General features: G+C 44.8%; 116 protein-coding genes and 1 tRNA gene (1 of these 117 only partly in view). 88 read left to right on the forward strand and 29 right to left on the reverse strand.

Annotated features, from left to right (window positions below; all coding sequences use genetic code 11):
• Both DYU05_RS14725 and DYU05_RS14730 read right to left on the reverse strand, forming a co-directional pair.
• Positions 1-626, reverse strand: partial view of an MBL fold metallo-hydrolase gene (locus tag DYU05_RS14725; RefSeq protein WP_117383861.1) — the 5' portion only. 271 nt of this gene lie to the left of the window's left edge; the window shows 626 of its 897 coding nt (coding positions 1-626); the start codon lies at positions 624-626; the stop codon falls past the left edge of the window.
• Between the two features lie 54 nt (positions 627-680).
• The gene (locus DYU05_RS14730) at positions 681-1538 is read right to left on the reverse strand and encodes an alpha/beta hydrolase (protein WP_117383862.1); all 858 of its coding nucleotides are present in this window, start codon (positions 1536-1538) and stop codon (positions 681-683) included.
• A 183-nt stretch (positions 1539-1721) separates the two neighbouring features.
• Between DYU05_RS14730 and DYU05_RS14735 the strand changes: the two genes are divergently transcribed.
• Entirely contained in the window at positions 1722-2969 is a 1248-nt protein-coding gene (locus tag DYU05_RS14735; RefSeq protein ID WP_117383863.1) for a serpin family protein, read from the forward strand.
• Positions 2970-3018: 49 nt separating this feature from the next.
• Here DYU05_RS14735 and DYU05_RS14740 read toward each other — a convergent pair whose 3' ends face one another.
• On the reverse strand, positions 3019-5577 hold the full coding sequence (locus DYU05_RS14740) for a phosphocholine-specific phospholipase C (protein WP_117383864.1): 2559 nt from the start codon (positions 5575-5577) through the stop codon (positions 3019-3021).
• A 133-nt stretch (positions 5578-5710) separates the two neighbouring features.
• On the opposite strand from DYU05_RS14740, the gene DYU05_RS14745 reads away from it, so the two are divergent.
• Positions 5711-7003 carry an alpha-L-fucosidase gene (locus DYU05_RS14745; protein WP_117383865.1) on the forward strand — a complete coding sequence of 431 codons (1293 nt, stop codon included), beginning with the start codon at positions 5711-5713 and terminating at the stop codon, positions 7001-7003.
• 71 nt (positions 7004-7074) lie between these two features.
• Here DYU05_RS14745 and DYU05_RS14750 read toward each other — a convergent pair whose 3' ends face one another.
• From DYU05_RS14750 to DYU05_RS14760, 3 genes are all read right to left on the reverse strand, one after another.
• Positions 7075-7962 (reverse strand): helix-turn-helix domain-containing protein, encoded by an 888-nt coding sequence (locus DYU05_RS14750; RefSeq protein ID WP_117383866.1) that lies wholly within the window; start codon positions 7960-7962, stop codon positions 7075-7077.
• 8 nt (positions 7963-7970) lie between these two features.
• A complete protein-coding gene (locus DYU05_RS14755; RefSeq protein WP_117384019.1) occupies positions 7971-8975 on the reverse strand; it encodes an aldo/keto reductase in 1005 nt (334 codons plus the stop codon).
• A gap of 169 nt (positions 8976-9144) precedes the next feature.
• Positions 9145-9669, reverse strand: coding sequence for a DinB family protein (locus DYU05_RS14760; RefSeq protein ID WP_117383867.1), 525 nt, complete (start codon positions 9667-9669; stop codon positions 9145-9147).
• A gap of 203 nt (positions 9670-9872) precedes the next feature.
• On the opposite strand from DYU05_RS14760, the gene DYU05_RS14765 reads away from it, so the two are divergent.
• A complete protein-coding gene (locus tag DYU05_RS14765) occupies positions 9873-11045 on the forward strand; it encodes an acyl-CoA dehydrogenase (protein ID WP_117383868.1) in 1173 nt (390 codons plus the stop codon).
• Positions 11046-11292: 247 nt separating this feature from the next.
• On the opposite strand, the gene DYU05_RS14770 is transcribed toward DYU05_RS14765, so the two are convergent.
• Positions 11293-11544: a hypothetical protein gene (locus tag DYU05_RS14770; protein WP_117383869.1), complete on the reverse strand. Its 252-nt coding sequence runs from the start codon at positions 11542-11544 to the stop codon at positions 11293-11295.
• A gap of 238 nt (positions 11545-11782) precedes the next feature.
• On the opposite strand from DYU05_RS14770, the gene rpsL reads away from it, so the two are divergent.
• The 4 genes from rpsL to rpsJ all read left to right on the forward strand — a co-directional run bounded on the left by rpsL (position 11783) and on the right by rpsJ (position 15296).
• Positions 11783-12196, forward strand: a complete 414-nt coding sequence (gene rpsL / locus DYU05_RS14775; protein WP_117383870.1) for a 30S ribosomal protein S12 — start codon at positions 11783-11785, stop codon at positions 12194-12196.
• A 19-nt stretch (positions 12197-12215) separates the two neighbouring features.
• Positions 12216-12683, forward strand: a complete 468-nt coding sequence (gene rpsG / locus DYU05_RS14780) for a 30S ribosomal protein S7 (RefSeq protein WP_117383871.1) — start codon at positions 12216-12218, stop codon at positions 12681-12683.
• A 98-nt stretch (positions 12684-12781) separates the two neighbouring features.
• Complete coding sequence (fusA, locus tag DYU05_RS14785; protein ID WP_117383872.1) at positions 12782-14887, forward strand: elongation factor G; 2106 nt, start codon at positions 12782-12784, stop codon at positions 14885-14887.
• A gap of 103 nt (positions 14888-14990) precedes the next feature.
• A complete protein-coding gene (rpsJ, locus tag DYU05_RS14790; protein WP_022830652.1) occupies positions 14991-15296 on the forward strand; it encodes a 30S ribosomal protein S10 in 306 nt (101 codons plus the stop codon).
• Positions 15297-15354: 58 nt separating this feature from the next.
• On the opposite strand, the gene DYU05_RS14795 is transcribed toward rpsJ, so the two are convergent.
• Together DYU05_RS14795 and DYU05_RS14800 are read right to left on the reverse strand one after the other, a co-directional pair.
• Positions 15355-15798: a hypothetical protein gene (locus tag DYU05_RS14795; RefSeq protein ID WP_117383873.1), complete on the reverse strand. Its 444-nt coding sequence runs from the start codon at positions 15796-15798 to the stop codon at positions 15355-15357.
• A gap of 11 nt (positions 15799-15809) precedes the next feature.
• Positions 15810-16574 carry a hypothetical protein gene (locus DYU05_RS14800; protein WP_117383874.1) on the reverse strand — a complete coding sequence of 255 codons (765 nt, stop codon included), beginning with the start codon at positions 16572-16574 and terminating at the stop codon, positions 15810-15812.
• A 221-nt stretch (positions 16575-16795) separates the two neighbouring features.
• On the opposite strand from DYU05_RS14800, the gene DYU05_RS14805 reads away from it, so the two are divergent.
• The 33 genes from DYU05_RS14805 (at position 16796) to DYU05_RS14965 (ending at position 37374) form a co-directional block, all read left to right on the forward strand.
• Positions 16796-18055: a prephenate dehydrogenase gene (locus DYU05_RS14805; protein WP_117384020.1), complete on the forward strand. Its 1260-nt coding sequence runs from the start codon at positions 16796-16798 to the stop codon at positions 18053-18055.
• A gap of 228 nt (positions 18056-18283) precedes the next feature.
• Positions 18284-18901, forward strand: a complete 618-nt coding sequence (gene rplC, locus DYU05_RS14810) for a 50S ribosomal protein L3 (RefSeq protein ID WP_117383875.1) — start codon at positions 18284-18286, stop codon at positions 18899-18901.
• A 1-nt stretch (position 18902) separates the two neighbouring features.
• Positions 18903-19535: a 50S ribosomal protein L4 gene (gene rplD / locus DYU05_RS14815; RefSeq protein ID WP_117383876.1), complete on the forward strand. Its 633-nt coding sequence runs from the start codon at positions 18903-18905 to the stop codon at positions 19533-19535.
• Positions 19536-19537: 2 nt separating this feature from the next.
• Positions 19538-19828: a 50S ribosomal protein L23 gene (gene rplW, locus DYU05_RS14820; protein ID WP_117383877.1), complete on the forward strand. Its 291-nt coding sequence runs from the start codon at positions 19538-19540 to the stop codon at positions 19826-19828.
• An 8-nt stretch (positions 19829-19836) separates the two neighbouring features.
• Complete coding sequence (rplB, locus tag DYU05_RS14825; RefSeq protein WP_117383878.1) at positions 19837-20664, forward strand: 50S ribosomal protein L2; 828 nt, start codon at positions 19837-19839, stop codon at positions 20662-20664.
• On the forward strand, positions 20664-20930 hold the full coding sequence (gene rpsS, locus DYU05_RS14830; protein ID WP_066006044.1) for a 30S ribosomal protein S19: 267 nt from the start codon (positions 20664-20666) through the stop codon (positions 20928-20930). The genes rplB and rpsS overlap by 1 nt, the downstream gene beginning before the upstream one ends.
• 6 nt (positions 20931-20936) lie before the next feature.
• Positions 20937-21365 carry a 50S ribosomal protein L22 gene (rplV, locus tag DYU05_RS14835; protein WP_117383879.1) on the forward strand — a complete coding sequence of 143 codons (429 nt, stop codon included), beginning with the start codon at positions 20937-20939 and terminating at the stop codon, positions 21363-21365.
• A gap of 6 nt (positions 21366-21371) precedes the next feature.
• Positions 21372-22229: a 30S ribosomal protein S3 gene (rpsC, locus tag DYU05_RS14840; protein WP_117383880.1), complete on the forward strand. Its 858-nt coding sequence runs from the start codon at positions 21372-21374 to the stop codon at positions 22227-22229.
• A 49-nt stretch (positions 22230-22278) separates the two neighbouring features.
• Positions 22279-22701, forward strand: a complete 423-nt coding sequence (rplP, locus tag DYU05_RS14845) for a 50S ribosomal protein L16 (RefSeq protein WP_117383881.1) — start codon at positions 22279-22281, stop codon at positions 22699-22701.
• A gap of 74 nt (positions 22702-22775) precedes the next feature.
• Positions 22776-22979: a 50S ribosomal protein L29 gene (gene rpmC / locus DYU05_RS14850; RefSeq protein WP_117383882.1), complete on the forward strand. Its 204-nt coding sequence runs from the start codon at positions 22776-22778 to the stop codon at positions 22977-22979.
• Positions 22980-23000: 21 nt separating this feature from the next.
• Positions 23001-23255 (forward strand): 30S ribosomal protein S17, encoded by a 255-nt coding sequence (rpsQ, locus tag DYU05_RS14855; RefSeq protein WP_008506277.1) that lies wholly within the window; start codon positions 23001-23003, stop codon positions 23253-23255.
• 1 nt (position 23256) lies between these two features.
• On the forward strand, positions 23257-23625 hold the full coding sequence (gene rplN, locus DYU05_RS14860; RefSeq protein ID WP_073405786.1) for a 50S ribosomal protein L14: 369 nt from the start codon (positions 23257-23259) through the stop codon (positions 23623-23625).
• A gap of 1 nt (position 23626) precedes the next feature.
• On the forward strand, positions 23627-23968 hold the full coding sequence (gene rplX / locus DYU05_RS14865; protein ID WP_117383883.1) for a 50S ribosomal protein L24: 342 nt from the start codon (positions 23627-23629) through the stop codon (positions 23966-23968).
• The gene (gene rplE, locus DYU05_RS14870) at positions 23968-24537 is read left to right on the forward strand and encodes a 50S ribosomal protein L5 (RefSeq protein ID WP_117383884.1); all 570 of its coding nucleotides are present in this window, start codon (positions 23968-23970) and stop codon (positions 24535-24537) included. Before rplX ends, rplE begins: the two co-directional genes overlap by 1 nt.
• Positions 24530-24799, forward strand: a complete 270-nt coding sequence (gene rpsN, locus DYU05_RS14875; RefSeq protein ID WP_078347784.1) for a 30S ribosomal protein S14 — start codon at positions 24530-24532, stop codon at positions 24797-24799. The genes rplE and rpsN overlap by 8 nt, the downstream gene beginning before the upstream one ends.
• A gap of 154 nt (positions 24800-24953) precedes the next feature.
• Positions 24954-25352: a 30S ribosomal protein S8 gene (gene rpsH / locus DYU05_RS14880; protein ID WP_117383885.1), complete on the forward strand. Its 399-nt coding sequence runs from the start codon at positions 24954-24956 to the stop codon at positions 25350-25352.
• A gap of 15 nt (positions 25353-25367) precedes the next feature.
• Positions 25368-25925: a 50S ribosomal protein L6 gene (gene rplF / locus DYU05_RS14885; RefSeq protein ID WP_117383886.1), complete on the forward strand. Its 558-nt coding sequence runs from the start codon at positions 25368-25370 to the stop codon at positions 25923-25925.
• A gap of 5 nt (positions 25926-25930) precedes the next feature.
• The gene (rplR, locus tag DYU05_RS14890; RefSeq protein ID WP_117383887.1) at positions 25931-26275 is read left to right on the forward strand and encodes a 50S ribosomal protein L18; all 345 of its coding nucleotides are present in this window, start codon (positions 25931-25933) and stop codon (positions 26273-26275) included.
• 12 nt (positions 26276-26287) lie between these two features.
• A complete protein-coding gene (rpsE, locus tag DYU05_RS14895; RefSeq protein WP_117383888.1) occupies positions 26288-26806 on the forward strand; it encodes a 30S ribosomal protein S5 in 519 nt (172 codons plus the stop codon).
• 6 nt (positions 26807-26812) lie between these two features.
• On the forward strand, positions 26813-26992 hold the full coding sequence (rpmD, locus tag DYU05_RS14900; protein ID WP_117383889.1) for a 50S ribosomal protein L30: 180 nt from the start codon (positions 26813-26815) through the stop codon (positions 26990-26992).
• Positions 26993-26996: 4 nt separating this feature from the next.
• Complete coding sequence (gene rplO / locus DYU05_RS14905; RefSeq protein ID WP_117383890.1) at positions 26997-27443, forward strand: 50S ribosomal protein L15; 447 nt, start codon at positions 26997-26999, stop codon at positions 27441-27443.
• A 6-nt stretch (positions 27444-27449) separates the two neighbouring features.
• Positions 27450-28793: a preprotein translocase subunit SecY gene (gene secY, locus DYU05_RS14910; protein ID WP_117383891.1), complete on the forward strand. Its 1344-nt coding sequence runs from the start codon at positions 27450-27452 to the stop codon at positions 28791-28793.
• A gap of 8 nt (positions 28794-28801) precedes the next feature.
• Positions 28802-29593 (forward strand): type I methionyl aminopeptidase, encoded by a 792-nt coding sequence (gene map / locus DYU05_RS14915; RefSeq protein ID WP_117383892.1) that lies wholly within the window; start codon positions 28802-28804, stop codon positions 29591-29593.
• A 63-nt stretch (positions 29594-29656) separates the two neighbouring features.
• Complete coding sequence (infA, locus tag DYU05_RS14920; RefSeq protein ID WP_022833270.1) at positions 29657-29875, forward strand: translation initiation factor IF-1; 219 nt, start codon at positions 29657-29659, stop codon at positions 29873-29875.
• Positions 29876-29884: 9 nt separating this feature from the next.
• Complete coding sequence (gene ykgO, locus DYU05_RS14925) at positions 29885-30001, forward strand: type B 50S ribosomal protein L36 (protein WP_022833269.1); 117 nt, start codon at positions 29885-29887, stop codon at positions 29999-30001.
• 70 nt (positions 30002-30071) lie between these two features.
• Positions 30072-30449 (forward strand): 30S ribosomal protein S13, encoded by a 378-nt coding sequence (gene rpsM, locus DYU05_RS14930; RefSeq protein WP_117383893.1) that lies wholly within the window; start codon positions 30072-30074, stop codon positions 30447-30449.
• Between the two features lie 120 nt (positions 30450-30569).
• Positions 30570-30959 carry a 30S ribosomal protein S11 gene (gene rpsK, locus DYU05_RS14935; RefSeq protein ID WP_117383894.1) on the forward strand — a complete coding sequence of 130 codons (390 nt, stop codon included), beginning with the start codon at positions 30570-30572 and terminating at the stop codon, positions 30957-30959.
• A 66-nt stretch (positions 30960-31025) separates the two neighbouring features.
• On the forward strand, positions 31026-31634 hold the full coding sequence (rpsD, locus tag DYU05_RS14940; protein ID WP_117383895.1) for a 30S ribosomal protein S4: 609 nt from the start codon (positions 31026-31028) through the stop codon (positions 31632-31634).
• A 96-nt stretch (positions 31635-31730) separates the two neighbouring features.
• Complete coding sequence (locus DYU05_RS14945) at positions 31731-32723, forward strand: DNA-directed RNA polymerase subunit alpha (protein ID WP_117383896.1); 993 nt, start codon at positions 31731-31733, stop codon at positions 32721-32723.
• A 152-nt stretch (positions 32724-32875) separates the two neighbouring features.
• Entirely contained in the window at positions 32876-33427 is a 552-nt protein-coding gene (gene rplQ, locus DYU05_RS14950; protein ID WP_117383897.1) for a 50S ribosomal protein L17, read from the forward strand.
• Between the two features lie 164 nt (positions 33428-33591).
• Positions 33592-35328 carry a thiamine pyrophosphate-dependent enzyme gene (locus tag DYU05_RS14955; RefSeq protein WP_117383898.1) on the forward strand — a complete coding sequence of 579 codons (1737 nt, stop codon included), beginning with the start codon at positions 33592-33594 and terminating at the stop codon, positions 35326-35328.
• 85 nt (positions 35329-35413) lie between these two features.
• Complete coding sequence (locus tag DYU05_RS14960) at positions 35414-36079, forward strand: phosphatase PAP2 family protein (protein WP_117383899.1); 666 nt, start codon at positions 35414-35416, stop codon at positions 36077-36079.
• Positions 36080-36180: 101 nt separating this feature from the next.
• Positions 36181-37374, forward strand: coding sequence for a DUF1624 domain-containing protein (locus DYU05_RS14965; RefSeq protein WP_117383900.1), 1194 nt, complete (start codon positions 36181-36183; stop codon positions 37372-37374).
• Positions 37375-37418: 44 nt separating this feature from the next.
• On the opposite strand, the gene trxA is transcribed toward DYU05_RS14965, so the two are convergent.
• The 6 genes from trxA to DYU05_RS14995 all read right to left on the reverse strand — a co-directional run bounded on the left by trxA (position 37419) and on the right by DYU05_RS14995 (position 42808).
• A complete protein-coding gene (gene trxA, locus DYU05_RS14970) occupies positions 37419-37715 on the reverse strand; it encodes a thioredoxin (RefSeq protein ID WP_117383901.1) in 297 nt (98 codons plus the stop codon).
• A 235-nt stretch (positions 37716-37950) separates the two neighbouring features.
• Positions 37951-38826, reverse strand: coding sequence for an alpha/beta hydrolase (locus tag DYU05_RS14975; protein ID WP_117383902.1), 876 nt, complete (start codon positions 38824-38826; stop codon positions 37951-37953).
• 100 nt (positions 38827-38926) lie between these two features.
• Positions 38927-39922: an MBL fold metallo-hydrolase gene (locus DYU05_RS14980; protein ID WP_117383903.1), complete on the reverse strand. Its 996-nt coding sequence runs from the start codon at positions 39920-39922 to the stop codon at positions 38927-38929.
• A gap of 52 nt (positions 39923-39974) precedes the next feature.
• On the reverse strand, positions 39975-40805 hold the full coding sequence (locus DYU05_RS14985; RefSeq protein WP_117383904.1) for an alpha/beta hydrolase family protein: 831 nt from the start codon (positions 40803-40805) through the stop codon (positions 39975-39977).
• Positions 40806-40826: 21 nt separating this feature from the next.
• Positions 40827-42353, reverse strand: a complete 1527-nt coding sequence (locus DYU05_RS14990) for a bifunctional GNAT family N-acetyltransferase/carbon-nitrogen hydrolase family protein (RefSeq protein WP_117383905.1) — start codon at positions 42351-42353, stop codon at positions 40827-40829.
• Between the two features lie 47 nt (positions 42354-42400).
• On the reverse strand, positions 42401-42808 hold the full coding sequence (locus tag DYU05_RS14995; protein ID WP_117383906.1) for a DoxX family protein: 408 nt from the start codon (positions 42806-42808) through the stop codon (positions 42401-42403).
• Between the two features lie 165 nt (positions 42809-42973).
• On the opposite strand from DYU05_RS14995, the gene hemA reads away from it, so the two are divergent.
• From hemA to DYU05_RS15050, 10 genes are all read left to right on the forward strand, one after another.
• Positions 42974-44200 (forward strand): glutamyl-tRNA reductase, encoded by a 1227-nt coding sequence (hemA, locus tag DYU05_RS15000; RefSeq protein WP_117383907.1) that lies wholly within the window; start codon positions 42974-42976, stop codon positions 44198-44200.
• 571 nt (positions 44201-44771) lie between these two features.
• Complete coding sequence (locus tag DYU05_RS15010) at positions 44772-45092, forward strand: hypothetical protein (protein ID WP_117383909.1); 321 nt, start codon at positions 44772-44774, stop codon at positions 45090-45092.
• A gap of 129 nt (positions 45093-45221) precedes the next feature.
• On the forward strand, positions 45222-46796 hold the full coding sequence (hemC, locus tag DYU05_RS15015) for a hydroxymethylbilane synthase (RefSeq protein ID WP_117383910.1): 1575 nt from the start codon (positions 45222-45224) through the stop codon (positions 46794-46796).
• 76 nt (positions 46797-46872) lie between these two features.
• A complete protein-coding gene (gene hemB, locus DYU05_RS15020) occupies positions 46873-47844 on the forward strand; it encodes a porphobilinogen synthase (RefSeq protein ID WP_117383911.1) in 972 nt (323 codons plus the stop codon).
• 98 nt (positions 47845-47942) lie between these two features.
• Positions 47943-49253, forward strand: a complete 1311-nt coding sequence (gene hemL / locus DYU05_RS15025; RefSeq protein ID WP_117383912.1) for a glutamate-1-semialdehyde 2,1-aminomutase — start codon at positions 47943-47945, stop codon at positions 49251-49253.
• 67 nt (positions 49254-49320) lie between these two features.
• Positions 49321-50190: a sensor histidine kinase gene (locus tag DYU05_RS15030; protein ID WP_117383913.1), complete on the forward strand. Its 870-nt coding sequence runs from the start codon at positions 49321-49323 to the stop codon at positions 50188-50190.
• A 15-nt stretch (positions 50191-50205) separates the two neighbouring features.
• Entirely contained in the window at positions 50206-50910 is a 705-nt protein-coding gene (locus tag DYU05_RS15035) for a response regulator transcription factor (protein WP_117384021.1), read from the forward strand.
• Between the two features lie 3 nt (positions 50911-50913).
• On the forward strand, positions 50914-51435 hold the full coding sequence (locus DYU05_RS15040) for a tetratricopeptide repeat protein (protein ID WP_117383914.1): 522 nt from the start codon (positions 50914-50916) through the stop codon (positions 51433-51435).
• 91 nt (positions 51436-51526) lie between these two features.
• Positions 51527-52552, forward strand: coding sequence for a uroporphyrinogen decarboxylase (gene hemE / locus DYU05_RS15045; protein ID WP_117383915.1), 1026 nt, complete (start codon positions 51527-51529; stop codon positions 52550-52552).
• Between the two features lie 113 nt (positions 52553-52665).
• Positions 52666-53199 (forward strand): CopD family protein, encoded by a 534-nt coding sequence (locus DYU05_RS15050; protein WP_117383916.1) that lies wholly within the window; start codon positions 52666-52668, stop codon positions 53197-53199.
• Between the two features lie 21 nt (positions 53200-53220).
• Here DYU05_RS15050 and DYU05_RS15055 read toward each other — a convergent pair whose 3' ends face one another.
• Both DYU05_RS15055 and DYU05_RS15060 read right to left on the reverse strand, forming a co-directional pair.
• Positions 53221-53703 carry a hypothetical protein gene (locus DYU05_RS15055; protein WP_117383917.1) on the reverse strand — a complete coding sequence of 161 codons (483 nt, stop codon included), beginning with the start codon at positions 53701-53703 and terminating at the stop codon, positions 53221-53223.
• Between the two features lie 115 nt (positions 53704-53818).
• Positions 53819-55087, reverse strand: a complete 1269-nt coding sequence (locus DYU05_RS15060) for a metal-dependent hydrolase family protein (RefSeq protein ID WP_117383918.1) — start codon at positions 55085-55087, stop codon at positions 53819-53821.
• 106 nt (positions 55088-55193) lie between these two features.
• Between DYU05_RS15060 and DYU05_RS15065 the strand changes: the two genes are divergently transcribed.
• From DYU05_RS15065 to DYU05_RS15080, 4 genes are read left to right on the forward strand one after another with little or no spacing between them, the layout of a single operon-like run.
• Positions 55194-55763: an RNA polymerase sigma factor gene (locus DYU05_RS15065; RefSeq protein WP_117383919.1), complete on the forward strand. Its 570-nt coding sequence runs from the start codon at positions 55194-55196 to the stop codon at positions 55761-55763.
• A complete protein-coding gene (locus DYU05_RS15070; protein WP_133300242.1) occupies positions 55753-56532 on the forward strand; it encodes a hypothetical protein in 780 nt (259 codons plus the stop codon). The genes DYU05_RS15065 and DYU05_RS15070 overlap by 11 nt, the downstream gene beginning before the upstream one ends.
• 2 nt (positions 56533-56534) lie before the next feature.
• Complete coding sequence (locus tag DYU05_RS15075) at positions 56535-57377, forward strand: outer membrane beta-barrel protein (RefSeq protein WP_117383921.1); 843 nt, start codon at positions 56535-56537, stop codon at positions 57375-57377.
• 32 nt (positions 57378-57409) lie between these two features.
• Positions 57410-58408: an ABC transporter ATP-binding protein gene (locus DYU05_RS15080; RefSeq protein WP_117383922.1), complete on the forward strand. Its 999-nt coding sequence runs from the start codon at positions 57410-57412 to the stop codon at positions 58406-58408.
• Between the two features lie 33 nt (positions 58409-58441).
• On the opposite strand, the gene DYU05_RS15085 is transcribed toward DYU05_RS15080, so the two are convergent.
• Positions 58442-59356 carry a PfkB family carbohydrate kinase gene (locus tag DYU05_RS15085; protein WP_117383923.1) on the reverse strand — a complete coding sequence of 305 codons (915 nt, stop codon included), beginning with the start codon at positions 59354-59356 and terminating at the stop codon, positions 58442-58444.
• 86 nt (positions 59357-59442) lie between these two features.
• On the opposite strand from DYU05_RS15085, the gene DYU05_RS15090 reads away from it, so the two are divergent.
• Positions 59443-59516, forward strand: a tRNA-Asn gene (locus DYU05_RS15090).
• 88 nt (positions 59517-59604) lie between these two features.
• On the opposite strand, the gene DYU05_RS15095 is transcribed toward DYU05_RS15090, so the two are convergent.
• Positions 59605-60234 (reverse strand): NAD(P)-dependent oxidoreductase, encoded by a 630-nt coding sequence (locus tag DYU05_RS15095; protein WP_117383924.1) that lies wholly within the window; start codon positions 60232-60234, stop codon positions 59605-59607.
• 248 nt (positions 60235-60482) lie between these two features.
• Here DYU05_RS15095 and DYU05_RS15100 point away from each other — a divergent pair, with 248 nt between their 5' ends.
• The 5 genes from DYU05_RS15100 (at position 60483) to DYU05_RS15120 (ending at position 66020) form a co-directional block, all read left to right on the forward strand.
• Positions 60483-60974, forward strand: a complete 492-nt coding sequence (locus DYU05_RS15100; RefSeq protein ID WP_117383925.1) for a MarR family winged helix-turn-helix transcriptional regulator — start codon at positions 60483-60485, stop codon at positions 60972-60974.
• 266 nt (positions 60975-61240) lie between these two features.
• Positions 61241-62359: a sensor histidine kinase gene (locus DYU05_RS15105; RefSeq protein WP_117383926.1), complete on the forward strand. Its 1119-nt coding sequence runs from the start codon at positions 61241-61243 to the stop codon at positions 62357-62359.
• A 117-nt stretch (positions 62360-62476) separates the two neighbouring features.
• Positions 62477-63031 (forward strand): PAS domain S-box protein, encoded by a 555-nt coding sequence (locus DYU05_RS15110; RefSeq protein WP_117383927.1) that lies wholly within the window; start codon positions 62477-62479, stop codon positions 63029-63031.
• Positions 63032-63284: 253 nt separating this feature from the next.
• Positions 63285-64520, forward strand: a complete 1236-nt coding sequence (locus tag DYU05_RS15115; protein WP_165852085.1) for a transglutaminase domain-containing protein — start codon at positions 63285-63287, stop codon at positions 64518-64520.
• 96 nt (positions 64521-64616) lie between these two features.
• Positions 64617-66020 carry a TlpA family protein disulfide reductase gene (locus DYU05_RS15120; RefSeq protein WP_117383929.1) on the forward strand — a complete coding sequence of 468 codons (1404 nt, stop codon included), beginning with the start codon at positions 64617-64619 and terminating at the stop codon, positions 66018-66020.
• A 4-nt stretch (positions 66021-66024) separates the two neighbouring features.
• On the opposite strand, the gene DYU05_RS15125 is transcribed toward DYU05_RS15120, so the two are convergent.
• A complete protein-coding gene (locus DYU05_RS15125) occupies positions 66025-67152 on the reverse strand; it encodes an acyltransferase family protein (RefSeq protein WP_117383930.1) in 1128 nt (375 codons plus the stop codon).
• A 120-nt stretch (positions 67153-67272) separates the two neighbouring features.
• Positions 67273-67995: a DoxX family protein gene (locus DYU05_RS15130; RefSeq protein WP_117383931.1), complete on the reverse strand. Its 723-nt coding sequence runs from the start codon at positions 67993-67995 to the stop codon at positions 67273-67275.
• Positions 67996-68227: 232 nt separating this feature from the next.
• Between DYU05_RS15130 and DYU05_RS15135 the strand changes: the two genes are divergently transcribed.
• From DYU05_RS15135 to DYU05_RS15150, 4 genes are all read left to right on the forward strand, one after another.
• Positions 68228-68449: a hypothetical protein gene (locus tag DYU05_RS15135; protein ID WP_117383932.1), complete on the forward strand. Its 222-nt coding sequence runs from the start codon at positions 68228-68230 to the stop codon at positions 68447-68449.
• 255 nt (positions 68450-68704) lie between these two features.
• Complete coding sequence (locus DYU05_RS15140) at positions 68705-71800, forward strand: TonB-dependent receptor (RefSeq protein ID WP_205771889.1); 3096 nt, start codon at positions 68705-68707, stop codon at positions 71798-71800.
• A 362-nt stretch (positions 71801-72162) separates the two neighbouring features.
• Positions 72163-74949 carry a TonB-dependent receptor gene (locus DYU05_RS15145; RefSeq protein ID WP_117384022.1) on the forward strand — a complete coding sequence of 929 codons (2787 nt, stop codon included), beginning with the start codon at positions 72163-72165 and terminating at the stop codon, positions 74947-74949.
• A 28-nt stretch (positions 74950-74977) separates the two neighbouring features.
• Positions 74978-76240 carry a right-handed parallel beta-helix repeat-containing protein gene (locus tag DYU05_RS15150; RefSeq protein WP_117383934.1) on the forward strand — a complete coding sequence of 421 codons (1263 nt, stop codon included), beginning with the start codon at positions 74978-74980 and terminating at the stop codon, positions 76238-76240.
• Positions 76241-76298: 58 nt separating this feature from the next.
• Here DYU05_RS15150 and DYU05_RS15155 read toward each other — a convergent pair whose 3' ends face one another.
• The 3 genes from DYU05_RS15155 to DYU05_RS15165 form a co-directional block, all read right to left on the reverse strand.
• Positions 76299-76904 (reverse strand): DUF1684 domain-containing protein, encoded by a 606-nt coding sequence (locus tag DYU05_RS15155; RefSeq protein ID WP_117383935.1) that lies wholly within the window; start codon positions 76902-76904, stop codon positions 76299-76301.
• Between the two features lie 23 nt (positions 76905-76927).
• Positions 76928-78793, reverse strand: coding sequence for an LTA synthase family protein (locus tag DYU05_RS15160; protein ID WP_117383936.1), 1866 nt, complete (start codon positions 78791-78793; stop codon positions 76928-76930).
• A gap of 67 nt (positions 78794-78860) precedes the next feature.
• Positions 78861-80063, reverse strand: a complete 1203-nt coding sequence (locus tag DYU05_RS15165; RefSeq protein WP_117383937.1) for an aminotransferase class V-fold PLP-dependent enzyme — start codon at positions 80061-80063, stop codon at positions 78861-78863.
• Between the two features lie 229 nt (positions 80064-80292).
• Here DYU05_RS15165 and DYU05_RS15170 point away from each other — a divergent pair, with 229 nt between their 5' ends.
• Both DYU05_RS15170 and DYU05_RS15175 read left to right on the forward strand, forming a co-directional pair.
• Positions 80293-80916 carry a hypothetical protein gene (locus DYU05_RS15170; RefSeq protein ID WP_117383938.1) on the forward strand — a complete coding sequence of 208 codons (624 nt, stop codon included), beginning with the start codon at positions 80293-80295 and terminating at the stop codon, positions 80914-80916.
• A 62-nt stretch (positions 80917-80978) separates the two neighbouring features.
• Positions 80979-81431, forward strand: a complete 453-nt coding sequence (locus DYU05_RS15175; RefSeq protein WP_117383939.1) for a hypothetical protein — start codon at positions 80979-80981, stop codon at positions 81429-81431.
• Between the two features lie 467 nt (positions 81432-81898).
• Here the strand turns inward: DYU05_RS15175 and DYU05_RS15180 are convergent, their stop codons facing one another.
• Positions 81899-82882 (reverse strand): hypothetical protein, encoded by a 984-nt coding sequence (locus tag DYU05_RS15180; protein ID WP_117383940.1) that lies wholly within the window; start codon positions 82880-82882, stop codon positions 81899-81901.
• Positions 82883-82941: 59 nt separating this feature from the next.
• Between DYU05_RS15180 and DYU05_RS15185 the strand changes: the two genes are divergently transcribed.
• The 17 genes from DYU05_RS15185 (at position 82942) to DYU05_RS15265 (ending at position 97974) form a co-directional block, all read left to right on the forward strand.
• Positions 82942-83517 (forward strand): TlpA family protein disulfide reductase, encoded by a 576-nt coding sequence (locus DYU05_RS15185; RefSeq protein WP_117383941.1) that lies wholly within the window; start codon positions 82942-82944, stop codon positions 83515-83517.
• A 65-nt stretch (positions 83518-83582) separates the two neighbouring features.
• A complete protein-coding gene (locus DYU05_RS15190) occupies positions 83583-83969 on the forward strand; it encodes a transmembrane 220 family protein (protein WP_117383942.1) in 387 nt (128 codons plus the stop codon).
• An 8-nt stretch (positions 83970-83977) separates the two neighbouring features.
• The gene (locus tag DYU05_RS15195) at positions 83978-84964 is read left to right on the forward strand and encodes an aldo/keto reductase (protein ID WP_117383943.1); all 987 of its coding nucleotides are present in this window, start codon (positions 83978-83980) and stop codon (positions 84962-84964) included.
• A gap of 104 nt (positions 84965-85068) precedes the next feature.
• Positions 85069-85422: a YciI family protein gene (locus DYU05_RS15200; protein WP_117383944.1), complete on the forward strand. Its 354-nt coding sequence runs from the start codon at positions 85069-85071 to the stop codon at positions 85420-85422.
• Between the two features lie 49 nt (positions 85423-85471).
• Complete coding sequence (locus DYU05_RS15205; RefSeq protein ID WP_117383945.1) at positions 85472-86698, forward strand: RNA polymerase sigma factor; 1227 nt, start codon at positions 85472-85474, stop codon at positions 86696-86698.
• Positions 86699-86754: 56 nt separating this feature from the next.
• Positions 86755-87513: a DUF72 domain-containing protein gene (locus DYU05_RS15210; protein ID WP_235854028.1), complete on the forward strand. Its 759-nt coding sequence runs from the start codon at positions 86755-86757 to the stop codon at positions 87511-87513.
• A 38-nt stretch (positions 87514-87551) separates the two neighbouring features.
• Positions 87552-88001 (forward strand): hypothetical protein, encoded by a 450-nt coding sequence (locus tag DYU05_RS15215; protein WP_117383946.1) that lies wholly within the window; start codon positions 87552-87554, stop codon positions 87999-88001.
• A 109-nt stretch (positions 88002-88110) separates the two neighbouring features.
• Entirely contained in the window at positions 88111-88827 is a 717-nt protein-coding gene (locus DYU05_RS15220) for a hypothetical protein (protein ID WP_133300243.1), read from the forward strand.
• 130 nt (positions 88828-88957) lie between these two features.
• Entirely contained in the window at positions 88958-89752 is a 795-nt protein-coding gene (locus DYU05_RS15225) for a HipA family kinase (RefSeq protein WP_117383948.1), read from the forward strand.
• A complete protein-coding gene (locus DYU05_RS15230; protein ID WP_117383949.1) occupies positions 89730-90113 on the forward strand; it encodes a DUF3037 domain-containing protein in 384 nt (127 codons plus the stop codon). Before DYU05_RS15225 ends, DYU05_RS15230 begins: the two co-directional genes overlap by 23 nt.
• Positions 90114-90157: 44 nt before the next feature.
• Positions 90158-90640, forward strand: a complete 483-nt coding sequence (locus tag DYU05_RS15235; RefSeq protein ID WP_117383950.1) for a lipocalin-like domain-containing protein — start codon at positions 90158-90160, stop codon at positions 90638-90640.
• An 8-nt stretch (positions 90641-90648) separates the two neighbouring features.
• The gene (locus DYU05_RS15240; protein WP_117383951.1) at positions 90649-91491 is read left to right on the forward strand and encodes a ThuA domain-containing protein; all 843 of its coding nucleotides are present in this window, start codon (positions 90649-90651) and stop codon (positions 91489-91491) included.
• 231 nt (positions 91492-91722) lie between these two features.
• Positions 91723-93180: a glycoside hydrolase family 30 protein gene (locus DYU05_RS15245; RefSeq protein WP_117383952.1), complete on the forward strand. Its 1458-nt coding sequence runs from the start codon at positions 91723-91725 to the stop codon at positions 93178-93180.
• Between the two features lie 166 nt (positions 93181-93346).
• Positions 93347-94483, forward strand: a complete 1137-nt coding sequence (locus DYU05_RS15250; protein WP_205771890.1) for an alpha/beta hydrolase — start codon at positions 93347-93349, stop codon at positions 94481-94483.
• A 139-nt stretch (positions 94484-94622) separates the two neighbouring features.
• Positions 94623-96374 carry a family 43 glycosylhydrolase gene (locus tag DYU05_RS15255; protein WP_117383953.1) on the forward strand — a complete coding sequence of 584 codons (1752 nt, stop codon included), beginning with the start codon at positions 94623-94625 and terminating at the stop codon, positions 96372-96374.
• 75 nt (positions 96375-96449) lie between these two features.
• Complete coding sequence (locus DYU05_RS15260; protein ID WP_117383954.1) at positions 96450-96950, forward strand: hypothetical protein; 501 nt, start codon at positions 96450-96452, stop codon at positions 96948-96950.
• Positions 96951-96996: 46 nt separating this feature from the next.
• Positions 96997-97974, forward strand: a complete 978-nt coding sequence (locus DYU05_RS15265; protein WP_117383955.1) for an acetyl-CoA carboxylase carboxyltransferase subunit alpha — start codon at positions 96997-96999, stop codon at positions 97972-97974.
• Positions 97975-98094: 120 nt separating this feature from the next.
• Here the strand turns inward: DYU05_RS15265 and DYU05_RS15270 are convergent, their stop codons facing one another.
• On the reverse strand, positions 98095-99894 hold the full coding sequence (locus DYU05_RS15270) for a sensor histidine kinase (protein WP_133300244.1): 1800 nt from the start codon (positions 99892-99894) through the stop codon (positions 98095-98097).
• A 228-nt stretch (positions 99895-100122) separates the two neighbouring features.
• On the opposite strand from DYU05_RS15270, the gene DYU05_RS15275 reads away from it, so the two are divergent.
• Positions 100123-101286: a pepsin/retropepsin-like aspartic protease family protein gene (locus tag DYU05_RS15275; protein ID WP_117383957.1), complete on the forward strand. Its 1164-nt coding sequence runs from the start codon at positions 100123-100125 to the stop codon at positions 101284-101286.
• A gap of 148 nt (positions 101287-101434) precedes the next feature.
• Here the strand turns inward: DYU05_RS15275 and DYU05_RS15280 are convergent, their stop codons facing one another.
• Both DYU05_RS15280 and DYU05_RS15290 read right to left on the reverse strand, forming a co-directional pair.
• The gene (locus DYU05_RS15280) at positions 101435-101740 is read right to left on the reverse strand and encodes a hypothetical protein (RefSeq protein ID WP_117383958.1); all 306 of its coding nucleotides are present in this window, start codon (positions 101738-101740) and stop codon (positions 101435-101437) included.
• Positions 101741-101992: 252 nt separating this feature from the next.
• The gene (locus DYU05_RS15290; protein WP_133300245.1) at positions 101993-102187 is read right to left on the reverse strand and encodes a hypothetical protein; all 195 of its coding nucleotides are present in this window, start codon (positions 102185-102187) and stop codon (positions 101993-101995) included.
• A gap of 161 nt (positions 102188-102348) precedes the next feature.
• Here DYU05_RS15290 and DYU05_RS15295 point away from each other — a divergent pair, with 161 nt between their 5' ends.
• Together DYU05_RS15295 and DYU05_RS15300 are read left to right on the forward strand one after the other, a co-directional pair.
• Positions 102349-103221 (forward strand): helix-turn-helix domain-containing protein, encoded by an 873-nt coding sequence (locus DYU05_RS15295; protein WP_117383961.1) that lies wholly within the window; start codon positions 102349-102351, stop codon positions 103219-103221.
• A gap of 72 nt (positions 103222-103293) precedes the next feature.
• Positions 103294-103710 (forward strand): ester cyclase, encoded by a 417-nt coding sequence (locus DYU05_RS15300; protein WP_117383962.1) that lies wholly within the window; start codon positions 103294-103296, stop codon positions 103708-103710.
• A 120-nt stretch (positions 103711-103830) separates the two neighbouring features.
• Here the strand turns inward: DYU05_RS15300 and DYU05_RS15305 are convergent, their stop codons facing one another.
• Positions 103831-104499: a basic secretory protein-like protein gene (locus DYU05_RS15305; RefSeq protein WP_117383963.1), complete on the reverse strand. Its 669-nt coding sequence runs from the start codon at positions 104497-104499 to the stop codon at positions 103831-103833.
• Positions 104500-104571: 72 nt separating this feature from the next.
• Here DYU05_RS15305 and ftcD point away from each other — a divergent pair, with 72 nt between their 5' ends.
• A complete protein-coding gene (ftcD, locus tag DYU05_RS15310) occupies positions 104572-105585 on the forward strand; it encodes a glutamate formimidoyltransferase (protein ID WP_117383964.1) in 1014 nt (337 codons plus the stop codon).
• A gap of 68 nt (positions 105586-105653) precedes the next feature.
• On the forward strand, positions 105654-106232 hold the full coding sequence (locus DYU05_RS15315; RefSeq protein WP_117383965.1) for a DUF4142 domain-containing protein: 579 nt from the start codon (positions 105654-105656) through the stop codon (positions 106230-106232).
• Positions 106233-106646: the final 414 nt, after the last annotated feature.

The following is a 106646-nucleotide window of genomic DNA, read 5'->3' on the forward strand; positions in this document are numbered from 1 at the left end:
GCCAATGGCCAATGCTTGCACGAAGCGCCTGCGCTACGGTCTATATATGGGTACATACGGTTAAATACAAGATCGCCGGTGTGAACAATATTAGCGTGCTCAAAATGGATCATAGCATCGCCGTTGGTATGGCCGGTGCCAAAGTAATGGGCAGCAATGCTTTCGTCGCCGTGTTTTATCTTCCACTTATCTGTAAAGGTAGTGTCGGGGTAAAGCTGTTTGTCATCATTACCGCCTTTGGCAGCAGCATTCTTCTGATTAGTAAGCGAGTTGGCATGAGCTGCTACCTTCTTCACTAAGCCTTTGAACGCGATGTTGCCGCTGGTATGGTCGCCATGGTGGTGAGTGTTGATAAGCCACTGAAAAGGTTTATCGCTTTTCTTTTGCATTTCAGCAATCAGGTGCGGCGCTGTATCCGGGAACTGCGCATCTACAACCACAATGCCTTCCTTATTTACCAGCCACGCAATGGTGCCACCTTTTTCGGTGAAGATGCCTACGTTGTTGCGGAGCGGAGTTACCTGGTAGCCGGGTTGGGCAAGTAAATTGGCAAAGCCACTTTTGCTTAGAAAAGCCAGTGCACCTGCTGTTAGTGCTGTTTGGGTTATAAATTGTCTGCGTTGCATATGTTTTTCTGATTGATGTTCTACTTATTGGTTCAGCAAGATAGCATTTAGCCGTTAATATTGATGGAATGACTGCGACACAAACTCCAGCACCACAGGTAACGAGGCACGCCAGTAGGTCCAGTTGTGAGCGCCGTCGCGTACGCGGTACTCGTGCGGAATATCTTTTTTACGCATTAAGTTGTGTACAAGGCCATTCCCTTCGTACAAGAAATCGTCGTCGCCTACATCCATAAACCAGCGCACTGCTTTCTTCTGTGCGTCGGGCATGGCCTCCATCAATGGTAATACGCTGTACTTATTGTAATAGTTGCTTATGGTACTATCTGCCAAACCAGGTGTAGCCTTGGTGAGGGCGGCCTTAGCAGCGTCTAAATTCAAATACCCGGTAGCAGCACTTAGCGGGCAAGCCGAAGAAAACATCTCCGGGTGGTGCAGCGCGTAAATAAAGCTACCGCCGCCGCCCATGCTCAGCCCGGCTATGGCACGGAAGCGCTTATCGCTTTTAACCTTGTACTTTTTCTCTACAAAGGGTACAAGTTCAAAAAAAAAGAAATCCTCGTAATTCCAGTCGCCTTTTATATCATTAAAATATCCTCGACGGCCTGTATTGGCGTCGGGCATTACAATTATCATCGGTGTGGCGGTACCTTCGCGTATGGCCTTGTCGGTAATGTTCAGCACTTCGCCAAATTGTACCCATCCGGTTTGATCGTCACCGGCACCATGCAGCAAGTACAGTATTGGGTAAGAGCGGCCGCTGCTTTCATAATCGGGCGGAAGGTATATAGCGTACTTACGTTCGCTCTTTAGTATTTTACTGTTTACGGTTAGGTTGTCGTACACTTTGCCGGTCTGCGCCATTACAGCAAAAGGGCAAAGCATAAGCATGCATGCAATAAGCTTTTTCATTTATAAAGGGTTTTCTAATTGGGAGCGTACAACCGGGGTTTGTTGCTGGCAGATAAATTTAATAATAAAACACCGAAGTGCAAGGCCAGGCTTATCTCTTTTTTGTAGCTGCTGTATCACTGGCGTTTACACCTGCGTAATGTATTTGTAAACTAAACAAAACACTAACTAAAACTTATTACAATGAAGCGCATAAGTAAATCTCTTCTGCCCGGCCTGCTGGCGATAGGGCTGTTTTCCTGCAACAAAAGTGACCTGGAGCCCGGCACCGGTAAAGACCTTGTATTAACTGCCACCGAACAGCAAAAGGTTGCTGCTGACAATAAGTTCACGCTTAAGCTATTCAAAGGAATAGGACTGGCAGACAGTATAGATCATAATGTATTTATGTCGCCGTTAAGCGTAAGCTTTGCTATGGCGATGACGGCAAACGGAGCAAAAGGCGCTACGCTCGACTCCATCAACAAGGTCATGGAGTTTACCGGCTTTACACGGGACGACGTTAATAACTACTACAATAAGCTGGTGACCGATCTGCCGCAACTAGACCCTAACACAAAGCTCAATATAGCTAACTCCATATGGTACCGCCAGGGCTTTAACGTGCTGCCCGATTTTATATCTGTAAACACCACAAAATACCAGGCACAGGTACAAGCGCTTGATTTTGGAAGTGCATCAGCAAAAAACACCATTAACGACTGGGTGAGCGGTAAAACAAATGGTAAAATTCCTACTATAATTAATGCTATACCGACGGAAGTACAAATGTATTTAATAAACGCCATTTACTTTAAAAGTACCTGGAAGGCGAAGTTTGATGCTGCAAATACTGCTAAAAAGCCTTTTTATTTACAAGGCGGTGGTACAGTGCAGGCGGACCTGATGTCCAAAGAAGGGCTCGAATATAAAACAAACTTTATCCCCGCTGACAGTACCCGGATTGCCGAAATCCCTTACGTGCATGATAAGTACAGTATGGTTATTGTGCTTCCGGGGGCAAACAAAACGGTGAAGCAGGTGCTCAGTGGCCTTACTGCCGATAAATGGCAATCCTGGATGAGCGGCTTATACCAACTTAAAGGGCGCGTTATTATGCCTAAATTTAAGTTCAGCTATGGCAAGACACTCAACCAGCCCTTGTCGTCCTTGGGTATGAGTCTGCCTTTCAGCAACTCTGCCGACCTGTCTGGCATTAATGGTAATGGCGGGCTTAAGATAACTGAAGTAATGCACAAAGCATTTGTAGAAGTTAACGAAGAAGGTACTGAAGCGGCTGCTGCAACGTCAGTATCTGTTGGTGTTACTGCTCCGGCACCATCACCAGACCTGGTGCTGGACCGCCCGTTTATGTTTGCGATAAGGGAGATGAAAACCGGGTTGATTATTTTTGCGGGTATTATAAACAACCCCACGTTAGCAGGTCAATAAGTTCATATCTATATAAAACAAAAGCGCTCCAGGTCGGGGCGCTTTTGTTTTATACCATGTCACCCATCAACGGGTCGCTAAAGCCTGGCTTGCCTGTTTCTACCCGTCCTGCGTAGCGTGCTGCGAAATCCGGGTAACCTTTAACTTTAACACTGAAGTCATACCAACCAAAGCTTTTAGCCAGGTCGATCTTCATTATCTGCGGAGCAAAGCTTTCGTAATGAATGGTCATCTGCTTTGCCGTGGTCTTGTAGGCATTGTCAGTAACCTCTACGGTTAGCGGCGCGTGATTGCCGGGTATGCTAAAGGTAAGCGCAACGTTGCCGTTTGCTGCATTACTCACCATTTGATAGGCAAAGTCAACGTTTATCTGTGGGTCTTTTGCATCACCTTTAAACTCCCTGTAAAAGCCATTTGGCCCGTAAACACGCAAATAATATTTGCCGTTCTCAAAATCAGCCAATGGCCATTCATCTGTAATAGTATCTCCCGGAGTTACCGCGTAGCTCCATGTGCGTACAACTTCCATAGTGCCCGGCGTGTGCAGGCTTGCATATTTGCCCGGCGCGTAAACATTAAATGCCCCGCCTGCAGCCTGTTTGCCAAAAAGCTTGTCGCCGGCTTTAAAAGTAAGTTCTACCGCGTTTTTGGCTTTATTAAAGCCGCCGTCGACGTATAGCTCGTACGGCAAAGCGCAGGCGTGCTTGATGCCTTTCTCCTGCTGTGCCATAATGGGCGAAGTACGCGGGTTGTGTTTTATTGTTTTAACATCAGCGTCGGTAAGTTTTTTGAAGGTAGGCAGGCTCTTGAACTTGGCTTTGTGAATACCTTTTACATAAGCATCCATATCTAAGAATACTGGTGTAGGTATTTGCTCGCCATTATACTGCCTGAAGGCCGAGGTTAGGTCACCACAAACCGTCCGGCGCCAGTTGCTGATGTTGCTTTCTTTAACATCCTTACCAGTTTTAAGCTTGATGAACTTCTCCAGAAACTGCAGGCTGGACGTATGGTCGAAAACTTCCGAATTCACCCATCCGCCGCGGCTCCATGGCGATGCGATGATCATCGGTACCCGATAGCCCAGGCCAATAGCATTTTCGCGGTAGTATTTGGCATCCCACTCTTTGCGCTTTTTTTCCTGATCCATAGTAACAAACTCTGCCTGGGTATCTATACCACCTGATACTTTTCCGGTGCCCGGCTTGTGCGAATGTGGCGCCACGAAGGGCGGCACATGGTCAAAGTAGCCGTCGTTCTCGTCATAGGTAAGAATAAAGATGGTCTTCTTCCAAACTTCGGGGTTGTGCGTCAGGATGTCCATTACTTCTGATACATACCATGCGCCATACCATGGTGCGCTGGGGTGGTCAGAGAAATTTTCGGGCGCTGTTATCCATGATACTGTAGGTAGCTTGCCTGTTTTAACATCCTCCCTAAACTGATACAGTACATCGCCTTTGGGTACCTGTACCTCACGCGCAACACCATTGTCGGTATATTTAAGTGTGGTTAGCTTGTGGTAATTGTCGTCTTTACTGTTGGTGTCAAATGCTTTTTTGTGGATGTTCTTTTCGCGGTCTGTCAGCTTATCAAACGTGCCTGCCTCGGTTAGGTGGATGTCTTTTTTTATATTCTCCATATCCTTGCGCATTTGTTTTAGCTGCAGTTGCAGGTGGTCTATGTGTGCATCTCCGGGTGGCAGCGCAGCAAGCTTCTTTTCAGCTTCGGCAATCTGCGCCGGTAACAGCGCGTGTTTCTTTTTAAGGTATTCTAAGTGCTTACTGTGAAGTTTTACATGATACTGCTCAAAATACTCCAGCGGGTTATCCCCAAAATTCGATAACCAGGATTCCTGTTCACCCTCAAAGCCAACGTTAACGTATAATTCGTTCTGGTAACACTTCCAGGATATACCGGCTTCTTCCAGCCGTTCGGGGAAAGTGGTCCAGTTCAGGGTTTCAAAGTCAGCATCCTCGTTCCACACATTTGCCTGAGAGTCTTCATTCTGGTCTTTGCGAATAGTTCCGCTCCACAGGAACAAACGGTTTGGCGTAGTACCGGTGAGCGACGAGCAAAAGTGCTGGTCGCAAACGGTAAACGCATCGGCCAATGCGTAGTTAAAGGGGAGGTCCTGCCGGGTATGGTAGCCAAGGGTAAGCGGCATGTCCTTGTACGCTTTGCTGCCCGATTGTTTTTCTACCAGCCATTTATCAAACTTACCATCGTTACGGGCATCTACCTGGTTTGTCCAGCTATGCGGTAACGAACTCATCCATGTTGCCTTCGTGTTCTTAATATCCAGGTGGAAGGGAGCGTAAGTATCGCCCTTACGGTCGGTTTGCAGCCATACTGGGTTGCCGTTCGGCAGGTCTATTGCTCGTGGGTCATTGTACCCACGTACACCCTTAAGGGTGCCGAAGCAATGGTCGAACGAGCGGTTCTCCTGCATTAATATCACTACATGTTCTGCATCCTGCCAGGTGCTGCCCTTGGCCGGGTTAATGGCCAAAGCCTTTTGTATAGATGGAGGCAAAAGGCTGCTAAGGCCTGCGGCGCCGCTTAGCATTGCCGCTTTTTTTAAGAACTCTCTGCGGGTATCAGACATGGGTATTAGTAGTTGTGTTTACGCCGGCAATTTAGTAATAGGTATATTAACCCAATATAAATTAATTAGCTGTGCATATTACGGTTAATATAAATTAACTAAATTTCCCACTGTAAATCTAACCACCATTTATATGAAAAAACTTGCCTGCATGCTCCTGCTGGTCTGCTCGCTCAGCGCCGTTGCACAGCAATCTACCTACACACCCGCACCCGAGAACCTGGAAGCCAGAAAGAAGTTCCAGGACCTTAAGTTTGGCCTGTTTATTCACTGGGGTATTTACAGCATACTGGGCGATGGCGAGTGGGTAATGAATGAAAAACGCATACCATATGATAGCTACAAGCGCCTGGCCGATTTTTTTAATCCGCAGGACTTTGATGCGAAAGCCTGGGTGGCATTTGCCAAAAATGCAGGCATGAAGTATATCACCATTACTTCGCGCCATCATGACGGGTTCAGTATGTTTGCTACCAAAAAGTCTTCCTACAATATAGTAGATGCGACGCCTTACCACAAAGACCCACTTATGGAGTTGGCGAAGGAATGCCAGAAAGAAGGTATTGAATTGCACTTTTATTACTCGCTTTTAGATTGGGGCCGGGCAGATTATGCTTATGGCAGCCAGATAGTTGACGGTAAACCTGTAAAAGGAGATTGGGACAGCTACATAAAGTTCATGAAAGACCAGCTTACCGAATTGATCACCAAATACCCGGGCGTAAAAGGTATCTGGTTCGATGGTAACTGGGAGCGGCCCAACGCCAACTGGCATTACGACGAGATATATGGGTTAATACACAAGCTAAACCCGGCCATACTGGTGGGTAACAACCATCACCTCGCACCAAAAGAGGGGGAGGACTTCCAGATGTTTGAGAAAGACCTGCCCGGCCAAAACCATACCGGCTTCAGCGGTGAATCAACCATTGGTAAGCTGCCACTGGAAACCTGCGAGACTATTAACAACAGCTGGGGCTTTAAGATAACCGACAGGACATTTAAATCGAGTAAGCAAATCATCCAGTACCTGGTGAATGCAGCCGGGCATAACGCCAATTTTCTGCTGAACATTGGCCCGATGCCAAACGGCAAGATACAGCCTGAATTTACCGATACACTTAACCTGGTTGGTGCATGGGTTAAAAAGAATGGCGAAAGTATTTACAACACGCGTGGCGCTATAGTGCCCGCACAGCCATGGGGAACGTTAACCAGTAATGGTAAAGCTTTATACGCGCACATAACCAATGCGCCGGGTGAGCCATATATTTTTATACCCGAGCTAAAAAGCAAGGTAACCAAAGCCGTATTACTTGGTGGCGCCGCAGTTAAGTTTAAACAGCAGCCGGAGGTTTTATTTATTTACACCAGCGGTGTGGTTATGGATCCGGTAGATACAATTGTTAAGCTTACCACAAATTAACCAGCAGTACTTTCAACCTGAATCAAGAGAGGCCTTATCATTGATGAGATGATAAGGCCTCTTATTGGTAGTCAATTAAAAGCCTGACGAAATTCCAGCGGCGACAGATTCGTCTTCTTTTTAAAGAGCGTGCTAAAGGACTGCGCGTGCTCAAAGCCCAGGGCGTAGGCGATTTCGCTAACCGAAAGACTAGTTGTAGAAAGTTTTTCTTTCGCTTTCGCGATCAGTTTTTCATGAATATGCTGCTGAGTGTTCTGACCGGTATGAATGCGAAGCAGGTCACTCAGGTAGTTCGGTGACAGGTTCATCTGCGCAGCAATATATTGTACCGTAAGCAAACCGGGTACGTCGCCGTCAAAGTAGTCATCTATCAACTGCTCGAACCTGGTCAGCAGTGCCGAATTGTTATTCTTGCGGGTTAAAAACTGCCTTTCGTAAAATCGGTTGGAGTACTTTAGAAGGCTCTCGATCTGTGTAAGAATGATCTCCTGTGTATATTTATCTATATGCCGGCACTCTTTGTCAATTTTATGGAGGATGGCAATCAGGTCATCTTCTTCCTCTGTAGAAAGGTGCAGTGCTTCGTTAACCGCATAATCAAAAAACCCGTAGTGATGGATGTTGTTCGCCAGCGGGTGCTGCAACAGAAAATCGGGGTGGAAGATAAGGAGATAACCAGACCCGCATTCCATATTTTGCAGGTCTAGTTGCTGCACCTGGTTTGGCGCGGTAAAACTCAATACGCCTTTATCGTAATCATAGTGCTGCTGCCCGTACTTTATCTTGCCCTTGGCTTCGCGTTTGAGCGCCACGCAGTAGAAGCGGTTTACGAAACCCTTCCAGATCTCATCTTCCAAGAAAACGCTTTCCGCCAGGTTGATCACACTAACCAGCGGGTGGCGGGGTTCGGGCAACGACAGCAACCGGTGAAATTCTGATAGGGAGTTAATAGCGTTCATAAACAAAACTAATCAATTAAGCCCATACTAAACTCGTCGTAAGGAGCGCCTGTGTCTGTACCTAAAGGCACTATGCTTTCCAGTTGTGGAAGATCTGCCTCCGTTAGCTCAATGGTTGTAGCCGCAAGGTTTTGCTCCAGGTATTTTCTACGCTTTGTTCCGGGTATAGGCACTATCCCCTTGCTCATGATCCAGGCCAAAGCCAGCTGGGAAGATGTGACGTTCTTTGCTTCGGCCATGGCTTCAATTGCCTTAATCAGTTCGATATTCTTATTAAACATTTCGCCTTGGAAACGTGGGATCGCTCTGCGGAAATCATTTTCGGGCAGGTCGTCGATGCTTTTGATCTGTCCGGATAAAAACCCACGGCCCAATGGTGAGTAAGCTACAAACCCGATACCTAATTCTTTTAACGCTGCTAAAACCCCGCGTTCTTCCACAGTTCGTTCAAATAAAGAATACTCGCTTTGTACTGCGGTAATGGGGTGGACTGCATGCGCCCGCCTAACCGTTTCAGACGACACTTCCGACAAGCCGATATAACCCACTTTGCCTTCTTTAACCAGCTCAGCCATTGCCGCAACCGTTTCTTCTATTGGCGTATTTTTATCCAGGCGGTGCAGGTAATACAGATCGATGTGATCCGTATTGAGGTTCTTAAGTGAACGCTCTAACGATTTCTTAACGTAGTCCTTTTTGCCGTTAATGGCCCAGGTCACTTTATTGTTGTCATCTATTTCCCAGCCAAACTTGGTAGCTAAAATATACTGATCGCGTTTACCGCTGATGGCCTTTGCGATGAGTTGCTCGTTCTTAAGCGGTCCGTACAGATCGGCAGTGTCCAAAAAGTTACCGCCCAACTCCAGCGAGCGGTGAATAGTGGCAATGGCTTCCTGCTCATCCGCTGGTCCATACATATGTCCTTCTTCAAAACCTGTCATTCCCATACAGCCCAGGCCTATAACCGGCACAACCAAACCCTGGCTGCCCAATGCAATTTGTTTTATTTCCATAATCCAAAGATCGGTAAGCCAAATTGCGGGCATGTATGCAAACCCCCGAAGCTTGTAGGCAAATCAAGGATGCTTTTTAAAAGGTCTATAACGGTACGGAGCTCTGCTACAAAAAAAAGAGGCTGATCATATTTCATGATACAGCCTCTTTGTGTATTAGCAGTAAGGGTTAAGCAACGGTTTCTTCCACTTCTATCGGGACAAATTGCTCATCGGCACTTGGGCCATAGCTCCCCGGGATAGGTATGTTAAGCAGGCGCAGGTAAACGCCTAATTGTGCGCGGTGGTGTATGATCTGTGACAGCGCCATACGGATAACTTCTGCCTTGGTGTTGCGCACCAGTATGTCTTTTCCGTTACGCAGTGTCCAGGGCTCTTCTAATTTTGCTTCGTTCTCGGCTATAAGCTGCGTACGCCCGTCAACTAATGATCTTTCAAAAAGATCCATCAGTTCGGCAGTATTATTAATAATGGTGGGGTTGTAAGGCGCGGCTGCAAAGTCCAGGCCATCGGTAGTTAGTGCCATTGTTACCCAGGTAGGCAGTTCGGCAATATGAGTAGCCAGGCTGCGTATGTTCATGCTTTTTTCGTGCGGTTGCCAGTCGTACTTGTCGTCCGGAATGCGTTGCAGCATTTTGCGGGTAGTTTCAGATTCTGCGTTTAGTTCCTTCAGGAAGATTTCGATAAGTGCCATAACTTTTTTGTTTTTGAGTTTGTTATACAAAGAAACCGCAGGTTAATGACAGCCCTATGTCAGCAGGAAATACAATTAACTGAATTATTTTGATCATTCACTTTTCTTAAGAAGTTGACAGATGAGCAAAACAAAACCTGCACAAATTTATTATGCATGCATAGTATTTTTATTATCTTTACCGTTACCAATAATAAACACCAATGGACCAGTTACTTACCGACAGCACTACAGGGTACGATTTTTCCATAAGCGATAACCAGGCAATGATAGGCCAAATGGCGCGTGATTTTGCAGAAAGGCACATTAAACCTAATGTTTTGCAGTGGGATGAAGAACAGCATTTTCCACTGGAGTTATTTAGGCAATTGGGTGAACAAGGCATGATGGGCGTGCTTGTACCGGAAGAATATGGTGGTTCCGGCTTCGGCTATGCCGAGTATGTGACTGTCATAAGCGAAATAGCAAAAGTTTGCGGTGGGATAGGGTTATCTCTGGCGGCACACAATTCACTTTGTACCGGCCATATCCTCGCCTTTGGCAGCGAAGAGCAAAAACGGCGCTGGTTACCTAAACTGGCCAGTTGCGAGTGGCTGGGTGCCTGGGGTCTTACCGAGGCAAATACCGGGAGTGATGCCATGCGCATGGCTACCACCGCAGTACTGGACGGAGACTATTATATAGTAAATGGCGCCAAAAACTGGATAACTCATGGTAAAAGCGGCGATATTGCTGTGGTAATGGTACGTACCGGTGAAAAGGGAGACAGTAAAGGTATATCTGCCTTAGTGGTTGAGCGTGGCACACCAGGCTTTAGCGCCGGCAAAAAAGAAAACAAGCTGGGAATGCGGGCATCAGAAACTACCGAGATGATCTTTGACAACTGCAGGGTACCTAAAGAGAACTTATTAGGTGCAGAAGGGGAGGGCTTTAAACAAGCCATGAAGGTGTTGGATGGCGGCCGTATATCCATTGCTGCACTCTCATTGGGTATTGCTAAGGGCGCTTTTGAGGCCGCGGTTGCTTATTCAAAAGAAAGGCAGCAGTTTGGTCAGCCGATAAGTAATTTCCAGGGGATTGCTTTTAAGCTTGCCGACATGGCTACCGAGATAGAAGCAGCCGAGTTGCTGATCATGCAGGCCGCTGATTTGAAGAACCGCCATTTGCCGGTAACCAAGCAATCGGCCATGGCCAAGTACTTTGCATCTGAGGTGGCCGTTCGGGTTGCTAATGATGCAGTGCAGATCTTCGGTGGTTACGGGTACACCAAAGACTTCCCGGTAGAGAAATTTTACCGCGATGCCAAACTTTGCACCATTGGCGAGGGAACATCAGAGATACAAAAGATCGTAATCAGCCGGGAGCTGCTCAAATAACGGTCCGTTTTTAAATGGGCAGTTTAAATTAAAGACGTTTAGCTCCTGTATTTTGAACAAGATGTTCTGCGTTTAAAAAAAGTGTGGTTTTTGAAGGTTTTGGATCATAAAAAAAGCAGGCGTGGCCTTGCGCTATACCTGCTTTCAGAATTTTAACTAACTATTAACTGATCGATTGATAAATCGATTAATTGTACAGTAAACTTCAAATATTTTGTTTTAGTATAATTATTATACTAAAAAGTAATTATTCTTTTACTTTCACGGCTATCGGTGGGGTGTAGTAAAATGCCCAGTTATCTACTTTCTTTAATTCTACTTCCATCGGGCCATCAGCTTTACTTATACGTACATTAATGCTGCCATCGGCATTTACGGGCACTGTGGCGTACTTTTTGGTTTCGGCCATTGCAGGCGTTATGCTGCTTTTAAACAGGTTAACAGTAAGTGCGATTGCGATAATGGTTAGGATTACTTTGGTGTACAGGTCGGTTTTCATTGTGTTTTTGTTTTGATTGAAGATAAGCTATATTGTACTTCTGATCAAGTTTTTAGTGGCTATTCTGCTCCTTTTACAACATAAATTGTTGTCCGCAGTAAACCTTGCTAATTACCAGCCGTTTAACTGAAGAGCTTTATTGCAAAAACTTTTCTCAACAGCTTGAATATCAAAAATAATGTTTGTACTTTTGCAGTCCCGAAAACCGGGATAAAAAAAGTAAACATAAAAGGAAAGAATGCCTACTATTCAGCAATTAGTTAGAAAAGGTAGAGTAGCTATGGTTGACAAGAGTAAGTCACCAGCGTTGGACAGCTGTCCACAGCGAAGAGGCGTGTGCACCCGTGTGTACACCACTACCCCTAAAAAGCCAAACTCAGCAATGCGTAAAGTTGCACGTGTGCGCCTTACAAATGGTAAAGAAGTTAACGCCTACATCCCTGGTGAAGGCCACAACTTACAGGAACACTCAATTGTACTTATCCGTGGCGGTCGTGTTAAAGACTTACCGGGTGTACGTTACCACATCATCCGTGGTGCATTAGATACATCAGGTGTTGCAGGCCGTAACCAGCGCCGTTCTAAATACGGTACCAAACGCCCTAAACCAGGACAAGTGGCTGCTGCTCCAACAAAAGGTAAAAAGAAATAATTAAGGAGGATAGAAAGCAATGAGAAAGTCAAAACCAAAAAAGAGAATTATCCTTCCTGACCCAAGGTTTAACGATACCATGGTTACAAGGTTTGTTAATAACATGATGTATGATGGTAAGAAATCTACCGCATACTCTATATTTTACAACGCAGTTGATATTGTTGAGAAAAAAACCAGCGAAAGCGGTTTAGATACCTGGAAAAAGGCTCTTAACAATGTAATGCCATCTGTAGAAGTAAAGAGCCGCCGTGTAGGTGGTGCTAACTTCCAGGTACCTACCGAGGTTCGCGCCGAGCGCAAGATCGCTTTAGGTATGAAATGGTTAATCAGCTATGCACGCCGTCGTGGTGAAAAAACCATGATGGAGAAACTTGCAGGCGAGATCATCTCTGCTGCTAAAGGCGAAGGTGCTGCTGTTAAGAAGAAAGAAGATACGCACAAAATGGCTGAAGCCAACAAAGCGTTCTCACACTTCCGTTTCTAATAAAAGGATTACACCGATTTAATATAGGATCACATTTGTCATGTTATTATTGCATGCCAGGTGTGGTCCTTTAAATCAAGAAATCAAATCAAACAAAAATGTCAAGAGATCTAAGATATACAAGAAACATAGGTATTGCTGCTCACATTGATGCCGGTAAAACCACTACAACAGAGCGTATATTGTACTATGCGGGTGTTAGCCACAAAATTGGCGAGGTACACGAAGGTGCAGCTACGATGGACTGGATGGCTCAGGAGCAGGAGCGTGGTATTACAATTACCTCAGCTGCTACTACTGTAAACTGGAAATACCGTGGCCAGAACTACCACATGAACATTATTGATACTCCGGGACACGTGGACTTTACCGTAGAGGTAAACCGCTCTTTACGTGTATTGGACGGCCTGGTGTTCCTGTTTAGCGCTGTTGATGGTGTTGAGCCACAATCAGAAACCAACTGGAGGCTTGCAAATAACTATAACGTTGCCCGTATCGGTTTCGTTAATAAAATGGACCGTAGCGGTGCCGACTTTTTAAATGTTGTAAAACAGGTAAAAAGCATGTTAGGCAGTAACGCTGTTCCGCTTCAGTTGCCAATTGGCGCCGAAGAACACTTCAAAGGTGTTGTTGACCTGATCAACTGGAGAGGTATCGTTTGGAATGAGCACGATAAAGGTATGACCTTTACTGAAGTGCCTATCCCTGAGGACATGATCGAGGAAGCAACCGAGTGGAGAGAAAAACTTCTTGAATCAGTAGCTGAGTACGACGAAAGCCTGATGGAAAAGTTCTTTGACGCACCTGATACTATTACTGAGCGCGAAGTACTTGATGCTTTGCGTAAAGCGGTATTAGATGCTAAGATAGTTCCTATGGTTTGCGGTTCATCTTTCAAAAACAAAGGTGTACAAACCATGCTGGACTATGTGATGGAGTTACTTCCTTCACCTATGGATGTTGAAGGTATCATTGGTACAAACCCGGAAACCGGCGAAGAGATATTGCGTAAACCAGATGTTAAAGAGCCATTTGCTGCTTTGGCATTTAAAATTGCAACAGACCCTTTTGTGGGCCGCTTGTGCTTTATCCGCGTTTACTCTGGTAACCTTGAAGCTGGTTCGTATGTACACAACATGCGTTCAGACAACAAAGAGCGTATCAGCCGTATATTCCAGATGCACGCTAACAAGCAAAACCCTATACCTAACGTAGGTGCAGGTGATATTGCTGCGGTAGTGGGCTTTAAAGATATCAAAACTGGTGATACCCTTTGCGACGAGAAACACCCGATCATCCTTGAGTCGATGAACTTCCCAGAGCCGGTTATCGGTTTAGCAATTGAGCCTAAAACTCAGGCTGACGTTGATAAATTAGGTATGGCGTTAGGTAAATTAGCCGAAGAGGATCCAACTTTCCGTGTAAACTCTGATGAAGAGACCGGCCAAACCGTAATTAGCGGGATGGGCGAGCTTCACTTAGATATCATCATGGATCGTCTTAAACGTGAGTTTAAAGTTGAGGTTAACCAGGGTGCGCCACAGGTTGCTTACAAAGAGTCTATCACAGGCACTGTACAGCACCGCGAAACATACAAGAAACAAACCGGTGGTCGTGGTAAATTTGCCGATATACAGGTTATATTGTCACCAAATGACGAAGGTAAAGAAGGCTTACAGTTTGTGAACGAAATTAGCGGTGGTGCTATCCCTCGCGAGTTTATCCCATCTGTTGAAAAAGGCTTCCAGGCTTCAATGGTGAATGGTGTATTGGCCGGTTTCCCGTTAACCAGCTTAAAAGTTCGTTTGATTGATGGTTCATTCCACGCGGTCGATTCGGATGCACTTTCTTTCGAGTTAGCTGCTAAGATGGCTTACCGTGAAGCATTGCCAAAATGTAAACCGGTATTGCTTGAGCCGATCATGAAGATCGAAATATTAACCCCTGAAGAAAACATGGGTGATGTTATCGGTGACATGAACCGTCGTCGTGGCCAGTTACTAGGTATGGACAGCCGTGCAGGTGCGCAGGTAATTAAAGCTACCGTGCCACTTTCAGAAATGTTTGGTTATGTAACTCAGTTACGTACCATTACTTCTGGCCGTGCAACATCTACCATGGAGTTTGACCACTATGCTGAAGCACCACGTAACGTACAGGACGAGGTTATTGCTAAAGTAAGAGGTAAAAAAGCTAACGCTTAATAATAAAATGAGTTGATTGGCAACTAGTTGCCAATCAACTCTACAATAAACACACCGGTTGCCCTAATAAATAGCTCTTAGGAACAGCCACAAAACAAACAAAATGAGCCAAAGAATCAGGATCAAATTAAAGTCTTACGACTACAACTTGGTTGACAAGTCAGCCGAGAAGATCGTAAAAACAGTAAAGCCGACAGGCGCTGTAGTTAGCGGACCACTGCCGCTACCAACCGAAAAGAAAATCTTCACCGTTTTGCGTTCACCACACGTGAACAAGAAAGCTCGTGAGCAATTCCAGCTATGCTCTTACAAAAGGCTTCTGGATATCTACAGCTCAAACTCAAAAACTGTAGACGCGCTGATGAAGCTTGAATTGCCTAGCGGCGTTGAAGTTGAGATCAAAGTGTGATAGTACCGGAAGAACCGAGAAATATAAAAGCCATCCTGCAAAGGGTGGCTTTTTTGGTTTATTGCCTAGAGTGCCTTTCACCTAAAAAGTCCTGCCATACACCTTCTAACTCCTCTACAAGTTCTGACCTGATTGAAATTCCGGATGCTTGTGGTGTCCAGGTTTGCGCGGCCAGATTGCCCGTCTTAAGAATATCTAAAGTAAGGATGCGTTCCTTATCAGGATTAAGCAGGGTATCAAACGAGACGTTTATGCGGTGATATATCCTCCCTTTGCGCGATGCAAGAAAGGGTTCTGAACTGACGATTCCGGATGCAAATATGCCTTTTGGTTCCACGCCTACTCTTACCACATAGGCCCGGTCGCCCGGCTTTATTGTTTTATGGCTTACAACGCTCCAGTTGTCGGTTAGTTCACCTGTGTTTTGCAGCTTCTCAATATCTTTATCCAGGTCAGCCCAGGCAAACTTTATCGGGTTCCAACCAAAAAGGTATGATCTCACAGCGATTTAATTTATTCTCTTCCCGTGAGTTCGTCCAGCCTGTTACGTTCGGTTTGTAGTTCCCGTGCTAGCTTCTTTTCCTTTTCGTTGGCTTTTACTTTAAAGTTTTTGTACTCTTCTTCAAGCTCGTTATAGAGTTTTGTGCGGTATTTTGCTTCGCGGCTATGACTACCGGCCCTGGCTATTACTATAGCGGCGATTGCGCCAAAACCAATTACCAATCCCCACATTATCCAGTTATAAGTAGCTTTTGTAAGCGGTATACCTAAAAGCTTAACCTCGTCTACTTTGGCGTTTGATTGTGATAGGGTTTGCTCGTTGCTATTTAATTGAGTTTGTAGCGTATCGGCTCTCTTGGTTTGTTCTGCCAGCTTGGTGTTAACTTCCTTAAGCTTACGTTTTGTCACGTTAAGGGTATCCGAAAAGTTCTTCCAGAGTGCCGATATAAGTGGTTGCTGATAGTGGTAAACCCGGGTAAGCAAGTATTGGTACTGGCCGTTAAGGCTTTTGTCATTTAACAAGGCGGGGTCTGTAGCCTGGTATTGTTGTGTCGACTTGGCTGCCGGCTGTGCAGCGCCATTAACCGCCGGTACCTGCGTTGCAGCCTTTGCAGCTAACGGCTTAGCAGTATAGGTATTTACTTTGACAGGGGGCCTTATACCAACCTTTACCGGAGCAGGTCTAGCTTTTCTGCTGGTGTCCTGAGCTTGGGTGTTATATGTGCCTGCAGTTACAAACAGTAGAGCAATTAGCAAGGGGGGGAAAAACTTAGTCATAAAGCGTCGCATGTCAAAACGTGTATCAATTATTTATATGGCTGGTTTTGGTTAAACGTCATTACACAAGCTAAAGTTTGATAAATTAAATATCAGTATCGCTACGTAAGGATTAAGTATTTAATCATTAATAGGCTTTAACTCTGGCTAAATGTATAAAAAAGATGTGTACCGCCGATAAGTGTATTGCTCCAAAACATATATTAGCCATTATTTTAAGCATGCAGATAGGTTTTATAGGGTTAGGAGACATGGGGCGTTTATACGCCAAAGCTTTTGCTACGGTAGGTTACCAGGTTTGTGGTTGCGACCTGCCCGTTAACCGTGCCAAGCTGGAGGAAGAATTACAGCCTTTTGGTATTACTGTAATGGATGAGGGGAAAGATGTTGCCCGTATAAGTGATCTTGTTATCTACTCTGTAGAGGCAGAAAAGCTGGAGCAAGTGGTGGCCGAGTGCGGGCCCTCAACCAAGTATGGCGCTATAGTTGCCGGACAGACTTCAGTTAAACATCCGGAAATTGCTGTTTTTGAGAAATACTTGCCGGCAGACGCACAGATTATCACTTTTCATGCCATGCATGGGCCGGGCTTTCAACCGAAGGGGCAAAAACTTATTTTGATACCTCATCGGCATGCTGGAGATGCTTACCTTCAAATGAAGCAGCTGTTTACAGTTGTAGAGACCGACATTGTTGAAGTACCCGATTATCATGAACACGACCGCATTGTTGCGGATACTCAGGCAGTAACACATGTCGGATTTGAAAGTATGGGCACGGCGTGGAAGGCTGCTGGTTTTTTTCCATGGGAAAATGCCTCCTACGTCGGTGGTATAGACAATGTTAAGATATTAACTACACTGAGAATATTCAGCTATAAAGCGCACGTATATGCAGGCCTTGCTATTTTAAACCCATACGCCCGGCAGCAGGTCAGGCAATACGCCACATCCGAGTCGGAACTGTTCAAATTGATGATTAAAGAGGAAGAGCAGGAGTTTAGGGCCAGGCTATACCGCGCACGCGATTTTGTATTCCACGAAAGCCGTAAGCTGATCATGTTTAATGACAATGTAATGCGGGAGTTCTCTTTGTCTTCTGAAGCCGGCCATCAAAAACCCAACTCGCATTTAAGTATATTAAGTATGGTTGATGCCTGGTACCACCTTGGCGTAAACCCTTATGATAACTTAATTGCTCAAACCCCACCTTTTCGTTTGCGCCTGGGGATAGCGGAATACTTGTTTAAAAATGACGAGTTGCTGGAAGAATCTATCAAAACGGCTTTATATGACAAAACCATAAGGGGAGACGATCTGGAGTTTCACTCTGCCGTACGCGAATGGGCTGCTATCATAGGCTACGGTGATATGGAAGGTTATAAGAAGCATTTTACCGATGTGCAGGAGTTTTTTAAAGACAGGCTGCAGGAAGGAAATAAACAAAGTGCCGAATTGATTAAAAGATTAATGGAATCTTAGTCTTTGTTATGACTACAAGTTACTGATTGCTTGCAATTCCAACAGCTATCTAGCAATCGTTTTCTTCATCAAAAATAACTTTATTATTTTCTGAATATATTTTGAAAAATAACTTGTTAACTATTTGACAATTAATACAAAATTTCTATCTTTGCCGTCCCTTAACGGGGGATAATATGCCTTGAACGAAGCCCTACTGCTTCGATGGGCACTAATAAAATATAGAAAATGTCAGGAATAATTGGAAAAAAAGTAGGAATGACCAGCATTTTCGATGAATCAGGCAAGAATATTCCTTGTACTGTAATCGAAGCTGGCCCTTGCGTAGTAACTCAGGTCAGGTCTGTAGACACTGACGGTTATGCAGCTGTACAGCTTGCATACGGTGAGAAGAAAGAAAAGAACACCTCTGCTCCCTTAAAAGGCCATTTCCAGAAAGCCGGCACTACTCCAAAACGTAAATTAGTTGAATTCAAAACCTTCGAGGATGAAAAAGCCCTTGGTGACACTGTTACCGTGGAAATTTTCTCTGCCGGAGATTTTGTGGATGTAGTTGGCACGTCTAAAGGTAAAGGTTTTCAGGGTGTAGTTAAGCGTCATGGTTTCGGCGGTGTGGGTATGCAAACTCACGGTCAGCACAACCGTTTACGCGCTCCGGGTTCATTGGGTGCTTCTTCATGGCCTTCACGTGTATTTAAAGGTATGCGCATGGCGGGTCAAACTGGTAATGTTCGTGTTAAAGTACAAAACCTTGAAGTGGTTAAGGTATTTGCAGAGCAGAACCTGTTGGTAGTTAAAGGTTCCATCCCGGGAGCTAAGGGTTCATTCGTAATAGTGGATAAATAAGATGGAAGTTAACGTATTAAACGTATCAGGTAAAGAAACAGGTGCCAAGGTGCAACTTCCTGAGTCCGTATTCGGTGTTGAGCCAAATGATCATGCTATTTACTTAGATGTAAAGCAGTTCTTAGCTAACCAGCGCCAGGGTACGCACAAAGCAAAACAACGTAATGAAATTGCAGGTTCAACCCGCAAATTACATAAACAAAAAGGTACTGGCGGCGCCCGTGCAGGTAGCATCAAATCACCATTGTTCAATGGTGGTGGCCGTGTTTTCGGTCCGCAACCGCGCGACTATAGCTTTAAGCTGAACAAAAAGCTTAAATCATTAGCTCGTAAATCAGCCTTGTCATACAAAGCGCAGGACAACAACATTCTGGTGTTAGAGGATTTCAACTTTGATTCTATCAAAACAAAATCTTACATCAAGATGGAAGCTGACCTGAACGTTACTAATGATAAAACATTATTGGTATTGGCAGGTGTTGAAAACAACAACGTGTATTTATCAAGCAGGAACCTGAAGAAAACCAAGGTGATCTCTGTTGAGCAGCTTAACACTTACGATGTGTTAAACGCCGGCAAGCTTATCTTAACTACAGGCGCTGTTAAAACTTTGGAGGAAGCATTAGCTAAGTAATTATGGAAATTTTAAAACAACCCCTACTTACTGAGAAAGTAACTCAATTAACCGAGAAGCTTAACCGTTATGCTTTCAAAGTTGATCACAGGGCTAACAAAATTCAGATAAAAGGCGCCATTGAGGCTATGTACGGCGTTACCATTACAGCGGTAAACACCATGAAGTATGTAGGTAAGCTCAAAACCCGCAACACAAAAGCAGGTGCTGTACAAGGCCGCTCTGCTACTTATAAGAAAGCCATCATCACTTTGAAAGATGGCGAAACAATTGATTTTTACAGCAATATATAAATACAGAGATGGCAGTAAAAAGATTTAGACCGGTAACCCCGGGCACCCGTTTCAGGATTGATGTATCTAACTCAGATATCACAACTAACGTTCCTGAAAAGTCGTTGGTGGTATCAGTTAACACAAGATCAGGCGGACGTAACCACAGCGGTAAAATGACTATGCGCTACTTAGGTGGTGGTCACAAACAAGCATACAGGTTAATTGACTTCAAACGCGATAAATTTGATATCCCGGCAAAAGTTGCAACTATCGAGTACGATCCTAACCGTTCGGCACGTATAGCACTGCTGCACTTTGTTGACGGTGAAAAACGATACATGATAGCGCCGGAAGGCTTAACAGTTGGCCAGGTTGTAGTGTCTGGTGCAAATGTAGCTCCGGAGGTTGGTAATACACTTCCTTTGAAGAGCATTCCACTGGGTTCTATCATTCACAACATTGAGCTTAATCCTGGCCAGGGTGGTACCATCGCTCGCAGCGCGGGTACTTATGCACAACTATCTGCACGTGATGGTAAATATGCCATCATCAAATTGCCTTCTGGCGAAACCCGTATGATATTGTCAACTTGCTTGGCAACTATTGGTACCGTTTCAAACGGCGAGAAAGCAAACGCAGTGTTAGGTAAGGCTGGCCGTAAACGTTGGTTAGGTCGTCGCCCTCGCGTTCGTGGTGTAGCCATGAACCCGGTAGATCACCCTATGGGTGGTGGTGAAGGCCGTGCATCTGGTGGTCACCCACGCTCACGTAAAGGTTTGTTAGCTAAAGGCTACAAAACCCGTGATAAGAAAAAAGGATCTGATCGTTATATCATTGAAAGAAGGAAAAAATAATGGCACGTTCAATTAAAAAAGGACCATACATTGATCATAACCTGGAAAGAAAAGTTCTGACCCTGAATGATTCAAATAAAAAATCGGTTGTAAAAACATGGTCACGTCGTTCCATGATCTCTCCTGATTTCGTCGGTCATACATTCGCAGTACACAACGGTAACAAGTTTATCCCTGTGTATGTAACAGAAAACATGGTTGGTCATAAGCTGGGAGAGTTTGCGCCAACCCGTACATTCCGCGGTCACGCAGAAAAGAAAAAATAACAGGCAATGGAAGCAACAACAAAAATTAAAAAGTCTGTACTAATCAGGCAACAAAAAGAAGCTGCAAAAGCTCAAACAGGTGGCGCTTCTGTTGCTAAGCTACAGGACTGCCCAACCTCTCCGCGCAAAATGCGCCTTGTGGTTGACCTGATCCGTGGTGTTGAGGTTAATAAAGCTTTAGGCATCCTAAAATTTACTAATAAAGAAGCCGCTATCCGCGTAGAAAAGCTTTTGTTATCAGCTATCAAAAACTGGGAAGCTAAAAACGAAGGTGCACGTCTAGAAGACAGCGCTCTTTATGTAAAAGAAGTATCTGTAGGTGGCGGTCGTCAGCTGAAAAGGTTACGTCCTGCTCCGCAAGGAAGGGGTTACCGCATACGCAAGCGCTCTAACCACGTAACACTTATAGTGGATAGTTTAAACGTAAACAACTAATTTGAAATGGGACAAAAAGCACATCCAATAGGCAACAGGTTAGGGATAATCCGCGGTTGGGATTCTAATTGGTTCGGTGGAAATAACTACTCCGACAAATTAGTTGAAGACGAAAAGATCCGCAAATACTTATCAGCCCGTATTAACAAAGGCGGGGTATCTAAAGTAGTTATCGAACGTACTTTAAAACGCATCACTGTAACCATTCACACTGCCCGTCCGGGTATTGTTATCGGTAAAGGTGGCCAGGAGGTTGATAAGATCAAAGAAGAGTTAAAGAAATTGACTAAGAAAGATGTTCAGATCAACATCTTCGAGATAAAACGCCCTGAGCTTGATGCTCAGTTAGTTGCCGAAGGTATTGCAAAACAGCTTGAAGCACGTATATCATTCCGCCGTGCCATGAAAACCACAATTGCTTCTACCATGAGAATGGGTGCTGAAGGAATTAAGGTGATGACCAGCGGTAGGTTAGGTGGTGCCGAAATGGCACGTACCGAGCAATATAAAGAGGGAAGGATTCCGTTACATACCTTCCGCGCTGATATTGATTACGCTTTAGGCGAAGCCCTTACTACTTATGGTAAAATAGGTGTAAAGGTGTGGATTTGCAAAGGCGAAGTTTACGGCAAACGCGATTTGTCACCAAACATTGGTGGTACAAGCAGCGCAAGCGGTAAAGGCGGACGCCCAGAAGGTTCACCATCATTTGGTGGCCGTGATAATGCCAGGGGTGGCGAGCGTGGCGGTGAACGCCGCGGCGACCGTAAACCAGGCGCAGGCGGCGACCGCAGAGGCGGTAGCCAGGGTAACAACCGTGGCGGTGGCCAGGGCGGTAACCGTGGTGGTGCGCCAAGGAGATAATAAATTAAAGAATTAAGAAATATCTGTGAAGATATAAAAGCTTAAAAAAATGCTACAGCCAAAAAGAACTAAGTTCAGAAAGATGCAAAAGGGCAGGATGAAGGGGTTAGCCACTCGTGGCGCCGAGCTTTCATTCGGATCTTTTGGTATAAAATCACTCGAAGCAGCCTGGATAACCAGCCGCCAGATCGAGGCTGCACGTATTGCTGTAACACGTTTCATGAAACGTGAAGGACAGGTTTGGATCAGGATTTTCCCTGACAAGCCGGTTACCAAAAAACCAGCAGAGGTACGTATGGGTAAAGGTAAAGGTGCTCCCGAGTATTGGGTTGCAGTTGTACGCCCGGGCCGTATGATATTCGAGGCAGAAGGTGTACCACTAGAGGTTGCCAAAGAGGCTTTGCGCCTTGCTGCACAAAAGTTACCTGTGCAAACCAGGTTTGTAACGCGTAGGGATTACGCAGAGGCATAAATAAGTTTGAGGTTTTGAGTAGTGAGTTATGAGAACTCAGCACTCAGAACTCAGAACTCAAAACTATTAAAGAAATGAAGAACTCAGAAATTATAGGGCTTACGACTGAAGAATTAACAGCAAAGCTCAGCGAGGAGAAAACAACGCTCACTAAACTGAAATTTGCTCATGCAGTTTCGGCTATTGAAAATCCGAGCCGTATTACAAAAGTGCGCAAGGAGATTGCTCGTTTAAATACTGAAATAACAAAGCGCAAAGCGGCGTCAGCTTCTAATTAATTTTAAGCGTCGGAGGAAACAATGGAAAGAAATTTAAGAAAAACGCGTACCGGCCTGGTAGTAAGCAATAAGATGGAGAAATCTATTGTGGTTGCCGTTGAGCGTAAGGTGAAACACCCTATTTACGGTAAGTTCGTAAAGAAAACTACCAAATTTATGGCTCATGACGAAACCAATACCTGTGGCATTGGCGATACCGTATTGATTATGGAAACCCGCCCGCTGAGCAAGAGCAAAAACTGGAGATTAGTTCAAATTTTAGAAAGGGCTAAATAACATGGTACAGCAAGAGTCAAGATTAAATGTAGCCGATAACAGCGGAGCTAAAGAAGTTTTAGTTATTCGTGTATTAGGCGGTACCGGTAAGCGTTACGCTTCTATCGGTGATAAAATAGTTGTTACCGTAAAAAGCGCCTTACCATCAGGTAACGTTAAAAAGGGTACTGTATCAAAAGCAGTAGTAGTACGCACCAAGAAAGAGATTCGCAGGAAAGATGGTTCGTATATCCGTTTTGACGATAATGCAGCCGTGTTGTTAAACAACCAGGATGAGCCAAGGGGCACACGTATTTTCGGCCCAGTTGCAAGGGAATTACGTGAAAAGCAATTTATGAAAATTGTATCATTAGCACCGGAGGTATTATAATATGGAAAAGAAAGTAACAAAACCAGCCAAATTAAAGCTTCGCAAAGGCGATTTGGTACAGGTGATAGCCGGTGACGCCAAAGGCTCACAAGGCAAGATCGCTGAGGTGATCATTGATAAAAACCGCGCTATTGTAGAAGGCGTTAACATGGTATCTAAACACACCAAACCTAACGCTGCTAATCCTAACGGTGGTATTGTAAAGCAGGAAGCTGCCATACACATTTCTAACCTTGCGCTGGTTGAACCTAAAACAGGCAAAACTACCCGTGTTGGCCGTAAATTAAACGACGCCGGCAAACTAGTAAGGGTATCTAAAAAATCAGGGGAGGAAATTAAGTAATGGCCTACGTACCACGTTTAAAATCAAAATACAAAGAGGAGATCCGCACCGCTTTAAAGGACAAGTTCCAATACAAAAGCGTAATGCAGGTTCCTAAATTAGAGAAGATCGCTATCAACCAGGGTGTTGGCGGTGCTACTACCGATAAAAAACTTATCGAGAACACCATCACTGAGCTAACTACCATTACCGGTCAGCAAGCGGTTGCTTCAAAATCTAAAAAGGATATTTCTAACTTCAAATTACGTAAGAACATGCCAATCGGCGTTCGTGTAACCTTACGTGATAACACTATGTATGAATTCCTTGACCGTTTAATTGCTGTTGCCCTTCCACGTATCCGTGACTTCAAAGGTATCAACGATAAAGGTTTCGATGGCCGCGGTAATTATACTTTAGGTATATCTGAGCAGATCATCTTCCCTGAGATCAACATCGATAAGATCAACAAGATCCAGGGTATGGATATCACCTTTGTAACCTCTGCTACCAACGATGTTGAAGCATTAGAGTTACTTAAGCAATTTGGTTTACCATTTAAAAATCAAACTCCAACTAACAATGGCTAAAGAAGGCGTAAAGGCTCGTGAAGTAAAACGTGCCAAATTAGTAGCAAAATATGCTGAAAAAAGGGCAGCCCTTAAAGCCGCCGGCGATTACGTAGCGTTAGACGCATTACCAAAAGCATCATCACCGGTAAAATTGCACAACCGTTGCAAGCTAACCGGCCGCCCACGTGGTTACATGCGCCAGTTTGGTATCTCTCGTGTTACTTTCCGTGAGATGGCACTTGCCGGTAAGATCCCGGGAGTGAAAAAAGCAAGCTGGTAAGCAGTAAATAAAGATCTGAGTTTAAATTCAAAACATACTTCGGTAAGTTTTGAATTTTTTCGTAATTTCGCGGCTCGATTTTTACACAACGAATTAACAGATGGAAGGTCGCCCGGAGGTCCGGGAAGGAAACCACCGTCACTAACAACAAATAATGAATACAGATCCAATCGCAGATTATCTTACTCGAGTAAGGAATGCTATTAAAGCCAACCATAGGGTTGTTGAAATTCCTGCATCAAATCTGAAAAAGGAAATCACTAAAGTGCTTTTCGAAAAAGGTTACATTGCTAATTACAAGTTTGAGGACAACGGCCCTCAAGGCATCATTAAAGTTGCTTTGAAGTACCACCCAATCACTAAAGTTCCTGCTATCCGCAGCGTATCACGTATTAGTAAACCAGGTTTGAGGAAATACGCTGGCATGGATACCCTGCCGCGTGTATTAAATGGTTTAGGTATCGCTATCCTGTCCACTTCTAAAGGTGTTATGACCGATAAAGAGGCCCGCGCACAGAATGTAGGTGGCGAAGTTTTATGCTACGTTTATTAATAGGAGGAAAAAGCAATGTCAAGAATAGGAAAAGCACCTATAGCACTAACCGGCGGAGCCACCGTTACCGTGTCTGCAGATAATGTAGTTACTGTAAAAGGCCCAAAAGGCGAGTTGCACCAGGCTGTTGATAAAGATATCACCATAGAACAGGCTGATGGCCAGTTACTGGTTAAACGCCCAACCGATCAGAAACGCCACAAAGCGCTTCACGGTTTGTACCGCGCATTACTAAACAACATGGTAATTGGCGTAACCGAAGGCTACAAAGTTCAGCAAGAACTTGTAGGTGTGGGTTACCGCGCAACTAACAACGGTAATACATTAGACCTGGTGTTGGGTTATTCTCACCACTATGTGTTTGAATTACCACAGGAAATTAAAGTTACAACTACTGCTGATAAGGGTAAGAACCCAACCATCATCCTGGAGTCTAACGATAAACAATTGATTGGCCAGGTAGCGGCAAAGATCCGTTCACTGCGTACACCAGAGCCTTACAAAGGTAAAGGTATCAAGTTTGTTGGCGAAGTATTGAGAAGAAAAGCAGGTAAATCAGCATCTAAAAAGTAATCGTCATGAAATTATCAAGAAGAGACAGGATTAAAAAAGGCATTCGTAAACGCCTTTCAGGATCAGCAGCCCGCCCACGCTTATCTGTTTACAGGAGCAATAAAGGCATCTACGCGCAAATTATTGACGATGTATCAGGTAAAACTTTAGTATCAGCTTCATCTCTGTCAAAAGAGTTTACCGCTGATGGTAACAAAAGCGATCAATCTACAGCAGTAGGCAAGCTGGTAGCCGAAAAAGCTATCGCAGCAGGCATTAAAGATGTAGTGTTCGACAGGAATGGTTACCTGTACCACGGCCGTGTTAAATCATTGGCAGAAGGTGCACGTGAGGCTGGTTTAAACTTTTAATCGAAAACAGAAATGTCAACAATCAACATAAAGAGAGTAAAATCCAGCGAGATCGAATTAAAAGATCGCCTGGTAAGCATACAGCGTGTAGCCAAAGTAACCAAAGGTGGCCGTACATTCAGCTTTTCTGCTATTGTAGTAGTAGGTGATGAGAACGGTGTTGTAGGTTACGGTTTGGGTAAAGCGAAAGAGGTAACCGAAGCAATTGCTAAAGGTATTGATGATGCTAAAAAGAACCTTGTTAAGGTTCCAATCATTAACAGCACTATCCCTCACGATCAGATTGGTAAGTTCAGCGGTGGTTTTGTCTATATTAAACCAGCAGCTAACGGTACCGGTGTAATTGCAGGTGGTGCGATGCGTGCCGTATTAGAGAGTGCCGGCGTACATAACGTATTGGCAAAATCAAAAGGCTCATCAAACCCGCACAACGTGGTTAAGGCAACCGTATCTGCATTATCGCAGCTGCGCGATGCTCATACAGTTGCTCAACAGCGCGGTATCAGTTTAGGTAAAGTATTTAACGGATAATCAGTCATGTCGAAAATTAAAATAACACAAATAAAAAGCGTTATCGACAGAAGCGAGCGCCAAAAGAAAACTGTTGAGGCATTAGGCCTTAAAAAAATTAACCACAGTGTGGAAGTTGAAGCCACTGCAGCTATTATAGGTATGGTGAAGAAAGTGAACCACCTGGTAGCAGTAGAAAATATCTAATATCATGAACTTAAGTAATCTTAAACCTGCAGAAGGTTCTACCAAGAATAAAAAACGTATTGGCCGTGGTACAGGTAGCGGCCGTGGCGGTACATCAACACGTGGCCACAAAGGTGCGGGTTCACGCTCTGGTACCAGCTCTAAAGTTGGTTTCGAAGGTGGCCAGATGCCATTGCAGCGCCGTGTACCTAAGGTGGGCTTTAAAAACCCTAACCGTGTAGAGTATGTTGGTGTTAACCTTGATGTATTGCAGGCATTAACCGAAAAGTACTCTTTAGAGGCGGTTGATTTTGCAACATTGAAAGAGCACGGCTTAGCATCTCGTAATGACCTGATCAAAATCTTGGGTCGTGGCGAACTGAAAGCTAAATTAAATGTAACTGCACACGCGTTTACTGCTACTGCACAAAAAGCTATTGAAGCAGCCGGCGGCACTATCGTTAAGCTATAATTTCCGATGAAGAAATTTTTCACCACATTATCCAATATCTGGAAAATTGAGGATCTAAGAGTGCGTATTACAAACACACTCTTATTTCTTTTGATATACCGTGTTGGTTCGTTTATCATTTTGCCGGGTGTAAATGCGGCCTCTGTTCAAAACGGCAAAGCTAAAGAAGGCATTGTAGGTTTATTGAACATGTTTGCTGGCGGTTCGTTTTCACGTTCGTCTATTTTTGCGTTGGGTGTAATGCCTTACATTTCTGCATCCATTGTGGTGCAGTTGTTGGGTATAGCAGTGCCTTATTTCACCAAAATGCAAAAAGAGGGTGAAAGCGGCCGTAACAAGTTAAACCAGTGGACACGCTACCTAACAATAGGTATCACTGCTTTACAGGCTATAGGTTACCTTAAATCTCAGGTTAGTCCTGATGCTATGCTTATTGGCAACCCATGGTTCCTGGTACTAAACACGTTTGTGTTAACAGCAGGTACATTGTTTGTAATGTGGCTTGGCGAGAAGATCACCGACAAAGGCATTGGTAACGGTATATCACTCATTATTATGGTGGGTATCATAGCACAGCTTCCAGCTGCGTTCGCTACTGAGTTTCAGTCGCGCACAGGCGGTCCCGGTGGTTTGATCACCTTCATTGTGGAAATTGTGGCCTTATTAGGTGTAGTAATGTTTACCATACTTATTGTACAGGGTACCCGCAAAATTGCGGTACAATATGCAAAACGTATAGTTGGCAATAAGCAATACGGTGGCGTACGCCAGTATATTCCTCTAAAGGTGAATGCTGCGGGTGTAATGCCTATCATCTTCGCCCAGGCGCTGATGTTTATACCTACTACTGTTGCTCAGTTCTTCCCAAATGCGGCTTCAAACGGTATTTTAATATCATTATCAAATTACAATTCATGGCAGCATAACCTGGTATTCGCTATTTTGATCATATTGTTCACTTACTTCTATACAGCTATTACTGTAAACCCGAAGCAAATGAGCGATGATATGAAAAAGAATGGGGGCTTTATACCAGGTGTTGCACCAGGCATCGCAACTACCAACTTTATTGACGAGGTTATCTCTAAGATCACCTTGCCAGGCTCTATCTTCCTAGCTATTGTAGCTATCATACCGGCAATTGCCAGCATGGTAGGTGTTAGCAGCCTGTTTGCAAGGTTCTTTGGTGGTACGTCCCTCATCATCCTTGTAGGTGTTGTGTTAGATACTTTACAGCAGATAGAAAGCCACTTGTTAATGCGCCATTATGACGGATTAATGAAGACCGGTCGTATCAAAGGCCGTTCAAGCGTGCCTACTGCTGCAGGTGCTACGCCGCCAGCCATCTAAAATAAAACATGTCAAAGATCATTTATAAGTCTGTCGAAGAGATAGAACTAATAAGAGAAAGTTCTTTACTTGTTTCCAAGACACACGGGGAAATAGCTAAGGTTATAGGCCCCGGTGTTACTACCCTTGAGCTTAATAAACTTGCCGAAACCTTTATCCGCGACAACGGCGGGGTGCCGGCATTTTTAAATTACAACGGCTTCCCTTATTCTCTTTGCATATCGCTTAACGATCAGGTAGTACATGGTTTTCCTAGTAAACACGAGTTGCGCGAGGGGGACTTGGTATCCGTTGATTGCGGCGTTATCCTTCACAAGTACTATGGCGATTCAGCTTTTACCTTTGCTATTGGTGAGGTAGACGAGCTAACCCAGAAACTTATGCGCGTAACCCGGGAATGTTTAGACCTGGGTGTGGAGAAAGCAGTAGTTGGTATGCGCATCGGCGACATCGGTCATGCCGTACAACAGCATGCCGAAAAGAACGGCTTTGGCGTAGTTAAAGAGCTTGTCGGCCATGGTGTAGGTACACGCCTTCACGAAAAGCCGGAAGTGCCAAACTATGGCAAGCGCGGTAGCGGTACTAAACTGGAAGAAGGTATGGTAATAGCTATTGAGCCTATGATAAACGCCGGCAGGGCAGGTGTTAAGTTTTGGGATGATGGCTGGACAGTATCTACTGTCGACAAAAAGCCATCGGCACATTACGAGCATACGGTGGCTGTAAAGAGGGGCAAGGCCGATGTTTTATCAACGTTTTCTTACATTGATAAAGTTTTAGAAGAAAAAAATAAAAATTAAAATTTTTTTGTTAATTTTGCATCCCGGTTTTGGGGCGGATAATTAAGTAATAATCAATAAAATATGGCTAAACAATCATCGATCGAGCAAGACGGCACAATTCGGGAAGCGTTATCTAACGCAATGTTCAGGGTTGAGTTGGAGAACGGTCATGAGATAATTGCACATATATCCGGTAAAATGCGGATGCACTACATCAAAATTCTTCCTGGTGACAGGGTGAAACTGGAGATGAGCCCGTATGACCTTACAAAAGGAAGAATAACCTACAGATATAAATAACAACGAGAGATGAAAGTTAGAGCATCCATTAAGAAACGCAGCGCTGATTGCAAGATCATTCGCCGTAACGGGAAACTTTACGTGATCAACAAAAAGAATCCTAAGTTCAAACAGCGTCAGGGATAATTACAAAGCACTTGTAACGATTCGTACAACGGTAGCCGCCGTTCGGTCGTTTACTTAAAAACAAACAAATATGGCAAGGATCTCCGGTATTGATTTACCAAAGAACAAAAGAGGTGTAATTGGTTTAACTTACATCTACGGCATTGGCCGCTCTACTGCAGAAGAAATTTTGAAACAAGCTGGCATTGATGAGAGTGTTAAGGTACAGGAATGGTCTGATGACCAGTTAACTGCTATCCGTACCATCATCAACGATCAGATAAAAGTTGAAGGTGCTTTACGTTCAGAAGTTCAGCTGAACATCAAACGTTTAATGGACATAGGTTGCTATCGTGGTACCCGTCACCGTAAAGGTTTACCTCTGCGTGGTCAGCGTACTAAGAACAACTCACGTACCCGTAAAGGTAAACGTAAGACAGTTGCTAACAAGAAAAAAGCTACTAAATAGTAATTGATTAATGGCAATGGGCAGCAATGCTCATTTGCTGTTAGGACTATATTAACATTAACAATTATGGGTCTTGGTTATGCAGTAACCTAATAATCCGTAAGCAACATTAAAAACAAAATGGCTAAAGCTAAAAAAGTTACCAAAAAGCGTATTGTTGTTGTAGAGTCAGTAGGCGAAGCACACATCAACGCTACCTTTAACAACATCATCATCACCCTTACCAACAAAAGCGGCCAAGCTATTTCATGGTCTTCAGCTGGTAAAATGGGTTTCAAAGGTTCTAAAAAGAACACTCCTTACGCTGCCGGTCAGGCTGCTGCCGATTGCGGTAAAGCTGCTTATGACCTAGGCTTACGTAAAGTTGAGGTATTTGTTAAAGGCCCGGGTTCAGGCCGCGAGTCTGCTATCCGCACCCTGCAAACAACAGGTATCGAGGTAACTACTATAAAGGACATCACCCCGCTTCCGCACAACGGTTGCCGTCCATCAAAACGCAGAAGAGTTTAATTCACACTATTTTTAAAGCTAAGATTCGGCAGCTGCGGGCTGCTTGATACTTTAAAACACACTACAATGGCAAGATATACAGGCCCAAAATCAAGAATTGCGCGCAGGTTCCGCGAACCAATCTTCGGTCCGGACAAAGCGCTGGAAAGAAAAAACTATGGCCCTGGTATGCATGGCGCTTCTAAAAGAAGAGGAAAGCAATCAGAGTACGCTGTACAGTTAATGGAAAAACAAAAGGTAAAATACACTTACGGTGTATTAGAACGTCAGTTCGAGAACCTTTTCCACACTGCATCAGCTAAAGAAGGTATCACAGGTGAAAACCTGCTTAAATTTTTGGAAGCACGTTTAGATAACGCTGTTTACCGTTTAGGCATCGCTCCAACACGTTCAGGCGCACGCCAGTTGGTTGGTCACAAACACATCACCGTTAACGGCGAAGTGGTAAACATTGCATCATACCAGCTTAGGGCAGGTGATGTAATAGCCGTACGCGAAAAATCAAAATCTCTTGAAGCTATTACCAATTCGGTAGCTGGCCGCAAGATTAATAAATACAGCTGGTTAGAATGGGATGCTGCTAACTTAACAGGCAAATTCCTTAACTACCCTAATCGCGATGAAATCCCTGAGAATATCAAGGAAAACCTTATCGTCGAGTTGTACTCAAAATAATAACGATATTTTTCTGCGGAATGATCGGCATTGTATGTCGATCATTTTCGCGGTTAAAGTCAATCCAATTAAGTAAACAATAAACAAAAGATATAAATGGCAATTTTAGCATTTCAAAAACCAGACAAGGTTATCATGCAGAAATCAAATGATTTTGATGGCACGTTTGAATTTCGTCCGTTAGAACCAGGATTCGGTATAACCATTGGTAATGCTCTGCGTCGTATCTTACTTTCTTCATTAGAAGGTTACGCCATCACATCTGTACGTATTTCAGGTGTGTTGCATGAGTTTTCTACCATCAAAGGTGTGGTTGAAGACATGACCGAGATCATCCTAAACTTAAAGCAGGTTCGCTTTAAAAGATCAGGTGAAACCAGCGATAATGAGAAGGTATTTGTAATCATTAGCGGTCAGGATGCTTTCAAAGCCGGTGATATCACCAAGTTTTCAAACAACTTTGACGTACTGAATCCTGAGCTGGTTATCTGCAATATGGATCCTTCAGTTACGCTTGAAGTTGAGCTTACTGTTGCTAAAGGCCGTGGCTATATTGCAAGCGAAGAGAACAAAAATCCTGATGCTAACGTAGGTGTAATAGCTATCGACTCTATCTTCACCCCGATAAAGAACGTTAAGTATACATTGGAAAACTACCGTGTAGAACAGAAAACGGATTATGAGAAACTGATCCTTGATATTTCTACAGATGGTTCTATCCACCCTGAAGACGCACTTAAGCAAGCTGCTAAGATCCTTATCCAGCACTTCATGCTGTTCTCTGATGAGAATATGATGCTTGAAGCACAGGCTAAGGAAGAAACTAAAGAGGTTGACGAAGAGATCCTGCACATGCGTAAGATCCTTAAAACCGAATTGGTTGATCTTGACTTGAGCGTACGTGCTCTTAACTGCTTAAAAGCTGCTGACATCCGCAGCCTGGCTGACTTAGTATCTTACGACGTTGCCGACATGCTTAAGTTCAGGAACTTCGGTAAAAAATCATTAACTGAGATCCAGGACCTGGTTAAATCAAAAGGCTTATCTTTTGGTATGAACCTGGCCAAGTTTAAACTGGACGAAGAATAAACAACAGAATTAAGAGATAAGAATCAAGAGTCAGGACTATCTTGGTTCTTGATTCTTATCTCTTTAATCCCTTTAACAACCGCGTAATTCCGAGGGCTTGACGATAAAACGCCGCCCAACGGTATGCACGTGCCACTAACAACAAAAAAACAATGAGACACGGTAAAAAAGTAAACCACTTAGGCCGCACTGACAGCCACCGCAAAGCGATGCTGGCTAACATGGCCTCTTCACTTATCCTGCACAAACGCATTACGACTACGCTTGCAAAAGCTAAAGCACTGCGTGTGTATGTTGAGCCACTTGTAACAAAATCAAAAAACGATACTACGCACTCTCGCCGTACCGTATTCAGCTACCTGCAGGATAAGGACACCGTGAACATCTTGTTCCGCGAAGTTGCTGAGAAAGTTGCTAACCGTCCGGGTGGTTACACGCGTATTGTTAAGTTAGAAAACCGTTTAGGTGACAACGCTGAAATGGCGATCATTGAGTTGGTTGACTACAACACCGTATACGGTAAAGATACTGCTGCTGCCACTGCTAAGAAATCACGTCGTCGTGGTGCTGGTAAAGCTAAAGCTGCTGCTACTGCTGAAGTTGAAACTGCACCTGTTGCTGAAGCAGCTCCTGCTGTTGAAGAAGCACCTGCTACTCCGGAAGCACCAGCTGCTAACGAAGAAAATGCAGAAAAAGGAGAGTAATTCCTCTTTCGATATGATTATTAAGGACGGCTTCCAATTTGGAGGCTGTTCTTGTTTTAACACCTTTTACTGCCGCTATAAAGCTAACCTACGCAAGCTAATTACTAATATTTAAAACCCCTGCCGCGCTGTGAGGTTTAGTAGTAAACCAAACAGAAAACAAAATGGCGAACGTAGCAGATCAACTGGTAGAAATGCTGGTAAAGGCGGGAGTGAAGAGGATATACGCGGTTACAGGTGACAGTTTAAACCAAGTTAATGATGCTGTACGTCGCGAAGGCAGCATACAATGGGTGCATGTTAGGCATGAGGAAGCTGGCGCTTATGCAGCCGGTGCCGAGGCGCAGCTTACGGGTAACATAGCATGTTGTGCCGGCAGCAGTGGGCCAGGGCACGTGCACCTGATAAATGGCTTGTACGATGCGCACCGGTCCGGCGCGCCGGTTATAGCAATAGCTTCCACCGTTTCCAGCTATGAATTTGGTACCGAATACTTCCAGGAAACCAATACAATAAAGCTATTTGACGATTGCAGCTTTTTTAACCACATAGCTACCACAGCTAAACAGATGCCACGCATGCTGCAAACCGCTATACAAACGGCTATACACCGTAAAGGTGTTGCGGTGCTGGGCTTGCCTGGCGATGTAACTGAGTTAGATGCAGAAGAATCGTTAACATCCGACGAAAACTACTACCCTGTGCCTGTAATAAGGCCATCTGATGCTGACCTGCAATCACTTGCAGCTATGCTGGAAGGACACAAGCGAATAACCATTTTTTGCGGGATAGGTGCAGCTGACGCGCATGACGAAGTGGTGCAGCTCTCACAATTGCTAAATGCGCCTGTAGCATACTCTTTCCGAGCAAAAATGGATATCCAGTATGATAATCCTAATGAAGTAGGCATGACCGGACTATTGGGTTTACCATCCGGTTATCATAGCATGCATGAGTCGGACTTGCTGCTTCTGCTGGGTACAGATTTTCCGTACACCCAGTTTATGCCTACCGATTGCAAGATTGTACAGGTGGATACCAAGCCCGAACGTATTGGCCGCCGCGCCAAGGTAGATGTAGGTTTATGCGGGTCTATAAAAGATACTTTGCAGGCATTGCTGCCTATTGTGAAGCAAAACGCTGATGATAGCTTCTTAAAGGCTCAGCTGGATTTTTATGCTGAGGTAAAGAAGAATATGCGGATCTACGTAGATGACGCAGGGAAGAAGGAAAATATGCACCCTGAGTTTATATCTACCCTGATAGACGAGCTGGCTGCCGAAGACGCCATTTTTACGGTTGATACCGGTATGTCGTGCGTGTGGGGAGCCAGGTACATTAATGCGACAGGTAAACGCAAGATGATAGGCTCTTTTAATCATGGCTCTATGGCCAATGCAATGCCGCAGGCTATCGGTGCAGCTTTGGCCTTTCCAGGAAGGCAGGTTATTGCGCTTTGCGGCGATGGGGGCCTTAGCATGCTGCTGGGCGATTTGGCCACCATTACGCAGTATAATTTACCTGTAAAGATTATCGTGTTTAATAATCGTTCGCTCGGGATGGTAAAACTGGAAATGGAAGTGGCCGGCTTACCAGACTGGCAGACCGATATGCATAATCCGGACTTTGCCATGGTTGCGAAGGCGATGGGGATAAAAGGGATTACAGTGAAGGACCCCGAAGAGGCTAAGCAGGCACTGCGCGAAGCATTAATGTATAACGGGCCGGCACTGGTAAATATCTTTACCGACCCTAACGCTCTTGCCATGCCGCCTAAAGTAGAACTGGGGCAGGTAAAAGGTATGGCACTATCGATGTCAAAATTAATACTTAGCGGTAAGATGGATGAAGTGCTGGATACAGTTAAGTCCAACTACAAACATCTTAAAGATTTAATATAACAAATTGAAATGCCGGATGAGGGACGCAGCACCTGCTGCGTCCCTCATCCGTTTAAATTGAGTTTACAAAAGATTAACTTAGCTAATGAACACGCGCAGACAGCAAATACTGACCTACGTTCTCATCCTTATCAGCATCGGCTTTATTGCACTTACAGTATTAGTAAAGCTGTTCCCTATGTCTGTGCTGGATGTCGACTTTTCCAAAGCTGTTCAGCGCCACCAGAACGCGTTCCTGGACGAAGCCATGTACATGGTAAGCTATCCCGGGTATATGCCGCAGTCGCCAATCCTTATTGCAGTCACCAGCATTATTTTACTAATATTAAAGTATAAGAAAGCCGCTTTGTATGTTGCGTTAACTGCTCTTGCCGGGTTGATCAGTACCATTATAAAAGCGCTGGTAAACCGCGAGCGCCCAACCGGTGATGTGGTGCGGGTGGTACTTAAAACAACACAGCAAAGTTTTCCCAGCGGGCATGTGCTGTTCTACGTTATCTTCTTTGGTTTCCTGGTTGTGCTTATGAATCAATTGGAGGGTGTCCCAAAGGTAGTGCGCGCTATAGTGACTATCACAAGCCTGCTCATGATCTTTCTTATACCGCTATCCCGCATATACATGGGTGCACATTGGTTTACAGACGTTACAGGCGGTTTCTTGCTTGGCCTGTTATGCTTGTACCTGTTATCGTGGCTGTACTTGCGAAAGCCTGCAAAAAGAGACGAAGCCCCGGTGGCGGAGACAAAATAGATGGTCTTGTTTTTACGAGTCAGAATTTTTGGTGCATCATGCTCCCTCTTGATAATGCCAACATATTTTCCGTATCTTCATCTGCATAAACCTTCATTACGATGAAACCCGCAACAGATGCAGTAAAGCAACGGATACAATCAATCGATATCCTGCGTGGTGCTATCATGCTAATTATGGCTATTGACCATACCCGCGATTTTCTTCATAAAGGCGGGCAGTTGTATGATGCTACCAATATGGGCACAACTTATCCGGCATTGTTCTTTACACGTTGGATAACCCATTTCTGCGCTCCTACCTTTGTGTTTTTAAGCGGTGTGTCGGTTTATCTTGCAGGTACACGGCGTACTAAATCAGAGTTGAGCAGCTTTCTTTTAAAGCGCGGGTTATGGCTGATTGTTGTCGAGGTGTTACTGATTACTTTTGCTTTCTCCCTAAATCCGCTGTACAACGCTTTTGCTTTACAGGTGATATGGGCTATAGGGGTAAGCATGATCATATTAGGGCTCCTCATTTGGTTGCCGGTGCGGGTGATTGGCCTTATTGGATTGATCATAATTGTTGGGCACGATTATATAACCACACTAAAACTTACACCTAATACCACAGAAGACACTCTAGTAAAGATCCTTTTTACAGCCAGGGGCTTTTTGATACCGCTGAATGCTAATCATTTCATATTCGATCTTTACGCTATAATTCCCTGGACGGGCGTGATGCTGTTGGGATATACGTTTGGTACACTGTACAAAAGGGAGTATAACCCCGCCAGCCGAAAGCGGTTCCTGATATATTGTGGCCTGGCGGTATTTGCGTTGTTTTTAGTATTACGCTTTATGAACGGTTACGGAGATCCCGCACCATGGGCGGTACAGAAGAACGGGATATTTACCTTTATGTCTTTCCTGAACGTAAGCAAGTATCCGCCATCATTAATGTACTGCTGTTTAACATTGTCTGTAGGGATGATCGTGTTGGCACTTACCGAAAACGCCACCGGTAAGCTGGCTGCCTTTTTTAAAGTTTACGGCAGTGTGCCGTTCTTTTACTATGTATTACATTTCTACCTCATAAGGACGATTACGATAGCCGTGTTCTTTGCTCAGGGTTTCAAAACTTCGCAGATCATAACGCCTAACATGCCATTTCTTTTTGACCCGCCGGGGATGGGCTTTAGTCTTGGAGTAACCTACTTGTGGTGGCTAGGTATCATACTAACCCTTTACTTCCCATGCAGGTGGTTCAGCAACTATAAGAAGACCCATAAGCAATGGTGGTTAAGCTACTTGTAACAGCAGCAACTTTACTGAATACTCTTCTGTAGCTGGCTTTCAGCTTAGATGTATTGGTTTAGCACTTGCTGCAATTGACTGGCTTGCATAACGCCGCTTTGGCGCCATTTACTTTGCCCGTTTTGAAACACCATTAAAGTGGGTACGCTTTGCACGTTATAAGCGCTTGCTGCCGAAGGATTCTTGTCGATGTCTATCTTGATAATGGTGACCTTATCGCCCAGTGCGTCTTTCACCTGTTTTAATATAGGTGGCATCATTTTACACGGGCCGCACCACTCTGCAGAAAAGTCTACCAACACCGGTTTTTCCGACGCGATTATATCTTTAAAGTTTGCCATGACGTTCTCCCTGGTTAATGTTGTGTATTACTGGCTATTCTAATAGTATAACAAGTGTATCATAATAAGGTGTTACACCTGATACACCTTTTTTCTGCTCTTTTTTGCTAAGTATTTGTTTTATAATAAGATGCATAAATTACATGTTTAAACATGTTACACTTTTGCGATTCATGTTACAGTTTTTTGGCAATTTCAAGCTCATGATACAGTGCTGCCCGCCTGATCAAACTGCTTAGTGCAATACCTTTTTACGCTCGGGTTTCAGGATGTGCGTGTCTTCAAGCCAGTCGGCAAGTCGTTCGGGCCAGTGGTTTATAGATACCAGCTTTCTGTTGGTACCCATATTAAAAGCGTGATCGCCCTGGGCATACATATGCAGTTCTACAGGCACTTTAGCTTCGCGGTACCGCTGCAGCAATTGTATCAACGGAAGCGAGCAGCAGGCATCATCATTAGCAGCTACCAGGAAAGCTGGTGGCGCATCAGCACCGATGTGCTCAGGTACAAAGGAAGGGCCCGGGTACACCTGTACAATAAAATTTGGTTTGGCGTCCAGGCGGTCAATCGGGTCGGTGGCTTTGGGGTCACCTTTACCATTCTCAAAAGCGATCATGTCCACCACCTCTCCACCCGCCGAAAAGCCCATCAGGCCAATCCTGTTCGTATCTATAGCATACTTATCTGCCATGCTTCGTACCAGGCGCATAGCCCTGAAAACGTCCTGCTTGGGGTGTACATCCACTTTATAAGGTGAAAGGGTGTCTCGTCCTAAACGGTATTTCAACACAAAAACGGTTATACCAAGGTTAGTGTAAAACTTCGCTGGGGCAACACCTTCGGAATTATACACCAGCAAACGGTGCCCGCCACCGGGACAAACCACCACCGCGGCACCGTTAGCCTTATCGGCAGGTGGTGCAAACACGGTAATAGATGGATTGTGTATGTTGCGCACGTAGCAGTCTTTTGCAACCTCGGGCTCGTTGCGGCGGTTCTCGAAACCGGGCGCTCCTTTGGGCCAGAGAGGTATTACGGTTTGTGCATTCACAAATTCAACGCATAAAGTAAGCAAAGCCAATATTGGCAGATGACGTAAATTCTTCTTCATTCAGCGGCAGGTTATACAAATTGTATGATTTCTCTTATAGTTTAAGACCACACAATTCAGTTATAAATATAGTGAATGAAGTTGTTTTATCGTTGCTATTTTACTGCATAAAATGCTTCCACCAGCCTGTATTTACCGGCCGACCGGCCTCTGTAGGCTGCCCTGGCTGAGGTAAGAAAAGGTTTATGTTTTTCTCAACGGCGTATTTTTCTATCCGCTCGGCGGGCTCATACCATGCATGCGGAGCAAGGTTAAATGTACCCCAGTGAATGGGCATCATTATTTTGCCCTTAAGATCAATATGCGCGTTTGAGGCGTTATCCGGACCCATATGTATGTCTGGCCAGTATTTGCCATAAGCGCCTATCTCCAGCATGGTAAGGTCAAACGGGCCATAAGTGTCACCTATTTCTTTAAATTGCGGTGAATAACCAGAATCTGCACCGAAGTAGATGTTGTGTTCAGGTCCCTTAATTACAAACGACGACCACAAAGTTTCATCCCGGTTAAAAGCTCCCCGACCGGAAAAATGCCTGGCAGGTGCTGCTGTAATACGGCAATCGCCAATTGTTACACTATCACCCCAGTCCACTTCATGGATGTAGTTTTTTGGCGTGCCCCAGCTCTCCAGGTACTTGCCCACACCTAAAGAACAGATGAAAGGGATTTGCTTATCCGCAAGAAACTTGATGGTGTCTTTATCAAGGTGATCATAATGATCATGGGAGGATATAATAACGTCGATTTTCGGGAGCTCTGTTAATGCAAGTGGGGGTTGGAAAAAACGTTTTGGGCCGAAATATTGTGTGAACGATACCCTGTTGCTCCAGACAGGGTCGGTAAGTATACGTATGCCGTCTATCTCTATGATCAGGCTGGAATGGCCTATCCACGTTACCCGCAGGCCACTGGCGGGTGCTGTTTCATAAACAGCAGGGTTGGTGCGAAAAGGCCCGAGTGTTTTCTTAGGTGTGTTCTCCGCCGAGTTATTAATGTATTCCTTTAAAATAGGAACCATTTTACCCAGTCCTGCTGCATCCGTAGGGATGGTATTAACAAACTTATTTCCTTCTTTACGTGATCCGGGTATGCTCATGGTTGATGTTTCGCTTGTAAGGTGTAGACGAGCAAGTCGTAATATAATTTTATCAAATAGCGAAAAACTCGATAGCTACGTCACAAAACTTTAATAATGGTGGCGGCAAGGTTTTTTCCAGCCATGGATGTTTGGCATTAAACACATGGTCTGCGCCTTCAATTACAACGTATCCGGCTGCGGGCTGTGCGTTACTCAGTTCATCTGCCTGGGTTAGCGGCACACTGGCATCCTGGTCGCCATGTACAATTAGCCAGGGCTGAATAATTTGCGAAGCTTTGCGCTGCACATCAAGGCGTTCCATGTTCTTTTCTACATCTTCAAGCAAAGTGACGCGATAAGGCATGTCTTGCCCGGTACGTGCGTTGCGCATGTACATAACGCCCTGTAGCTTCCATTGCTCTTCGGCCTGTTTAGGCCAAAGGTTATAAAAGCTGGATATGGCAGCCTCGGTCACCAATTTTATTACACGGTCGTCTTCCGCTGTTTTAATGATGCTTATGGCGCCACCCATGCTATGGCCGATAAGGTAAACGCCATTTGCGCGGGGAATAGCCGCGCCGCTGCAGGCAAAATCTATTACGTTCTTCAGGTCCTCCAGTTCAATCGAAAAAGTGTTGTCGCCAAAAGCTATCAGGTCGGCAAACTCGGTGAGGTTGTCTGCAGTGGTGCCGTTATGTGAAAAGTTAAACTTCAGGAACCTAAAACCATGCTCGGCAAAATAACGGGCCACCAGGTTATGGGCGCCCCAGTCTTTAAAACCGCGTATGCCGTGTGCAAATATCACCAGTGGTGCAGCAGGGTTTATATCGTCATACGTAATGTCGGCAGTGATACCGCGGCCGTTTGCACCGGGGATGGTGTATTGCTCCTGGATGATCATCGTTTTGTTCTGAGTTACTTTTTATATCTTTTTACCGTTGAACATAATGCCATATATATCTGTCCGGCGGTCCTTTAGGTTTTGTACGCTGCCATATTCATGCAAGGCATCCAATACAGAAAGGTCTACGTCGGCTATCACAATCATTTCTGTGTTTGGGGTAGCCTCGGACTGGATACCGTTAGTTGGGAAACCAAAGTCTGACGGTGTAAATACTGCCGACTGCGCATAGCTGATGCCCATATTGTTTACGTTAGGCAAGTTACCAACACATCCTGCAATGGCTACGTAGCACTCGTTCTCTACAGCCCTAGCCTGTGCGCAGAACTTCACGCGGTTAAAGCCATTTTGCGTATCGGTAAGGAAAGGTACAAACAGTATCTGCATATCCTGGCTGGCTAAAATGCGGGAAAGCTCCGGGAACTCCACATCATAACAGATGAGTATGCCGATTTTTCCCGCATCGGTATCAAAGGCTATCACTTCGTCGCCGCCGCGCATACCCCATGAGCTAATCTCCGACGGGGTGGGGTGTATCTTGGTGGTTTTTTCCATGCTGCCGTTGCGGCGGAACAGGTAGCTTACATTGTAAAGTGAGTCTTCTTCTATCTCCGGCATGCTGCCGGCGATGATATTAACATTGTACGACACCGCCAGTTTAGAGAATGCCTCAATAATTGGCTGAGTAAACTGTGCCAGCTCGCGCATGGCCTTTGCCGCGTCAAGGTGGTTATACTCTGCCATCAGCGGGGTATTGAACAACTCGGGGAATAGCAGGAAGTCCGACTGGTAATCGCTCACTGCATCAACAAAGTACTCGGCATGTTTTAGCAGTTCGCTTATGTTATTAAAAGACCGCATTTGCCACTGCACCAACCCAATACGTACAACAGTTTTGTTGTTGATGACAGAACTAACTTCTTCATAATATACGTTGTTCCACTCTATAAGGGTAGCAAAGCCTTTAGAGCGGCTATCCTCCGGCAGGTAGTTACGCAGTATTTTACGTACGTGAAAGTCATTGGCTAACTGGAAGGACAAGGTAGGGTCGTATATCTCTTTATACTTTACCTTGTCTATATACTGCCGTGGGGTAAGGTCATTCTGGAATTTTTGGTAGTTGGGTATACGGCCGCCTGCAATTATACTCTTGAGGTTCAGTTTTTCGCAAAGTGCTTTACGTGCCTCGTACAAGCGCCTTGCCAGGCGCAATCCGCGGTATTTTGGGTGTACAAAAATGTCTATGCCGTATAACACATCGCCTTTATCGGTGTGTGTTTTAAAGGTGCTGTCGCCCGTAATTTGCTTGTAAGTATGGTTGTCGCCAAACTTATGATAGTCGACTATAATGGCCAGCGCGCAGCCAACCACCACATCGTTTACAGTTACGCATATTTGCCCCTCAGGAAAAAGTTTTATCAGCTTTTTAATCGAACCGGCGTCCCAGTAATCCTCATCCATATCGAGGTAAGCCGACTTCATTGACTTTTTGAGCTCCTGGTAATCCTGCACGTCCAGGTTACGCAGTTCTATACTTTGCACGTCCATGAGTGGGTAACGGCATCGGCTTACATTTGTTTGTAATAAGCTTTAAGTTAGCGGCTAGCAGATTGGGTTGCGGGTTTATTCGGCAGGCTGTGCCACCACGCCCACAGTATAAGGAAGGGTTGTAATAACACCAGCCTTATCCAGGCTATTGTTGGGGTTACTGTTAAGCTGCCTAATTGCAGCGGCGCGTCTTTAACCATTTGGATGTGCACGGGCAGAAAGGCCAGCAGCATAAGTATTATACCGTAACAGGCAACCTTACGGCTTTGGGGGCGTATTGCTAATAACGCAAAAACAATTTCGGCAATGCCGGCAGCAATATTAAGAACAGCCGGATATGGTAAGTACCCCGGTATGATGCGAATGTATGATTCCGGGCTGCGAAAGTGGTTAAGTCCGGCGATAAAGTAAAAAATGACCAAAATCACTACACTGATTTTTTTAAATATTTTCATTTTTGCGAACATTTATTGTTAAAAACGGAATAATCTTAGATTAAGATGGATGTTTTTATGAAAACATCTTAATTTATAACCATTCTAAATACCTCTGTTTGACAAAGCCTTGACATTGCATCATTAGAGGTATAGTATTTTTGTTGGGTCGAAATTTATACTGCTTTGAAGTATTTAAAGGTAATAGCTTTTACGCATAAACAAATTGAGCTGAAGGAATTGGGGAAGTTGGTGATGTGCCAGGAAAACCTTACTGATAAGCTGCATGATGTTAAACAACGTTTCGGCATCAACGAGATGTTCTATCTCGCTACGTGTAACCGTGTGGAATTTGTGATGACCACGCCACAAAAGGTTGACAAAGAATTTGCCCATGAATTTCTGGACGCCATGCAAATGGGCTTGTGCCACCACTCTATGGGCAACTTTACCAATGCGGCTTCTATTTATGAAGGGCACGCGGCCATGGAGCACCTTTTACGTACCTCTTGCTCGCTGGAAAGTTTAATTGTAGGCGAAAAAGAAATTTTAGCCCAATTGCGTAAAGCTTATGAAAGCGGCAGGGAAGCTGGCCTTACAGGTGATAAGCTTAGGCTGATAATGGAGTGTGTTGTAAAAACTGCCAAAGAAGTTTATACACATACCAATATCTCTAAAAACCCTATCTCGGTAGTATCATTAGCTTACCGCAAACTTAAGGACCTTAAACTTTGCTCTAACGCCCGTATCCTTATCATCGGCGCAGGCGAAACCAACCGCAATATTTCAAAATATCTTCAAAAACATAAATTCAGCAATTTTTCTGTATTCAACCGTACGCTTAGCAAGGCTCAGCAATTAGCTAACGACCTGGGCGGAGAGGCCTTTGAACTGGAAGAGTTGAAAAACTATAATAAGGGGTTTGATGCCATCATCACCTGTACATCAGCCGTTGAGCCTATTATAACACCGGAGATTTATACATCGTTACTTAACGGCGAAACCGGTAAAAAAACCATTGTAGATCTTGCCATACCTAATGATACTGCACCTGAGGTGTTACAGCAGTTTGATGTAAACTTTATAGAAGTACACTCGCTTAACGAAGTGGCTAAAAAGAACCTGCAGGAACGCTATCATGAGCTATCCAGCGCGGAAGCCATTATCGAGCAGAACATTAACGAGTTTTTGGTGATGCTTAAGCAACGCAAGATAGAGCTTGCTATGCGCCAGGTGCCTGAGAAGATCAAAGAGATCCGCAATAATGCAGTGAATACGGTGTTTGCCGATGAAGTGCAAAGCCTGGATAAAGAATCGCGCGAGATCCTCGAAAAGGTGATCAACTACATGGAAAAAAAATATATCAGCGTGCCTATGATAATGGCAAAGGATATATTGATCAACAACAACTAATTTTCATTTCGTTTTTTGTCTGTTTTGATATCTTTAGGACTGATTTATCCTGAGATGTTTGAAACTGTTACTGTAGATGAAGCCCTTGCGCGTGGTAAAAGAACTATCAATTACCCGGTGCTTGTCATAACGTTTGGCTGTATATTCCTTCCTTTTATCCTGATGCCAATTTTTGATCTGCCTGGCTGGACGGCTGTACCCGGGTTTGCAGCAGGGTTTCTTTTAGCTTGGCTATGGTGGAGTATAACGATAACCCAATGGCGTATTTGGGCATTTGATAATGTACGCAATGTGCATGAATTGAAAAGCGCGCTATCAAACAAAAGTTAATCTGGCCGGATGACAGTTTTTTCAATAAGACAGAAATATGGTCAAAAGAGCAGAAATTAAAGTGGCAGGATCTGCAGCAAAAGTTTAAACAGCAGGATATATTTCATGATGACCTTACTATAAGCGCGGAAACACTGATATATTATTCGAAAATTAAAGCCGGCTTATTATTAGGACTGGGACTTGCCCTCGCGTCGTTTGGATTACTCGGGTTTGAGAACGGGGAATTTATAAATGGGCCGTGGCAGCTTTCGGACTGGTGCTTGCAATTATGGGTTACAGGCAGCTGGCGAACAGGTCTCCGCAATTGATTTTAACAAATGAGGGCGTTACCACGTCAAAAGGCGAGCATTACCGCTGGAGCGAGATTACGGATGAGGATACTAAGGTAGTTCGTCATGGTAAAAGTTCCAGTACCTATCTTACCTTCTATATAGGTGGAGAAAAACGAAGTATTGAAATCAATGAGTATGATGTATCGGCAACCAAGTTAGACCGCCTCTTGAGGGTGTACCGCGGCCGGCACGAAAATAAAATCAGGACAACCGAAAGGATTTTCTAATTGGCAGCCAAGTTATTTTACCCGTACCTGGCGCTGATTACGTATTCAAGTCATTTTCCTGCAATTCATTCAATTCCATTCCCTAAGCTTACTATAAAAATTTAAATTTGCAGGAAAAACAAAACCCCTTTGGACAGAAAGATAATCATCGGAACACGCGGCAGCGAACTTGCTTTATGGCAGGCCAATTTTGTAAAAGACCAACTTGAAGCACTGCACATTGCTGCTGATCTTAAGATCATTAAAACACAGGGCGACCGTATCCTGAACCTGAGCTTTGATAAGCTGGAGGGTAAAGGTTTTTTTACCAAAGAACTTGAAGAAGAATTATTGGCGGGCACTATAGATATTGCCGTGCATTCGCACAAGGACCTGCCAACAGAAAACCCTCCGGGACTCATTATCGCAGCAGTTTCAGAACGGGAAGACCCGGCTGAACTGTTGTTGATCTTGAAAGACTGTGTAGATGTACGCCAGAAGCTATCCGTTAAGTTTGGCGGACTGGTAGGTACATCATCTAACCGCCGCAAGGCACAGCTGTTATCCTTCAGGCCCGACCTGGAAATAGATGAGCTGCGTGGTAACGTACCCACACGCATAGGCAAACTGCGCGACGAGAAATACGATGCCATTATGTTGGCCAAAGCCGGTGTTAGCCGCCTGGGAATTGACCTGAGCGAATTTCATGTGGAAGAACTTGGTGCAACCGAGTTTATACCTGCTCCGGCCCAAGGTGTATTGGCTATCCAGATAAGGGAGAAAGACCATATCCTTTACGAAGCATTGCAGGACCTTAACCACCCCGATGTTGCCGCAGAACTTGCCGTAGAACGCAACGTGCTGAAGTTGTTCGGCGGTGGGTGCCATTTGCCGTTAGGTGTTTACTGCCGTAAAGACGAGGACAACTACCAGGTGTTTGTAAGCAAAGGTGAGGATGGCGAGGACTTCCCGGACAGGCTGTTCCTTGCAGCGAACACGCTAGACGGGTTGCCCGAAAAGATAGTAGCCAAGTTTGCTAAAGACCGCAAGTTTCCTGGTAAAGTATTTATTTCAAGAGACATTTCAGCAGGCAGCTATTTCCGCCGCGCGCTGGAAAAACATAAGATAGAGATAGAAGCACGCTCGCTGATACGTACCGTACCGGTGATTAACCGTTTTGACAGCTATATACTAAAGAACATTGACTGGATCTTCTTTACCAGTAAGAATGCGGTAGAGTATTTTTTTAAGCTGAACCCGGTGTTCCCTAAAAAAATGAAGTTTGGGGTTATGGGTACCGGCTCTGAAGATATGCTGCGCCGCAACGGCCACTTTGCCGACTTTGTTGGCGAAAGCACTGATACCGCTGATGTTGCTGCAGATTTTGCAGCCATTGCCAACGGGTCGGTAGTATTGTTCCCGGGCGCTGACAATCCAATGAGGAGCATACAACAGGGGCTGTCGTCTGAAACGAAAGTTATTGATCTGCCGGTTTACGAAACGATGCTGGAAGAGAATGTAGAGCCAACAGGTGCCGATGTACTGGTATTTACCAGTCCAAGCAATGTGGAGGCCTACTTTGCCGACAACTTACTGGAGCCGGGCCAAAAAGTGATCGTGATAGGGCGATCTACCGGCAGGAAGTTCGACGAAATGGGTGTTAAGTACATACTGCCATTCTCTCCTGATGAAGTTGGGCTTGCAGAAGCAGTGTTTGGAATATAAAGCCGCATAACCTCTTAAAAGGGGAGTAGTGGGGCTTATCAAGAATTAAATTCCCCTTTAGGGGATGGGGGGCTAAATGTTACAACGACCAAGAAGAAATCGTAAGTCAGAGGTTATCCGCCAGATGGTGCAGGAAACGCATGTAAGTGCGGCTAATCTCATCTTTCCGCTTTTTATTATAGACGGCGAGAATCAAAAGACCGAAGTTGCATCTATGCCTGGCATTTATCGCTACTCTATAGATAATCTGCTGCGCGAGGTAGAAAGCTGTATGAATTTGGGGTTGAAATCTTTTGACCTGTTTCCCAACATCAGCGAAGAGTTAAAAGACAGGTACGCAACAGAAAGCCACCGCGATGAAAGCTTGTATTTGCGTGCTATCCGCGCGGTGAAAAAGGAATTCCCGGAAAGCTGCGTGATAACCGACGTAGCTATGGACCCGTACAGCAGCGACGGCCATGACGGTATTGTAGAGAATGGTGAGATACTGAACGATGAAACGCTGGAAGTTTTAGGTAAGATGGCGTTGGCGCATGCGCGCAGCGGTGCTGATATTATAGCACCCAGCGATATGATGGACGGACGGGTGGGCTATATTCGCCAGGTGTTGGATGATAATGGATTTACCGGTGTATCTATAATGTCCTACTCGGCAAAATATGCCAGTGCCTTTTATGGTCCCTTCAGGGATGCGTTAAACTCGGCTCCTAAGTTTGGTGATAAAAAAACTTACCAGATGAACCCTGCCAACCAGCGGGAGGCCTTGATAGAAGCGAGACTTGATGAAGCCGAGGGTGCCGACTTCCTGATGGTTAAGCCGGCCCTACCGTACTTAGACGTAATTAAGTTATTGAAGGACGATACAGAACTGCCTATAGCTGCTTACAATGTTAGCGGTGAGTATGCTATGGTAAAGGCAGCCATACAAAAAGGCTGGCTTAATGACCAGCGTGCCATTACAGAGGTGCTCATGAGCATCCGTAGGGCAGGAGCAACAGCTATACTAACATACCACGCCAAAGAGGTGCTGGAGAATAAGTGGCTGTAAGCCCCACCCAACCCTCCCCTGAAAGGGAGGGCTTTGAAAAGGCATGTTATAATTTTAATTAAAGTCTCCCTCTTCAGGGGAGATTTAGAGGGGTAAAAATGCAAGTAAACGATATAAGCAGGACCAAGTCTGCAGAGTTATACGAAAAAGCAAAGACCTATTTCCCTGGTGGGGTAAACTCACCGGTAAGGGCGTTCAGGTCCGTGTACGGCACGCCGTTGTTCATAGAAAAAGGCGACGGTAGTCACCTTTGGGATGCCGACGGTAACGAGTTTATTGATTTTTGCGGTTCCTGGGGTCCACTCATTCTTGGCCACAATCATGCTGCAGTTCGCGAGAATGTAATGCGGGTGATGCAAAAAGGCATGTCGTTCGGCGCACCTACCGCTTTGGAGAACGAACTTGCAGAGCTGATCTTAAGCAACAACCGCTTTATAGAAAAACTGCGTTTTGTAAGTTCGGGTACAGAGGCGGTGATGTCGGCCATCAGGTTAGCGAGGGGTTACACAAAGCGCGACAAAATATTAAAGTTTGAAGGCTGTTATCACGGGCATACAGACAGCTTGCTGGTAAAGGCAGGCTCGGGCCTGGTTACTTTTGGTGAGACCTCTTCTGCCGGTGTTCCAAAGCCTTTCGCTGATGAGACCGTTGTAATAGCTCTGAACGACGAAGAAGCGCTGCAAAAGGCGTTTGAAGATTTCAGCGGACAGATAGCTGCGGTAATAATTGAGCCGGTACCTGCCAACAACGGGTTGCTGTTGCAAACTAAAGATTACCTTAACTATTTGCGCGAACTCTGTACGCTGAATGGCACGCTGCTGATATTTGACGAAGTAATATCCGGCTTCCGGGTGGGCTTTGAGGGTGCCGCTGGTTATTACGATATTAAGCCGGATATCATCACCTACGGTAAGATCATTGGTGGCGGTTTGCCGGTTGGTGCTTATGGCGCATCGGCAGAAATAATGGATCACATATCACCGGTTGGATCGGTTTACCAGGCTGGTACCTTATCCGGAAATCCGGTGGCTATGGCTGCAGGTATCGCGCAAATAAGTGAGCTGCTTCAGCCTGGATTTTATGATAAATTAAATGCGAAAACTGCAGATTTTGTATCAGACATCAGGTCGCACGTAGCCGAAAAAGGGTACGAATTAGAGGTATTTACCATAGGGTCGATATTCTGGTTTGCTTTCACAAATCAGGTAAGCATCACCCGTGCAGATCAGATAGATCCGGAAAGTATGCTTAAATTTAAGGCAATGCACCGCGAGCTGATTAATAGGGGAATATACTTCGGCCCATCCGGGTACGAGGTAGGGTTTATATCTGCCGCTCACACGCAAGAGGATTTAGAAAGAACAAAAACAGCTATATTTGATAGCTTGGAGATAGTATTTAGCAATTAGTTGGCAGTTACAGTGAGCAGTTTGCAATAACTGCTCACTGCACATTGCCTGCGGCAAACTAAAAGAAATGAGAAAATCGCTGGTAATATTTTATGCTATCATCATTTACGCAGTTGCGGAATTGATGTGGTGGGGTTATATGCTGGTAAGCCTGCAGCCTCGTCGCTTCGCCATGATCATGGGCGAGGGGTCCATGTTTGTTCTGGTGTTCCTATTTGGTGCATTTCACCTGCACCGGTCCATAAGCAAAGAGCAAAAATTACAGGAGCAGAAAAAAAACTTCCTGCTTTCTGTTACGCATGAGCTTAAATCGCCGCTTGCTTCTATCAAGATACTCCTGCAAACAATCCAGAAACGCGAACTTAACCGCGCGCAGATACTCGACTTTATAGATAAGTCCTTACTTGATGTAGAGCGCTTAGATGACATGGTAGAGAACATGCTGCTGGCATCCAAAATAGATAACCAATCGTACACCTTTCCAAAGGCACAGTTCAACCTATCAATGCTAGTAGACAATATTGTTAACCGCTTGCAAATAACCAAGTGCGACTGCAACCAGCAGATCATTCATTCAGAGATAGAACCTAAGATTGAGATTACCGGGGATAAGTTTGCGCTTACATCTGTAGTAACAAACCTGGTAGAGAATGCTATTAAATATTCTAAACCATGCCAGGCGGTGGATGTTAAGCTTTTCAGTAAAGAGGGCCGGGTTTACCTGCAGGTTGCCGATCATGGCATTGGAATAGCCGATAACGAAAAAACACGTATTTTTGATAAATTTTACCGCGTGGGCAGTGAGGATACGCGAAACACTAAAGGCACCGGATTGGGCCTTTATATAGTTAAAGAGGTGCTGGATAAGCACCAGGCCAGCATAAGGGTGAAAGACAACCGCCCCGCCGGTAGCGTTTTTGAAGTTGTTTTTGCATAACTCAGATTAATTATGATGCCTAACAAAAAAAGAATCCTGTTAGCCGAAGACGAAGAACACTTGTTGGAAGCCATTAAACTAAACCTTGAGCTGGAAGGCTACAAGGTATCTACCGCCACTAACGGTAAAAAAGCGCTGCAGATATTTAAAGAAGAACGCTTTAACCTGGTAATACTTGATGTAATGATGCCGGAAATTGACGGCTTTGTAGTTGCCGAAACCATCCGCCTGGAGAACTCAGAAGTACCTATAATGTTCCTTACCGCTAAGAATACTAACGAGGACAAAATTTCCGGACTAAAGAAAGGTGCCGACGATTATCTTACCAAGCCTTTCAACCTGGAAGAGCTGATCCTTCGTGTGAACAACCTGGTTAAGCGCAGCTTAAAAGGCGACGATCTTAAAGAGTTCAACAGCTACAAGATTGGCGATAAAACCATCCACTTTAATTCTTTTGAACTTATAAACGAGGACGGCAGCATCACCCCACTTACCAAAAAGGAAACTATGTTGCTTAAGTTGCTTATAGAGCGCCGTAATGAGGCGGTGTCACGTGAGCAGATCTTGGAGACTGTTTGGAACTACGATGTGTACCCGTCTACCCGTACTATAGATAACTTCATCCTTACTTTCCGTAAGTATTTCGAACCTGATCCTAAAAACCCGGTGTATTTTCATTCTATCCGCGGCGTAGGTTACAAGTTTACAGACCAGCACTAATTAATGTTTACTAAAAGCGCGCGTATTATAGTTATCGGCTTGTTTGTGGTATTAGTTGCCGTTGCCGTGTACATGCGCGTTTATCAGTTGGCCGGCATATCTGTAATGTTTATTGCGTTGCTGGTTTGGGGCTACTTTAAACAAGGGCCTATAGTACTTGCAGCGAAGCATTTTCACAACAAGGATTACCAGGGTGCCGAGAGGCTGTTAAGGGAAGTAAACCGTCCCGAGTGGTTGAGCAAAAGCAGGCGTGGTTTTTACGAGTTTATTTACGGCGGCGTTTGCCTTGCAAAAAAGGATTACGAGGCTGCAGAGAAACATTACGAAATAGCCGCCCAATACCCGTTACGTACCGCTAACGACCACGTGGCAGCGCTGATGCATGTAGCCAACATAAGTATACGTAATGGTAATTACGACAAGGCTAAGGCCTATTTACAACTGGCAGAAAAACATAGAGACAATATAACTGCGAAAATGAAAGATGTAATGTATCGCGTTGAGCAGGAGCTGAAAAAACACTAATAAATAGAATCAGGAATCAAGAAATAAGAATCAAGAAATAATTAAACGGCTATCTTGATTTTTGACTCTTAATTCCTGATTCTCAACAAATATGAGAGATTCATTAATTATAAAAGCCGCATTTTCAGAAGCAACTGAACGACCACCTGTATGGATGATGCGCCAGGCCGGCCGCTTTATGCCTCAGTATTGGGAAATAAAGAACAAGTACTCCTTCCTGGAAATGTGCAAAACCCCGGAGATAGCTGCGGATGTTACAATGCTGCCGGTAGATCTATTGGGTATTGATGCCGCTATTCTTTTTTCGGATATACTCGTTACCGGTGAAGCCATGGGCGGCGACCTAAGCTTTACCCAGGGTATTGGGCCAAAGTTTGCCAACCCGGTACGTACTCAAAAAGATATAGACGCCCTGCAAACAAACGTAGGCGATAAGCTGCAATATGTTGCCGATGCCATAAAGGTTATTCAGCAACGCTTAAATGGCAGTATACCGCTGATAGGTTTCGCAGGAGCACCGTTCACCGTTATGAGCTACCTGGTAGAAGGCGGATCATCAAAAGACTTTAAGCTTACCAAGCTGATGATGCACAACGAGCCGGCTATGGCTCATCAACTGCTGTCGAAGATAGCCGACGTAACAGCCGATTACCTTAACATGCAAATAGCCGCCGGTGTAAATGCAGTGCAGATATTTGACAGCTGGGCTCAGGCTTTATCATGGGATGATTATACAGAGTTCTCTCACAATTACATCGCACAGATCATTAGCAAATTGAACAGGAAAGATATTCCGGTTATATCGTTCTGTAAAGGCAGTTCGGTATTTGCGCCTTTGATGGCGGAAGCAAAGCCGGATGTAATATCTATCGACTGGAACGTGGATTTGTTAGACATGAAGCGTCGTTTACCACAAGGCACCGCTGTTCAGGGTAACCTGGACCCGCATATCTTATATGCTGATAAAAAGGTTATTAAAGAACGCATCTATCGCCTGTTCGACCGTATGAAGGGTGAGAATGGCTTTATATTTAATCTAGGTCACGGCATTATGCCTGATATCCCATTTGATAACGTAAAGTACGCGATTGACGTTATAAAAGAATATACTTTCTAACTGTAACATAAAAGAGCGTCATTGCGAGGAACGAAGCAATCTCCAGTTAGGCAGACTAACATTCATCTGTGAGATTGCTTCGTTCCTCGCAATGACGAGAAGAAGAAGGGTTTATGTACCAATACGTTTTAGCCATACACATCATCTTTGTGGTCTGCTGGATGGCAGGGCTGTTCTACATGGTACGCCTTTTTATTTACCATACTGAAGCGCAAGCCAAGCCGGAGCCCGCAAGAACCATACTCTCAGAGCAATTTGAGGTGATGGAAAAAAAGCTATGGTGGATAATAGCTACCCCATCCATGTATTTGGTGATTGCAGCCGGCGCGACCATGCTATATCTCGTGCCCGCGTGGTTAAAAGCACCCTGGCTACATGTAAAACTGCTTTTTGTATTAGGGCTGGTTGTATATCACTTTATCTGCCAAAGTAAGATGAAGCAGATGGCTAAAGGTGTATTTAAGTGGACGTCAGTTCAGTTGCGTCTGTGGAACGAACTTGCCACAATAATCCTGTTTGCAGTGGTGTTCATCGTGGTCCTGAAAAATGCAGTAAACTGGATATTTGGCGTTATCGGGATAATCCTTTTCAGCCTTATACTAATGTCAGCGGTAAAGATTTACAAGTATTTCAGAGAAAAGAAGTAAATATCAATTATCGGCCCACCTCTATTCGGTACTTACGCCAGCTATTCTTTTTACGTGGCAGTTCATCATTTCGCTGGCAATTGATGCAACAAGTTCGTTGGTCCAACCGTCTTCACCGGGCGTTAAACATGCAAGCGTTTTATCTTCAGAATTAATTATAAGCACATCCTCTTCGCTAATGTGCTGCATACAAATAGCGGTATAATCAGTTACTCTACGGTAAGTAAAATTGAGGCTATCAAAAGGGACAACTTCTACCACTTGTTTACCCAAAGCAGTTTTGTTAATAAAAGTAACCGTTCCGGCATTTTCATCTATCTCAATCCCAACAAAAAAGGCTACGTCCGACGATGAATACAGGTATCCAATTAAAATACAGACCATAACTGCTGCAGGTATGTGAAACTCCATCTGAAGAAATGCTACGGAAATAATTACAAACGCCGAAGATATACCTGCAGCTTTAGCCATATGATTTGATGGCACCGAATACACCCTGCTCATGGTTGTTGAGTTAAAATTAAGAATATGATTATAATTGGTTAGGAGCAAGCTTGTTAGCACCTCCTTTGGTTAACTTATATAACCATATACGTATAAAGGTACCCGGTTGTTTTTACTATTCTTTTTTGTTGTAAATTATTCCGTTCTTCATTACAAAGGTTACCTGTTTTATGGCTTTGATATCTATCGTTGGATCACCGGCAACGGCAACTATGTCAGCTAAATAACCAGCCTTGATAATACCTGACTCTTTTAACCCGAACACCTCTGCATTTACGGAGGTTGCCGAACGAAGCACGTCTATTGGTTTCATGCCATATTCCTGCATAAGTATCATCTCCAAAGCGTTGTTGCCGTGCGTGAAAACGCCAACATCGCCACCCATGCATATGGTTACACCCGCCTTCAGCGCATCAGTGAACATGCGGTGCTTGTTTTTAACCCCGCCTGGCTCAGCATCTATTCCTTTTTTCCAGCCTTTGTACGTTTGTATAGATTCTGTAGCGGCAAGAGTTGGGCAAAGCGCTATACCTTTTTCTTTCATGAGTTTAAATAGCTCAGGTGTGCCGGCATCGCCATGCTCTATGGTGCTTACCCCGGCTGCTATCGCACGTAGCATACCTTCTTCTGTACTTGAATGAACAACAACCTGCCTGCCCGTACTGCGCGCCACCTGTACGGCTGTTTTTAATTCATCTACGGTAAATGTTGGTGCTGCGGTGTTGTTTACTCCCCACCGGTAATCTGCATAAAGCTTTATAACATCAGCGCCGTGTCCTATCTGCGATCGTACAACCCTCGTAAGCCCTTCGCTGCCATCGGCCTCTTCGGCCCCTTTTATCAGATTTAATTCAGCTACGTCACTTTTAGGACCGTAACTGCCCGTGGCAACAATAGCCCGGGTTGCTACTAACATGCGCGGCCCGGGTATAATCCCTTTGTTTATGGCTGTTTTAAGCCCTGCATCGTCATAGCCGGCGCCTTCGGTACCCAAATCACGGACAGTGGTAAACCCTGCTATCAATGTGGCATTGGCGTGTTGTACAGCACGAGCGGTACGCTCTGCCCGGCTTTCTGTTATCACCTGCTCGTCCCAGCTTGTTTCATTATAAGGATGCAGAAAAAGGTGCGAGTGCCCTTCTATCATACCGGGCATCAGGGTGCTGCCTTTTAGCTCTATCATTTTAGCGGTTGGGGGAACTTTAATTGTTGCAGCATCGCCTGTCGCCTCTATCCGGTTGCCTTTTACCAGTACCCACCAGCCTGTGTGAATTTGTTGCCCGTCGAAAACGCGGTCCGGCTTTAATACGGTGAAGTTGTCCTGGGCGATAGCTGCTGTAAATGCACACAGCAGGCAGGCAATTATGTAGTAGGCTTTTTTCATACAACTAAGATGTTACTGAGAGCGAGCAATGACGCAAGGAAAATTAATTAAATTATTTTATGGTGATGCAACCAATTTAGCCATTTGCCCATCTTACCTTTAAACGATGTTTTTGGAACCTAAAATCACGATAGACGAACTGGTAACGCGGTGTAAAGCGGGGCACCGTAAGGCGCATGAAATGCTTTACAAAATGCTTGCATCAAAAATGATGGGTGTTTGCCTGCGTTACGCTACGGACCGTATGGAGGCAGAAGACATGCTGCAGAATGGCTTTATAAGGGTATTCCAAAAAATACAGGACTATCGTGGCGAAGGCTCTTTTGAGGGTTGGGTAAGGCGGATAATGGTGCACACCTCTATAGAGCATTACCGCAAGAACCACCGCATGATACAGGTTGTTGATATTGATGAAGCCGGGAACGAACCATCGGTAAATGCGGCTGCCGTGGCAAACCTGGAAGCAAGGGATTTGTTGTTGCTGATTAAAGGCCTTGCACCGGGTTACAGAATGGTGTTTAACCTTTATGCTATCGACGGTTACTCGCATAAAGAAATTGCGGAAATAATAGGCATTACCGAGGGTGCCTCAAAATCGCAGCTTTCACGGGCGAGGGCCATATTGAAGGAGCAGGTTTTACAGATGGATAAAAAAAGCTATGAAAATGCAGGATAAAGAATTTGACGAACTGTTCCGATCCGGCCTTAAGGACCTGGAGGTGGAGCCCTCCAAGGAGCTTTGGGATAACATAGCTGCTGAGGTTGTTATCGACCGGCCTAATCGTTCTGTATTGCCATACATCAGTATAGCCGCCACAATATTAGTATTGTTAGGTGCCGGATTGCTTTTTATCCCTAAGCAGCACAAGCAAAGCGCTGGTCAGCACACTATAGTCAAAGTAAAAAAGCAAGTTAAACCTTTAGCTCAGCCAAAAGCGATTACGCCGCTTGCTACTGAAAGTTTAGCTGAGGATGTTGCATCAGTCAAAAAGACTGTTAAGCCGGTACACAGCTTAAGGAGTAGAGCAGTTGTAACTGAACAACAAACAGTATCTAGTCAGCCATCAAAAGGAGAGCAAACTGGTGCAGATTTACAGCCGTTAGTGGCGATAAAAGAACCGGCAACTGTGTTAGCCACAGTTACCCCGGAGGCAGATATAAATACTACAACTAAGCAGGTTATTGCAGATCAGGTGATAGTTGCCAAAGAACCTGTTGAACAGATAGCCATTGCTAATGTTAAGCCTGTAAATACCGGTAAACCGCGTAAAAGAGGTATTCGCAGTTTTGGCGACCTGATAAACGTGGTAGTAAACAAAGTAGACAAGCGTAAAGACAAATTGATAGAGTTTGGCGGGAAAGACGAAGATGACTCCATGATTACCGGTGTAAACCTGGGCATCCTTAAAATTAAAAAAGAAGAAACAATAGCTACAAATAAATAACTATGAAACGATTTATACTTATCCTTATAGTATTTTTTACTGCAAACTCGCTATTTGCCCAGACAACTCAGGGCGATACATCCAAAGCTGATACATCCAAAATAAGCAGCGACACCACTAAGAAACCTAAAGGCTTTCGTGTAAAGTTTGGCTTTGGTAATGATGTTGGCGGTGTATCTGTAAACAATAACGACGATACTACCTATACTGCTTCTAAAGCTCCGGGTTTTTCATTTGGCTTAACCTTTACAAGGTTTGACATTGGTCTTACTACGCTGGTAGACAACGGCAGCTTCAAACTATCGCCAACAAACAACTTTTTACGCTACCGTTCCTGGAGAAGCAGCGCCATTGGGTTTGATGTGGTGCAACTGGGGTATAGGTTTAGCAGCGGTTTCAGGATATATACTGCCGCCGGGTTTGACTGGTTTAACCTTCGCCTACGCGAGAGTGTAACCATCTTGCGTGATCAGCCTGTATTAACGTACCAGCAAGATGATGTTGTGTACACCAAGAACAGGCTTTCGGCAACCTATCTCCGTGTGCCAATAGCATTCGATTTCCGCACCCACGATGATGCAGATGGCCGCAGGTTTCACTTTGTTGCAGGTGCCGATCTGGGTGTACTATTAAGCAGCAGTCTTAAGCAGGAAAGTAAAGAAAATGGTAGCCAAAAGCTAAGCGGCAACTATCATTTTGCCAAGTTCCGTGGAGGTCCGTTCCTGCGTGTTGGTTACGGGGCCATAGGCATATTCGGGAAATATTATGTGAATAACATTTTCAGGGATAGCCCGGCGCAGGATGGACTTAGAAACTTCTCATTCGGCATGAGCGTTGGCTGGTAAGCCAAGCAGTCAAAATTGCTATCTTAGCCGCAATGGCAGATGTACATTTTTTGCAGGCAGTAGGTGTAAGTAAAACGTATCCGGGACCAGTATCATCCGGCGTGCGGAACATTAATCTGGATATTGTTCCGGGTAAGATCACCGCCATTATTGGCGAAAGCGGCAGTGGCAAAAGTACTCTTTTGCGATTGCTGTACGGTTTGATGTCGCCGGACGAAGGGCAGGTGCTATTTAAGAGCGAACGCATTTGGGGGCCTGAAGAAAAGCTGATACCCGGCCACGATGAGATGAAGATGGTAACTCAGCATACCGATGATCTGAACCTTTTTGCGCGTGTTTGGGATAACGTAGCAGCAATGCTGCCCAGCACAAACGTTAAGTTCAAAGAGGAACAAACTGCGGCAGTGCTCGGGCAGCTAAATATGATGGAACTGGCCTACAAGCGTGTTGCCGACCTGAGCGGCGGAGAAAAGCAGCGTGTAGCAATAGCACGGGCAATTATTACTAAGCCAAAGGTGCTCTTTATGGATGAACCGTTTAACCAGGTTGATACATCTTTTAGGGAAGGGCTGCAGCATGATATCAGGCAGATAGTTAAGGAAAACGGGATAACGGTAGTAATGGTATCGCATGACCCTGCGGAAGTGCTTTCAATGGCAGATGAGTTGATCGTGATCCGCAACGGAGAAATAGTGGAAGCTGGTGCACCTAAGGAGATGTATCAAAGCCCCAAGTATCTGTATACCGCTGAGCTACTGAGCAACTGCAACGTGTTAAGTGCAGCCGAAGCTGCATTATGCGGCATCAGCACGGACAAAGAAAGTGTTGTAATCTACCCCGAGTGGATAAGGCTGGACAGCTTATTGAAAGCAACTAAGTGGACAGTAGATCAAATACTGTTTAAAGGTTTTTACGAAGACCTTATCCTGGAGAATAGCGGAGTCCTGATCAGGGTGGTAAACGGCGAGCACAACCGTTTTAAACCTGGCGACCAAATAGGTATAAAAGTAAAAAAGTGGCTGGAGTACTAACTCCGGCCACTTTCTTTAAAGCTAATGTTGCGGTTATATCTCGAATGATGAAAGGCTTACAAATTGCTGTACGCGCTGTGCCACTTCTTCATCTGTAAGATTTTTAATTTTCTCGGTACCAAATTTCTCTACGCAAAGGGATGCCAGTGCCGAACCGAAGATGATAGCATTTTTCATGTTGTTGAAGTTGATGGTACCCACTTTGGCCATATAACCGATAAAGCCCCCTGCGAAAGTATCACCCGCGCCTGTTGGATCAAATACCTCAGCTAAAGGCAGTGCAGGTGCCGAAAAGATATGGTCTTCATGAAACAACAAAGCGCCATGCTCACCTTTTTTAATGATCAGGTATTTAGGGCCCATTGCTAAAATAATCTTAGCTGCTTTAACTAAAGAGTACTCGCCGGATAGCTGACGTGCTTCGGCATCATTAATGGTAAGCACATCCACCATTTTAACAGTTTCCAGCAGATCATCAAGTGCTATATCCATCCAGAAGTTCATCGTATCCATTACAATAAGCTTAGGGCGGTTTTTAAGGCGTTTAATCACTGTTTGCTGTACCTGTGGGGTTAGGTTGCCCAACATCAGGTATTCGCAGTCCTGGTAGCTCTCCGGGATGATAGGGTCAAAATCGGCCAGTACATTCAGATCGGTTACCAGTGTATCGCGGGTGTTCATGTCGTTGTGGTACTTACCGCTCCAGAAAAACGACTTTTCGCCCTTTTTTACCTGTAAACCTTCGGTATCTATCTTATGTGCATTAAAATCAGCAATCTCTTCAGCAGGGAAGTCGTCGCCAACTACGGCAACAATTTTCACCTTGTCGTAAAAGTAAGAAGCGGCCAATCCGGCGTAAGTTGCAGCCCCTCCAACAATTTTATCCGTCTTACCAAAGGGTGTCTCAATTGCGTCAAACGCCACAGTACCAATCACTAACAAACTCATGAAAAATATTTTTATTTTTTTTTGCTGCAAATATTGTGAAATAACCTCAATAATCCTACTTTTGCACTCTCCAAACCGGAAAACACTCCTGAGTAGCTCAGCCGGTTAGAGCATCTGACTGTTAATCAGAGGGTCGCTGGTTCGAGCCCAGCCTCAGGAGCAAAAAGCCTCACAGAGATGTGAGGCTTTTTTGTTTGGATTATACTTCTTGAAGTTTGATTTAACAGGTATGTTTTGGTTGTGTGGCGTTAATAAGTAAGCGTGGGTGTTTGATGAACCCACTTATTGTTACCTATATTATCAAGTAAAAAGAATGCTAAATCTGCTCGAGCTATTTTACTTCCTCCCTCGGGCCTGAATCTTTTGGAAACGCGAAATTTCTTAGTGAGCACTCCATCTATTAATCTGGACGGCCGCACAAGTACCCAGTCAAGCGAGGAAGCTTTGATCGTGCTTTCAGCAATAGCCATGTCGTCGTAACTTTTTTTAAGCAGGAAGGGCTTAAGAAAATGTTTATAAAACCATATTTCGGTAGGGTCATTTTCAACTCCGGCAGATGTACAAAAAATAAGCTTTTTAATCTTTTGCCCCTCCATTGCCTTAACAATCACAGATGCACTTTTGGAATAAATATCTGTTGACTTGTCTCCAAAAAACTTAGGTGCAGAACCCAGTACTGAAATTACAGCTTCACAACCCGTTATTGATTGCTCTACATCCGTTAAGTTGTCTATGCTTCCGTAAATAACCTGCACATGCTGATGATTGATAGCAAGTTTGTTTCTAACTAGGCAATAAACCTCATAATGCAATTCAAGTGCCTGCTTAACCAATTCGAAACCTGTAGCACCTGTGGCGCCAAATACTGCTATTTTCATTGTATTATATTTACTTGTTAGTGCTGTTAAATTGCTTAGCTACATCTACTATTTTAAGGATGGTAGCATTAGGCCTGAATAATATTTTGGTCGTTAAATTAAATTAGTAGTCAAGCCTGCAACACTTTACTGTTTTTAAGGATGGCTATTTTGTAGTATTGTCAAAAATTACTAATCGCTTTAAGCGGAAACAATTGTAAATAGTTTTTACCAATTAGTAAATAATTATTACTAATTTAACATTCTTTATGAAAACTGATGACGAGATATTAACTGACCACCAAAATGACGCTGATAAAAATTGGGGCCGGTTGGTTGTATTAACTAAAAAATATTTTGATTACTGGGCATTAAAAACCATCAAGCCGCACTGGAACGAGATGAAGCTATCGTATATGCCTGTTATCTCCAACGTCAGCCTTAAAGGAAGTACAAGTAATGAGATAGCTAAACGGTCGCTAACTGCAAAGCAGGCGTTAAGTGTAACCATCAAAGAACTCGAGCGAAAGAACATGGTTGTTACCACAGCAGCAAAAAGGGACAAAAGAAGCCATAAAATTAATTTAACCGAACAAGGGAAAAAATTAATGCTGGTGGCTAATCAGGAAATAAACAGTTTAACTGACGAGTACATTAAACTAGTTGGTAAGCAGAATTTCGAAACCACATTGAGCGTGCTACAGGCAATTAATCAATACCACGAGACAATGAATTCGTTGTCGGAAGAGGATGATCATTAGCATCTTCAATTAGAAAATAGGTTACGATCATTAAATAGATTTGGTTATTATTATTGCCGGTGAGCTAATTTCCTTAAGGGATACGATCGTTACCTGTTGCATCAGTAATTCCCGTTTATTTATTATCTACATCACTGTATTTTCGACCAGGTTGTCATTCTTTTTTGTCTCCTGTAAACCTTTAACATTCAAGGCACCTCCTTTCGTGATGCTTTTTTTGCCGTATATTTAGGCAATACTTGCTTATTCCCTAATTTGACGATCCGATGAGTAATTCCTTAACTGCTAATTCCCCTCACGATTTAGGAAGTGCTTTTTTGCCGAATGGCGACATTGATCTTAACTTATTTTTTAACTCTGCTAAGGATCTTTTTTGTGTAGCCGGGTTCGACGGCTTCTTTAAAAAAGTGAATCCTGCGGTAACCGAAACCCTTGGCTACACAGAAGCGGAGCTTCTGAGCAGACCGATCAATTCATTTGTATTTCCGGATGATCAACTGGCGACAGAGCATCGCCGTCAGGCGTTGCGGGAAGAGCAGGTGCTGAAAAATTTCGAGAACCGTTACGTTACAAAAAATGGGGAACTGGTTTGGTTATCATGGACGTCGGTACCAAATGCTGAACTGCGGCTGGTATTTGCCGTAGCAAAGAATATTACCCCTCAGAAGATTGAAGAATCAAAACGTGATCAGGCATTTGAAAACTTAAGTGCTTATCAGCAGGAGCTAAAAGATGTAGTGTATACCGCCCTGCATGATCTTCGCGCCCCGGTTGGTAACATGATGTCTATTTTTGATATTTATAATGAGCTTAAAACACCGATTTCCCCTTACGAGGAGTCTCTTAGCTTATTAAAGGCCACTATCAGAGAGTTGAAGGTTAAAATGGATAATTATCTGGATCGGTTGGTAAACAAAGGGAAACAAGAAAGTATCCACGGAGAAGTTAAACTCAGCAGTGTGGTCAACCGGATTAAAACATCGCTGGCTGCCTTAATCAATGAAAGTAAAGCGGTAATTACCACTGATTTCTCGCAAGCTGCAGCCATTTGTTTTGATGAAGACCATTTAGACAGCATTTTTTTAAATCTCATTTCCAATAGTATAAAGTATGCCCGACCCGGTGTGCCACCGGTAATCGAGCTGACCAGCAAACCGGATGGTGCCTGCATACAGGTTAAGGTTAAAGATAACGGGCTGGGTTTTAACACTAAAAAAGTAAAGGGCCGGATATTTGAAGAACAGCAGCGCTTTCATCCTGGCGTAGAGGGTAAGGGGCTGGGCCTTTATCTGGTAAAAATGCACTTGACAAGCGGCGGGGCCGACATCAGCGTACATAGCAAGCCTAATCAAGGCACAACCTTTACAATCTCCTTTAAAAAGTAGTCCGGGCATTAGTATCACCTGCTATATGCGATTTTTAGGCCATGATTTAATTTTCTGTTTCTCAGTTATATAGAAAATTACTACTTTCAACTACCTAATTAATTTAAGAACCTTTTCATGAGAACCGGAGCTTTTAAGATCGCGCTCGTTTATATCGTTATGGGCATCTTATGGATCACGTTGAGTGACCGCCTGCTACTAACTCTGCAGGCCACCCTGGGAGCCGATGAAGTGTTTTTTCTGGGGAGTATTAAAGGCATTGCTTACGTATTGGTAACCGGCATTCTCTTATTTTTCCTTATTGTACGGCATACGCGTAGACTTTCGGAGAGCGAACGCAAGTACCGAACCTACTTTGACCAGAATACCAACCCAATGTGGATTATTAACAGGCGTACCATGCTGATCACTGGCGTAAACGACGCTGCATCTGTGCGGTACGGCTATTCTAAAGATGAGTTCCTGAAAATGAGCGCGCTTGACCTTCGTCCCCCCGAAGAAATCAACACCGCTATTATGATCTTTCATGATCTTAAAAAAGGAATAAATGACATAGGAGTTGTTAAACACCGTAGAAAAGATGGCACCATCATCAAGGTTCACATTACGTGCAATTTGATTGATAGCGCCAGAGAGTCGCTGGTGATGGCTATGGGTGCAATTGTACCCTAATGCAGTTTTACAGCCAGGGCTTTAGTAACACCAACTGCCCACCCGCTGAATGGCTATATCACTCATTCCAAAACCTGCAAAAACCACACTTTTTTAAATAACCCATTCTGGTATTTGCCTCCAATAGAAATTAATTGTCAAATTTTGCAGATATATGCTTCCGTTTGCAAAAAGGCTTCTAAAAAATAGCTTTTAAGAAAAGATGCTTGCAACTTTTATTAAATTGATCTCGTCTTCTACTAAAACCCTGACCATGAAAAAAATACTACTGCTCGCGTTTTCTTGTTTGACTATTAGCACTGCCATTGCCCAAATGCAACCTGCTGCCGATGACTTTGAAAAGTTCACTAAAGACATAGAAGCCCAGCGGTATGCCGCAACCCAGGCTAAGGAGTACGCGAAAGCGGATGAACTGCTGAAATCATGGATAGTAAAGTACGACGAAGCCGACGCCAACCGAAAGGATAAATATAAATCATGGGCAGCAAGCATTTATTACAACCTGGCCTGCTACGAGGCTTTGCTCGGCAGGAAAGAACCCGCGCTAACCGCTTTCGAGAAATGCTACGCACTTGGTTACAATAACTATAAAAGCACCATGGAAGACAGCGACCTTAACACACTGCACCAGGAGAAACGCTTTAAAGCCGTAATGCAAGGCATGCGCGAAAAAAGTGATTACAGTTATGTTATTCAGCATGCGGGCCCGTACAATAAGGTGGTTGACAAAACCTGGCCTGCATTTACCTATCAGCAGGCAGAGGCACCCGAACTGGTGGCTTTGCGCAACAAGTTCAACCTGGATTCGGTAAGCGGAAACGGAGATGAGATAAGTAAATTTAAAAACTTACTTTACTGGGCGCATAACTCAGTACGGCACGATGGTAACTCGAGCAATCCATCGTCCAGGAACGCTATTGACCTGATAGCCGTTTGCCAAAAAGAGAACCGCGGTGTTAACTGCCGCATGATGGCAACCATACTGCGCGATGCTTACCAGGCCGAGGGCTTTAAAACACGCGTGGTTACCTGCATGCCTAAGGATACTGCCGATAACGATTGCCATGTTATCACGGTTGTATGGTCAAAGTCGCTTAATAAATGGGTTTGGATGGATCCTACCTTTAACGCCTATGTAGCCGATGGTAAAGGTAACCTGCTAAGCATTGAAGAAGTACGGGAGCGCCTGGTAAAGGGCATTGATGACCTGGTGCTTAACCCTGATGCCAACTGGAACAATAAGCAAAAGCAAACCAAAGAGCACTACTTGGGCTATTACATGTCAAAAAACCTTTACTGGCTGCAATGTGCCGCAAAAAGCGAATGGGATATAGAGACCAATAAGCCAGGTAAACAGGCAAGCGACTACCTTAACCTTTACCCGGGTGATTACAATACCCTGCACCAGCCTAAAAAGCAGATGGGCAGGAGCGACCAGTATGCGGTAAATAACCCTAAATACTTTTGGCAAAAACCTGCGGACAAATGATTTAAGCATTTTAGGGTAATAACATACAATAAGCATATTTAAAATATTCAACTAATAAATGGGTGCATATGTAGAACTAAATTCTTAGTTTTACATATGCGGTTATTGCTACTTACAACAATTTTGTGCTTACACCTGCCGGTTGCTTGGGCGCAGCAAAATGGTACGGTAACAAATAATAAAGAGCTGGTGAGCCTTAAAGGTACTGATGCTTTCACCACAATAGAAAACCACACGACAGATACGCTCCGGCTTACCGAAGCTATTTACTATTACCTGCCGGTGTCGGAGAAAAGCGTTGAGGCGGTTATTGCGCCGGGTAAGTCCGCAACGTTTCGTACACAAATGAACTACCCGGACTTCATCCAGTTTAGTTCTTTACCGTTCAGGGTGTTTAATGCGCCGGGGAAAACAGTAAAGTGTACCGTCGAAAGTACATCATCATTAAAGCTGTCCTTTACAGGCAACCTTCAGCAGGAGAATGATTATTACCAGGCTTACTTCAATGTAGCAAAAAGCAACCAAACCTACTATGCAGCCGGTGCCCGGCTCAATAATTTCAATCGGTTCCCGGCAATTGCTGATTCTATAAACCAGATCAACCTTAACTTTTTAAACGGCTACGGCTTTCCGCTTTCGCCAGCTTTTAAGAAATATGAGTACTGGCGATTGATGTATAACAATGCCTTTCTTAAGCATCACGTTTTGTTCGACAAAGCGTTTAAAACGGGTCACGAGATAAAGATAGACACCGGTTACTACCACTTTGACCCGGAGATGCCTTTAGTGAATGAAGACATTCCCATCAGTTCTGAATATTTATGGTATGCCGTATTCCGGATGAGGCACCTGGCACTGGCAAAAAGCAAAGCCGATTCGCTGCTTTCTACTAATATGCTTGCTGCTGCGCAGGAAGTTTATGGAACGAGCAAGACGGGCGACGTAGTTAAAATGCGCCTTTTATATGATGCTTATGCCCGATCTAAACACAGTTACGACAAACTGCTTAACCGTGTTACGTTTTCAGATCTTTCAAACAAGCGTATCCTTGATTCCGTTAGCAACGCCAGGTTCTCCCTGCCAATGGTAGGTAGGGTGGCACCGGGTTTTAAGCTTGTGAACATAAATGGAGATACAGTATCGCTGTCGGAATTTAAGGGTCATTTGGTGATGATAAACTTTTGGGCCGGTTGGTGCGCTCCTTGCATAAAAGAATTTCCGGCGGAGAACAAGTTGTCGGCAACTTATAGCGCCAGCAAAAAACTGGTTGTGATAAACGTTTGTATAGAGACATCTGCCGAATTGTGGAAGAGCCTAACGGCAAAGCATCAGCTAGCCATGGTGAATCTTTTTGCTGATGAGAAACAGGTTGCCAGTCTAAAACGCAGGTACAACATTTCTGGCCTTCCGAAAAGTGTGCTGATTGATGCCGATATGAAGATCATCAGCAACAATTTTAAACGGGCCAGCGAGGTGAGGTTAAGCGATCTTGAAAATTAAATGTTTAATGTTGCGTGATCTTAGCGAAGCGCTTCTTTAAGTTGAGGAAGTATTTCTCCAGTGTGTAATAAGAGAGAGCTGCCAACATAATGGCCAGGATGTAGCTGGCCACGTAAATTATTACGTTCTGCAAGTAATAGTTCATGTTCGGCATATAATTTTTAGTGAGCCAAAGCATGAGGTAAACCGGGAATTTATGCAATAGGTATATCCCGTAAGATATTTCGCCTATAAACATCAGCTTCTTGTTGGTAAGATTATAAATGCTGGTCTCCGTTTCGCAAAGGTTTACAATTAACAAAGCAGCAATAGCAGCTATAAAAAGATCGCCCTCTGGCATATTACGCACTATATACAGGTAAATAACTGCCAGCAGTGCGAGCGAAAGCAGCACCTGTACATACTTGTTGAACATAAGGTTGAAGAACCCCTGCAGCTTAAATTTGAAGTGCTGATGCTTGGTGTTAAAGTAAATTACCGCTACAATGGCACCCATCATCATGTTATCAAAACGCATGTAGTAAGTGAGCTGGCTCAGGGCGTGCATCTCGTCGCTCCGGTGCTGAAAGTGCCTTATCACCTGTACCAGTGCCAGGAACGCGATCATGAAAATAATAAGCGCGTGAAAGATCTGGCGGGTAGTTTTAAACTTAAAGAAGTGGGGATGGAAGATGTAAAATTGTTCTTCGGTACCAATTGACCATATTGGGTCAAATAGTGCCGGTATTATCTTTAATGCAAACGCTAGGTTGGGCAAAAAGAAAATAGCCATTACAAATGGTTTTGCATGTGGCCAGTAAACCAGCAAACCAATAAATACCACTACGTAGTAGAGTGGCCATATGCGCAATATACGCCGCATGTAAAATGCGGGCATACTTACCTTTTGGAAGTTTAGCTTTTCTTCCAGCAGGAGGTAAGTTATTAGAAAGCCACTGAGCGAAAAGAATATTGATACACCCACCCGGCCAAGGCTGGTAAGCGGGAAGAAGTCAATTGCAGTAAGATGAAAATCCTGCTTTCCAAGTTCTATATGGGCTATTACCACCAACAACGCTGCTATGGCCCTTACACCATTAAGATTTGGAAAGTAAACTCTTGATTTTTTTTGAGGTTTTACAGCATCGGCCATTGGTGAATCTGATTGCAAAGCGCTTTGTCGCCCGTTCACCGAAAATATGTAAAATTTATCTCACGTCATTAACCTCGGCGCACAAAAATTTCGTTCCTTAATGAACACAAATACTTCTAATTATCGGGCGCTGCCTTTTACAACTTTGTTGTAATTTTCGAGACAATTGTTAAGCGGCTGGCCTTTTTGATGGATACACTCGCAAAATATCTTACATGCACCCGGGTTAGCACTGTCCTTACACTGGAGATTACAATCTGAAAGTGTATTGCGGGGCATAATGCTAAACACATGTGTTAGTGCAAATACCACCATGGCAACGGTTGCAAATACCCCGGCAAAGAAAGCTTTAGGAAAGCTGTTACTATATTCAGATGGACTTGTGGCCCTAGTGGACGGCGGAGTATTAAAAGGCAGTATGTACTTTATCCTGTCGTAATACCAGCATAAAAGAAACAGACAGGATATCACCATTAGGGGAGATGTTAACAGCGAACCTTCAAAACGTACTGATAACGAAAGCACGCATATATTCAGGATGATAGGTAAATATAGCAGTACTCCCAAGACTGCGGTGCGTGGAATAAGAATCAGGATTGCGGCCGTTACCTGTGCAACACCAATAAAGGTGTAGTAAAAACCGGTGTGATAAAGTGCTTCCAGATAAGCACCCATGGGATGATTGTTGGACAATGAGGTAAACCGTTCGCCCATTATTTTTATAAAGCCTGAAAGCAGGAAACCCCACGCCAGCGCCACACGGTTAAAGGTGGCAAAGTAACGCATCCACCTGTTGTGCGTTGCTTGTGCGTGTAACTTGTCCAGAACAGTTGAGATTTGCATAATTATTATTGAAAGAACTTTGTGATTCAAAGTAAATATAAAAATTGTTATCCTGCAACTATCATCAACAACTTTTTTGTTGAAATACCAACTACAACGTTTTCGAAGATTAGTCTATTAATTTTGTAGTTATTAAACTACCTTTAGTTTACCAATTATCTATTAAGAAAATATTCGTGGTTATTCTACAAATGGTTAGTAAACCTTTTGTGAGCCTTGTACCTGCACCCAGATGGAGAATGAAGATCGTATACTAGAGTTATCAGCCAGGAAACTGGCTCAGGAGGCTACGGGTACTGAGTTGGGTGAATTGGCTAATCTGCTTAAAGACAATACTGTTGCTATTGAGCTTTCTCACTTTTTATTTAACAGCAGGGCTATAGAAAAGCAAATTCCGGAGGAGGAGAGCCGCCGGCTTTTTGCCAGGGTGCTGAGCAATATGAATCATCAGTAGAAGTTCCTACTGCAATAAATTACTTAAAATCCTCCAAAAATTATCATTTTGTTAAATAGTAGGCGGCGTAAGTGCTGATTTAACACTTAGTTGATGATTTAACTATCAAAAGGTAATCTTTCAAGAACTTTTGCTTAACACGTTTGCGGCACCTTCGCCCCAAACAAAAACGATCACATGTTAAGCGCAAACAAAGGTTTTCTAAGAAAATTATACCTATCAGGTATTTTCAGCGTGCTATTTGTACTTCAAACAATGGCACAAACAAACTTGGCCGGCATATCCGGTAAAGTAACAGGCCCTGGTGGCGAAGTTTTACCAAACGCCACTATCACCGTTAAAAACGAGTCGACAGGCTTCTCTATCAAATCAACCTCTAACTCTGCCGGCGCGTTCCTGTTAAAGGAACTTCCGCTGGGCTCACCTTACAGTATAACTGTAGAGGCTATGGGTATGACCGCTCAAAAGCAAACAGGATACTCGCTTAACCAGGGCGACCTGCTGCAGGTAACCTTTGCTATGCAGAACAAGGTTAACGAACTAAACGTGGTAGAAATTAAATCGCCTGCGTTACGCAACAAGGTAGAAAATATAGGTTCCTCAACCGCAGTTACCGCAAAGGACATTGCTAAGCTACCCGTAAACGGACGTAACTTTAGCTCGCTGGCAGATCTTTCTCCACTAAGCGCGGGCAGCAGCCTCAACGGCCAGCTGGCATCGGCAACTAACTACACCATCGACGGTATGGCTGCACGCGGTACCATCTCCGGTGGTTTGCCAACCGGTGCTTACTCTATATCGCTGGAAGCGGTGAGGGAGTTCCAGGTGGTAACCAACCAGTATGATGTTACTTACGGTAATGCAGGTGGCGGTACTATCAGTACAGTAACTAAGTCGGGTACCAACGTATTATCCGGTAGCGCGTTCACTTACGGTCGTGCAAACTGGCTTTCCAGCCCGTATGGTCTTAACGGATTGAAACGTAACCAGTCGTTCTCTACTTACCAGTACGGGTTCTCTTTAGGCGGTCCTATCGTGAAAGACAAGGCACAGTTCTTTATAGCATGGGATCACCAGGCCGATTCACGCCCGCTATACATTGCCAACATCCAGTCGGCAGATGATGAGAAACGCTACAATGTTACCCAGGCTACATTGGATAATTACTTGTCAATTGCCCGTTCTAAATATGGCGTGGCCAACACACCGCAGTTTGGCCAGTTTGATAAGTTTAAGAACACACACGCAGGCTTTGCCCGTATAGACTGGCAGATCAACTCCAAAAACTTGTTCACCATTCGTGATAACTTTATTTACGATTTGGATAACCAGTCTGATGGCGACAACACATCCATCAATATTTACGAAGTATACAGCACCCGCAAGAGCATGAACAACAGCATTATGGCATCTTTGCGTAGCATACTGAGCCCGACATTAACCAACGAGTTGAAAATTCAGCACTATTGGGAATACAATAAACTGTTTGCTAATAGTCAGCTACCTGCAGACAATATCCCGCGTGCTATTGTACAGAACATATCTTCTGCAGCGGCGGATGGTTCAACTTATACAACAGCTATACAATTAGGCGGTCAGCGTTATGGCGGCGACTACTTCAACAACAACGTAGTACAGCTTACTAATAACGTTTACTGGACCAAAGGCAAGTACAACTTTACCTTCGGTGGTGGTTTGTCGTTCACTAACCAAAACTCAATCTACGGCAGCGAGATAAATGGTCGATTTTACTTTACCGGCCTTACCAACTTTAATAACCTTACCCCATACCGTTATGCAAGGGACATCTACACATCTGATGACAGGAATATAAAATTCAACATACTTGCCCCTAACCTTTATGCGCAGGTACAAACAACATTGTTCCCGGGTTTCGACCTGACAGCTGGTGTTCGTTTAGACTACACCGACTACCTGGACAGGGCAAACTACAACCCGGTTGTTGACCGTACACTGGGCCTTAACACCTCCAACAAGCTTACCACCCTGCAGGTGCAGCCAAGGGTACAGGCTACCTGGGATGTTGGCCAGAACGGCAGGGACATTATCCGCGTAGGTGGTGGTATTTTAGGTTCAGCCTTGAACCCGTACTCCATGATTAACAATATGTTGTTTGATGGCAGCCACATCCTGAGTGTTGACCTTACCGGTAACCTGGTGCCAACGCCAAACTTTCCGGCATACCGTAAAGACCCAAATTCTGCTCCCGGTGCCGACCTACTGGCAAACGCCAACATACCTAAGCTGGCTACAATTAACATGAATGGTAAAGATGCTAAAGTGCCTACGGTTTATAAAGCTAACGCATCTTACTCGCACTTCTTTGCACAGAACTTCCGCGTAACCTTAAGCGGTTACTTAAGCCTTGGCCGTAACAACTACACCTACCTGGACCAGAACATGGTTGACGCTCCTTACTTCCGCATAGCTGCTGAAGATAACAGGGGCGTGTATGTGCCTGCAAACACCATTGACGTTAAAAATGGCTCGGCCGACTGGACACAAGGCCGTAAGACTACCGAGGTAGGCCGCGTGCTGGAGCTGCAGAGCATAGGCAGGGTGAACCAGATGGCTTTTGTTATGGATGCTTATTACAGGTACTACAAACAGGGCGAGATTTCGGTATCATACACCTGGAACCAAACTAAAGACAATACCTCATACAATGGTAACGTAGCCAACACTGCCACGCTGAACCAGTATGTAAAAGATGATCCGCGTAACCTTGGTCCGCTAAGCTACTCTGATAACCACTTCCGTAGCAAGATAGTTGCTTATGGCAGCTCGCCAACCTTCCATGGCTTTAGCGCAGGTGTAAGGTTCTCTGGCCTTGCCGGTACCCGTTATTCAATGGTGGTGAATGGTAACGTTAACGGCGACTTTGTTGCCAGCAACGACCTTGCTTACATATACGACCCGAATGCTGCGTCTACACCGCAATACCTTAAGGATGGTATCAATGCTATCCTGAACAACCCTAAGGTAGAGGAGAGCATGAAAACGTACATCCGCAACAGCTTTGGCAAAATTGCTGAACGTAACGGAGGTGTGAATCCTTTTTATGGCGTAGTTGATTTACGATTGCTTAAAAAACTAAATATCTACAAGAAACAGTACCTTGAGCTATCTGTCGATTTGTTCAACGTAGCCAACCTGCTTAACAAGGAGTGGGGCGTAAACCACAACGTTGGTACAACATCGGTATACACTATCAAGAACTTTGATGCTGCTGCTAAACAGTACGGGTACTCAGTTAATACTAATGCTGGTGTATCAAACCTGAGCGGTAACCCTTACCAGTTCCAAATTGGTGTGAGATACGGCTTCTAAACAGTAAGCTAATAATACCAGCGGGGCTGCTCATTTAAGAGCAGCCCCGCTTTGTTTGATAGAGACAGCCGCTGTCACATTCCTGTTGCACTAATTTCCTTTTACCTCAATATCTTTCTTGTAAATTAATCTTTAGCATTACCTGCATGGTTAACATATAGTTAACATAAACATAATGAAAGTATAACTACCTTCTTTATAGTATTTAAATTATTGTATATCAAATGTTTATGGCGTAAATTTTACTTCTAAAATCCGCTCTGACCGCCGGTAAGGCGCTCCCTTATTTTCTATCTCTGTTAATGTCCTCACCTTTGCGCCTGATTAAACCCAGGCTTACAATAAGATACTATAACAGCGATATGAATAAACTTCTACAGCTCCTTTTTCCCCTACTATTTTGTGCGATAGCTGCAAACGCAGGCAATATAAAAGGCCACGTATATGATAAAAAAACCGGCGAGCCGCTTGTTGGTGCGACCGTCACTTTAGATAAAGCAAATAAAGCCACAAGCACCGGTCTGGACGGCTCATTCGAATTAAAGAACGTACCCGAAGGCGCTGCTAGCCTGCGCGTTTCGTACATAACATACAAAACAGTTTCGCGCGAGGTAAATGTAACATCGGCCACCACAACAATAAAAATATACCTTGAACCCGGCGGTAAGGACCTGCAGGAGGTGACTGTGCGCGCCAGCAATGTTAACGGAGCCAGCGACAGGGACGCACGCCGGATAGAGCAAAACGCTAATCAGGTGATGAACATTGTTTCGGGCAAAGCCATTGAGGTGTCGCCTGATCTTACTGTAGCCAACGTTATGCAGCGTGTTTCAGGGGTATCCATCGAGCGTAATAGCAACGGCGATGGCCAGTATGCTATACTGCGTGGTATGGACAAACGCTATAACTACACGCTGGTGAACGGCGTAAAAATTCCTAGTCCTGATAACAGGTACCGTTACGTACCGCTGGACCTTTTCCCATCAGACCTGCTGGACCGTTTAGAGGTTTACAAAACCCTTACGCCAAACCTGGAAGGTGATGCGGTTGGCGGCGTGGTTAACATGGTGATGAAGAACGCGCCGGATCACTTCCAGATAAATGCTAATATAGCAGGCGGTTATAATCAATTATTTTTCGACCGTAACTTTACCAGCTACGATGCATCAGGCATTAGCCACAAATCGCCTTATGAAATAAACGGCCGTACTTACAACGCAACTCAAAATGATTTTGCAAAAGGAACGCTCGACTACACCTCCAAAAAGCCGGCACCCAATGTGGTTGGCAGCATGTCTATCGGTCAGCGTTTCTTTGATAGTAAACTGGGCATTATAGTAGCGGGCAGCTACCAGAACACCTACCGTGGCAGCAACAGCACGTTCTACAATTCATCTGTTGATGCAACCGATACTTATGCCAAGATCACGAGCCAAAGCTACCGCGAGTATTCCGAGCAGCAGAAACGTTTAGGCTTGCACGGAAAAGTTGATTATGTTTTTGACAAGAACAACAAGATTAGCCTGTACAATGTGTACGTAAACCTTAAAAATCAGCAGCTGCGCGATCAGGTAAATACCACCTACAACAACATCTACACAGCAAGCGGCGGTGACAATGCCGAGCTGGTTTACAGCACCCGCAGCAGGTTAACAGAGCAACAGATATACAACACCACGCTGCATGGCGATCATAAGTTTTTTGACAGCAAGTTTAAAGTACAATGGTCTGGTGTGTATTCATCAGCTCAAAACGAAGTTCCGGATAATACTACGATAAGCTTGAACGGCTTACGCACCAATGGGGTGGATACTCGTTTGTCGCTGGTGAACACCAACCCGGTTGAGCGCCGCTGGGAACGCAATACAGATGAAGACAAAGCCGGTTACCTGGATTTGACTTACACTGTTAAAAGCGGCGAAAACAAGATAGACTTTATGGCCGGCGGTTTATACCGCGATAAGCAACGCAGCAGCTTCTTTAACAAATACAACCTCTTTACGCCGCTTAAAGCTGATGGTAAAGCACCATTATACGGAGTAGATTTCCAGAACTACACCGATCTTAACCTTACGGTAAGCAACCCTCAAGGTGGTGTGGCCAACTCACTTACCTATGATGCTTCGGAGAAAACCGGCGCAGGTTATGGCATGTTTAAACTTACCTCAACTAAGCTGGAGGTAATTGCAGGTGCAAGGGTAGAGCATACCGATCAGGGTTATAGCCTGTTGTTCCCGCAGGGTGAATCGCGCCCTACTGGTAGCCAGGTGTACACCGATGTTTTGCCAAGTGCAACAGTTAAGTACCACCTTACAGATAAAGCGCAGTTGCATGCATCGTATTACAAGGCACTAAACCGTCCTGGTTTTTATGAGATAGTACCAAGTAAGGTAGTGAACGAAGAATACGAGGAACGTGGTAACCCGGACCTTAAACGTTCCCTTGCAGACAACTACGATCTGCGTTACGAATTATTCCCGGGTGCGTCAGAACAGTTATTGGTAGGCGCGTTCTACAAACGCATAAAAGACCCTATTGAATACACTTTCCAGCCGGATGCAGTTCGCGGTCAGGATATTTATTACACACCGGGCAACTTTGGTACAGCCAACAACTACGGCGCGGAGATAGATTATATTAAGTTCTTCAATAAAATTGGTGTTAAAGCTAACTACACCTACACGCATTCACGTATTACTACCCCAAAAACGTCAAGAAGGATAAACTCTGCAACAGGCGACATCGAACCCTTCCTGGTAAATCAGTCACGCCCGCTTTATGGACAGTCTGAGCACATTGCAAACCTATCTGTGCTGTACAAGGACACGAAACATGGCTGGGATGTGCAGTTGGCAGGCGCTTACACCGGTCCGCGTATCAATACCGTATCGCAGTTCCTCAACAACGATTTATGGCAGAAAGGCTTTATACAGGTAGATGCCTCAGCCGAGAAACGCTTCAGGAACAACGTCAGCGTATTTGTAAAAGCAGGTAACATTGTGAACACACCTGCCAAGCTTTACATAAAAGGTACAAACCCCGCCAATAATGATATTAAAGAAAAGCTGGTATCTAACGGGCAGACTTTGATACGCGCCGATTATTACGGACAAAGCTATTTGCTGGGTGTGAGATATAAGTTCAACTAAGGGTAAGACATCATTTAAGAAGAGAGATATGAAATTGAAACAGATATTAGCAGCGTTAGCAATAAGCGCAGTAGCCTTAAGCGGCTGCGAGAAGGCCAACAAGTATGTAGATACCACACCTGAGAACGGTTCCGCAATTGGAGAGGTATCCGGCGTATGGACAAAGAACAGCGTTCATGAAATTAAAGGTGATATTATTATACCGGAGGGAAAAAGCCTTACAATAGAAGAAGGTGTAACCGTATTAATGGATGTAACTGCCAAGCCGGAGATTGTTGTTAAGGGTAATTTATACTCGTTAGGTACCGTTGATAAACCAATAAAGTTTACGGTAAGTGATGCTTACCGCACTGCTGAAAATAAGTTTGGCAAACTGTGGGGCGGCATACTTGCTGCGCCAACCTGTGCCGAACTGGTGCTGGACCACACTATTATAGAGTACGGCGGAGCAACCACGTCAGATGCATCAACATCTGTAAAGATGGGCTTATACAAAGCAGTTGCCGGTGAGAACCTGCCTGCGCTTTGGTTCTCTAATGTGAACGGAAAGCTTGTGGTTGTGAACAGCACCTTCCGCAATTTACAGGAAGACTGTACTTACATTGAGGGTGGCAAGATCATCTTTTCGAACAATACCTTCTACACTACAGGTGTAAGCGGTGGCGAGGCCATGAACTTTAAATCGGGCTGCTTGGCCGACGTTGCTTACAATGTTGTTTACAGCACCAATACCAACGCGCTAAAGCTATCAAATGCGGGCGACCGTACCCCACAGGCATACATTATTGCCTACAACAACACTATGGTGAACACGGGTTGGAGAAGGCCGACGGCTAAAGGTGGTTCAGTATGGCTCGAAGCTACTGTGCGTGCCGATCTTTACAATAACCTTTTCGCAAACACCCGTTTTGGTGTGAAACGCGATCCGAAGAAACCGGAAGACAACCGCAGTAAATACAGCAACAACTACTACTATGGTTATGATCAGGCTACAGTTGATCAGTTCCAGCCGGGCAAGAACGACGTGATTGCCGGTGTTAATGATGTAAAAGGCACAAAGGCTGGTGAAAACGATCCTAAATTTGTGAACTATCCGTTAACCACTGCGGTAAGTAACGCTGATTACGACACCAATTGGGATTTTCACTTGCAGGGGAGTTCACCGGCGTTGAACAAGGGCACGCTGAACTTTACCCGCCATCACAAAGCAGGTATTACCCTTACCAATGGTATAACCTATACATCGCCAGAACCTGCGCTGTATGTTGGGGCGTTTGGTACCAAATTCTAAAGAACCACAAACAAAACTGAATAACTGGAGGCCGGCAAGTAGTTGCCGGCTTTTCTTTTTAATGCTTCTTTCCGCCTGCGAACTTTTGCTCGCCTGCTTCTATTTTCAGTGGCAGCTTGTTTTCATCCGGCGGTTTTGGGCAGGAGTAACCGCTGCTGAATGCGCAATAGGGATTGTATGCTTTGTTAAAGTCGAGCACCAGCATGTTGTTCTTAATGTCCTGTGTACTCAGGTCAATATACCTGCCGCCGTCGTAGGTTTCGGCGCCGTTTGTGTCATCAGTAAAGGGCAGGAATAGGTAATTGGCGTACTGCGGTATTTTGGCAAGTGCCGTGCTTTTGTACAGGGTAAGTTGCAGGGGCTTTCCTTTAAGTGTAAACTTCAGGGTAGCGTATCGTACATACTCGCTTTGGGTGCCGCTGAATACCGGCATCATAAACAACGCTTCGTTATTTAGTACCTCCACCTGAGCGGTAACCCGGTAAGTGCTGTCGGCGTCGTAAAAACGTAAAAGCGCCAGGTCTTCCTTTTTCAACGGAGAACGTGCATCGCTCAAAAAGTCGGCCTTATACTTGTTCCGGAACTCTTCTATTTGTGTTTTATGGTCCTGTGCAAAGCCGTTGATGCAAAGCATCGCAAAAAAGATAAAAAGGAGATTCTTCATAGTTTTAGCTTGATGATGATCTGTTAATACTTCATGTATTCGGTAAATACCTGCTGCAAAAAGGCTTTACCATACAACAGCGTGCTATCTATTGTGGCCTGGGGTAGTTTACGGTTTTCTACGTAACTTATCCGCTTGCCGGCATTATCATAGGTGACAGCCTGCTGTGGTGTTTTAAAGCCCATTCCGTTGTCCCAATCGAAAAAGGCAAATGGCTTGCTGTACGGGTTCAGCAGGTTTTTAGACCACTTAAATTGTTTATGCGGAATGTTTAACTGTGCCAGCAGGGTGGCTGCCATATCGGTTTGCCCGCCCAGTTTGTTTATGTGTTTGCCGCGGTATGCTGGTTTTATCACATCACCAAAAAACAACATCGGGATGTGGTACTTGCGTGGGTTATACGGTTCCGAATGATCCAGCGGAAGACGGTGACCGTGGTCTGCAATCAACACAAACAAAGTATTTTTGTACCAGGGTTGTTTCTTGGCCAGGTCGAAATACTCCTTCAGGCTCGCATCGGTGTAATAAGCTGTACTGCGGAACTTATTGGGCAGGTCTTCGCCGGGAAAGTGTGGTTTCACCGGGACTTCAAAGGGCTCGTGATTGCTAAGGGTTTGCACATAGCTGAAGAAAGGCTGCTGCTGCCCGGTAAGATATTGCACGTTACGCTTCAGCAGTACATCGTCATGCGCCCCCCACTTGGAGTTCATCTCTTTGGCAGCAAAGTTCTGCTTGTCTACAATCTCTTTAATGTGGTGGCTTAGCAGGTAAGCCCGAAAGTTCATAAATTCGCTTTCACCGCCGTAAAAATAGGAGGTATGGTAATGCTCATCTGCAAATACACTGCTTAGTGCGGGCAAATGTTCCTGCCGTGCATTATCAATCACGATGGTGCGAAGGGCCTGCGACGGAAAGGCGCTCATAATGCCGATCATGCCTTTATCAGTACGGTCGCTGGTGGCGTAAATACTGTCGAACAGCACGCCTTGTTTTATAAACTGCTCAAAGTTTGGCGCGTCCCCCTTTTCACCGCCGAGCGACGCGATCAGGTCTGCAGTAAAACTTTCCAGCTGAAAAATTACCACGTTTGGCCTTGTGGTGGTCAGCAGCATTTCGGTGGTGTCTTTTTTAACCGCGTACATGCTGTCCACCAATGCAGCCGCTTTGTCAGCAGGCATAAAAAGGTAAGGATTCTCCGGGTTCTGCACGCTTTCAGTGGTATTTTGCAGCAGGTTCCATTCGGTGTTTAAGGCACATTGGTTTAGTATAGGCTTATCGCTAAAATAGGCGTTGCTCTGGCTCATGGGGGCCAGCTGCAGCCCACCGCGAATAACTACCAGGTTAAGCCCGAACAGCACCACAAATATTAGCGGCTTGGCTATAAACGGAACAGATGGCTTTCTGAATTTGTAATCTATAATGTATTCTGACAGTAAAGCACCTGTTACCAGCAGGCCTATACCAATACTTAAACTAAGTGCGATAGGAGATGAGCTGCTGGAAGCCAATCCTTCTTTAGGCGCATCAAAAAAGTTAGCAAACACCCGGTACGTAACCTTGGTGCCCCATTCCCGGAAGATATTGAGATTTACGATGGCTATTAAGGCTATCAAAAATAGCACGGTATATACATACACCCTAAGCCATACCGGTTTAATGTGCTTCTTAAAAAACCAGCCAATACCAAACACCAGGAGGGGGATAACAGCGATGTATCCCGCGGCAGATGCATCCATCCGCATGCCATACAAGTAGGCTTGCAGCACTTCGCCGGCGCTTACGCCGCGCAGGTTATCCTTAAAGTAAAGTACAAATGCAGTTCGGGTAAAAACGCCGAACAAAGTCCAGAATAAAAGGAAGCGGCAAAAGCTGATCAGGGTTTTTAACATCGGGGCTCAAAATTAGGCATTTAATGTTGATGTTAAAATGCGGTTAACCTTTGCGCCACAGTAAACGCTAAGCTTTCGTTATCTCTTCCAGCACGCTGCACAACGTCCGGATCTCCTCCTCGGTATTGTAGTAATGCACGGATGCTCTTACTGTTGCTGCAAGGTGGTGCTTGTTCATGTAAATTAGGGTGGAGATTGCTTTGGCAACAGAAACATTAATTTGCTTTGCTGATAGCCTGGTTTTTACTTCTGCTGCATCTATGCCGGCTACAGAAAAGGTTACTATACCACACTGCATACTGCCAATGTCATGTACGGTTATGCCGTCTATATTACGCAGCTCTGTACGCATCAAACTTGCCAGGTGTTGTATACGCATCCATATCTTATCCAGGCCTATAGCAAGCGCGTAATCAATTGCTTTACCCAGCCCAAGTGTAAGTGCACGGCTTTTCTCGTACAATTCAAACCGCCGTGCATCGGGCCTTGCTTTGAAATCGTCTTCGCTTACCCACTCGGCGGCAAGGCTGTCCATCAGTATGAGCTTCAATTTGTCCTGCACGGCTTTGCGCACGTATAAAAACCCGGTGCCCCGCGGCGCGCGCAGGTATTTGCGGCCGGTTACAGATAGCATGTCGCAGCCTATCGACTCAACATTCACCGGGAGCTGGCCCGCGCTTTGGCAGGCATCTACCAGGTAAAGGATGTTGTGCCTGCGTGCTATTTGCCCAATCTCCGCTATGGGCATCATGCCGCCCGATGTAGAAGGTATGTGCGTTACCGCTATCAGTTTTGTTTGCGGATTAATGGCATCCTCCAGCGCCCGGAGGGAGTAATCGCCGTTTTCATCGTTAGGGATAAGTGTTATTTTGATGCCGTGGTTCTTGCGCGCATTTATAAAGCCCATTAAATTGGTAACGTACTCCATCTCGGAGATGATCACTTCATCCCCCGGCTTAAAGTCGATACCATTGAACAGCAATCCCCAGCCCACACTCGCGCTCTCCACTATTGCTACTTCTTCCCGGCCGGCGTTTATCAGTTGTGCAATCAGGTCATAAGTGCGGTCGAGCTGGGCGGTGTACTTAGCTTCCGTTTCGTAACCACCGAAAACTGCTTCTTCGTCCAGGTAAGCCTTAACGGTATCTACAACAACATCCGGCGGTAAGGATGATCCCGCATTGTTAAAATGTATGCGTTGTGCGGTGCCTTTCGTTTCGGCACGTAGCTGTGCTATTTCGGCGTCGGTTAATGGTAAGGGCTGGTTCATACCGCCAAAGTAATGGCTATATAGTTAGCAGGCAACTGTTTCGGCAAAAATGAATTTATGCAGACCCTATGATCAGGTACTTCGCAGTTTAAGATCGTAAGGAACGATACCATCGCAAAACAAATAGGAATACGTTTTAGCATTTGGGGCAGGTAACAATTGCTATCTTGAGGAGTTTATAAAAGAGCCTTACCATAAGGTTGTTTTTCATTTACCTGGCGTTGCGATTATGAACGGTTTTTTGCTGATTTTTGAAGATCGTATAAAAGATTTTTGGGAGAAATATACCGAAGCGGAGATGCAGGAGCTCTTTGCCGATATACTTACCTACGCTAATGCCAACCCGCAGGCCTTTGTAAAGGAACTGGAGCAGGTACAATTTGATCCGGTTTTGCAGCCCCTCCCAATAGTACTTGAAGCGCTTTCGAGAGATTCGGATAAGTGGGGGGAGTTTTTTGTCAACCTGCTGAATACCATCCTGGTTAAAGCAAAATCGTCTGCCAATCCGCAGGAGATGGTAGATAACCTGATAGAGTTTGCGCATATAGAAACCCATCCTAAGCTATTTGTAAAGCACGTGGCAAAACGGCTGCACCAGGAACTGACCGACGATAATCTGTACACCAAGAGCGCGGCTATATCCATGCTGCCCAACTACCTGGATAACCCCGTAGTAGTAGATAAAGAGGATATTATACAGGAGCTGCAAAACAAGCTCAGGAACCCTAAATGGCAGATACGCTATCTTGCCTATATCTCCCTCAAAAAGTTCAACTTACTCCCTCCGGATTACAGCTTGTCGTTTACCGATAAGCTGCTGAGAATGTATAAGGGCAGGCCGCTTACGTATTAAACAATCCTCTTGCTATTTGCATATTTTATTTAACTTAGGGCTACCAACCAAACCTTTAAAAAATGATTGATACAGAAGAGTTGCTGCCCGAAGTAACATCTATAGATGCAAAAGTATTTCTTGCAAAACATGTGCGATTGGCCACTTTTTTAGGCGGCCCCATAGCTGGAGGATACATAATTGCCGAGAATTATAAAGCCTTAAACGATTACCGCATGGCAAAAAATACATGGGCGGTTACCCTATTGGTAACGGTTGCAGTTTTTGGTGCCATCCTATACTTGCCCGGAGTATCGCGCTTGCCATCTGTCTTTTTCCCACTATTATTTAGTTTAGCAGGTTACCAGCTCACAGTTATTTTACAGGACAAGCGGTTATACGCGTATATGAATAATGGCGGTACCGCATACAATTGGGGCAGGCCAGTAGTCGTAAGTTTAATAGCATGTGTGGTGCAACTCTTTTTAATTTTTATCGTAGCTATAGCCAGCGACATGACAGCGCTGCTGCATTAAGATAGGCTCCATCCACCAACGGAATTAATTTAAGGTCACGCTAAGCCAAAAACGCAGCTTCATCCATGCTCGCCAACTTTAGTGTATGTGTTCAACAAACGGTTGAATAGTTCGGCTATAAGCTATACCATGTAGAGGCCTTCCCGATTTTTTACTTTATTGACAAAGCCGGGAAAATTGCGGAAGTAAAACTCGGGTATGACGATAATTTCGAAAAAGAAGCAACGCTGATAATCGATTCCCTGCTAAAGAAATAAACTTGTACGGGTTCTATCATGGCGTGTATACGTGCTGGTCAGTCACGTATACACGCGCAAAAAGTGTAACACCGTCGAAAAAGCTGTATCATGGTTCCAAAAACTGTAACACGGTTTTTTGTTAAAATTTTGTTATAGAGGTCTTTAAGTGTTTTTCGTCCTAAAAAAGTGTAACAGGTGTAACACGCTGCCGTGTTACAGTGCGTGGTGTTACCAGTGCTTGTCGGCCAATTCTCTCCTGTCTACGTTCTCGGTAGTATTAGGCGACTTGTTGTAAGCCAGGTAGTATACGTAACGGTTGTTCTTGTTAAGGCCGGGCATCAGCTTATTAATAGCCTTGCGTACCTGCATGTTCTCGTAGCTGATGCCGGCGGTATCTTTAAACGGTATATGCGAAAGGTAGCTGATAATGGGAAAGCTGCCCTCGCCGGTAGATTTGTTGTAAAACCCAATGATCCTGGGCTTGGTACTCACCTCTTCAACAATCAACGGGAACTTGTATAGCTTGTTGGCGTCATCAGCAACCTGCCGGTAAAACTCCTTTATTTCTGCATCGTTTTTGTATTGCCAGATCTCGCTGGGGCTTAATGCGGTAACCGCCAGGGTAGCCTGGTGTAAAGCATCTACGGTATAGTGATTTTGATAGCTTTTTTTAGCCTGGATATAAAGTTCCTGCGCAGTCTTGCCGTTAAACGTGAACTTACCTATGCTAATAGAAGCCAGCTTCCAGCCGTAATTGTAGTTGGCAAATGTGGCGGTTATCATCTCCTGGTCGGGTTGTTTTTTATTAACGGGCGTAAACATGGCAATGTACATTTCCTCCGCATCGGCCAGGAAGATGAGTTTATGCGGATTAGTTTTGTCGGCAGCGGTTATGGTATCATAGCCAATGTACTTGTTTATGGTGTAGTACTCTTCAAAGCGGGTGAAGCTGTCTACCACCATACGGTGCCCAATATTGCCCGCGAGCGCGTAAAAGTTTCCGTTCTCCAGCAGTTCTTTCGAAATAACGTCTTCCAGGCCCTTGTGGTCCCCTTTTTTCATCATCGCGAAAACCTTGTTGTTAAGCTCCTGAAGGTCCTCGCGCTTGCCTGATTTTATCTGGTCGTTTTTCCATGCGCCAACATCCGGACTACAGCTTTGGAAAAACAAAAGGATTGCGCATAGGAAAAGATAAGGGGAAAAGGTTTTCATGGGTACGAATATAACTGCCCAAGCATTATACAACAACCTTATTTAACTAATTTTGAAAGATGAACAAGCGGTGGTTATCAAAGGGCAATATCTGGAACGCGGTGTTAATAATAGCACTGCTGGTACTGGTATTCGTACCGGCTGCAAAAGCATTACTGATACGCGGCTTAATGGGAGTGGGGCTCTTTAACCCAGATGTCAATACAGCTGAAAATACAAAAGCTCCGGCCGCTCCGGAAATGATCTTCATCGACCGTAACGATAAAGCCATCAGTCTTTCTCAGTTGAGAGGTAAAGTGGTGGTGCTGAACTTCTGGGCAACCTGGTGCCCGCCGTGTCTTGCCGAGATGCCATCATTAAATGGTTTGCAGCAACAGTTCAAGGGAAACAATAACGTGAGCTTTGTAATGGTGGATGCAGATGGTGAACTCCCCAAATCGGCTAAGTTTATGGCTGATAAAGGCTATCAACTATTCGTTTACAGGATGGATGATATGCCAGGTACTGTATTTGCCGGCTCGTTACCGACAACAGTTGTCATCAACAAGCAAGGCAAGATCGTGTTCCGGCATGAAGGTACAGCTAACTACAACAGCGACGACATGGTTGATTTCATTAAGAAATTGTCTCAATAATAATTAATCGATCTACGCTGTTGTCATTTCAATTCCTCAAATTAGTGCTTTAAATCAGCCCCGTAATGAAAATTTTTAACATCGTTTTTTGTGTTCTTTTTATATTGTTTGCTGCACTGCAATACAACGACCCGGACCCGTATGTATGGGTACCCATTTACCTGTATAGCGCGGGATTATGCTACCTCGCATCAAAAAAACAGTTTTATCCTAAAGCTTACCTTTTTGGCATAGTTGTTTATGCTTTATATGCGGCTTACCTGTTTTTTGATAAAACCGGTGTATTGGACTGGATAGACGAGCATCATCACGAAAGCATGGTACAAACCATGAAGGCCGAAAAGCCCTGGATAGAAGAATCGCGGGAGTTTTTTGGATTAGTGATATTGATTGTTGTTATAGCCATAAACTGGGCGTATTCAAAGCGTGTGGCAAAGCCGGCAGATAAATAAAATCAATTATGAAATACAGGACCCTAGGGAATACATCAGAACAACTTTCGGCTGTTGGGCTTGGTTGCATGGGTATGAGCCACGCCTACGGCGAGCCGAACGACGAAGAATCAATAGCGACACTTAACCTGGCGCTGGAACTGGGCGTGAACTTTTGGGATACCGCCGATGTTTACGGCAGCGGTGAGAATGAAAAGCTGATATCGCAGGTATTAACGCCTAATCGCAACAAGATTTTTCTGGCAACAAAATTCGGTTTCAGAGCCGATGTAAGCGGTAAGCTGTCAACTTTTGATGGTTCGCCTGCTTATATAAAAACTGCCGTTGAAGCAAGCCTTAAACGCCTGCAAACAGACGTGATAGACTTGTATTACGCCCATCGTATTGACCCGAACGTACCGGTGGAAGAAATGGTAGGTGCCATGGCCGATCTGGTAAAAGAAGGGAAGGTGCGCTACATAGGCTTGTCGGAAGCATCGGCTAATAGCATCAGGCGGGCGCATGCAGTACATCCCATTGCTGCCCTGCAGAGCGAGTACTCCTTACTAACCCGTGATGTAGAGAGCGAGATACTGCCGCTGTGTAAAGAGTTGAACATATCGTTCGTTCCTTTTAGTCCGCTGGCAAGGGGACTGGTCACCAACAAACTCAACCTTGATGAACTAAAAGAGGGCGACTTCCGCAAGACATTGCCGCGTTATCAGCAGGAGCATGCCGACAATAACACGCGCCTGGCGCAGGGCTTTGCGGAAATAGCGCAAGAAGTAGGATGTACTCCAGCGCAACTGGCTATAGCGTGGGTACTAAGCCATGGCGAAAACATTATCCCGATACCGGGTACCAAGAAGCGTAAGTACCTGGAAGAAAACGCCGGCAGTGCCGATGTACAGCTAACGCCGGAAAACCTGGAGGAAATTGAATCGCTGCTGAAGAAATATCCAAATGTTGGCGACCGGTACAACGAAGGTAACTGGAAGTTTGTCGACAGGAACTAACAATGCAACTTAATGCAAAACTTTAGTCCGGGTGTCCAATCCGCGCAACCTCACTTGTTATTGCAGTATAAATATCAAACAGTAACAATTTAATTTAAAGCAAAATGAACGAGTATGTTTTAATTATGAGGCACGAGGACGGATCAAAGATTGCCTCGCCCGAGCAAATGGAAATTTGGATGAAACAAACTATGGACTGGATTGGCGGTATAGCAGCCCAGAACAAGTTTGTTGGCGGCACCGGTCTGCCTTTTGATGATGCGCGAGTAGTGGGTAGTAATGGTGTAGTAACCAACGGCGCTTTTGGAGACATTAAGGAAACCATTGGTGGCTTTATTACCGTACGAGCCGATTCGGTTGAAGAAGCGGTGGAATTTGCAAAGGGCTGCCCGGTATTACAAGGGCCTGGCAACACCATGGAGGTGCGCCGGATAGCTAAGAATGATGGTGCACACTAACCATCCTTTAGCGGACAATGGAAACATTGGCCGCTAACATTTATACGTCATGGAGCAAACCCAGCTAATACCGCACCTTTTCCGGACCGAGTTCCGTAAAATAACAGCGGTGCTTTGCAAGTCGTTCGGGATAGAGAATATTACCGTCGCAGAGGATATCGCAAGTGACACCTTTCTCTCCGCAATGGAGGTGTGGCCTTACAAAGGAGTGCCTCCTAATCCTGCTGCCTGGCTTTATACAGTTGCCCGTAACAAGGCCAGGAATATGCTTACAAGAAACAAAGTATTTGCTGACAAGATTTCGCAGGAATTAAGCTCAGATGGCGCTTCAAAAACCTTTGAAATAGACCTTAGTCTCCAAAACATTGCGGACAGTCAGCTTCAAATGTTGTTTGCTATCTGCCACCCTACCTTAAGTGTAGAAGCGCAGATTGGCCTCGCGTTGCGTATACTTTGCGGCTTTGGTATTGATGAAATAGCCACCGCATTTATAAGCAACAAAGACACCATCAATAAACGGCTGTATCGCGCAAAGGAGAAACTTAGAGTAAACCAGGTAGCAATAGAATTTCCGCTGCAAGCAGAGATTGCCAAGCGACTTCCTGCGGTACTTACAACCATTTACCTGCTGTTTAATGAGGGTTATTATTCTGAGAGCAATAACCTGGTGTTGCGAAAAGACCTTTGCTATGAAGCCATGCGGCTGGCAGAGATGCTGCTGGCTTACCCACCTGCTGACTTGCCACAGGTACACGCTTTACTCGCATTAATGTACTTTCACGCTTCACGCTTTGAGGCGCGGCTCGGTACAACAGGCGAATTAATTTTGTACGAAGATCAGGATGAAACACTTTGGGACAAGCAACTGATAAGTGAAGGCGCGCGGCATCTGCACATGGCATCAACAGGAGCACAGCTATCCAGGTATCATTTAGAAGCCGGTATAGCTTACTGGCATACCATTAAAGAAGACACGGTTGCTAAATGGGAGAATATCCTGCATCTTTTTAACCAGTTATTGGCTTTACAGTATTCGCCGGTGGCTGCTCTTAACCGCACCTATGCCCTTGCTAAATTGCGCGGCAATGAAGCGGCAATAGCCGCCGCCGAGCAGCTGCAGCTTAATGATAATCCATTTTATTTTGCTTTGCTTGGAGAGTTGTACAGAGATGTAGATAGTGTACTATCGCGCCAAAACTTCACGTTGGCACTGGGCCTGGCTAAAACGGATGCCGACAGGCAACAATTAAACAGGAAGCTCTCCCTGCTGGTTTAATGCTAACAGGCAAGCGAATGATGCAAACAAAACGCTTGTGCAGGCATTTCTTAAACATGGATAATAAAGGCAACTATTTTTCGGGAACCAGCAACCTTGTGTTGCCCGTGCGCAATAAGGAAGCGTATCCGCCGGAGTACCGCGATAAAAGCCGTCTCACATTTTATGGATCGTTGTTTACCAGCCTGGAGGTGAACAGCTGCTTTTATAGGTTACCCATGCATCGTACTGTAATAAAATGGGCAGGCGAAGTACCTGAAGGTTTCCGATTCACCTATAAGCTTTGGAAAGGTATTACCCACAACAAAGGGCTGGAATATAATTCAAACGATGTACACCGCTTTTTGAGTGTTATTGGCGGCGCAAACGAAAAAAAAGGTTCCCTGCTGGTGCAATTCCCGGCAAGTATTACCAGCGCTTGCCGCCTGCAAATGGAGCGTTTGCTGCAGGATGTGCACCACGCAAATACAGAAATTGGCTGGGACGTGGCGGTAGAGTTCCGCAGCAAAACATGGTACACCGAACCTGTGTTCGATCTGCTGCAGCAGCTTGGCATGACCGCGGTATTGCATGACATGCCCGCCTCTGCAACGCCCCTGCGCGAACAGGAAGCTGACTTTGTTTATCTGCGTTTTCATGGTCCTGAAGGTGGTTACCGCGGCAGCTACACCGACCAGTTTTTGTACGAGTACGCGCAGTATATTAACGAGTGGCTGGAGGATGGCAAGCGGGTTTATGCCTACTTCAACAACACCATGGGTGATGCCGTGCAAAACCTGATGACCTTAAATAGCTATGTTAACGGCGAAGAATAGCGCCCGTGTTTGTACCTTAGCAGCTTAAACATACAATAATGAACTTTAGCGTTACTAAATACCTGCTCATTATAATGCTTGCCGGGTCACTAGCCGGCTGCGGCGATAAGAACAAAGGCACAACCGACAATGTTGCGGCTGTAAAAGGCGACAGCACTGTAGCCGTAGGCCACGTAGACCCTAACGCGGGTAAACTGCTGGGCGTGTGGCACGACGCAACTATCCATACCGAAAAAGGCGAACAAATTGCCTATGAGTTGGTGGCTAAGGATGATAAGTACTATATGCAGGTAATTACGTTTACAGCTACAAATCTTACGGTTAACGATGCCCCACCTATATCTCCGTCAGCATCTGAATTAAAAAAAGATGGTGCCAGATACACTGCTATTGACGACCCGAGTCAGGCTTACGAGGTAGACAAAGCGGGCGACCTGTTAATTTACAACGGCGCCGAAATTGTTACCAAATGCAGTAAGCTGCTTTAGCGCGCAGTATCCTCATTCGTAATATCACCGTTACATAGCTTCTTTGCGTTTATCTTGGTTAAACCCAGGCGAGGTAGTATCGTCTATCCTAACAAATAAACAAAAGAAAATGAAAAAGATACTATTGATGATAACCCTTGTGCTTGGCCTGAATGTTTTAGCCCATGCACAAACCAAAGCACACCGCAACCCTGAACAAAGAGCAGAGCGTTTAACCAAAATGCTTTCTGCCAAACTTAACCTGAGTGCTGATCAGTCAACCAAAGTAAAAGCGATTTTTTTGGCACGCGCTACACAGTTGCAAACCATAAAAGCAGACACAGCTGATAGGAAAGCACATCGTGCGCAGGTTAAAAATGTGTTGGCCAATACCGATAAAGAATTATCGGCGGTATTCAATACCAGTCAAAAAGAAGAGTACACCAAACTTAAAGCTGATATCAAAAGCAAGTTTGGGAAACGTGGACGCTTTGGTAAAGGCGATGTAGCACGTAACGGCAAACGTTTCCATAAGAACCCCGAGCAGCGTGCAGAACGTATGACCGGTATGCTGCAAAAGAAGCTGAACCTGAACGCCGATCAGTCTGCCAAAGTAAAGGCTATCTTTTTATCACGTGCAGCTCATGTAGACAGCTTAAGGTCTGCTCAGCCTGCGGATAAGAAATTTGATCGTGGCGCCTTTAAAGAAGTGAAGCAAAAAACTGATAAAGAGATAAGCGCAGTATTAACTGCCGATCAGCAAAAAGCTTACGAGCAGCTTAAAGCACAAAGGAAAGAACATCACAAAAACCGTAAGGATGTGATGGCTCCTGCCGAAGGCAAATAAGATATTTTAGCCGCTACTATAACAATTTAAATCAACGGGCATCCTGTAAAAGGGTGCCCGTTTTTAATTACGTGCCATATAAAAAATATACCGTTACAAAGTATAACATTATATTAGTGCACTCAAACCTATGGGCATTATAGTTCCGCAACTACGTACTGTTAACGTTACCCGTTATGTAACACCGCTACGCGAGGGGGGCTCGCTGCCTGCCATTGCCGAAGCTGACGACGATTTTCTGTACGTTCTTAAATTCAGAGGAGCAGGGCAGGGGCCAAAGGCGCTTATTGCAGAACTTATAGGCGGCGAGATCGCCCGGGTTCTAGGGTTCCGTATTCCTGAACTGGTATTTGTAAACTTAGATGAGGCTTTTGGCCGAACCGAACCCGACGAAGAAATCCAGGATTTGTTAAAATTTAGCGTGGGCTTAAACCTGGCGCTTCATTACCTTTCCGGCGCCATTACTTTTGATCCTACGGTAACTTACGTAGAGACCAAACTGGCATCGCAGATTGTGTGGCTGGATGCATTACTCACCAATGTAGACCGTACTCCGCGCAACACCAATATGCTGATGTGGCACAAGGAACTTTGGCTGATTGACCATGGTGCTGCATTGTATTTTCATCACAGTATGGAGAAGTGGGAAGAGCAGGCGCTTCGCCCGTTTGTTCAGATCAAAGACCATGTGCTTATTCGTCGCGCTGCAGATCTGAAAGAGGTAGATAAAGAATTTAAAGCCATCCTTACGCCGGAACAAATAAACGCTATTGTAGCTATCGTTCCTGATGAATGGCTGAACGACCGGTCGTTCGAAACAGCCGATGAACAACGGCAGGTTTACGCCAAGTTCCTGAACACCCGGATTGCCAACTCTGATATTTTTGTAACCGAAGCACAACATGCAAGATCGCAGCTTATTTGAGTACGCCGTTATACGCGTAGTGCCCAGGGTAGAGCGCGAGGAGTTCATGAACGTGGGGGTGATACTGTATTGCAGCAAGCACAAGTACTTGAAGATGCTGTACAAGCTGGATGCAGATCGTTTGCTGGCCTTTGCTAAAGATGTTGATGTTGAAGTGATCGAACAAAATCTGTCGTCGTTCAAACGCATCTGCGATGGGGATAAAGATGGTGGTCCTATTGCCGAACTGGATGCACCATCGCGCTTTCGTTGGTTAACCGCGACACGCAGCACCGTAGTGCAAACCTCTAAGGTTCACCCCGGCTTCTGTAAAGATGGCGATAATGAATTGCAGAAGCTGTTCGATCAGCTGGTTAACTAAGATCTCACTATATCAAAATAAACTAAATCTCAAATCTCTCAAACATGAAATCCAAATTCCTGCTTATTCCGCTGGTGTTATTAGCCGCCTGTAAAGGACCCGCTAAAGAAACAACCTCAACCAACGCCGGTAACGACTCATCCGCTATTGCGCCAATCCAGGGTACATGGAAACTTATTTCCGCTACAAAGGTGACAAAGGGAGATACCTTGGTAACTTATCCTGAAAAAGGCCACAATGATGAAATGATTAAAGTTGTGAATGGCGATCATTTTGCATTTTTTAAACATGATCTTAAAGACGGCAGCAAGCCTATTTTTGATTCTGGTGCCGGCACCTATAGCTTAAGTGGCGATAATTACACCGAGAACCTGCAGTACTGCAACTACCGCGAATGGGAAGGTCATTCATTTGATTTTAAGGTTACCTTTAAGGGTGATACGCTGGTGCAAAAAGGCATAGAGAAAATAGACAGCCTTAAAATAGACCAGGAAATAGTAGAGACCTACGTCAAGATTAAGAAATAACAGTTGCTATGAAAAATTTCAAATTGAAGCTCTTAACGGTAGCTTTGTTATGCCTGTGCGTTAATATCGCGTTTTCACAAAGCAAAACACGCTTTAACGTCATCGCCTTTTATACAGCTAAAAGCGACCAGGCGCACATCAGTTTTGTGCATGAGGCTAATAAGTGGTTCCCTCAGATGGCTAAAAAGCTGAACTTTGGTTACGACTCTACCAACAACTGGAGCAACCTGAACGAAAAGTTCCTGAAAAAATACCAGGTGATCGTATTCCTGGATACCCGCCCGGAAGACCCGGCGCAAAGGGCCGCCTTTAAAAAGTATATGGATAGTGGCGGCGGCTGGATGGGTTTTCACTTTTCGGCATTCGCCCTTACCCCGTCAGACTTTAACCAGGACTGGGATTGGTACCATAACGAGTTCCTGGGTTCAGGGCAGTACGGCAGCAACACCTGGAGGCCGACATCGGCTTTCCTTAGGGTAGAGGATCGCAAACACCCGGCCACTAAGAACATGCCCAAACTTTTTAAGGCTTCGCCAAACGAGTGGTACCGATGGGAAAAAGACTTGCGCAAAAACCCGAACATCAGGATACTGGCTTCTATAGACTCCAGCAGCTTCCCGCTGGGTACCGGCCCTAAACAGCACGAAATCTGGCACAGCGGTTATTACCCGGTTGTTTGGACCAATGTCAACTATAAGATGATCTATTTTAACATGGGGCATAATGATATTGACTACGAAGGAAAAACCAACAAGGACCTCTCGCACACGCTCAATAATCCTGAAGAGGACAAGCTGATATTGGATGCCCTGCAATGGTTGGGCACTGGTAAGCGTGTCAGCAAAAAATAATTACACGAGGTTAAAGCGCATCGTTAACTGCAGTCAGCTAGTTGGAAAGTATTCCAAACTAGCTGACTGGCAGCACAATGATGCATGTGTAGTTTGGTATTAAACCGTATCACTAAGCTTTCAAAACCTTAAAAGACAGTTAGTTGGTGTTTATTTTACTTGTTTGTTATGCGCAAACTTTAATAGATTTGGCTGCTTTATGAACAAATAGGTAATCCCCACAAACTAATAATGAAAACAGGAACTTTAATAGCCGGAATGATATGCTTTTCGGCATCCGTGTTTGGGCAGGCTGCCAAGCCTAAAACGCTCTACTCAGCAGCAAATAAAACCGTAAAAGTATTCATAACCGTAAAAGGGTCAGACAAGCGTCTTGCACCGGCTTCTGCGCTAACATTCAAGAACAGTCCGCAACCGCCGGAAACAGAAACAGTAGTATTTGTAGATCCTGCAAAAACTTTCCAAACCATGATAGGGATTGGCGGAGCGCTTACAGATGCATCGGCAGAAACCTTTTACAAACTGCCGAAGGAGAAGCAAAAGGAGTTCCTGGCTGCCTACTATGACAAGAACATTGGTATAGGTTATTCCTTTGGCCGTACCAGCATCATGAGCACCGACTTTAGCACGGATAGTTACAGCTATATAAAAGAGGGAGATGCTGCACTCAAAACTTTCGATATTAGCCACGATAAGAAATACCGTATACCTTTCATAAAAGAGATCACCGCTGCGGCAGGTGGTAAACTAACCATGTTTGTATCGCCATGGAGCCCGCCGGCTTTTATGAAAACCAATAATAGCGTGCTGCACGGCGGTAAGCTTAAAAAAGAGTTTGACCAAAGCTGGGCCAATTTCTACGTGAAGTTTATTAAAACTTACGAAGCGGCCGGTATTCCTATATGGGGCCTCTCAGTGCAGAACGAGCCTATGGCTACCCAAACCTGGGAATCGTGCAACTACACTGCCGAAGAAGAACGCGATTTTGTTAAAAACTTTTTAGGTCCAACACTGGCTAAAGGTGGTTTGTCATCAAAAAAGTTAATAGTTTGGGACCACAACCGCGACCTGATGTACCAGCGCGCCAGCACTATACTGGAAGACCCTGCCGCTTCTAAATACATCTGGGGGATAGGCTTTCACTGGTACGAAACCTGGACCGGCGCGGGTCAGAACTTTGAGAACGTACGTTTAACCCACGCTGCCTTCCCCGATAAGAACCTGGTATTTACCGAAGGCTGTGTAGAGAAATTTGATTTTGACAAGTTGAAGGACTGGTCGTTAGGCGAGCGTTATGGTTTGTCAATGATTAACGATTTTAACGGCGGTACGGTAGCGTGGACAGACTGGAACGTTCTGCTGGACGAAAAAGGCGGGCCGAACCACGTAGGCAACTTCTGTTTTGCGCCGGTACACGCCGATACCCGCAACGGCGAACTGATCTACACAAACTCTTACTACTACATGGGGCATTTCAGCAAGTTCATCCGTCCGGGTGCAAAACGCGTTGCAGCATCTGCAAGCCGCGATAAACTGCTAACCACTGCTTACATGAATACAGATGGCAAACTTGCCGTTGTTGTAATGAACCGTACCGATGAAAAAATTGAATATAGCCTGTGGATTAAAGGCAAAGCTGCAAAAACTGTTGCCGAACCACATTCAATAGCAACGCTGGTGGTACAGTAGGTTCACGCTAAGCCCATAAGAAACGCCCCGGTAAATGCCGAGGCGTTTTGCGTTTATGCAATTTAGAGATACTTAGAACAACCACATCGAATAAGGTAATCACCTGGTGTTTTGAGTTTTGGCACGTATAGTGTTTCATTATGATATCAATAACAAAACATCTAACATGAAAACTAAAATGCTAAATTTTGCAGTCCTTGTAGCTATTGCCGGGATTGTTGCCTGTAAGGGGAGCGGATCTTCCTCAACTCCGGCGGACAGCGCAGCATCTGATACTGCTGCGATAAAAACTGCCGATACAACCACGAAAGAAATTAAACCAAAAGGTGCAGCACCTGCATGGGCACCGAATATGAAGCCCGAAATGCAGGCTGTTATAGAAAAGCTCGAAAGCTATGGCGACAAACCTATTCCCAAGCTTACCGCGCAAGAAGCACGTAAGAACCACACTCCTACAGATGCGGTGATGGATTTAATGAAAGACAACAACATCCCTAAACCAGTATTTAAAGTAGATACTGCCGGCAAAGAAATTCCGGTGGCAGGCGGCAGCATACACGCGCGGGTATACACTCCTAAAAGCGGCAAGAGCGTTTATCCGGTAATAGTTTATTACCATGGTGGTGGTTTTGTAATAGCTAACCTGGATGTTTATGATGCGTCTGCAAACGTATTAGCAGAGAAAACAGATGCTATTGTCGTGTCAGTTGCTTATCGCCTCGCACCCGAGCATAAATTCCCAACCGCTCATGACGATGCATTTGCAGCCTACAAATGGGTATTGGCAAACGCAGCTTCTATTCATGGCGATGCTAAAAAGGTAGCTGTAGCTGGTGAAAGTGCCGGTGGTAATCTGGCAATAAACACAGCTATCAAAGCGCGTGATACTAAGATCGCGCTGCCAACAGCTATAATAGCGGTTTACCCGGTAGCCGGGTCGGACATGAACACCAAGTCTTACACAAAAAACGCAGCTGCAAAGCCATTAGATAAACCAATGATGATGTGGTTTGTGAAGAATTATCTCAACAGCATGGCTGAAGGTAAAGACACACGCATAAACCTGGTAGCTGCCAATTTAAAAGGACTGCCGCCAACTACTATTATAACGGATGAAATAGACCCGCTGCAAAGCGAGGGTATGATGCTGGCAGACAAGCTAAAAGCAGCCGGCGTAAAGGTTGACAGCAAAAATTGGGATGGTGTAACCCACGAGTTTTTTGGTATGGGTGCCCTAGTACCTCAAGCTAAAGAAGCAGAAACTTATGCTGTAGACCAGCTTAAAAAGGCCTTTGGCATGTAAGCTCCTTAAAACGCAAAAGAACGGCTACCTTTAAGGTGGCCGTTCTTGTTTGTGGTTTAATAATTCGCTTCTAACAACTATTTGGCGTTGCAAGCACATAGAGCGGTTATCCTTATATTTGCGCTACCAACTGTAGCCTATGAAAATCCGCTTTGCTTTTACCCTGTTGCTCACTGCACTTTTTTTTGTCGCTTCCGCACAAACCAAACAACTTACTTACTGCAACCCCCTCAATATTGATTACGGCTATACGCCGTTTGAGAACTTTGCAGCATGGGGCAAACACCGCGCCACTGCAGATCCGACAGTTACATATTTCAAAGGAAATTACTACCTGTTCAGCACCAACCAGTTTGGCTACTGGTGGAGCCCCGATATGCTTAGCTGGAAATTTGTGTCCCGCAAGTTTGTGCGACCTTATAACGAGGTGAAAGGCGATGAGTTGTGCGCACCGGCAATCCTGGTTTTAGGTGATACCCTGCTGGTGATAGGTTCTACCTACAATAAAGACTTCACGCTCTGGATGAGCACCGACCCTACGCATGATACCTGGAAAGCTGCTAAGGACTACTTCCAGGTAGGCGCCTGGGACCCGGGCATGTTTGCCGACGATGATGGTCGCGTTTACATTTATCACGGCAGCAGTAACACCCTGCCGCTGTACGGACAGGAGATAGACCGCAAAACCTTTGAGCCTATCGGCCCTAAAAAGGAGATGATAAAGCTGGACTGGAAAGAGCACGGCTGGGAGCGCTTTGGCGAGAACAACGACAATGTATTCCTCACCGGCTTTATGGAAGGCAGCTGGATGAACAAACATAACGGCAAGTATTACCTGCAGTACGGTGCACCCGGCACCGAAGGTAAAGGCTACGGAGATGGCGTTTACGTAGGCGATAAGCCCCTTGGTCCGTTTAAGTACCAAAGCCACAACCCGTTCAGCTACAAACCGGGCGGCTTTGCCAAAGGTGCCGGTCACGGCGGTACCTGGGCGGATAAGTACGGCAATTACTGGCACATCAGCACCATGGTGGTAGATGTAAAAAATAACTTCGAACGCCGCATAGGTTTCTGGCCGGCTGGATTCGATAAAGATGGCATCCTGTACACCAACACCGCTTACGGCGATTACCCGCACTACCTGTCGGCAGGTAAAGAGGATCACCTCAAAAGTAATTTTACCGGCTGGATGCTGCTGAACTACAATAAACCGGTGCAGGTATCGTCAACCCTGGGCGCTTACGTACCCAATCTTGCCGTTGATGAAGATATAAAAACCTACTGGAGCGCAAAGACTGCCAACAAAGGGGAGTGGATACAAACCGATTTGGGCGATGTAAGTACCATCCGCGCTATACAGCTTAACTATGCCGACCAGGATGCTACCTTTATGGGAAAATCATTGGGTGTTTACCATCAGTACATCATCACCTCGTCAACAGATGGGAAAACCTGGAAAACGCTTGTTGATAAAAGCAGGAACAAGACCGACGTACCGCACGACTACATCGAACTTAAAACACCTGCAAAAGCGCGTTACCTGCGGCTAACCAACCTGCATATGCCTACAGGCAAGTTTGCTATATCTGGTTTCAGGGTGTTTGGCAAGGGTGCAGGTGTAGCGCCAGACACGGTTCGCAACCTCATTGTGCTTCGTGGCGATGCTGAGCGCCGCAATAGCTGGATACGCTGGAGGCAAACCGATGGTGCTGTTGGTTATACTATCTATATGGGCACCGCACCGGACAAGCTGTATAACAACATAATGGTATACAACACCAACGAGTACTACTTTAACGGTATGGAAAAAAGCCAGCCATATTATTTCCAGATAGAAGCATTTAACGAGAATGGTATAAGTAAACGGACGAAGGTGATAAAGGTGGAATAGTATTTTATCGTCATTGCGAGGAACGAAGCAATCTCTTAAGATTTATTAGTACCCGTTAAGTAAAATAGTTAGTGTATGAAGAAATTAATATCGGTTTGCTGTTTTCTATTCATTATTTTAAAGGCTTTCGGCCAAACGCCCGACAGCCTGCTAAAACCATCTCCCGTGAAGATGTTTACGGACAGGCAGTTCGTAAGCCTGATGAATGGCGAAGACATCTATAATATGTCCTCTTCAGCGGAACTTAACGGGTATCCATCGGCGCAAAAAGCATTGAAGTATCAAAAGGAAATTGGGCTTACCGCCGTGCAGATTGCCGCGTTAAACAAGATCAATACCGAGCTCACCCGCAAGAAAATAGAAATGGGCAACTTTATGGTGACCAATGAAAAGAAACTAGATGCTTTATTCCGCTCCCGAAAGGTAAGCGATGGCGACCTTATTTTTTACACAAACCGTTACGGCCTATACATGGGGGAACTGCGTAACGCTATTTTGCAGGCCAGTTACAATACCAATAAACTATTAACAACTCTGCAGGTTAATAAGCTAAAAGCTTATAAAAATGATAATTGATAATAAGCCGTTTAGTTTTTTTAATTTAGCGCCTCATTAAATCAGTATGAAGATAACATTTGATTTTGAAAAACCCCTGGCAGAGCTACAGCAGCAGATAGAGAAGGTACAGCAGGTAGAAGAGAAGAATAAGCTGGATATGAGCGCTACTATTGCTGAGCTTCAGGCAAAACTGGAAACAGCAAAGAAAGAGATATACGGCAACCTTACCGGTTGGCAAAAAGTGCAGATATCCCGCCACCCGGAGCGTCCTTATACATTACAGTACCTGGAACTGATGTGCGACGACTTTATAGAACTGCACGGCGATCGTACTGTAGGTGACGATAAAGCCATTATTGGCGGCTTTGGAACCATGAACGGACAAACTGCAATGTTCATCGGGCACCAAAAAGGACGCAACACCAAAGAGCGCCAGTACCGCAATTTTGGTATGGCCAACCCCGAAGGTTACCGCAAGGCACTGCGCCTGATGAAGATGGCCGAGAAGTTTAACAAGCCTGTAATCACCCTTATAGATACCCCCGGAGCTTTCCCGGGCCTGGAAGCAGAAGAACGCGGACAAGGCGAAGCAATTGCCCGTAACCTGTTGGAGATGGCAGTGCTTAAAGTGCCGGTAATTTGTGTGGTTATTGGCGAAGGCGCATCAGGTGGTGCACTGGGCATTGGCATTGGCGATAAGGTGCTGATGCTGGATAATTCATGGTATTCTGTTATCTCTCCGGAGAACTGCTCTACCATATTATTTAAAACCTGGGAGCAAAAAGAACGCGCTGCAGAAATGCTGAAGCTTACCAGTACAGAAATGTTGAAGAACAAGCTGATAGATGGTGTTATAAAAGAGCCTCTTGGTGGCGCACATCAGGACCCTGTAGCTATGGCTGCTACGCTTAAGAAGCAGTTACTTAAAGACCTGAAGTCGCTTAAAGACCGCAACATAGAGGAACTGGTTGCCGAACGAATAGACAAGTTCTGCAATATGGGTGTAGTGCTTGAGGAACAAGCTCAAGCCTTAACGCTTTAATAACCTATTAACACAATGGCTCTGGCTATGCCGGAACTTCGAGCAAAACGGACGATATACCTAAAAGTATATCGTCCGTTTTTTATTGCAGGTGCAAATTCCGGCGGATCTGCTTTGCTTTTAAGCTTCCAGCTTGCGCGGGAGCTTAAAATGGAACGTAGTACCTTGCTCCACTACGCTTTCAAACCATATGTTGCCGTTCAGGCGGTCTATTATTTCTTTGCAAACATATAGGCCAATTCCCAGGCCAGGCGCTTTGTAAACATTATTCACCTGGTAAAATCTTTCGAAAATAAACGACTCCTGCTCTTTTGATATACCCTTGCCAAAGTCCTGGATACATACGGAGAGGTACTCTTCATCGCAGGTGAGCCTTATCAGTACTTTACTTGCACCCGGGGAATACTTTACAGCATTGTCTACCAGGTTGGTTATCAGCTGAACAATCCTGTTACGGTCGGCAGATATTTTGCAGCTTTGGTTTTCTACCAGCATCAGGGTATGCGTTGGATACACCAGTTGTAGATCCGGAACCAGCTCTGCCATCAGCACGTTCACTTCAAAAATACTTTCTTTAAAAATCAGCTTGCCCGATTCAATCCTCGAGATATCCAGCAAATCCTGCACAAGGGTGTCCAGGCGGTTAATTTGTACCCGCATGCGGTTTAAAAAATTCAGCCCTTGCGTGTCTTTAACAGACTTTGTCCGGCTTAGTAGTTGCTCGTATCCTTTAATGGATGCGATAGGTGTTTTTAATTCGTGGCTCACAGTGCTTATAAAGCCATCTTTTTGCAATTCCAGCTGCTTTTGGCGGGTAATGTCGGTAACGGATCCTACGAAGCCGATAAACCGGTTATCGGCAGTGAGCCGCGGCAGCCCGGTAGCTGTTACCCAACGTACCGAACCATCGTTAAAAAGAATACGATAATCCACCTCATAAGAATCTCTGCTGACATGTGCATTTTGGTAGGTGTTCCAAACACGGGTACGGTCATCCGGGTGTACCACCTGCAGCCAGCCCTCACCAAGGTTTTCACCAACGCCTGCATTGCTCCATTCTATCCATTTCTGGTTTACGTAAACAACATTGCCTGCTTCATCCGCCATCCAAAGCGCTGCGGGCGATGCCGACGTGATGGTTTGAAGCAGTGTTTCCGAATCTTCCTGTGCTTTTTGCAGTAACTTCTGTTCGGTTACATCCATCATAGAGCCTAACATGCGCACGGCCTTGTCGTTCTTATAAATTACATAACCACGGTCAAGTGTCGAGGCGTAGGTGCCGTCACCGCGTAAAAAACGGTATTCGTCGCACCACTTTTCCTCGCCATTGTCTATTGCCTGGTGTATGCCGTTCATAACCCTTTCGCGGTCTTCCGGATGTATACGGCTTACCCATGAATCTATATTGAGCTCAACTTCGTCTTTCTTGTGCCCAAAAAGGTCTAAAAAAGTTTGATTCCACCAAAGTTCATTAGTTTGCAGGTTCCAATCCCATACCGCGTCTTGTGTTGCTTTCGCAATCAGTTCAAAGCGCTCCATTAAAAGGGTAATGTCTGTAACATCGTTTACAATCACTATTCGGGCATCATGGTTGTTAAATCTGGCAGGATAAGCAATAATTTTTACAGACCTTACTGTGCCATCTTTATAAACATGGCGAAAAACCTCTTCGTTTTCAAGCGGAGCAATCAACCCTTTAACGGTTTTCATGAGGGTAGGGATATCCTCTTCCGGTCGTATATCCTGAATGGTCATACTCAGGAATTCTTCGCGTGAGTATCCATAACGGTCAATAGCAACTTGGTTAACTTCTAAAAACCGGAGTGTTGCCCGGTCATAGTACCACATGGGTACCGGGTTATTGTAAAATACAACATCAAACAGCGCTTCTTTATCCTGGGGGGCAACAATAGTATCCATGTAATCGGTCCTACACACTAGTACGGGTTTAGGTACATAGATGTTCAAACAAATGTAGCGTTAATAAACATCAATTTGCTGTTTAACATAGTAATTGCTAAGCGAATACAGTTGTAAGAAATTTAGGAATGCATTAGCGATCAGGGACCTTAGCTACTACTGATACACCTGCTGCTCAACTGCCCTGTTTTATCTGTAACTTGGGTGCTTAAACATCAACCTTCATTCATGAAGCATATCTTTTTCATTCTGCTTGCATTTGTTCCGTTTGGCGCTTTCTGCCAAGGCAGGTTGCCTGTTATAAAGGCCAGATTAAACCAGGCAAAAATCTACCAGCAGGATGAACCGGCATCAAACTGGAACATCAATCCACACGTTAAGCCCGACGTTTTCGTCGCCGCAAAGTTTATCAAAGCCACAACGGTTAAGTTTAAAACTGACGTTGATTCTATTAGCTTCAAACTGCGGCAAGGCGAGCACCGGGATTTTATTGTGCTGCTGAATGGTAAGGATTCCTGCCTCACCAGGATAGAGAGCCCGGAAGTAAAAGACTTTACCAAGCTGGCAGTAGAGATACACGACACCATACCTTTTCTGCTTAATAAGTTTAATACTAACCTTGTACCACTGGTGTTTAACAATGCCGATACATTGATGCTGAACTTTGATACCGGCGCTACCGAAATATCGTTCACCGATGAGGCGCTTAAGCAAAAGATCAAGTCTAACCCTAAGCTCTATAACACGCGCTATGCTGTTAAGATAGGTTCACAAACGCTGAATACCAAGATATATGACACACGGCTGGCAGGCAACGAAGCGGACGGCTTACTGGGATGGGACCTGTTCGATGGGATGATTGTGGAGCTTGACTATGATCATAATAAAATGATGCTGCACTCCCGCATGCCAGCGCCAATTAAGCACGACCCCCATTACGCCCGGTTTAAAATGCGCTATCTTAAGAACAAGCCATTTATAGAAAGTGAGATCCGCCAGAGCGGGGCCAAAAGTAAGAGCTGGTTCCTGTTTGACCTGGGTTACCAACGTACAGCTATGCTGGATAACGATCTGCTCAGAGAAACAAACTTCCCTACCAGGAAGATGGAGGTTATTAAGAAAGTGATAATGCACGGTACCAGAAATAACGAAGTGCCTGTTATCACAGCAAACCTGCAGACACTGATGATCGGCAAATTTGAACTAACAAATGTTCCCGCTCAAATAATAGAGCAGAACAAACCATTAAGGGGCGTAAACATCCATATCCTGGGTACCGACGTGCTGAAGAGGTTTAATACCGTGCTCGATTTTCAGCACAACATCATCTACTTAAAACCCAATCATCTATACAATACACCCTACGCGGATCAGAAGAAAAGCGGTGCATGAGTTCTGATTTTGCTGGTGTTGTACCAGCGAGTTGCCCTTAACCTTTGTTGGTGTTGTTACGTTGGCCATCGCAGTGCGATATTGTCGTCGGTCTGCTCATTGCCGCACGGGCTACTACTTTTTGTCTTCGTAGGAGACTATATACCTGTTAGACAATGTGGGGGTTAAAAAAATAATTCTCAAAAGGGCATGCAATTAAATCATTTGTAGTGGTATCGAAATAATGTGCTTTCCAATAGTGCCGATCATTCATTTCTACAAATTCTATTCCGGGAAAACAATGGTAATGTTGTGAAAATGGACGTTTCAAGAAAATTGCAATGCCATTTTTATAAGGCCAGTCTTTTGCAGTTTCGTTTATTTCATTCCCTAATCGAATTTCATTATCCAGTATGCTTTTTAATTTTTTACTATTGAAGCTACTAATATGATCTTGATTGATTAAGCTAATCATCGATTTATGATTAATTTTATTTCTTAGTTTTCGGCTTAACCTTTTTATCTTTCTTTTCGGTAGCCTTCTTGCTAACGCTGGCTTTTATAACACAATGAAAGATGTTAGATGCTTCTTTGGGTTTTGTTGTCCTCTGCCATAATGTAAAGTTATAAATTAATAAACGTGATTCGCCGTTGTTGGTGTTGTCAACAACAAACTGCTTCACAAGTCATGCTGAACTTGTTTCAGCACCTTATTAGATTAATTTAGTCATTGCACGGCGGTATGTTCGTCGGTCTGCTCATTGCCGCAGTGGCTACTACTTTTTGTCTTGATACAAAAAGTAGCAAAAAGATCAAGACGAAAAAAACCTTCCGCCCACAAGCCTTTACCCAGGCTCGGTTTTTCGTCAGCCCTGCGCTTTTGGGTTGTTAATAGCCGTTGTTGGTAAGTAGGAACTGCCATTTCGCCTTTGTTGGTGTTGTCACCAACAAACCATATGCTTAGCAATAAGTGCCAATTACACCGGTACTGCCTGCTATAAATAATCTTAACAGTTAGGTGTTAATTAATCCGGACTATACAACGTATAATTGCTGTAGTCATAGCAACAAAGGCGATTGAGTATGAAAACCTACTATTTACCTGATGATATACTGGACGGCCAAAAGGCTGATGACGCTAGCGTTGTTGTTAGGTATTACACCTCCGGCAACAACAGCATCAAGAATAAAATTGCCCTCAATCAAAATATGATAAACCTGCTGATCAGCGGGACAAAAACCATTGTTTACCCCGAAGAAACAGCCATTTTAAATGAAGGCCAGTTGGTTTTATTATCTACAGGTAACGTATTAACCTCAGAACTGATATCCGGAACAGCGGGCTTCAGTAGTATACTACTCTACTTCAGCAACGATGTCTTTAATCGTTTTCTTATTAAATACGAGCACCTGGCTAAGGGTGCCGGGACAAAGGCCGAAAAGCATCCTTTCGTGATATTTGAGCAGGATGCGTTTATCAGGCAATATATTTCTTCGCTGCAGGCTTTATCAAACACAAAAAATGTAATACCTCCGGCAATTGCGCTGCTAAAGCTGGAAGAACTTTTACTTTATCTGCTGCATGCCCAGCCAGATAGGCTGCTTAGCTTGCATGTTTTATCTCAAGACAGGGAAGAGCTGCAGCTGAAGAAAGTGGTAGAAAGCCACGTCGGGCACCTGATAACCGTAGACGAGCTTGCCTTTCTTTGCAACATGAGTACATCTACATTCAAAAGAAGGTTTGGTGAGATATACAACACTACACCACAAAAATGGCTGCAGGCGAAAAAGCTGGAAATGGCTGCCGAGCTATTAAGATTACCTGCGGAAAGTCCGTCGGCAGTTTACATAAAGGTAGGTTATCAAAACCATTCAAGTTTTTCTCAGGCGTTTCGGCAACACTATGGTTGCACACCCAGTAATTACCGCACCGAGCGTTTGAACGTTATACCATAACGCTTGAACGTTTAGCACTAACATCAGCCCTGCTCCGCTGGGTACCTTTGTAACATAATAAAAAATGTAACAATGGAAACAACCGAAAAAAACAAACATGTAGTGCTTCGCTTTAATAAGGAAGTGATAGAACAGGGTAACCAGGAAAGCTTTAATGAGCTGATGCACCAAAAGTTTATCAACCAATCGGCACCGGAAGGAATGGACAACGGAGCGCAGGGAATGAGTTATTTTTTTGAGCAAATATTACGCCCTGCCTTGCCCGACGTAAAGGTGACCATACATCAGCAGGTAGCCGAAGGTGATTTGGTAACAACACGTAAAACCATAACCGGCACACATACAGGAACATTGTTAGATGTTGAGCCTACTGGACGGTTGGTGCAGATAGACGTGATAGACATTGTTGAGGTAAAAGATGGCAAATACCTGCAGCATTGGGGTATCACCAGCCTGCCCGCTGTTTTGTCGCAGCTAAAGCAAAACTAACTACCTAAAGCGTTTACTAAGCTATGTTCTGTAAACTGAAAAAGCCTTTGATCACTGGATCAAAGGCTTTTTTGCGGCGCATTAACGCGCTTTGAGTTTGAGCCGAGATTTATATTCCGCTTACAAAGCTGGGTTTGCGGCGTATGCTTTCCAAAGCTCATCAACACTTTTGCCGGTAAGTTGTGCCCATATGCCATCGGTATAAGTGTGCTTACGCATTACATCATCAAGCTTTTTAACAGTGCCTTTCTTTACTTTAGTTTCTATCCACACCAAAAAACGTGCGGTTACACGGTAAGCGTTATCATAGTTTTGAGTTGGTTTAAAATCGGGCAGGCGCCATTTAGCAGCTTCATTAGCTACGCCATGTTCGTTACGTACATAATCTGCAATACCTTCTGTAAGCCATCCGGGTCCGTTGCTGTCGCCGTAATCCTGTACAATGTGCATTACCTCGTGGGTAACCACATCAATATCATGAGGGTGCTTGGTCATGTATTCGGGACTAAACACCACCCGGCCGTTATCTGTTGCGGCCACGCCGTGGTAAGCTGTGTCGATAAAGAAGTGGACGGTAGTTAGGCTCTTCTTATTGTACTCCTTAACAATGCCGGGGTATACTTTAAAGAAGGTGTTGATGAGTTCCTGGCGGATGGATTTATCGAAGTTAGCGTCATTGCCATCAACAATCAGGGTGTATTTGCCTTGCTTTAAAGTATCTGGCGCGGCTGCAAATGATGCACTTGCCGCAAAAGTTAAAAACAACAGGGAGAGTAGGGTCTTTTTCATGCGGCTAAAATAAGTTTTATTGCAAAATATGCTTTGCAAACGTTCCTTTGTGACATAAATGATACTCAAAAGATGCCCTTAATAGAATGTGTGCCCAATTTTAGCGAAGGTGTAAATATCGCTGTTATAGAACAGATAGCAACCGCCATCCGCTCAGTGCCTGGCGTAAAGCTGCTGCATATAGATAGTGGTGAAGCAGCAAACCGTACAGTGATCACCTTTGCCGGCGAACCTGAACCAGTGATAGAGGCGGCGTTCCTGGCTATAAAAACTGCCGGCGAACTGATTGACATGAGCCGACAGAAAGGCGAGCATCCGCGCATGGGTGCAACGGATGTATGCCCACTGGTGCCATTAAGCGGTATAACCTTACAAGAGGTTACTGTTTACGCCGCCCGGTTAGGAAGGCGTGTAGGAGAGGAGCTGGGCATACCGGTGTACTTGTACGAACATTCGCAGGCTGAAGAGAAGCGGAGCAATCTGTCCGTGATCCGTTCGGGAGAATATGAAGGGTTTTTTAACAAGATAAAACAACCCGGCTGGGCGCCCGATTTTGGCCCTGCAGAAATGGACGCTCAACGAGGCGCCACTGTTATAGGCGCGCGCAACCTGCTTATAGCTTACAATGTAAACCTGAATACCACATCGGTCCCCATTGCTTCGGCTATTGCTGTTGATGTGCGGGAATCTGGCAAAAAGATAAAGATGCCCGATGGGAGCATTCAACACCAACCGGGAGCCCTGAAAAAGGTGAAGGCAATAGGCTGGTATATTGCCGAATTTGAAAAAGCTCAGGTTTCCATGAACCTTACAGATATTACCATTGCGCCTATACACCTGGTGTTTGAAGAGGTATGCAAAGCAGCACTACGCCATGGTGTACAGGTAACCGGCAGCGAGCTGATTGGCCTGATACCGCTGCAAGTGATGCTGGATGCAGGAAGGTATTTTGCAGATAAGCAACATAATAGTGAAGCGCAAACCGAAGGGGACTTCGTAGCTATTGCGATACAAGCAATGGGGCTGGACGAGCTTGCTCCGTTTGATCCACAGAAAAAGATTATTGAATATTTACTGAATGCGTGATGACTGCGAACTATGCCGGTCATGGCATAATTATTGGTTAAAAAAGTTAAATTAAAACTCATTCATCAATGAAAAACGCATTCAGATTACTAATAGCTGCTGCCGTAATGACGACAGCATTTTCATGCGGCCACCGTGCCGAAGACGCGAGCAGTACCGAAATAGCTGCCGACAGCAATAAAAAAGAACTGGAAGCTAAAGACTCTACAGAACTAAAGTCGGACGCTGAATTTGCGGTGAAAGCTGCCAACGGCGGTCTGCTGGAAGTGCAATTGGGTAAACTGGCGGCAACTAAAGCTACAACTGCCGAAGCTAAGCAGTTTGCAGAGATGATGGTGACCGACCACACCAAAGCTAACCAGGAGCTAATGGCTTTAGCGGGTACAAAAACCATAACCTTGCCGGCCGTTTTGGATGCTTCCGCGCAAAAGGATTATGACGACCTGGCTAAGACCGACAAAAAGGATTTTGACAAAGCTTACATCGACTACATGGTGAAAGACCATAAAGAAGATGTGGATGAATTTAAGAAAGAAGCCCAGGATGGTAAAGATGCCGAACTGAAAGCATTTGCCGCCAAAACAACACCGATACTGGAGCACCATTTACAAATGGCGCAGAAAGCTGCGGATGCTTTAAAGAAATAAAAAAAGGCGCTTAGGCGCCTTTTTTTATTGTTACAAAAGGTGTGGTTTTTGCAGGTTTTGGGCTATGCAGAAATCATTGCCTTGATGATACAGTAAGTGTGACACTTTGCCCCGGAAACTGTAACACCGTGTTACAGACGTGAAACAAGGATGAATTTACAAGTGGCTGTAATACAGCAGTTTGTTAAAAAGGCAATTTTAGCCAAACTGTATCATGGTTCCAGAAACTGTAACACGGGTTTTTGTTAAAAGTATGTATCACAGCAGCTTAACTGTTTTTAGCCCCAAAAAAGTGTAACAGGTGTAACACGCGCGCGTGTTACACCTGTGGTGTTAGAACTTATACCTGACGAAAGCCTCCATGGCAGCGTATTCGGCCATACCCAGCTTATCGTAGTTCTGCGCGGTTTCGCG

It is taken from the genome of Mucilaginibacter terrenus, assembly GCF_003432065.1.
GTDB classification, from domain to species: Bacteria; Bacteroidota; Bacteroidia; order Sphingobacteriales; family Sphingobacteriaceae; genus Mucilaginibacter; species Mucilaginibacter terrenus.

Coding starts and splice junctions, on each gene's coding strand:
- rplE (WP_117383884.1), top strand. CDS start 23,968: ATGGCCTACGTACCACGTTTAAAATCAAAATACAAAGAGGAGATCCGC.
- DYU05_RS15130 (WP_117383931.1), bottom strand. CDS start 67,995: ATGCAAATCTCAACTGTTCTGGACAAGTTACACGCACAAGCAACGCAC.
- rpmD (WP_117383889.1), top strand. CDS start 26,813: ATGTCGAAAATTAAAATAACACAAATAAAAAGCGTTATCGACAGAAGC.
- rplC (WP_117383875.1), top strand. CDS start 18,284: ATGTCAGGAATAATTGGAAAAAAAGTAGGAATGACCAGCATTTTCGAT.
- DYU05_RS15120 (WP_117383929.1), top strand. CDS start 64,617: ATGCGGTTATTGCTACTTACAACAATTTTGTGCTTACACCTGCCGGTT.
- hemB (WP_117383911.1), top strand. CDS start 46,873: ATGTTACAACGACCAAGAAGAAATCGTAAGTCAGAGGTTATCCGCCAG.
- rplR (WP_117383887.1), top strand. CDS start 25,931: ATGAAATTATCAAGAAGAGACAGGATTAAAAAAGGCATTCGTAAACGC.
- DYU05_RS15245 (WP_117383952.1), top strand. CDS start 91,723: ATGAAAACAGGAACTTTAATAGCCGGAATGATATGCTTTTCGGCATCC.
- DYU05_RS15265 (WP_117383955.1), top strand. CDS start 96,997: ATGAAGATAACATTTGATTTTGAAAAACCCCTGGCAGAGCTACAGCAG.
- DYU05_RS15095 (WP_117383924.1), bottom strand. CDS start 60,234: ATGAAAATAGCAGTATTTGGCGCCACAGGTGCTACAGGTTTCGAATTG.
- DYU05_RS14965 (WP_117383900.1), top strand. CDS start 36,181: ATGAAACCCGCAACAGATGCAGTAAAGCAACGGATACAATCAATCGAT.
- DYU05_RS15195 (WP_117383943.1), top strand. CDS start 83,978: ATGAAATACAGGACCCTAGGGAATACATCAGAACAACTTTCGGCTGTT.
- rplN (WP_073405786.1), top strand. CDS start 23,257: ATGGTACAGCAAGAGTCAAGATTAAATGTAGCCGATAACAGCGGAGCT.
- DYU05_RS14735 (WP_117383863.1), top strand. CDS start 1,722: ATGAAGCGCATAAGTAAATCTCTTCTGCCCGGCCTGCTGGCGATAGGG.
- DYU05_RS15030 (WP_117383913.1), top strand. CDS start 49,321: ATGAGAAAATCGCTGGTAATATTTTATGCTATCATCATTTACGCAGTT.
- DYU05_RS15205 (WP_117383945.1), top strand. CDS start 85,472: ATGGAGCAAACCCAGCTAATACCGCACCTTTTCCGGACCGAGTTCCGT.
- rpsQ (WP_008506277.1), top strand. CDS start 23,001: ATGGAAAGAAATTTAAGAAAAACGCGTACCGGCCTGGTAGTAAGCAAT.
- DYU05_RS15300 (WP_117383962.1), top strand. CDS start 103,294: ATGGAAACAACCGAAAAAAACAAACATGTAGTGCTTCGCTTTAATAAG.
- ftcD (WP_117383964.1), top strand. CDS start 104,572: ATGCCCTTAATAGAATGTGTGCCCAATTTTAGCGAAGGTGTAAATATC.
- DYU05_RS15160 (WP_117383936.1), bottom strand. CDS start 78,793: ATGTTAAAAACCCTGATCAGCTTTTGCCGCTTCCTTTTATTCTGGACT.
- DYU05_RS15135 (WP_117383932.1), top strand. CDS start 68,228: ATGGAGAATGAAGATCGTATACTAGAGTTATCAGCCAGGAAACTGGCT.
- infA (WP_022833270.1), top strand. CDS start 29,657: ATGGCTAAACAATCATCGATCGAGCAAGACGGCACAATTCGGGAAGCG.
- DYU05_RS15165 (WP_117383937.1), bottom strand. CDS start 80,063: ATGAACCAGCCCTTACCATTAACCGACGCCGAAATAGCACAGCTACGT.
- DYU05_RS15270 (WP_133300244.1), bottom strand. CDS start 99,894: ATGGATACTATTGTTGCCCCCCAGGATAAAGAAGCGCTGTTTGATGTT.
- DYU05_RS15170 (WP_117383938.1), top strand. CDS start 80,293: ATGAACGGTTTTTTGCTGATTTTTGAAGATCGTATAAAAGATTTTTGG.
- DYU05_RS15075 (WP_117383921.1), top strand. CDS start 56,535: ATGAAACGATTTATACTTATCCTTATAGTATTTTTTACTGCAAACTCG.
- DYU05_RS15055 (WP_117383917.1), bottom strand. CDS start 53,703: ATGAGCAGGGTGTATTCGGTGCCATCAAATCATATGGCTAAAGCTGCA.
- rplV (WP_117383879.1), top strand. CDS start 20,937: ATGGAAGCAACAACAAAAATTAAAAAGTCTGTACTAATCAGGCAACAA.
- DYU05_RS15150 (WP_117383934.1), top strand. CDS start 74,978: ATGAAATTGAAACAGATATTAGCAGCGTTAGCAATAAGCGCAGTAGCC.
- rpsM (WP_117383893.1), top strand. CDS start 30,072: ATGGCAAGGATCTCCGGTATTGATTTACCAAAGAACAAAAGAGGTGTA.
- hemE (WP_117383915.1), top strand. CDS start 51,527: ATGAGAGATTCATTAATTATAAAAGCCGCATTTTCAGAAGCAACTGAA.
- DYU05_RS15085 (WP_117383923.1), bottom strand. CDS start 59,356: ATGAGTTTGTTAGTGATTGGTACTGTGGCGTTTGACGCAATTGAGACA.
- trxA (WP_117383901.1), bottom strand. CDS start 37,715: ATGGCAAACTTTAAAGATATAATCGCGTCGGAAAAACCGGTGTTGGTA.
- DYU05_RS15200 (WP_117383944.1), top strand. CDS start 85,069: ATGAACGAGTATGTTTTAATTATGAGGCACGAGGACGGATCAAAGATT.
- DYU05_RS14975 (WP_117383902.1), bottom strand. CDS start 38,826: ATGAAGAAGAATTTACGTCATCTGCCAATATTGGCTTTGCTTACTTTA.
- DYU05_RS14985 (WP_117383904.1), bottom strand. CDS start 40,805: ATGATCATCCAGGAGCAATACACCATCCCCGGTGCAAACGGCCGCGGT.
- DYU05_RS15240 (WP_117383951.1), top strand. CDS start 90,649: ATGAAAAATTTCAAATTGAAGCTCTTAACGGTAGCTTTGTTATGCCTG.
- DYU05_RS15105 (WP_117383926.1), top strand. CDS start 61,241: ATGAGTAATTCCTTAACTGCTAATTCCCCTCACGATTTAGGAAGTGCT.
- DYU05_RS15220 (WP_133300243.1), top strand. CDS start 88,111: ATGAAAAAGATACTATTGATGATAACCCTTGTGCTTGGCCTGAATGTT.
- rplW (WP_117383877.1), top strand. CDS start 19,538: ATGGAAATTTTAAAACAACCCCTACTTACTGAGAAAGTAACTCAATTA.
- DYU05_RS15110 (WP_117383927.1), top strand. CDS start 62,477: ATGAGAACCGGAGCTTTTAAGATCGCGCTCGTTTATATCGTTATGGGC.
- DYU05_RS14760 (WP_117383867.1), bottom strand. CDS start 9,669: ATGGCACTTATCGAAATCTTCCTGAAGGAACTAAACGCAGAATCTGAA.
- rpsS (WP_066006044.1), top strand. CDS start 20,664: ATGGCACGTTCAATTAAAAAAGGACCATACATTGATCATAACCTGGAA.
- DYU05_RS15175 (WP_117383939.1), top strand. CDS start 80,979: ATGATTGATACAGAAGAGTTGCTGCCCGAAGTAACATCTATAGATGCA.
- DYU05_RS14995 (WP_117383906.1), bottom strand. CDS start 42,808: ATGAAAATATTTAAAAAAATCAGTGTAGTGATTTTGGTCATTTTTTAC.
- rpsC (WP_117383880.1), top strand. CDS start 21,372: ATGGGACAAAAAGCACATCCAATAGGCAACAGGTTAGGGATAATCCGC.
- DYU05_RS15140 (WP_205771889.1), top strand. CDS start 68,705: ATGGCACAAACAAACTTGGCCGGCATATCCGGTAAAGTAACAGGCCCT.
- ykgO (WP_022833269.1), top strand. CDS start 29,885: ATGAAAGTTAGAGCATCCATTAAGAAACGCAGCGCTGATTGCAAGATC.
- DYU05_RS14745 (WP_117383865.1), top strand. CDS start 5,711: ATGAAAAAACTTGCCTGCATGCTCCTGCTGGTCTGCTCGCTCAGCGCC.
- rpsH (WP_117383885.1), top strand. CDS start 24,954: ATGAATACAGATCCAATCGCAGATTATCTTACTCGAGTAAGGAATGCT.
- DYU05_RS14805 (WP_117384020.1), top strand. CDS start 16,796: ATGCAGATAGGTTTTATAGGGTTAGGAGACATGGGGCGTTTATACGCC.
- fusA (WP_117383872.1), top strand. CDS start 12,782: ATGTCAAGAGATCTAAGATATACAAGAAACATAGGTATTGCTGCTCAC.
- DYU05_RS15035 (WP_117384021.1), top strand. CDS start 50,206: ATGCCTAACAAAAAAAGAATCCTGTTAGCCGAAGACGAAGAACACTTG.
- DYU05_RS15155 (WP_117383935.1), bottom strand. CDS start 76,904: ATGAAGAATCTCCTTTTTATCTTTTTTGCGATGCTTTGCATCAACGGC.
- DYU05_RS15100 (WP_117383925.1), top strand. CDS start 60,483: ATGAAAACTGATGACGAGATATTAACTGACCACCAAAATGACGCTGAT.
- map (WP_117383892.1), top strand. CDS start 28,802: ATGTCAAAGATCATTTATAAGTCTGTCGAAGAGATAGAACTAATAAGA.
- DYU05_RS14740 (WP_117383864.1), bottom strand. CDS start 5,577: ATGTCTGATACCCGCAGAGAGTTCTTAAAAAAAGCGGCAATGCTAAGC.
- DYU05_RS15190 (WP_117383942.1), top strand. CDS start 83,583: ATGAAAATTTTTAACATCGTTTTTTGTGTTCTTTTTATATTGTTTGCT.
- DYU05_RS14800 (WP_117383874.1), bottom strand. CDS start 16,574: ATGACTAAGTTTTTCCCCCCCTTGCTAATTGCTCTACTGTTTGTAACT.
- DYU05_RS15185 (WP_117383941.1), top strand. CDS start 82,942: ATGAACAAGCGGTGGTTATCAAAGGGCAATATCTGGAACGCGGTGTTA.
- DYU05_RS14955 (WP_117383898.1), top strand. CDS start 33,592: ATGGCGAACGTAGCAGATCAACTGGTAGAAATGCTGGTAAAGGCGGGA.
- DYU05_RS15215 (WP_117383946.1), top strand. CDS start 87,552: ATGAACTTTAGCGTTACTAAATACCTGCTCATTATAATGCTTGCCGGG.
- hemL (WP_117383912.1), top strand. CDS start 47,943: ATGCAAGTAAACGATATAAGCAGGACCAAGTCTGCAGAGTTATACGAA.
- rplQ (WP_117383897.1), top strand. CDS start 32,876: ATGAGACACGGTAAAAAAGTAAACCACTTAGGCCGCACTGACAGCCAC.
- DYU05_RS14750 (WP_117383866.1), bottom strand. CDS start 7,962: ATGAACGCTATTAACTCCCTATCAGAATTTCACCGGTTGCTGTCGTTG.
- DYU05_RS14960 (WP_117383899.1), top strand. CDS start 35,414: ATGAACACGCGCAGACAGCAAATACTGACCTACGTTCTCATCCTTATC.
- rplO (WP_117383890.1), top strand. CDS start 26,997: ATGAACTTAAGTAATCTTAAACCTGCAGAAGGTTCTACCAAGAATAAA.
- DYU05_RS14730 (WP_117383862.1), bottom strand. CDS start 1,538: ATGAAAAAGCTTATTGCATGCATGCTTATGCTTTGCCCTTTTGCTGTA.
- DYU05_RS15230 (WP_117383949.1), top strand. CDS start 89,730: ATGCAAGATCGCAGCTTATTTGAGTACGCCGTTATACGCGTAGTGCCC.
- rpmC (WP_117383882.1), top strand. CDS start 22,776: ATGAAGAACTCAGAAATTATAGGGCTTACGACTGAAGAATTAACAGCA.
- DYU05_RS14990 (WP_117383905.1), bottom strand. CDS start 42,353: ATGGACGTGCAAAGTATAGAACTGCGTAACCTGGACGTGCAGGATTAC.
- rpsL (WP_117383870.1), top strand. CDS start 11,783: ATGCCTACTATTCAGCAATTAGTTAGAAAAGGTAGAGTAGCTATGGTT.
- rplX (WP_117383883.1), top strand. CDS start 23,627: ATGGAAAAGAAAGTAACAAAACCAGCCAAATTAAAGCTTCGCAAAGGC.
- DYU05_RS15255 (WP_117383953.1), top strand. CDS start 94,623: ATGAAAATCCGCTTTGCTTTTACCCTGTTGCTCACTGCACTTTTTTTT.
- DYU05_RS15080 (WP_117383922.1), top strand. CDS start 57,410: ATGGCAGATGTACATTTTTTGCAGGCAGTAGGTGTAAGTAAAACGTAT.
- DYU05_RS15145 (WP_117384022.1), top strand. CDS start 72,163: ATGAATAAACTTCTACAGCTCCTTTTTCCCCTACTATTTTGTGCGATA.
- DYU05_RS15275 (WP_117383957.1), top strand. CDS start 100,123: ATGAAGCATATCTTTTTCATTCTGCTTGCATTTGTTCCGTTTGGCGCT.
- DYU05_RS14765 (WP_117383868.1), top strand. CDS start 9,873: ATGGACCAGTTACTTACCGACAGCACTACAGGGTACGATTTTTCCATA.
- DYU05_RS15115 (WP_165852085.1), top strand. CDS start 63,285: ATGAAAAAAATACTACTGCTCGCGTTTTCTTGTTTGACTATTAGCACT.
- DYU05_RS15290 (WP_133300245.1), bottom strand. CDS start 102,187: ATGGCAGTTCCTACTTACCAACAACGGCTATTAACAACCCAAAAGCGC.
- secY (WP_117383891.1), top strand. CDS start 27,450: ATGAAGAAATTTTTCACCACATTATCCAATATCTGGAAAATTGAGGAT.
- DYU05_RS15260 (WP_117383954.1), top strand. CDS start 96,450: ATGAAGAAATTAATATCGGTTTGCTGTTTTCTATTCATTATTTTAAAG.
- DYU05_RS14770 (WP_117383869.1), bottom strand. CDS start 11,544: ATGAAAACCGACCTGTACACCAAAGTAATCCTAACCATTATCGCAATC.
- DYU05_RS15235 (WP_117383950.1), top strand. CDS start 90,158: ATGAAATCCAAATTCCTGCTTATTCCGCTGGTGTTATTAGCCGCCTGT.
- DYU05_RS15050 (WP_117383916.1), top strand. CDS start 52,666: ATGTACCAATACGTTTTAGCCATACACATCATCTTTGTGGTCTGCTGG.
- DYU05_RS15210 (WP_235854028.1), top strand. CDS start 86,755: ATGGATAATAAAGGCAACTATTTTTCGGGAACCAGCAACCTTGTGTTG.
- rplD (WP_117383876.1), top strand. CDS start 18,903: ATGGAAGTTAACGTATTAAACGTATCAGGTAAAGAAACAGGTGCCAAG.
- DYU05_RS14755 (WP_117384019.1), bottom strand. CDS start 8,975: ATGGAAATAAAACAAATTGCATTGGGCAGCCAGGGTTTGGTTGTGCCG.
- rpsK (WP_117383894.1), top strand. CDS start 30,570: ATGGCTAAAGCTAAAAAAGTTACCAAAAAGCGTATTGTTGTTGTAGAG.
- DYU05_RS15295 (WP_117383961.1), top strand. CDS start 102,349: ATGAAAACCTACTATTTACCTGATGATATACTGGACGGCCAAAAGGCT.
- rpsG (WP_117383871.1), top strand. CDS start 12,216: ATGAGAAAGTCAAAACCAAAAAAGAGAATTATCCTTCCTGACCCAAGG.
- DYU05_RS15070 (WP_133300242.1), top strand. CDS start 55,753: ATGCAGGATAAAGAATTTGACGAACTGTTCCGATCCGGCCTTAAGGAC.
- DYU05_RS15250 (WP_205771890.1), top strand. CDS start 93,347: ATGAAAACTAAAATGCTAAATTTTGCAGTCCTTGTAGCTATTGCCGGG.
- rpsD (WP_117383895.1), top strand. CDS start 31,026: ATGGCAAGATATACAGGCCCAAAATCAAGAATTGCGCGCAGGTTCCGC.
- rpsJ (WP_022830652.1), top strand. CDS start 14,991: ATGAGCCAAAGAATCAGGATCAAATTAAAGTCTTACGACTACAACTTG.
- DYU05_RS15315 (WP_117383965.1), top strand. CDS start 105,654: ATGAAAAACGCATTCAGATTACTAATAGCTGCTGCCGTAATGACGACA.
- DYU05_RS15125 (WP_117383930.1), bottom strand. CDS start 67,152: ATGGCCGATGCTGTAAAACCTCAAAAAAAATCAAGAGTTTACTTTCCA.
- DYU05_RS15180 (WP_117383940.1), bottom strand. CDS start 82,882: ATGAAAACCTTTTCCCCTTATCTTTTCCTATGCGCAATCCTTTTGTTT.
- DYU05_RS15065 (WP_117383919.1), top strand. CDS start 55,194: ATGTTTTTGGAACCTAAAATCACGATAGACGAACTGGTAACGCGGTGT.
- rplB (WP_117383878.1), top strand. CDS start 19,837: ATGGCAGTAAAAAGATTTAGACCGGTAACCCCGGGCACCCGTTTCAGG.
- rpsN (WP_078347784.1), top strand. CDS start 24,530: ATGGCTAAAGAAGGCGTAAAGGCTCGTGAAGTAAAACGTGCCAAATTA.
- rplF (WP_117383886.1), top strand. CDS start 25,368: ATGTCAAGAATAGGAAAAGCACCTATAGCACTAACCGGCGGAGCCACC.
- DYU05_RS15040 (WP_117383914.1), top strand. CDS start 50,914: ATGTTTACTAAAAGCGCGCGTATTATAGTTATCGGCTTGTTTGTGGTA.
- DYU05_RS14945 (WP_117383896.1), top strand. CDS start 31,731: ATGGCAATTTTAGCATTTCAAAAACCAGACAAGGTTATCATGCAGAAA.
- DYU05_RS15280 (WP_117383958.1), bottom strand. CDS start 101,740: ATGATTAGCTTAATCAATCAAGATCATATTAGTAGCTTCAATAGTAAA.
- DYU05_RS15225 (WP_117383948.1), top strand. CDS start 88,958: ATGGGCATTATAGTTCCGCAACTACGTACTGTTAACGTTACCCGTTAT.
- rpsE (WP_117383888.1), top strand. CDS start 26,288: ATGTCAACAATCAACATAAAGAGAGTAAAATCCAGCGAGATCGAATTA.
- DYU05_RS15305 (WP_117383963.1), bottom strand. CDS start 104,499: ATGAAAAAGACCCTACTCTCCCTGTTGTTTTTAACTTTTGCGGCAAGT.
- DYU05_RS14980 (WP_117383903.1), bottom strand. CDS start 39,922: ATGAGCATACCCGGATCACGTAAAGAAGGAAATAAGTTTGTTAATACC.
- rplP (WP_117383881.1), top strand. CDS start 22,279: ATGCTACAGCCAAAAAGAACTAAGTTCAGAAAGATGCAAAAGGGCAGG.
- DYU05_RS15060 (WP_117383918.1), bottom strand. CDS start 55,087: ATGAAAAAAGCCTACTACATAATTGCCTGCCTGCTGTGTGCATTTACA.